95 protein-coding genes, 2 tRNA genes and 3 pseudogenes (1 of these 100 only partly in view) are annotated in these 115,343 nt (G+C 62.3%); 43 read left to right on the top strand and 57 right to left on the bottom strand.

Features of this window, described 5'->3' with window-relative positions:
• On the bottom strand, positions 1-1,193 hold the 5' portion of the coding sequence (locus GYH35_RS16390; RefSeq protein ID WP_161810995.1) for a GAF domain-containing protein. 469 nt of this gene lie to the left of the window's left edge; 1,193 of the gene's 1,662 nt are visible here — the first part of the coding sequence; the start codon lies at positions 1,191-1,193; its stop codon lies beyond the left edge, outside the window.
• Positions 1,194-1,323: 130 nt separating this feature from the next.
• Positions 1,324-1,929, bottom strand: coding sequence for a TetR/AcrR family transcriptional regulator (locus GYH35_RS16385; protein WP_202624361.1), 606 nt, complete (start codon positions 1,927-1,929; stop codon positions 1,324-1,326).
• Between the two features lie 125 nt (positions 1,930-2,054).
• On the opposite strand from GYH35_RS16385, the gene GYH35_RS16380 reads away from it, so the two are divergent.
• Complete coding sequence (locus tag GYH35_RS16380; protein ID WP_161828984.1) at positions 2,055-2,906, top strand: metal-dependent hydrolase; 852 nt, start codon at positions 2,055-2,057, stop codon at positions 2,904-2,906.
• Positions 2,907-3,082: 176 nt separating this feature from the next.
• Positions 3,083-3,739, top strand: coding sequence for an energy transducer TonB (locus tag GYH35_RS16375; RefSeq protein ID WP_161810993.1), 657 nt, complete (start codon positions 3,083-3,085; stop codon positions 3,737-3,739).
• A 40-nt stretch (positions 3,740-3,779) separates the two neighbouring features.
• Here the strand turns inward: GYH35_RS16375 and GYH35_RS16370 are convergent, their stop codons facing one another.
• Positions 3,780-4,898 carry a carbohydrate porin gene (locus GYH35_RS16370; protein ID WP_161828983.1) on the bottom strand — a complete coding sequence of 373 codons (1,119 nt, stop codon included), beginning with the start codon at positions 4,896-4,898 and terminating at the stop codon, positions 3,780-3,782.
• Between GYH35_RS16370 and GYH35_RS16365 the strand changes: the two genes are divergently transcribed.
• Both GYH35_RS16365 and GYH35_RS35145 read left to right on the top strand, forming a co-directional pair.
• Complete coding sequence (locus GYH35_RS16365) at positions 4,897-5,094, top strand: hypothetical protein (RefSeq protein ID WP_161810991.1); 198 nt, start codon at positions 4,897-4,899, stop codon at positions 5,092-5,094. The genes GYH35_RS16370 and GYH35_RS16365 overlap by 2 nt on opposite strands.
• A gap of 191 nt (positions 5,095-5,285) precedes the next feature.
• On the top strand, positions 5,286-5,411 hold the full coding sequence (locus tag GYH35_RS35145; protein WP_268894945.1) for a hypothetical protein: 126 nt from the start codon (positions 5,286-5,288) through the stop codon (positions 5,409-5,411).
• 64 nt (positions 5,412-5,475) lie between these two features.
• On the opposite strand, the gene GYH35_RS16360 is transcribed toward GYH35_RS35145, so the two are convergent.
• From GYH35_RS16360 to GYH35_RS16350, 3 genes are all read right to left on the bottom strand, one after another.
• Positions 5,476-8,367 carry a TonB-dependent receptor gene (locus tag GYH35_RS16360; protein ID WP_161810990.1) on the bottom strand — a complete coding sequence of 964 codons (2,892 nt, stop codon included), beginning with the start codon at positions 8,365-8,367 and terminating at the stop codon, positions 5,476-5,478.
• Between the two features lie 229 nt (positions 8,368-8,596).
• A complete protein-coding gene (locus tag GYH35_RS16355) occupies positions 8,597-10,354 on the bottom strand; it encodes a thiamine pyrophosphate-dependent enzyme (RefSeq protein WP_161810989.1) in 1,758 nt (585 codons plus the stop codon).
• A gap of 129 nt (positions 10,355-10,483) precedes the next feature.
• Complete coding sequence (locus tag GYH35_RS16350; RefSeq protein WP_161810988.1) at positions 10,484-11,020, bottom strand: hypothetical protein; 537 nt, start codon at positions 11,018-11,020, stop codon at positions 10,484-10,486.
• A 35-nt stretch (positions 11,021-11,055) separates the two neighbouring features.
• On the opposite strand from GYH35_RS16350, the gene GYH35_RS16345 reads away from it, so the two are divergent.
• Positions 11,056-12,330, top strand: coding sequence for an NAD(P)H-binding protein (locus tag GYH35_RS16345; RefSeq protein WP_161828982.1), 1,275 nt, complete (start codon positions 11,056-11,058; stop codon positions 12,328-12,330).
• Positions 12,312-12,776, top strand: a complete 465-nt coding sequence (locus GYH35_RS16340) for a DUF2269 family protein (RefSeq protein WP_161810986.1) — start codon at positions 12,312-12,314, stop codon at positions 12,774-12,776. The genes GYH35_RS16345 and GYH35_RS16340 overlap by 19 nt, the downstream gene beginning before the upstream one ends.
• On the opposite strand, the gene GYH35_RS16335 is transcribed toward GYH35_RS16340, so the two are convergent.
• Entirely contained in the window at positions 12,749-13,339 is a 591-nt protein-coding gene (locus tag GYH35_RS16335; RefSeq protein ID WP_161810985.1) for a diguanylate cyclase, read from the bottom strand. The genes GYH35_RS16340 and GYH35_RS16335 overlap by 28 nt on opposite strands.
• Positions 13,340-13,407: 68 nt before the next feature.
• Between GYH35_RS16335 and GYH35_RS16330 the strand changes: the two genes are divergently transcribed.
• Positions 13,408-13,965 (top strand): cysteine hydrolase family protein, encoded by a 558-nt coding sequence (locus GYH35_RS16330; protein ID WP_161810984.1) that lies wholly within the window; start codon positions 13,408-13,410, stop codon positions 13,963-13,965.
• Position 13,966: 1 nt separating this feature from the next.
• Here the strand turns inward: GYH35_RS16330 and uvrA are convergent, their stop codons facing one another.
• Positions 13,967-16,501, bottom strand: a complete 2,535-nt coding sequence (gene uvrA / locus GYH35_RS16325) for an excinuclease ABC subunit UvrA (protein WP_161810983.1) — start codon at positions 16,499-16,501, stop codon at positions 13,967-13,969.
• Positions 16,502-16,595: 94 nt separating this feature from the next.
• Between uvrA and GYH35_RS16320 the strand changes: the two genes are divergently transcribed.
• Positions 16,596-17,540 carry a TonB-dependent receptor gene (locus tag GYH35_RS16320; RefSeq protein ID WP_161810982.1) on the top strand — a complete coding sequence of 315 codons (945 nt, stop codon included), beginning with the start codon at positions 16,596-16,598 and terminating at the stop codon, positions 17,538-17,540.
• 18 nt (positions 17,541-17,558) lie between these two features.
• On the opposite strand, the gene GYH35_RS16315 is transcribed toward GYH35_RS16320, so the two are convergent.
• Complete coding sequence (locus GYH35_RS16315; protein ID WP_161810981.1) at positions 17,559-17,759, bottom strand: DUF2905 domain-containing protein; 201 nt, start codon at positions 17,757-17,759, stop codon at positions 17,559-17,561.
• Between the two features lie 15 nt (positions 17,760-17,774).
• On the bottom strand, positions 17,775-20,729 hold the full coding sequence (locus GYH35_RS16310) for a sensor histidine kinase (RefSeq protein WP_161810980.1): 2,955 nt from the start codon (positions 20,727-20,729) through the stop codon (positions 17,775-17,777).
• Between the two features lie 287 nt (positions 20,730-21,016).
• On the opposite strand from GYH35_RS16310, the gene GYH35_RS16305 reads away from it, so the two are divergent.
• Complete coding sequence (locus GYH35_RS16305) at positions 21,017-21,601, top strand: porin family protein (RefSeq protein ID WP_161810979.1); 585 nt, start codon at positions 21,017-21,019, stop codon at positions 21,599-21,601.
• Positions 21,602-21,644: 43 nt separating this feature from the next.
• On the opposite strand, the gene GYH35_RS16300 is transcribed toward GYH35_RS16305, so the two are convergent.
• Both GYH35_RS16300 and pdxR read right to left on the bottom strand, forming a co-directional pair.
• A complete protein-coding gene (locus tag GYH35_RS16300) occupies positions 21,645-22,733 on the bottom strand; it encodes a zinc-dependent alcohol dehydrogenase family protein (RefSeq protein ID WP_161828981.1) in 1,089 nt (362 codons plus the stop codon).
• Positions 22,734-22,822: 89 nt separating this feature from the next.
• Positions 22,823-24,280 (bottom strand): MocR-like pyridoxine biosynthesis transcription factor PdxR, encoded by a 1,458-nt coding sequence (gene pdxR, locus GYH35_RS16295; RefSeq protein ID WP_161828980.1) that lies wholly within the window; start codon positions 24,278-24,280, stop codon positions 22,823-22,825.
• A gap of 84 nt (positions 24,281-24,364) precedes the next feature.
• On the opposite strand from pdxR, the gene GYH35_RS16290 reads away from it, so the two are divergent.
• The 6 genes and pseudogenes from GYH35_RS16290 (at position 24,365) to GYH35_RS16265 (ending at position 31,023) form a co-directional block, all read left to right on the top strand.
• The gene (locus GYH35_RS16290; protein WP_161810976.1) at positions 24,365-24,772 is read left to right on the top strand and encodes a cupin domain-containing protein; all 408 of its coding nucleotides are present in this window, start codon (positions 24,365-24,367) and stop codon (positions 24,770-24,772) included.
• 63 nt (positions 24,773-24,835) lie between these two features.
• Positions 24,836-26,230: an oxygen-independent coproporphyrinogen III oxidase gene (gene hemN / locus GYH35_RS16285; protein WP_161828979.1), complete on the top strand. Its 1,395-nt coding sequence runs from the start codon at positions 24,836-24,838 to the stop codon at positions 26,228-26,230.
• A gap of 34 nt (positions 26,231-26,264) precedes the next feature.
• On the top strand, positions 26,265-27,014 hold the full coding sequence (locus tag GYH35_RS16280; protein WP_161810970.1) for a helix-turn-helix domain-containing protein: 750 nt from the start codon (positions 26,265-26,267) through the stop codon (positions 27,012-27,014).
• 77 nt (positions 27,015-27,091) lie between these two features.
• Positions 27,092-29,369, top strand: a pseudogene (locus tag GYH35_RS16275) (nitric-oxide reductase large subunit).
• A gap of 9 nt (positions 29,370-29,378) precedes the next feature.
• Complete coding sequence (locus tag GYH35_RS16270) at positions 29,379-30,614, top strand: NnrS family protein (protein WP_161828978.1); 1,236 nt, start codon at positions 29,379-29,381, stop codon at positions 30,612-30,614.
• A 7-nt stretch (positions 30,615-30,621) separates the two neighbouring features.
• Positions 30,622-31,023: a SirB2 family protein gene (locus GYH35_RS16265; RefSeq protein WP_161828977.1), complete on the top strand. Its 402-nt coding sequence runs from the start codon at positions 30,622-30,624 to the stop codon at positions 31,021-31,023.
• 4 nt (positions 31,024-31,027) lie between these two features.
• On the opposite strand, the gene GYH35_RS16260 is transcribed toward GYH35_RS16265, so the two are convergent.
• Together GYH35_RS16260 and GYH35_RS16255 are read right to left on the bottom strand one after the other, a co-directional pair.
• Positions 31,028-31,909 carry a universal stress protein gene (locus tag GYH35_RS16260; RefSeq protein ID WP_161810966.1) on the bottom strand — a complete coding sequence of 294 codons (882 nt, stop codon included), beginning with the start codon at positions 31,907-31,909 and terminating at the stop codon, positions 31,028-31,030.
• Between the two features lie 24 nt (positions 31,910-31,933).
• Entirely contained in the window at positions 31,934-32,338 is a 405-nt protein-coding gene (locus tag GYH35_RS16255; RefSeq protein ID WP_161828976.1) for a GreA/GreB family elongation factor, read from the bottom strand.
• A 115-nt stretch (positions 32,339-32,453) separates the two neighbouring features.
• Here GYH35_RS16255 and nhaR point away from each other — a divergent pair, with 115 nt between their 5' ends.
• The 3 genes from nhaR to secD all read left to right on the top strand — a co-directional run bounded on the left by nhaR (position 32,454) and on the right by secD (position 36,194).
• Positions 32,454-33,368, top strand: a complete 915-nt coding sequence (nhaR, locus tag GYH35_RS16250; RefSeq protein WP_202624359.1) for a transcriptional activator NhaR — start codon at positions 32,454-32,456, stop codon at positions 33,366-33,368.
• A gap of 88 nt (positions 33,369-33,456) precedes the next feature.
• Complete coding sequence (locus GYH35_RS16245; RefSeq protein ID WP_161828975.1) at positions 33,457-33,792, top strand: hypothetical protein; 336 nt, start codon at positions 33,457-33,459, stop codon at positions 33,790-33,792.
• A gap of 89 nt (positions 33,793-33,881) precedes the next feature.
• Positions 33,882-36,194, top strand: coding sequence for a protein translocase subunit SecD (gene secD, locus GYH35_RS16240; RefSeq protein WP_161828974.1), 2,313 nt, complete (start codon positions 33,882-33,884; stop codon positions 36,192-36,194).
• Positions 36,195-36,210: 16 nt separating this feature from the next.
• Here secD and GYH35_RS16235 read toward each other — a convergent pair whose 3' ends face one another.
• On the bottom strand, positions 36,211-37,191 hold the full coding sequence (locus GYH35_RS16235; protein ID WP_161828973.1) for a LysR family transcriptional regulator: 981 nt from the start codon (positions 37,189-37,191) through the stop codon (positions 36,211-36,213).
• Between the two features lie 100 nt (positions 37,192-37,291).
• On the opposite strand from GYH35_RS16235, the gene GYH35_RS16230 reads away from it, so the two are divergent.
• Positions 37,292-38,095: an alpha/beta fold hydrolase gene (locus GYH35_RS16230; protein ID WP_161828972.1), complete on the top strand. Its 804-nt coding sequence runs from the start codon at positions 37,292-37,294 to the stop codon at positions 38,093-38,095.
• Position 38,096: 1 nt separating this feature from the next.
• On the opposite strand, the gene GYH35_RS16225 is transcribed toward GYH35_RS16230, so the two are convergent.
• Positions 38,097-38,948 carry a hypothetical protein gene (locus GYH35_RS16225; RefSeq protein WP_161810960.1) on the bottom strand — a complete coding sequence of 284 codons (852 nt, stop codon included), beginning with the start codon at positions 38,946-38,948 and terminating at the stop codon, positions 38,097-38,099.
• Positions 38,949-39,204: 256 nt separating this feature from the next.
• Positions 39,205-39,281: transfer RNA gene (locus tag GYH35_RS16220), tRNA-Arg, on the bottom strand.
• Between the two features lie 577 nt (positions 39,282-39,858).
• Between GYH35_RS16220 and GYH35_RS16215 the strand changes: the two genes are divergently transcribed.
• The gene (locus GYH35_RS16215; protein WP_161828971.1) at positions 39,859-40,518 is read left to right on the top strand and encodes a TetR/AcrR family transcriptional regulator; all 660 of its coding nucleotides are present in this window, start codon (positions 39,859-39,861) and stop codon (positions 40,516-40,518) included.
• Positions 40,519-40,529: 11 nt separating this feature from the next.
• On the opposite strand, the gene GYH35_RS16210 is transcribed toward GYH35_RS16215, so the two are convergent.
• The 3 genes from GYH35_RS16210 to GYH35_RS16200 all read right to left on the bottom strand — a co-directional run bounded on the left by GYH35_RS16210 (position 40,530) and on the right by GYH35_RS16200 (position 45,556).
• Complete coding sequence (locus GYH35_RS16210; protein ID WP_161828970.1) at positions 40,530-42,155, bottom strand: GMC family oxidoreductase; 1,626 nt, start codon at positions 42,153-42,155, stop codon at positions 40,530-40,532.
• Between the two features lies 1 nt (position 42,156).
• Entirely contained in the window at positions 42,157-44,445 is a 2,289-nt protein-coding gene (locus GYH35_RS16205) for a TonB-dependent receptor (RefSeq protein ID WP_161828969.1), read from the bottom strand.
• Positions 44,446-44,683: 238 nt separating this feature from the next.
• Complete coding sequence (locus GYH35_RS16200) at positions 44,684-45,556, bottom strand: AraC family transcriptional regulator (RefSeq protein WP_161810925.1); 873 nt, start codon at positions 45,554-45,556, stop codon at positions 44,684-44,686.
• A gap of 95 nt (positions 45,557-45,651) precedes the next feature.
• On the opposite strand from GYH35_RS16200, the gene GYH35_RS16195 reads away from it, so the two are divergent.
• Positions 45,652-46,644 (top strand): alpha/beta hydrolase fold domain-containing protein, encoded by a 993-nt coding sequence (locus GYH35_RS16195; protein ID WP_161810924.1) that lies wholly within the window; start codon positions 45,652-45,654, stop codon positions 46,642-46,644.
• Here the strand turns inward: GYH35_RS16195 and GYH35_RS16190 are convergent.
• The 7 genes from GYH35_RS16190 to GYH35_RS16160 all read right to left on the bottom strand — a co-directional run bounded on the left by GYH35_RS16190 (position 46,633) and on the right by GYH35_RS16160 (position 55,146).
• Positions 46,633-47,865 carry an amidohydrolase family protein gene (locus tag GYH35_RS16190; protein WP_161828968.1) on the bottom strand — a complete coding sequence of 411 codons (1,233 nt, stop codon included), beginning with the start codon at positions 47,863-47,865 and terminating at the stop codon, positions 46,633-46,635. The two genes, GYH35_RS16195 and GYH35_RS16190, sit on opposite strands and share 12 nt — an antisense overlap.
• Entirely contained in the window at positions 47,862-49,262 is a 1,401-nt protein-coding gene (locus GYH35_RS16185; protein ID WP_161828967.1) for an amidohydrolase family protein, read from the bottom strand. The genes GYH35_RS16190 and GYH35_RS16185 overlap by 4 nt, the downstream gene beginning before the upstream one ends.
• A 25-nt stretch (positions 49,263-49,287) precedes the next feature.
• Positions 49,288-51,480, bottom strand: a complete 2,193-nt coding sequence (locus GYH35_RS16180; protein WP_202624358.1) for a TonB-dependent receptor — start codon at positions 51,478-51,480, stop codon at positions 49,288-49,290.
• A 186-nt stretch (positions 51,481-51,666) separates the two neighbouring features.
• Complete coding sequence (locus tag GYH35_RS16175; RefSeq protein WP_161828966.1) at positions 51,667-52,314, bottom strand: ChuX/HutX family heme-like substrate-binding protein; 648 nt, start codon at positions 52,312-52,314, stop codon at positions 51,667-51,669.
• Between the two features lie 132 nt (positions 52,315-52,446).
• Positions 52,447-52,818: a response regulator gene (locus GYH35_RS16170; protein WP_161810920.1), complete on the bottom strand. Its 372-nt coding sequence runs from the start codon at positions 52,816-52,818 to the stop codon at positions 52,447-52,449.
• Between the two features lie 2 nt (positions 52,819-52,820).
• Complete coding sequence (locus GYH35_RS16165; RefSeq protein WP_161810919.1) at positions 52,821-54,353, bottom strand: ATPase domain-containing protein; 1,533 nt, start codon at positions 54,351-54,353, stop codon at positions 52,821-52,823.
• Positions 54,354-54,384: 31 nt separating this feature from the next.
• Entirely contained in the window at positions 54,385-55,146 is a 762-nt protein-coding gene (locus GYH35_RS16160; RefSeq protein ID WP_161810918.1) for a sensor histidine kinase, read from the bottom strand.
• A 165-nt stretch (positions 55,147-55,311) separates the two neighbouring features.
• Here GYH35_RS16160 and GYH35_RS16155 point away from each other — a divergent pair, with 165 nt between their 5' ends.
• Positions 55,312-56,193, top strand: coding sequence for a class I SAM-dependent methyltransferase (locus GYH35_RS16155; protein ID WP_161828965.1), 882 nt, complete (start codon positions 55,312-55,314; stop codon positions 56,191-56,193).
• 217 nt (positions 56,194-56,410) lie between these two features.
• Here the strand turns inward: GYH35_RS16155 and GYH35_RS16150 are convergent.
• The 7 genes from GYH35_RS16150 to GYH35_RS16120 all read right to left on the bottom strand — a co-directional run bounded on the left by GYH35_RS16150 (position 56,411) and on the right by GYH35_RS16120 (position 62,696).
• Positions 56,411-56,501 (bottom strand) — tRNA-Ser (locus tag GYH35_RS16150).
• A gap of 165 nt (positions 56,502-56,666) precedes the next feature.
• Entirely contained in the window at positions 56,667-56,885 is a 219-nt protein-coding gene (gene csrA, locus GYH35_RS16145; protein WP_116808221.1) for a carbon storage regulator CsrA, read from the bottom strand.
• Positions 56,886-57,230: 345 nt separating this feature from the next.
• On the bottom strand, positions 57,231-59,867 hold the full coding sequence (alaS, locus tag GYH35_RS16140; RefSeq protein ID WP_161829148.1) for an alanine--tRNA ligase: 2,637 nt from the start codon (positions 59,865-59,867) through the stop codon (positions 57,231-57,233).
• Positions 59,868-59,931: 64 nt separating this feature from the next.
• Positions 59,932-60,477: a regulatory protein RecX gene (locus GYH35_RS16135; protein ID WP_202624356.1), complete on the bottom strand. Its 546-nt coding sequence runs from the start codon at positions 60,475-60,477 to the stop codon at positions 59,932-59,934.
• A 19-nt stretch (positions 60,478-60,496) separates the two neighbouring features.
• Entirely contained in the window at positions 60,497-61,516 is a 1,020-nt protein-coding gene (gene recA, locus GYH35_RS16130; protein WP_129640844.1) for a recombinase RecA, read from the bottom strand.
• Between the two features lie 137 nt (positions 61,517-61,653).
• Entirely contained in the window at positions 61,654-62,190 is a 537-nt protein-coding gene (thpR, locus tag GYH35_RS16125; protein ID WP_161810916.1) for an RNA 2',3'-cyclic phosphodiesterase, read from the bottom strand.
• Positions 62,190-62,696, bottom strand: coding sequence for a CinA family protein (locus GYH35_RS16120; RefSeq protein WP_161811392.1), 507 nt, complete (start codon positions 62,694-62,696; stop codon positions 62,190-62,192). The genes thpR and GYH35_RS16120 overlap by 1 nt, the downstream gene beginning before the upstream one ends.
• A gap of 158 nt (positions 62,697-62,854) precedes the next feature.
• Here GYH35_RS16120 and mutS point away from each other — a divergent pair, with 158 nt between their 5' ends.
• On the top strand, positions 62,855-65,422 hold the full coding sequence (mutS, locus tag GYH35_RS16115) for a DNA mismatch repair protein MutS (protein WP_161828964.1): 2,568 nt from the start codon (positions 62,855-62,857) through the stop codon (positions 65,420-65,422).
• Positions 65,423-65,523: 101 nt separating this feature from the next.
• Here mutS and GYH35_RS16110 read toward each other — a convergent pair whose 3' ends face one another.
• On the bottom strand, positions 65,524-66,186 hold the full coding sequence (locus GYH35_RS16110) for an esterase/lipase family protein (protein ID WP_161810914.1): 663 nt from the start codon (positions 66,184-66,186) through the stop codon (positions 65,524-65,526).
• A 101-nt stretch (positions 66,187-66,287) separates the two neighbouring features.
• On the opposite strand from GYH35_RS16110, the gene GYH35_RS16105 reads away from it, so the two are divergent.
• The 8 genes from GYH35_RS16105 to GYH35_RS16070 all read left to right on the top strand — a co-directional run bounded on the left by GYH35_RS16105 (position 66,288) and on the right by GYH35_RS16070 (position 74,861).
• Positions 66,288-67,193, top strand: coding sequence for a 3-keto-disaccharide hydrolase (locus tag GYH35_RS16105; protein ID WP_202624355.1), 906 nt, complete (start codon positions 66,288-66,290; stop codon positions 67,191-67,193).
• A 24-nt stretch (positions 67,194-67,217) separates the two neighbouring features.
• Complete coding sequence (locus GYH35_RS16100; RefSeq protein WP_161828963.1) at positions 67,218-68,348, top strand: Gfo/Idh/MocA family protein; 1,131 nt, start codon at positions 67,218-67,220, stop codon at positions 68,346-68,348.
• A 12-nt stretch (positions 68,349-68,360) separates the two neighbouring features.
• The gene (locus tag GYH35_RS16095) at positions 68,361-69,263 is read left to right on the top strand and encodes a sugar phosphate isomerase/epimerase family protein (protein ID WP_161810912.1); all 903 of its coding nucleotides are present in this window, start codon (positions 68,361-68,363) and stop codon (positions 69,261-69,263) included.
• 76 nt (positions 69,264-69,339) lie between these two features.
• Positions 69,340-69,930, top strand: coding sequence for a 3-keto-disaccharide hydrolase (locus GYH35_RS16090; protein ID WP_161811390.1), 591 nt, complete (start codon positions 69,340-69,342; stop codon positions 69,928-69,930).
• Between the two features lie 127 nt (positions 69,931-70,057).
• Positions 70,058-71,332: a nucleoside permease gene (locus GYH35_RS16085; protein ID WP_161810911.1), complete on the top strand. Its 1,275-nt coding sequence runs from the start codon at positions 70,058-70,060 to the stop codon at positions 71,330-71,332.
• Positions 71,333-71,374: 42 nt separating this feature from the next.
• A complete protein-coding gene (locus GYH35_RS16080; RefSeq protein WP_161810910.1) occupies positions 71,375-72,397 on the top strand; it encodes a LacI family DNA-binding transcriptional regulator in 1,023 nt (340 codons plus the stop codon).
• Between the two features lie 42 nt (positions 72,398-72,439).
• The gene (locus GYH35_RS16075; protein ID WP_161828962.1) at positions 72,440-74,221 is read left to right on the top strand and encodes a GMC family oxidoreductase; all 1,782 of its coding nucleotides are present in this window, start codon (positions 72,440-72,442) and stop codon (positions 74,219-74,221) included.
• Between the two features lies 1 nt (position 74,222).
• Positions 74,223-74,861, top strand: coding sequence for a gluconate 2-dehydrogenase subunit 3 family protein (locus GYH35_RS16070; RefSeq protein WP_202624353.1), 639 nt, complete (start codon positions 74,223-74,225; stop codon positions 74,859-74,861).
• On the opposite strand, the gene GYH35_RS16065 is transcribed toward GYH35_RS16070, so the two are convergent.
• The 15 genes from GYH35_RS16065 to rluD form a co-directional block, all read right to left on the bottom strand.
• Positions 74,853-75,299, bottom strand: a complete 447-nt coding sequence (locus GYH35_RS16065; protein WP_161810908.1) for an HIT family protein — start codon at positions 75,297-75,299, stop codon at positions 74,853-74,855. The two genes, GYH35_RS16070 and GYH35_RS16065, sit on opposite strands and share 9 nt — an antisense overlap.
• 110 nt (positions 75,300-75,409) lie before the next feature.
• On the bottom strand, positions 75,410-75,796 hold the full coding sequence (locus GYH35_RS16060) for an MAPEG family protein (protein ID WP_161828961.1): 387 nt from the start codon (positions 75,794-75,796) through the stop codon (positions 75,410-75,412).
• 23 nt (positions 75,797-75,819) lie between these two features.
• Positions 75,820-76,212, bottom strand: a complete 393-nt coding sequence (locus GYH35_RS16055) for a VOC family protein (RefSeq protein ID WP_161828960.1) — start codon at positions 76,210-76,212, stop codon at positions 75,820-75,822.
• Positions 76,205-76,630: a hypothetical protein gene (locus tag GYH35_RS16050; RefSeq protein WP_161828959.1), complete on the bottom strand. Its 426-nt coding sequence runs from the start codon at positions 76,628-76,630 to the stop codon at positions 76,205-76,207. The genes GYH35_RS16055 and GYH35_RS16050 overlap by 8 nt, the downstream gene beginning before the upstream one ends.
• 119 nt (positions 76,631-76,749) lie before the next feature.
• A complete protein-coding gene (locus GYH35_RS16045; protein WP_161828958.1) occupies positions 76,750-77,442 on the bottom strand; it encodes a Type 1 glutamine amidotransferase-like domain-containing protein in 693 nt (230 codons plus the stop codon).
• Positions 77,443-77,454: 12 nt separating this feature from the next.
• Positions 77,455-78,186 carry a sterol desaturase family protein gene (locus tag GYH35_RS16040; protein ID WP_161810903.1) on the bottom strand — a complete coding sequence of 244 codons (732 nt, stop codon included), beginning with the start codon at positions 78,184-78,186 and terminating at the stop codon, positions 77,455-77,457.
• Between the two features lie 71 nt (positions 78,187-78,257).
• Positions 78,258-78,818 (bottom strand): hypothetical protein, encoded by a 561-nt coding sequence (locus tag GYH35_RS16035; RefSeq protein ID WP_161828957.1) that lies wholly within the window; start codon positions 78,816-78,818, stop codon positions 78,258-78,260.
• 41 nt (positions 78,819-78,859) lie between these two features.
• Positions 78,860-79,120: a hypothetical protein gene (locus GYH35_RS16030; RefSeq protein WP_161828956.1), complete on the bottom strand. Its 261-nt coding sequence runs from the start codon at positions 79,118-79,120 to the stop codon at positions 78,860-78,862.
• Between the two features lie 28 nt (positions 79,121-79,148).
• Positions 79,149-79,349, bottom strand: coding sequence for a hypothetical protein (locus GYH35_RS16025; RefSeq protein ID WP_161828955.1), 201 nt, complete (start codon positions 79,347-79,349; stop codon positions 79,149-79,151).
• Positions 79,350-79,464: 115 nt separating this feature from the next.
• Positions 79,465-81,246, bottom strand: a complete 1,782-nt coding sequence (gene aspS, locus GYH35_RS16020) for an aspartate--tRNA ligase (protein WP_161828954.1) — start codon at positions 81,244-81,246, stop codon at positions 79,465-79,467.
• A gap of 206 nt (positions 81,247-81,452) precedes the next feature.
• On the bottom strand, positions 81,453-81,902 hold the full coding sequence (locus GYH35_RS16015; RefSeq protein ID WP_161828953.1) for an FmdB family zinc ribbon protein: 450 nt from the start codon (positions 81,900-81,902) through the stop codon (positions 81,453-81,455).
• Between the two features lie 89 nt (positions 81,903-81,991).
• Positions 81,992-84,574 carry an ATP-dependent chaperone ClpB gene (clpB, locus tag GYH35_RS16010; RefSeq protein ID WP_161810897.1) on the bottom strand — a complete coding sequence of 861 codons (2,583 nt, stop codon included), beginning with the start codon at positions 84,572-84,574 and terminating at the stop codon, positions 81,992-81,994.
• Between the two features lie 135 nt (positions 84,575-84,709).
• Entirely contained in the window at positions 84,710-85,543 is an 834-nt protein-coding gene (locus GYH35_RS16005; RefSeq protein WP_161810896.1) for a ZIP family metal transporter, read from the bottom strand.
• Positions 85,544-85,677: 134 nt separating this feature from the next.
• Positions 85,678-86,472, bottom strand: a complete 795-nt coding sequence (gene pgeF, locus GYH35_RS16000; RefSeq protein WP_161828952.1) for a peptidoglycan editing factor PgeF — start codon at positions 86,470-86,472, stop codon at positions 85,678-85,680.
• A gap of 3 nt (positions 86,473-86,475) precedes the next feature.
• The gene (gene rluD, locus GYH35_RS15995) at positions 86,476-87,450 is read right to left on the bottom strand and encodes a 23S rRNA pseudouridine(1911/1915/1917) synthase RluD (protein WP_161810894.1); all 975 of its coding nucleotides are present in this window, start codon (positions 87,448-87,450) and stop codon (positions 86,476-86,478) included.
• A 106-nt stretch (positions 87,451-87,556) separates the two neighbouring features.
• Here rluD and GYH35_RS15990 point away from each other — a divergent pair, with 106 nt between their 5' ends.
• Complete coding sequence (locus GYH35_RS15990) at positions 87,557-88,342, top strand: outer membrane protein assembly factor BamD (RefSeq protein ID WP_161810893.1); 786 nt, start codon at positions 87,557-87,559, stop codon at positions 88,340-88,342.
• Between the two features lie 10 nt (positions 88,343-88,352).
• Here the strand turns inward: GYH35_RS15990 and GYH35_RS15985 are convergent, their stop codons facing one another.
• Entirely contained in the window at positions 88,353-88,709 is a 357-nt protein-coding gene (locus tag GYH35_RS15985) for a zinc ribbon domain-containing protein YjdM (RefSeq protein WP_161829144.1), read from the bottom strand.
• A 247-nt stretch (positions 88,710-88,956) separates the two neighbouring features.
• Between GYH35_RS15985 and GYH35_RS15980 the strand changes: the two genes are divergently transcribed.
• Positions 88,957-90,705: a ShlB/FhaC/HecB family hemolysin secretion/activation protein gene (locus GYH35_RS15980; protein WP_161828951.1), complete on the top strand. Its 1,749-nt coding sequence runs from the start codon at positions 88,957-88,959 to the stop codon at positions 90,703-90,705.
• A 79-nt stretch (positions 90,706-90,784) separates the two neighbouring features.
• Entirely contained in the window at positions 90,785-97,348 is a 6,564-nt protein-coding gene (locus tag GYH35_RS15975; RefSeq protein WP_161828950.1) for a YDG domain-containing protein, read from the top strand.
• Between the two features lie 51 nt (positions 97,349-97,399).
• Here GYH35_RS15975 and GYH35_RS15970 read toward each other — a convergent pair whose 3' ends face one another.
• The 3 genes and pseudogenes from GYH35_RS15970 to sucC form a co-directional block, all read right to left on the bottom strand.
• The gene (locus GYH35_RS15970; RefSeq protein WP_161828949.1) at positions 97,400-99,031 is read right to left on the bottom strand and encodes an NAD+ synthase; all 1,632 of its coding nucleotides are present in this window, start codon (positions 99,029-99,031) and stop codon (positions 97,400-97,402) included.
• 318 nt (positions 99,032-99,349) lie between these two features.
• Positions 99,350-100,213, bottom strand: a pseudogene (gene sucD, locus GYH35_RS15965) (succinate--CoA ligase subunit alpha); the annotation flags it as partial.
• Positions 100,214-100,255: 42 nt separating this feature from the next.
• Positions 100,256-101,422: an ADP-forming succinate--CoA ligase subunit beta gene (sucC, locus tag GYH35_RS15960; protein ID WP_161828948.1), complete on the bottom strand. Its 1,167-nt coding sequence runs from the start codon at positions 101,420-101,422 to the stop codon at positions 100,256-100,258.
• Positions 101,423-101,532: 110 nt separating this feature from the next.
• Between sucC and GYH35_RS15955 the strand changes: the two genes are divergently transcribed.
• The 7 genes from GYH35_RS15955 to coaE all read left to right on the top strand — a co-directional run bounded on the left by GYH35_RS15955 (position 101,533) and on the right by coaE (position 110,200).
• Positions 101,533-103,215: a sensor histidine kinase gene (locus GYH35_RS15955; protein WP_161810888.1), complete on the top strand. Its 1,683-nt coding sequence runs from the start codon at positions 101,533-101,535 to the stop codon at positions 103,213-103,215.
• Positions 103,212-104,555 carry a sigma-54-dependent transcriptional regulator gene (locus GYH35_RS15950; RefSeq protein ID WP_161810887.1) on the top strand — a complete coding sequence of 448 codons (1,344 nt, stop codon included), beginning with the start codon at positions 103,212-103,214 and terminating at the stop codon, positions 104,553-104,555. Before GYH35_RS15955 ends, GYH35_RS15950 begins: the two co-directional genes overlap by 4 nt.
• Positions 104,556-104,825: 270 nt before the next feature.
• Positions 104,826-105,344, top strand: a complete 519-nt coding sequence (locus tag GYH35_RS15945; RefSeq protein ID WP_202624351.1) for a pilin — start codon at positions 104,826-104,828, stop codon at positions 105,342-105,344.
• Positions 105,345-105,537: 193 nt separating this feature from the next.
• Entirely contained in the window at positions 105,538-107,283 is a 1,746-nt protein-coding gene (gene pilB / locus GYH35_RS15940) for a type IV-A pilus assembly ATPase PilB (protein WP_235936793.1), read from the top strand.
• 41 nt (positions 107,284-107,324) lie between these two features.
• Positions 107,325-108,542, top strand: a complete 1,218-nt coding sequence (locus tag GYH35_RS15935; protein WP_161810886.1) for a type II secretion system F family protein — start codon at positions 107,325-107,327, stop codon at positions 108,540-108,542.
• Positions 108,543-108,619: 77 nt separating this feature from the next.
• The gene (locus GYH35_RS15930; protein WP_161810885.1) at positions 108,620-109,540 is read left to right on the top strand and encodes a prepilin peptidase; all 921 of its coding nucleotides are present in this window, start codon (positions 108,620-108,622) and stop codon (positions 109,538-109,540) included.
• Between the two features lie 15 nt (positions 109,541-109,555).
• Positions 109,556-110,200, top strand: a complete 645-nt coding sequence (coaE, locus tag GYH35_RS15925) for a dephospho-CoA kinase (RefSeq protein WP_161810884.1) — start codon at positions 109,556-109,558, stop codon at positions 110,198-110,200.
• On the opposite strand, the gene GYH35_RS15920 is transcribed toward coaE, so the two are convergent.
• Positions 110,188-111,606, bottom strand: coding sequence for an OmpP1/FadL family transporter (locus tag GYH35_RS15920; protein ID WP_161828947.1), 1,419 nt, complete (start codon positions 111,604-111,606; stop codon positions 110,188-110,190). The genes coaE and GYH35_RS15920 overlap by 13 nt on opposite strands.
• A 152-nt stretch (positions 111,607-111,758) precedes the next feature.
• Between GYH35_RS15920 and GYH35_RS15915 the strand changes: the two genes are divergently transcribed.
• Positions 111,759-112,631 (top strand): DUF72 domain-containing protein, encoded by an 873-nt coding sequence (locus GYH35_RS15915; RefSeq protein WP_161810882.1) that lies wholly within the window; start codon positions 111,759-111,761, stop codon positions 112,629-112,631.
• Positions 112,632-112,635: 4 nt separating this feature from the next.
• Here GYH35_RS15915 and GYH35_RS15910 read toward each other — a convergent pair whose 3' ends face one another.
• Both GYH35_RS15910 and GYH35_RS15905 read right to left on the bottom strand, forming a co-directional pair.
• On the bottom strand, positions 112,636-114,114 hold the full coding sequence (locus GYH35_RS15910; RefSeq protein WP_161810881.1) for an ABC transporter permease/substrate-binding protein: 1,479 nt from the start codon (positions 114,112-114,114) through the stop codon (positions 112,636-112,638).
• A complete protein-coding gene (locus GYH35_RS15905; protein ID WP_161810880.1) occupies positions 114,107-114,862 on the bottom strand; it encodes an ATP-binding cassette domain-containing protein in 756 nt (251 codons plus the stop codon). Before GYH35_RS15905 ends, GYH35_RS15910 begins: the two co-directional genes overlap by 8 nt.
• 124 nt (positions 114,863-114,986) lie before the next feature.
• Between GYH35_RS15905 and GYH35_RS15900 the strand changes: the two are divergent.
• Positions 114,987-115,343 (top strand): annotated as a pseudogene (locus GYH35_RS15900) (hypothetical protein); the annotation flags it as partial.

The following is a 115,343-nucleotide window of genomic DNA, read 5'->3' as shown; positions in this document are numbered from 1 at the left end:
GGCCGCAACTCTCGCAGCAAAGCTCGCATCTCCGCGAATGCGAGACGCGCCAGTTCTTCGATGCGGCGAGCGCGACGCTCGCCTTCCGCCGGATCGCGACGCCACGCCGGCACGATGGACTGTGACATCAAGCTGATCGAGGACAACGCCTGACTCACCGCGTCGTGCAGATCGCGCGCCAGACGCTGGCGTTCACGCATCACCGCCGCCTGCCGAGCCTCGCGCGACAAGCTGGCGTTCTTGATCGCAACCGCCAGATGATCCGCGATGATTTGAATGCTCGCGACATCGTCCTCATCGAAAGGATTCAGGCCTTCGATGTTGATACAACCGAACACCTCGTCGCCGAGCACGATGGGCATGGCCAGCTCGGTGCGCACATTGATAGGAATCGGCGGCGGCACATAGCGCGGATCTTTGCGAACATCGTTGACGATCTGCGGTGTGCGCGTCAGCACCGCCGTGCCGGTGACGCCTTTGGTCACAGGCATGGTATGCGACAGATCTCCGATGTCGCCGTAGTTGCCAGCGTGCCCGTCGAATATCAAATATTCCCCATCCTCATCGCGATGGAGCAGCGGGATGACGACATTGGGATAACCCAGATGCTCGTGGATCACCTGCGCCGCGGTCGCAACCAGTTCGTTTGCGTCCAGACCGGCGGTGATGACGCGAGCGATGTGAGCAATCAACGTCATGCGCTCGGTGCGGCGTCTCTCGCGCTCGTAGCGCATAGCGTTTTGAATTGCGATCGCAGCGTGTCGCGCGAACAGCCGCAACGTATCGAGATCGGATGCGCCGAACTTGCGTGGCGGCGGCGCGCCGATACCGAACACGCCGAGCAATCCACCGCCCGGCCCGGGAATCGGCACGCCAATCACGGTGTAATCCCGCATTTCGGGCAACGAAATGCGCTGCAGCTCGCCATAGCGATCGACGATCACCGGCCGCCCCGTCGCGAGCACCTTGCCGATCAGACCCTCGCCCGGCTCGAACTCCATGCCCAGCTCGGTGAGCGGCAGTTGATGAATGGCCTCGACCTGCACCGTGTGCCGGCGCGGCACATACAAACCGATGGAGCCGCCATCCGCGCCGAGCAGCTCGCACGCGCGCGTGATGATGCTGGTCAACAGCGGGCGCAGCTCCAGCTCGCTGGCGATTTCTTCCAGAATAGTATTGAAAGGCTCGCTCATGGCGGGCCCGTCGCGGCCTTCGATTCGCAGTATTCCGGAGCTCACGGGAGGGTTCTGCGCGCGGTTGATGGGCGGAGTATTTGCTGCGTGCAAGCTGCGTTCAAGTGGCGTTTGGGTGCACTGTCTTTGGTCAGGACTGGCCGCTGCCATTCGGCTGCGCGGCCAGCACCGCCGGCAATAATGCGCCCATCAGCTTGCGCACGGTCTCGCGCTCCCGGCCCACCATCTTGCGCAGTTCGTTGCCGATAATGGCGTCGCCCAGCGCCGCGACCGTCACAAATAAAGTCGCGGATGTCACACGTTCGTGGATTAGAGCCGCATCGCCCTCGGCATCGGCGCCGCGCTCCACGCTGTCGATATAGTCTCGTACAACCTCGCCGATTGGGGCCAGATGCATGGATTCGCCGGTCAGCGCCATCCATGCGGCCAGCCGGCCGGCGCCGCCGCGGTCGAACGCATCGAATACGATATCCACGAAATCCTTCACCTCGCCCTTGCCGGCGCGCAGCCGCATGACGGCCGATTCGATGGTGGTCGTCAGCTCGCTGACCATCTGCCGCATCAATTCCGACTGCAGACCGGCCGCCGAGCCGAAATGATGAATCAGGTTGGTGTGGCTCATTCCCAGGTCGCTGGCCACTGCCTGCAAGGTAATGGCGTCCGGTCCTTCGGCCAGCAGCAGCCGGCGGGCCGAGGCCAGCGCCAGGGTCCGCGCCTCCTCGGGGGTGCGTCGCACCCTCGGAACCTGGCCTTTGACCGGGGTTTTCGCTGCTTTCTTTGGCCGAGTCACTATTGACAATACTCTCAATAAGAATTTTTAATACCGGCAGCCCGACCCGCCCGCTTCCCACGGATATGGCCATGGACATCCCCGCTACCGGCACGCCCGCCGACCTCACGATCACCCCGCGAGATCTGCGCCTGGACCGTAATGCGCTCGGCGCCCGATGGTGGCATGGCGGCGACCCGGTGGCGACCGCGTACTTCAACGCCCTGTCGGCCTCATTTCCTCAGGGCGAGACGTTTTTCATCGAGTCGGTCCGGCGGTTCCGGGACCGCGTCGACGGCCGGCTGCAGGAACAGATCAAGGCTTTCGTCGAGCAGGAGGCTGCGCACACCCGCGAGCACGTGGTGTTCAACAAGCTCATCAAGAGCGCCGGTTACGACACCACCACGATGGACGCCGAGACGCGGCGTCGGCTCGACATCGCGCGCTCACGTCATCCGGTCGCCCAACTTGCGATCACCGTGGCGCTGGAACATTTCACCGCGATCATGGCGCATAGCTTGCTAACCGAGAAGGATCCGCTGCCTGGTGCGCCCGCTGAAGTGCTGCGACTGTGGCAATGGCATGCGATCGAGGAAGTGGAGCACAAGGCGGTGGCGTTCGATACCTATCTCGCTGTCACGCGCGAGCTGTCGGCGTTCAAGCGTTGGGCGATCCGATGTCAGGTGATGTTGTTCATCAGCGCGCAGTTCTGGTACTCGAACTTCCAGCGCATGGCGGACTTCTTCCGCCAGGATGGGATCAATACGCCGCGCACCTGGTGGCGCGTGTTTACTTATTTGTGGTTCAAGCCCGGCATGATGCGCAAAGTCTTCGTGCCGTATCTCAGTTTCTTCCGTCCCGGCTTCCATCCCTGGGACCACGACGACGGCGCGCTGGTGCGCGAGTTCGAGCAGCGCCTTCGCCTGGCGGAACCGGCGGCCTGATCGTTCTCGCATTCCAGCCCCATAAGACATCGCCAACTCACAAAAGATTCCCCAACCGGGCAACCGGAATGTGCTTACTTCCGGGTGTATACCGCGCGGGAGCAGATTCTTACAGGCGCGTAATGCGCACGGGTGGGAATCAAATAAACACGTTGGGAGTAAAACGAATGTCTGCGATGACGGTTAACAGTTTTCCATCGATGCACAACTGGAATTCGCCACGCGCGTGGGCGCTGGCGATCATCGTGCTGTTACATCTGGGGTTCTTCTGGGCGCTGACCAATGGCATGACCCAGAAGATCACCAAAATATTCGTGCCCGAACCGCCGCAGCTGCTGCCGCTGCCGGAACAGCCCAAGCCGCCGAAACAGGTCGATATCAAGGACGCCAGGATCGACATCAAGGAACTCAAGCCGACGATCGTGCCGCGGGAGCTCGATTTCCCGGAGGAGCCCATTCGCGAATCGATCATCACCGGCTTGCCCACGCCTCCGAAAAATATCATCGGCGACGAGGGTGGCGACGTGGCGCCGCCGGCGCCAATGGTGGTTGAGCCTCGCATCGATGCGCGTCGCGGCCTGAGCGAGCCGTACTATCCGCCGGATGTGATTCGCGGCGGCGGCGAAGGCACCGTGGTGCTGTCGATCTATATTCTTGCCGATGGCCGGGTCGGCGATGTGAGATTGATCAGCTCCAGCGGCATCGCCAAGCTCGATCAGTCGGCGATGCGTGAAGCGAAGAAATGGCGCTTCGTCCCTGGCACCAGCGACGGCAAGCCGATGGCGATGTGGAAGCAGTTGCCCGTCACGTTCCGCCTGAACACCAGGATGTGATGTCGATAGCAGTGCCGGCGCCCACGCGCCGGCACTGCGCTCACCAACTGAACGTCGGTGCGATGATGTCGAAGCGCAATCCCACCACCACAGCGTTGCGTAGCGAACGCTGCGATCCGGGATGGATGATGTATTGAACGTCGGGCTGCAACGTCAGCCAGTCGGTGACCGCCGCGCGCCACGTCAGCTCGACTGCCGTCTCATAATCGTCCACATCTTCCGCGCTCTCACGCAGCGCCGATGACGTTTTGATCCAGGCAGCGGCAACACCAAAGCTCTGCTCACGCCCGATCGGACGCGACACGTCGTAGTTCAAAGCGGCGATCACGGACCAGTCGTGATCGCTCACGACTTCCTCCGCCTGACCGATGCGCAGCGACGTGCGCCAGGGCCGCACTTCATCCAGCGCACCGAGACGCGAGTCAGCCGAAACATACCAACCATGGTTATGGGCCGAGCCTTCCGCGGTCAAATGTGCGGCCGCCTGCGTGTAGCCCCACACACCAAAGGCTAACTTTTCCACGCGACCCTCGGTCAGACGCTGCAATTCCGAGATCAACAACAAGCCATCGTGCCGATGAAGTTGCACAGTCGTCGATTTGGGATGGTTCGGATCGCCCGCCACGCCGTCGAAGGCAGCATTGAGCCAGTGCCACTGAGGCGCAACTTGCAGATTCAAGCTCACACCCAAGGCGGTGGTCGGAAAGATCGAAGGACCGTTCTCGCCGGTCTGGCTCAAGTCCTGACCGATGCCGAACACCGAATTGATGTACAAGGCGCGCGGATCGCTCACATCGAACTCAGCATTCAAGTCGAGCAGACCGACGCGCAAGCCGTGCTCGCCGTCTTCGCCGAATCCCCACTTCGCACCCACCTCGAGGAAGCGCGACGCCGTAGGAGCATCGATGTTCGATACCGCGAACGAGTCGCCGACGAAGCGATCCGAAAAGCCGCCGCCGTCATTGCTCTGTCCGGAAACAAACAGCGTCAGTCCCCGGACATTCCACAGCTCTTCCATATCCAGCGTGGCGGAAACGGTGAGATCGGCGAGATGACGCTCGCCACGCTCCAGCCCGCCGCGACGGTTGGAAAAGAAGTCGCTGGTGTAACTCGCGTCGAATGCCATGCTCGATGCGAGATCGCCCGCCTGCGCGGACATGGCTGCGCACGCCACGCAGATGCCTGCACCGATCAAAGTAAGAGGTTTCGATATCGCCCAGCTCATGCGGCAATACATCGGCATGCCTTCGGCCGGCATGACACAGGACGGTCGCTTTCAGGCTTTACCGCATTCCGCCTCCGGTGCAACCCAGGCGCAGACAGTGACGCAGATCACACCGTTCGATTGCCAATAACACCATGTCTGTCACCCAAGCAGCCGCCCGGCACGCATCGGCACCAACGCCAGGGATGACGCGGACCATCGCAATGCGGCCGGTCGCGCCTCGGTCTGCCCCTTAATTCCAATCCCATTTGGTATGGCAGGGTCCGGAACGCACCGGGCAATGCATCCCGTGTTGTTCGACGTGCAACTTAGGAGAGGGCAATGAACACGGATCCCATCGAGCTGGTCGACCTGGGCGATGCCACCGAAGAAACCAGGCAGTTCCTGCCGATTCCGGTCTTTTTCGACAATGTCTTCGGCATGGGCCTGGTGCCGGATATCGGCTGATGGCTGCAACCTGATCGTCCGGGTGCATGCGGCCGAATGCACCCGGATGCCTGGGCCAATGGGCCTAGAATTCCTTTTCAAGACGGATGTAATAAGAGCGCTGCTTCAGCTCGCTGTGCGACGAGTCGAAGCCGCTGGCGTCGCCGACATCGGCAAAGCTGGGCGGCTCATCGAACACGTTGACCGCCCCGGCCCAAAGCTTCAGTCCATGCAGTCGCGACTCGCCGCCATACAACAGGCCGAAGTCCAAGGAGCCCTGCAGATCGAACAAAGTCTGCGCGTCGATAGTTCGGCCGGTGCGTACGCCGGCAATGGCATCGTCATAAGAAGGGGTGTATCGCGCGAACATGGCGGCGCCGAACGCTCCGCGCTTCCATCTCAATGACAGGACCGCGCGCCAGTCGAGAATGGAACCCAGCTCGCTTGCCAGATCGACGCGCTCGACCGGCGCCTGGCCCGGCACATCGCTGGACTCGAATCGATCGAACCACGTCGCCTGCAACTCGGGCGTGAAGCGTCCGAGCTCGGTCAGGAAATCTGCTTTGATGCCGAGATCCACGCCGGCGGTCTTGACGCCGCCGATGTTGATGCGTGACGCGTCGATGGCCCGCAGTACGCCGGGCCGCTCCGCATCGGTGGACTGATCGCGCACGATGCGGTCTTGGAACAGCGCCTCGTGGGCCAGCATCACCTGCGGCGACAGCGATACGACGCGGTTCTTCATATCGATGCGCCACCAGTCGGCGGAAATATTCCAGTTCCACGCCGAGTCTGGACTGAACACCAGGCCGGCGGTCAGCGATCGTGCGGTGACCGGCTCGAGATCGGTGTTGCCCCCCATGGTCAATGTGACGGCGGCCAACTCGCGGCGCGCGGGATCTGTCACCGGCGCCACCACCGAGATTCGCGGCAGATACAATTCATACAACGACGGTGGCCGGAAGCTGCTGCCGCCAGACACACGCACGCTCAAGTCACGATGCGGCTTCCACAGCAAGCCCATTTGTGAGCGCAGCACGTGCCCGAACTCGCTGTAATCGTCCAAGCGAGTGCCGGCGGTGAACATCAGCTCGCGCAGACCGGGCAATGTCGCGCGCAGCTTGTCGTTAACGAAAGGAACACGCAGCTGGGCGAAGCCCGAGACAATGTCACGATCGCGATCGAACGAGCGCGCGACTTCGTTCGAAGCTCGCATCATCTCGGAGCGCCACTCGGCGCCCAACACCGCAGTGACGGGACCGCCGGGCAAAGTCCAGATCGGGCCTTGCAAGAATCCCGTGAACTGCTGGCCGCCGGAACTGAACTCATCCACGTCCGGCGGTAAACGCAAGCTCGCCAGCAACGTCTCACTGCCGATCGGGCCGGAAGAGAAAGGATTCAGCGCCAACGCTGGATCGGGATTCGCCAACGCGCGCAGCGCCGCCAACGGATCCAGAGCGTTGTCGAGCGTGGCAGTCGCTTGTTCATCCGAGCGCAGCGCCGATACTTCCCAGCTCCAACGATCCCAGTCGCCATGCAGGCCCACTACCCAGCGCAGCCACTCCGAATCGACGGACTGCACTTGCGACGGATATTCCGTGAGCAAGCGATTGATCCGCACGGTGCGACCGAAAGGATTGTATGGATTGCCGGTGCTCAGCGGACTCGGACCCGGCACGGGCATGCTCGCCAGCACCGGCGGCGCATAGTAATAAGTAGAGTCGCGATTCACATAGAGCAACTCGCCGGTCGCGGTGATCTGGTCCGTGAGCCGCGCCGTGCCCGTCGCTGTCACAGTCCGGCGTGTTGTCTCGGGAACGATGCTGGAATAACGCAGCAAGCTCTCCAGATTCGGCTGCCCGGCGGTGGCGGCGAAATCGTCGATGGTCGTGCCCGGCGTGCTGTCCACCCGAGGGACGGCGGCAATGGGCGCGGACAGCCCAGGCAGGTTGCCGCTCAACGAGCTGACATTGCCCGGGCTGCTGATTGGCGAGCGATGGTCACGCCCGCCATAGCGCCGAAAATCCTGATCGCGCCACAGGCTCCGCTCCTCGCCAAGCAGACCGCCGATGTCGAAGTAGTCGAACACGATGGCGCCATGAAACCGATCTTTGTTCAGGCCGGCGGAGAGCGTGACCCGCTCCTGCTCTGCGCCCCCATCTGTACCGCCATAACGCAGCTCGACGGTGGGCTGGGCGACCTTGTCACGTAACACGATGTTGATCACGCCGCCAATCGCATCGCTGCCATAAGCCGCCGCGGCCGAGTCCAGCAGAAATTCGATGCGCTCCACCGCGGTGACCGGGATGGAATTCAGATCGAATGCGCTGGACGCCAGGCTGTTGGCGCTGGGGAAGGCCCGCCGCCCGTTGATGAGAATCAGCGCCGTGTCCGGACCCAGTCCACGCATCTCCGCATACTGGGCGCCGCTGGCGCGGTAGCCTTCGGGCCGCGAGTAAGCGCTTTGTGACAAATAACGCAGCACGTCCGGCAAGGTGGACGCGCCGATGGCCTCCAGTTCGTCACTTTCCATGACGACCGCGGGCGCTACCGACAGCGTCAGATCCCGGATCGGCCAGCCGAGCACCAGCACCTCTTCGGGCTCGAACCGCGACAGATCGAAGCCACTCGAATAGGACAAGCTCCGGGCGACGGCTTCGGAAGGCAATTCGACCGTGGCCTCGGTGGGCGGCCTGGGCTCGACCGACACCATGCGGTCCTCGATCCAGCGCGACCCGAGCTGCGACGAGCGCAGCAGGACCCGCAAGACCTCATCGACCGTGAGCCGCCCCTTCACCGGCCCGACCAGACTCTGCTCTTCCTCATCGTCGGAGCTCAAGTACGCGACCAGCAGGCCGCCCGCCTGGCGACTCAGCTCATGCAGCGCCAGGGTCCGCGACGTACGCGGAATGTCGAACTCATATTGTCGGGAGCGAGCTTCGTCTTCGGCCGTCGCGGAACGAGTGAATATGAACAAAAGCGTTCCCAGCAGAAGCCCCGCCGCCACACCCGCATTTCGGCCGCGACATAATTTGGTCATTGCTGGAGGAGGCCAGTCCCGCACCGATTCCGGATCGTTGTTACATCCGATGTTGGGATATCGGTGCTGGATGCGCAACCTGAATTTCAAAGGTAGCGCATCGCCGCCTCAGGTCGGCCGCCCGCCTGAATTGATCAATCGCGTTGCGAAATCGCGGCGTGAGCTGCTACGACTGCAACATGCTCCGGGAAGGCTGCTCTTGCAGGGACTGACGAATCTCGTGAGCGCCGGCCGTACCCTGCGCGAGCGCATGTTCCATATTGTCCGCGTACTTCGCGACGCGCTTGGGCGGCAATAGCGGTTCGTTCGGATCGACATTCATTTCGACCAGCGCCGGCCCGGCGTGCGACAAGGCCTGCTCGAGCACATAGCCGCAGTCCTCCGGCAGCACGACCCGATAGCCTTTGATGCCCATGGCGTCCGCGACAGCCGCGAAATCGATGGGCTGCAGGTCGCACTCATACTCGGGGTTGCCGAGGAACATCATTTGTTCCCATTTGATCTGGCCGAGCGTGTTGTTCTTGATCACGACCACCTTGATCGACAGACCGTAACGCACGATCGTGGCCAGCTCGCCCAGCAACATGCTCAAGCCGCCGTCGCCGACGAACGCGACGACCTGGCGCTGCGGATGGATCAGCGCCGCCGCGATTGCATACGGCACGGCGCAGCCCATCGACGCCATCATTCCGGAGCCGAAGAATATTTGCTCGCCGACGGCATCGATATAACGTGCGCACAGACCGGTGTTGTGCCCGGAGTCCCACGCGACGATGGCATCGTCGGCGAGCCGCTCGCTCAGCTCGATAGCGGCGCGGCCCGGCTTCATCGGATGCTGATCGGTCATCGCCGATTCGCGCAACACCCGACGCCACTCCCTCATCCCATCCTGAGCTCGTTGCAGGAACTCGCGCGACTCCTGTCGTCGCAACCTGGCGTTGAGCATTTCCAGCACGGCACGCGCATCGCCCACCAATCCGACTTCGGCCGGCGCTCGCAGCCCGATGCGAGCAGCGTCGCAGTCGATCTGCACGACGCGCGCCTGGCCAGGTTTGGGGTAGTACTCGATATAGGGAAAGGTCGAGCCGACGATCAGCAACGCGTCGCATTGTTCCATCGCTTCATGCGAAGGACGCGTGCCGAGCAAGCCAATACCACCCGTGGTCAGAGGATGCGTGTCCGGCACAACCGCCTTGCCCAACAGCGCTTTGACGATCGGCGCACCGAGCAGGTCTGCCGTACGAAGCAACTCCTCCTGCGCACCCGCGGCGCCTCGGCCGGCAAGGATCGCAACTCTCGATGCCGAGTTCAGCAATTCTGCCGCTCGCTCCACCTGGTCGAGCTGGGGCAGCTGCAAGCCTTCCGCAGACACCACAGAGGTGTGATGCGGCTTGTTGCGCGTGGACGGATCGGCTTCCTCCAGCTTTTCCTCTTGCACATCGACAGGAATCGACAAATGCGCGACGCCGCGCTTCGACAGTGCCGAGCGACACGCGAGCGTCACGACGTTCTCCACATGCGCCGCACTCATCACCCGAGTGCTGTAGACCGCGACGTCAGCAAACAAGCGCGATTGATCCACATCCTGTTGTGTATAGGTGTCGATGAGATCGTGATACGGCAGACCGGTGATCGCGATCACGGCGGCGCCGTCCCCTTTCGCGTCATACAGGCCGTTGAGCAAATGCACGCCGCCTGGGCCGCTGGTAGCGAGACAACAACCGAGGCGGCCCGTGAGCTTCGCATGCGCGGTTGCCATGAAGGCCGCCGATTCCTCGTGCCGCACCTGGATGAAGCGCATCTGGTCCGGATGAGTGCGGATCGCCTCCATGATGCCGTTGATGCCGTCGCCGGGCAGGCCGTAGATCGTATCGACACCGCAGTTCGCCAGCGTTTGGATCAGCAAGTCGGCGGCATTGCTCATGAGAATCTCCTTCGACTCATCTGTCAGCAATGCACGAGTCGGCGCGCATTGTTCCGGGAATGTTTGTTCCTGGAATGGGCGCTGTCAGAGAGCGACGATGTCACGCAGGTTGAAGTTGTACAACAACAGCTATCGTCGGCGGTCGCGCGCGATGGCCGCGATGGCAAGGCCCGCGGCAAAGGCAGCGTACACCGCAACCATCCCTTTCGAGCTCACGTGCTTCTCGAATCCCGGCCGAAGCCGGCGCGGCGTTAGATGGTAATCGACGAAATATGCGGTGGCCGCGCTGGCTGCCGCTTCGGCGCAATGTTGTATCGGAGGCTTGCTGCGCCGACTGCCACCAAACACAGCCTCGTGCAACATGGCCCAGAAGATCGACGTGGCGTGATGAATTGCGTAGCCGGCGGCTGTGTGACGCAGCGTTGCCTCGCGGGTATAAGCTTCAGACTCTCCCCACAGCCACTGACTCGGACCATTCAATCCACCGGCCGCACTGCCCTCGTGCAGCTTACTGCATGCCATCAACGTCGCCGCGGACGCCACACTCGCTGCGCTTCCAGAAACGACGGCGTCGCTTGCCACTCGTTTCACCATGGAACGTCGCGGCTTGCGCCATTGGGCGAACCGGTGAATCTGCTTGCGATACGGAACCTTGCTGAACATCATCAGTTCAACCTCGCAGGCAGGTTCCGGGTTCCGTCATGGTCATCCTCATCACTGGCGCCACAGGGTTCATCGGTCGCCGGCTGACCGGAGCACTGCGTGCGGCTGGCCATCGGGTTGTTACTACCGGTCGTCACGCCGCCGGAGCGGACGCGATTGCGGCCGACTTCACTCGTGATCTGACTCCTGAGATCTGGGCGCCTCGACTCGCCGGCGTCGACGTGGTCGTCAATGCCGTCGGTATTCTTCGAGAGCGCGGCAATCAGACTTTCGAGAACATCCATACGCGAGCCCCACAGGCTTTGTTCGCCGCATGTGAGGAAGCGGGGGTTAAGAAGGTAGTGCAAATCTCCGCGCTCGGCGCCGACCGGGGCAGCACCAGGTATTTCACGAGCAAACATGCGGCAGATCAGTATCTGGCAGCACTGCCGATCCACTGGATCATCGTCCAGCCGTCGCTCGTCTTCGGCGCGGGCGGCTCGAGCGCCACACTGTTCACACTGCTCGCGAGCCTGCCCATCGTACCGTTGCCTGGCGGCGGACATCAGCAGGTTCAGCCGATTCACATCGACGACGCCGTCGCCGCCATTGAAGAAATCATCGAAAGTTCTGCAACGGACCGACGGCGCGTCGCGTTGGTGGGGCCGGCGCCGATCAGCCTGAAAGATTTTCTGCAACAGTTACGCGCGCGGCTACAATTGCCTCACGCAAGGTTCATGAGCATTCCCGCCGGCATCATGCGAGCGTCTGCCGCGGTCGCGGAGCATTTGCCTGGTTCGCTACTGGATCGAGAAACATTGTCCATGCTCAACGCCGGCAACACGGCTCCGCCCGACGACACAAAACGACTGCTCGGCCGTCCGCCGCGAGCGACCGAACAGTTGATCGGCGACGACCAACGCGATGCACTGCTGATGGCTGCTCAATTGGCCTGGTTGCTGCCGCTGCTGAGATTCAGCATCGCGCTGGTCTGGATCTGGACAGGCATCGTATCGCTGGGTTTGTACCCTACGCAGGACAGCTACGAACTACTCGCTCGCGTCGGCATCACCGGCGCGCTGGCGCCAGTGATGCTCTATGGCGCCGCCGTGCTCGATCTGCTGGTCGGCATTGGCACAATGCTCCTGCGCCGCCGGCGATGGTTGTGGCTGTTGCAGCTGGCGATCATCGGCGGCTACACGCTGATCATTACGTTCAAGCTGCCCGAGTTCTGGCTGCATCCGTACGGGCCGCTGAGCAAGAACCTGGTGATGCTCGCCGCCATTTATCTGCTCTACACGCTGGAAGCGCGTCGATGGAATACCTCGTCGTAAAGTGGCTGCACATCCTGTCCTCGACGCTGCTGTTCGGCACGGGACTGGGCTCGGCCTTCTACATGTTCTTTACCAGCCTGACGCGCGACGCCCGGATCGTCGCGACCGTCGTGCGCTATGTGGTCATCGCGGACTACGCTTTCACGACGCCGACCATCATCATTCAACCGCTGACCGGCCTGTACCTGATTCATCTGGCCGGCTTTCCGCTGTCGAGCACCTGGATCGCCGCCTCGATCGCTTTGTATTTCCTCGCCGGTGCGGCGTGGCTGCCGGTCGTGTGGATGCAGATCAAGATGCGCGACATGGCTATTGCAGCGGCGGCCAATGGCACGGAATTGCCACAGCGGTATTGGACTTTCCTGAAGCTGTGGGTGGCGCTGGGAATCGTCGCGTTCGCTGCCCTGGTCGTTGTGTTCTATTTGATGGTGGCCAAGCCGGCCTGATAACGCTGTTGCCGGCGCTCGGCGCGATAGCGCAGCGTTCGCGCCAACTCTTCCAGAATGGGCACACCCGCTAGCGTGGCAAAGCTCGCCAGCAGCAACAGGCGGCTGGAGTCCGCGCGCAGCAGAGTCAACGAGGCGCCACTCAGCCCGTTGCCGATCTCCTGCCAATGCAACACACCGAAAATCGCCACCGCTACCAGCGGCAGCACGTCCATGAAGCCGTGCACGAGCTGCTCGAAGGGCGAGATGTAGCGCTGGCCATCCGTGTAGGAAACATCCAGATGCGCCAGCACCGAGTGCGCCAACACAGCCACGATCATGACGCCGAACACCAGCGCGTTCGGCTCCAGCAGCGCACCGGCCGCGATCGCGATCAGCAAGGCCAGGAACTGCAGCAGATGAAACCAGGACTCGACGCTGCCCGAGGTGTGCTCGATGTCGGTCCGGCGATGACACAGATAATCGGCCGCGCCCGCCAGCAGCCAGAGTGGATAGATTCCCCACCACAGCAATGTTTCCAACAAGGCTTGCAGGCCCATGACCACGCTCCCACTGCCATGCATGAAATTCTTCCCGTGCCGGTCCGGTTCCGTGTCCAGGAACCATCAGGTCGCTGCCACATTCTTTGCACATGGCCAAACGAAGCAAATCCGCCACTGCGCTGCTGATCCTGGACATGATCTCGGAGTATCGCTACCTGCACGGCGAACGCATCGTGCGCAGCGCGCGCAAGGCCGCGCCGAACATTGCCCGGCTAAGAGAGCGTGCGCACGCGGCCGGAGCCCCTGTGATCTATGTCAATGACACGGCCGGCAAGTGGGAATCGGATCAGAAATCCTTCATCGATCGTTGCATGCAGCCCGAATCGCGCGGGCGGGAGATAGTCCAGCAGCTGGCGCCGACGCCGGAGGACTACTTCATGTTCAAGCCCATGCATTCCGCATTCTTCGGCACGCCGCTGCACACCCTGCTGCAGCGTCTGAAGATCGGCAAATTGATCGCGACCGGCATCACCAGCCATCAGTGTGTGTTGTTTACCGCCATGGATGCGCATGTCCGCGAGTTCGAACTGGTCATTCCTTCCGACTGCATCGGCGCTGGAGCCGCGGCGGACACCAAACATGCCCTGTACATCTTTTCTCACGCCTTGATGGCGAAAGTCACGAGCTCGCGGCAGCTGCGTTTCTAGCTCATGCGGTCGCGCTCTCGATGAACTCAGCGAGGTAAGGCGCTGTCCGGCTGCGCTTCGATTTCGCGATCTGTGCGGGCAGACCGGTCGCCACGATGGAACCCCCTTCATCGCCCGCGCCTGGGCCCATATCGATGACCCAATCGCCGCCCGCGACCACGCGCATGTCGTGCTCGACCACGACCACAGTGTTGCCCGCCTCGACCAGGCGCTCGAGCTGCACGACCAGGCGTTCTACGTCGGACGGGTGCAAGCCGGTGGTCGGCTCGTCCAATACATATAATGTGTCGCCTTTGGACAGGCGCTGCAGCTCGGTCGCCAGCTTGATGCGCTGAGCTTCGCCGCCGGACAGCTCGGTTGCCGCCTGCCCGAGCCGCAGATAGCCCAGCCCGACCTCGCGAAGCACCTCCAGCGAGCGATGAATGTGCGGCTCGTCGTTGAAGAACTGCCACGCCGCATCGACCGTCATCGCCAGCACGTCGGCGATGTTCTTGTCGCGATATCGAACCTCCAGCGTCTGCGCGTTGTAGCGAGCGCCATGACATGTCGGGCACGGCGCGTACACGCTCGGCAGGAACAGCAGCTCGACCATCACGAAGCCTTCGCCTTCGCACGTCTCGCAACGGCCTTTCGCGACGTTGAAAGAGAAGCGGCCAGCGTCGTAACGACGTGAGCGCGCCGTCTTGGTCGCAGCGAAAAGTTTCCTGACGTAGTCGAACAGTCCAGTGTAAGTCGCAAGGTTGGACCGCGGCGTACGGCCAATCGGCTTTTGATCCACGCGCACCAGCCGTTTGATCCGATTCATGCCGGCCGTGATCTTGCCACCCAGCGTGTGCACGACCGTCCGCTCCAGCTCGCTGCCTTCGTCTTCGTCGGGCCCGACAGCCTGGCCGAGATGCGTGGCAACCAGTTCAACCAACACCTGGCTCACCAGCGTCGACTTGCCCGAGCCCGACACCCCGGTGACGCTGGTCAACAAGCCCAGCGGGAACTGCGCATCGAGCTCCTGCAAGTTGTTTCGAGTCACACCGCTGAGTTTCAACCATTCGCGCGGCGCTCTCGGCTCGCGCGGCGGCAGCTTGAACTCGGAGAACAAGAAGCGACGCGTGTGCGATGCCTCGACCGACGCCAGACCTTTGGGTGGACCGCTGAACAAGATCTGTCCGCCGTGCTCCCCCGCGGCTGGGCCGACATCGACGATCCAATCGGCATGACGGATCACATCGAGCTCGTGCTCGACGACGAACAGCGAGTTGCCCGCCTGCTTCAGCTGATCCAGCGCCGCCAGTAGCGCTTTGGTATCCGCGGGATGCAGCCCTGCGGACGGCTCATCGAGTACATACACGACCCCGAACAGATTCGACCGCACTTGAGTGGCCAGCCTGAGCCGTTGCAACTCGCCGGGCGACAGTGTGGGCGTACTGCGCTCTAGCGACAGATAACCCAGCCCCAAATTGAGCATCACGGCGACGCGGGCTTCGAGATCCTGGACGATGCGTTGAGTGACTAACGCCTTTTCCGGATGCTCGGCTTCGAGCTTGCGCCAGCGGGGCGCCGTGCCCGACGCATACGGCTGCAGGAGCTTCGCAAGCTCCTTCAGCGGCAGGCCGGACATCTGCGCGATGTCGAGATCGGCAAACTTCACTGCCAGTGCTTCGAGCTTCAGCCGCTTGCCTTTGCACAGCGGACAGTCGGTGCTGACCAGATACTGCGAAACCCGCTTCTTCATCAGCGGGCTTTCCGTGTTCGCAAACGTGTGCAGAACGTAGCGTCGCGCGCCAGTGAACGTTCCCTGATAGCTCGGCTCTTCCTTGCGCTTCAACGCGCGACGCACCTCGTGCGGTTCATAACCTGCATACACCGGCACCGTCGGCTGCTCGTCCGTGAACAGCAGCCAGTCGCGATCTTTCTTGGCCAACTCGCGCCAGGGCTTGTCGATGTCGAAGCCCAGCGTGACCGCGATGTCTCGCAAGTTCTGCCCGTGCCATGCCGGCGGCCACGCGGCAATGGCTCGCTCGCGAATGCTGAGCGTAGGATCGGGGACCATCGATGCTTCGGTGGCATCGTAAATTCTGCCCAACCCATGACAGGTGGGACACGCACCTTGCGGCGTATTCGGCGAGAACGATTCGGCGTACAGGAGCGGCTGACCGCGCGGATAATCGCCGGCTCGCGAATACAGCATGCGAAGCAGGTTCGACAGCATCGTCACACTGCCCACCGACGAGCGCGTCGTCGGCGAGCCTCGCTGCTGTTGAAGCGCGACGGCCGGCGGCAAGCCGTCGATCTCATCGACCTGCGGCACGCCCATCTGATGAAACAAGCGCCGCGCATACGGCGACACCGACTCCAGATAACGCCGCTGCGCCTCGGCGTACAACGTGCCGAAGGCGAGCGAGGATTTTCCCGACCCCGACACGCCAGTGAACACCACCAGCGCATCGCGTGGAATCTCTACATCGACGTTCTTGAGATTGTGCTCTCGCGCGCCGCGGACACGGACCATCCCGTCCAGGCGTGAATCGGTCTTCTTCATTGTTGGATAACGACTGTGAGTGCGATTGGTTTCGCCAGGCGCGCCGTCCTACCCTCAGGCAAGCCCCAGTCACGAAACCCGCGTGCATTCTCTCATGAACCGCCAATGCGCCGCGCTGCTCGGGACGATGGCGTTGAGCATGGCTGCGCCCGCCTTCGCCGAGCACGACATCGAATTCGTCGCAGAGCATCTGCCCGAAGCCATGATGGACAACCGCTATGCCACGCTGCCGGTGTGGGATCTCGGCGTTCCTGCAGAAAGCACCGCGTATCAACTTCAGGGCGCCTATTCCTCCACGACCTCAGGAGATCTGAGCATCGCGGGGCCCATGTTCTCGCTATCGGCCAGCCGACGCTGGAGTGAAGCAAGTCGGCTGGGCGTCTTCGGCTTCTACGATCCCCTGCGTCTGCAAGCCGACTACGACAGCCGGCCATTACAAACCTTGTTCGCGCCGACTACGCCCATCGACCGGCCCGCTGACGCCGAGTTCACCAATCTCGATGGCACGGCGACCGATTTCGGCGCCGGCCTGTACTGGTCGCGACATCGGTCGGAAGGTTGGCTCGGCGAGCATAGCTGGGTCGCCGGCCTGCTCTGGCAACGAGTCGAGCTGCGGGACTATCGTTTCGACTATCTCATCGCGAGCGGTCCGCAGTCCGGACTGCAAGGCCAGATCGATTTCGATGCGCACTACGATCACTTCACGCCGTTTGTTGGCCTGCAAATGCCGCGCGCCCGAGGCGATTGGTCGTTCACTCCGCATGCATTGCTTGCCTATCCGGTGCCGCGGCGGGGATTCCAGGGACACATCTCCGGTCCAGGCTTCGATATTTCCGGAGACACCGCCGATGTCGGCAATGGCAAGCACTTCGGCGATCCGTCCGTCACGCTGGGCCTGACGATTACCTATCTGCCGGCCCATCTGTCGATCGATGCAGGCACGTTCTTCACGCAGGCGTACCTGGAGCAGAAGATTCATCGCGGCATCGACAGCAACTGGCTGCTGTCGATCTCATGGGCGCCATCGGTCAGGGAATAAAGCCAAAAGGGGACAGATTTATTTCCTGAAGAACATCAGGATCACCGAGATCAGCACGCTGACGATGATCATGGTGGTCAAGGGGAAGAACAACTTGAAGCCCGGCCGGTCGATCATGAAATCGCCGGGCAGGCGGCCGATGGGCAGCTTGGAGATCCACGGCCAGGCGAGGCCGACCAGGGCGATGACCAGGCCCAGCACGATCAGTGAGCGTTGCATGACGTTCTCCACGTCCTACTTTCGCCCCGAATCATAGGCGATTGCACGAGGCACGCGAAGTTGGACCTCGGTGCCGGCATTGCCGCTGCTCCAGATCTCGAGTCGGCCACGGATTTTTTGAGCGCGCTCGCGCATCCCGATCAAACCCCAACGCCCGTCCCGGCCGCCGGATTCGAGCACGTCGTCCGGAATGCCACGGCCGTCATCGCGGACATTGACGCGCAACTCGCGAGGCTCGTAGTGAACTTCGACTTCGATGGACTTCGCGTGCGCGTGACGCAAAGCGTTGAGCAGGGCCTCGCGACCGATCCAATACGCTTCGTCACGCACGATGGGATGCAGTCGACGCATTGTCCCGAACTCGACGATCTGCAGCTCGACCGTCGTGTTGCCGCCGGCGACTTCCTGCGCGGCTTGTTTGAATGCGTCGGCCAGATCGCCGTCAGCGGACTCTGACGAACGTAAATCGCGCACCCGATCGCGTCCATCGACCAGGACCTGGTCGGCTCGCTCGAGCGCGCTTTCCAGGAGTTGCCGCGCCGGTTCCTGCGGCGGAATGCGATCCACGACGGATTGGAACCGCAGGATCAAGCCTTGGAACCCTTGCAGCAGCGTGTCGTGCAACTCGCGCGCGATGCGCTCTCGTTCCGCCATTCGCTCGGCGAGTCGATCGTGCATACGCTTGGAAAACTGACGCATCCGCAGCTGATACAAGCCGGCGAGCACCAACAGCGCCGCGAGTATGGCCAGCACTCGGAACCAGTCCGTTTGATAGAACGCCGGCAGGATGGCGAACGCGAGCGACGCGCCCTCCTCGTTCCATACGCCGTCATTGTTCGAGCCGATGACTCGGAAACGATAGTCTCCGGGCCCGAGATTGGTGAACATGGCCTGCCGACGCGCGCCGACGTCGCGCCACCCGTCATCCAATCCTTCGAGTTGGTAGCGCGCATGCGCACGCTCTGGCATCGAAAGGCTGAGCACTGCGAAATCGATTTCGAGATTGCGCGTACCGACCGGCAGCTGAATCCCAGGCGTGAGCTGCTGCCTGGATCCTTGGATGCTCAAGGACGTGATCGCAATCGAGGGCACCTGCGGATTGCGAGCGATGTGTTGCGGATCGATCCAGACGACGCCATCGTCGGTAGCGAACCAGAGCCGGCCGTCATCGCCTTGAATCATCGTCGGCAGCGGTCGCAGCAGTGTCGGCCGGCCGACCAGCCCATCGAGATAGTCGAAGCGCTCGAAGCGCGCGGCGTGCTGCGGATCTTGAATTGCCCGGTCCAGCTCCGCCGCCTCGATGCGCAGGATGCCGCCCATCGTATGCAGCCAAAGATCTCCCTGATTCGTTTCAACGACACCGGAAACGCCCAGCAGCGCCTTTCGATCCGCGACGCTCACGGACTGCAAACGATCCGAATGCATCAGCTGCAGGCCCTTCTCGCCGGCAATCCAAAGGCCGCGCCGGCCTTCGAACAGCGCCAGCACGTCGCCGACCGACAACCCATCGTTCTGCGCATAGACGCGCACGCTTGACGCGTCGGCTCTCACCAGACTGTTGTTCGCATACGCGCTCCAGAGCCGATCTTGCGAATCGATCAAGAATGTCCGCGGCACACGGCGAGCTTCGATTCCCGAAGGGTTGGCGATATTCGCCCAGCGATTGTTCTCATATTTCCAGAGGCCGGGAGCACTCTGAATCGACGCCCACACGACGCCAGCCTGATCCGCCACCAGCGCCTGAACATCGTCCTCTATGCCATTTGGCAGCGCTGCGACCAGTTTCGGCGCACCGCTGACGACTCGCCAGATTCCTTTCGGACCGCCGAGCCACACTGAGCCTGACCGATCTCGATAGCTGGCAGTGACGCGCAGCTCGGGTCCATGCATGGAGACCTGCTCGCCATGCAGCTTCATCAACGGATGAGTCGTCGAGCCCGCCCAGACATCGCCGCGCTCGCCGGGCACCAGTGCAAAGTCGTGCGTGCCCGCCGGGAAAGGCGCTTTGACCAGAGCGGAGTAACGAAAGCGATCCAGCCCGCCGCTGGTGCCTACCCAGATATTGCCTTCGCGATCCTCGAGCACCGGCCAGGCATAGTCGGCGCTCAAGCCCTCCTTGCGAGTGAACGTTTCTAGCGGCGCGCCGGCTCGTGATTGACGATGCATGCCGCTGCCGAGACCGGAGATCCACAATGCACCGTCGCGGTCGAACAGAATTCCCGCCGATTGAACGTCGATCTTCGCAGCAGGCGCCGCCTTCTCGCCCGGCAGGCGCAATGGACGAGTCGAGCCGTCCGCTTCAGCCAGCCAGATTCTGCCATCGGGCGCTTGCGCGAAACGCCCCGCGAATCCGACGCGCTCGCCGCTATCCTGAAACGTCTGTGCACCGGGCCGCAGATAGAACACTCGATCCCTGATCGCGACCCACAGCGTACGGTCCCGATCGAGAAACATCGCGCGCCCTTCCTGCTCCGGCAGAGCGGGATCCGGCGCCATCTTCTGCCAACGCTGGCCGTCGAAGCGAGCCAGACCGTTCGAAGTGGCAAGCCACACGTTGCCCTGGACGTCGCTTTGCAGGCTCATGGCCGTGCCGAACGGCAGACCGTCGTTTTGATCGTAGTGCCGTGCGCGACCGTCCTTCAGGAAGCTGACGCCGTTGCGTTGATACCCGATCCACAGCCCGCCGTTCGCGGCATGCAACGACTGGATGGTGGTCGCGGGGACGATGTCATCGGCGATGGCTTCGAAGCGCACACCGTCGAAGCGATACAACGCATCGGGAGCGGCCAGCCACAGATAGCCGTCATCGGTCTGGGCCAGCGCGGAGATCTGACCGGGCGCGCCCTCGTTGACCTTCCAACTGGTGTGATGAAACTGCTGCAGCGAGCGACTGCGATCGAGCGCCCCAGCGGGAAAACCAAGCAGCAAGAGAATCAAGGTGCAGCCAATGCTGCGCCAGAGAGAAAACATCACACGACCCGATGAACATCCGCGCCGAAGCCGGCCGGCAGCATATCAGGACGCCCGGTCATTAAGCAGACAATTTGTGGACAACGCCCGGCGGCCGGGCCGGCGCGGAACAGTCCGGCTGAGCACAATCGTTCGCCATATGCAACTCGTGATGGGCCTCTCAGTTTGAAAGCGCTGCAAGCCCTCCGATGCGACTGTATGTAATGTCCCTCGGCATACTTCGCCCGCCCTCAGCAGCCGAGAGCGGGGTGCTCACGCCTGGGGCGCATCAAGGGAGAGTTTCTAAAATGCGTAAGCGAATGGCTTTGAACGGTTTGGCTCTGCTCGGCTTGCTCGCGAGCTCGAACGTTCTTGCCGAAATGCAGCCGGGCTTCTATGCGGGCGTGGGCGTCGGCACGGCGACGGTCGAGCTCGACACGGACTTCGACGGTTTCAAATTCGACGCGGACGACACGGCGTTCAAAGTGTTCGGCGGTTACAACTTCAACCAGTATTTCGCGCTTGAAGCCAGCTACTTGGACGGCGGCAATCCGGAAGAGACCGTCATCGCCCTGCCTGGCGCCAGGGGCACGCTCGATGTCGGCGTGACCGGCCTGATCGCCTCGGCGATCGGCCGCATACCGCTGGGCGAAATGTTCGCTGTGTACGGCAAGCTCGGTCTCGCTTCGTACGATGCCGAGATCACGGGCCGCGTGAACGGCGACGTGATCGATGACGGCGAGGCAGAGGTGAGCGACGACGATGTGGCTTACGGCCTCGGCGCCGCGCTCAACGTCGGCTCGCAGTTCGAGCTGCGCGCCGAATACGAAGCGATTTCCTTCTCGGATGGCGACTTCACCATGCTGTCGGTGAGCGGACTGTTCAAGTTCTGATTGCGATCGAGCGTCAGCTCGCGCCGGGCCATGGACGGCCCGGTCAGAACGTCAGCACGATCTTGCCCATGAAGCCGCCTGACGCCATCGCCTGCAACGCTTCCGAATACTGCTCGATGGGATAGACCCGATCGACCAGCGGGCGCAGGCGATGCCGCGCAATGAACTCATTCATTCGAACATAGTCGGCGCGCGATCCCACGAATATTCCCTCGGCCGTCGCCGATTTCTTCAGTATTCCCCAGGCAGGCAGCGAACCGTCATAGCCGGTGATGCCGCCAATGATGGCAAGAGTGCCGCCATCCGCGAGACTGTCCACCGATTGCGCAAGCGTGCTCTTCCCTACCACATCGAGCACGAGATCCGCGCCGCGGCCTTCAGTCACACGCAGAACACTTTTCGCCCACTCGGGTTCCTTGCGATAGTTGATCCCATCGCGTGCACCGAGCTTGAAGGCATGCGCCAGCTTTTCATCCGAGCTGCTGGTGACAATGACACGTGCACCCGCGGCCACTGCAAACTGGAGCGCGAAGGTCGAGACACCACCCGTTCCTTGAACCAGCACCACGTCGCCCTTCTGTGTATTGGCGCGACCGATGACTGCATTCCATGCTGTGAGCGCTGCCGTTGGTAGCGTCGAGGCTTCCTCGTAGCTGAAATCCTTTGCAATCGGCACGACCGCTCTTGCATCGAGCGCAATGTACTCAGCCGCGACCCCTTCGATGGTCCAGCCATGCACGTCGTCGAGGTATCGTTCCTGGAAAGGACCGTCGATCCAATGTCTGAAATACGTACTGGTGACGCGATCGCCCTGGCGAACACCTTTTACGGCGCGACCGACAGCAACGACTTCGCCCGCAGCATCGGAAACGGGCGTCTTCGCGGCCTCGTCGAATGCCTGTCGTTCCAGACGCGAAAGCTCGCCGCGATTCAGGCTGATCGCATGCACGCGCACCAACACCTGCTCATCGCCGACGGTCGGCAACGGAGCTTGCACCAACTTCCATTCATAGCGGTCGCCGGTCTTCTCGACGACGATCTTGCGGCCCGTGGCCGGTGGCTCGGATGAATGCGCAATGAGAGAAAGCGCAGCGCCGATAGCGATAGCCGCGACGCGAAGCAGGCCGGACATTGATGGCATCATAGATGCGCACTGTCACGCTCCGATTGGCCCTCAAGAAGAGCCACTTCTGCTCAACCTCGAGGATCCACTTCAGCGAATTATCGGGCGCCGAAGGCACGCGCCAGCCGGAGCAGCCCCTCGTCGATCTCCCGCTCGCCCAGACTGCTATAACCGAATACCAATCCGTTGCGACCCGCTCGACCGATCTGGAATCGGCGTAGAGAATAAACGCCCGTGCCCAGACGACTGGCGCGTTCGACGATTGTGTCGGCATCCACCGGCGATTGAGTGAACGCCGCCAGGTGCAAGCCCGCAGCCGATGGCACGGGAGTCAGATTCGCACGCAAGTGTTTCTCCAGCCCATCGAGCAGCGCCTCGCGCCGGCCGTTATAGATCTGCCGCATACGACGCACATGACGAGCGAGATGGCCTTCCCCGATGAAACTCGCCAATGTTTCTTGCAGCAGCGGCGAGCACTGTCCATCGGCGTAATGTTTTGCCGCCACTAGCGCCGGACGCGCCCATGACGGCGCGACCACGAACCCCAAGCGCAGGTCCGGAAACAAACTCTTGGAAAACGTGCCGACATAGAACACCGAGCCGGCCCGATCCAGCGTCTGCAAGGCATCGAGCGGGCGTGCGCCGAAACGAAACTCGGCGTCGTAGTCATCCTCGATGATCGCGGCGTTATTCGCACTCGCGAACGCAAGCAGCTCCGCTCGACGGCGCGGCGACATGACTGCGCCCGTCGGAAACTGATGCGACGGTGTCACGTAGATTACGCTGGCCGTGGCCGGCAGCTTCTCGACGATCAAGCCTTCCTCGTCGACCGGCACCGGAACGATCTTCGCGCCTGCCGCCACGAATGCCATGCGGGCTCGCTGGTAACCCGGATCTTCCATGGCGACGACATTGCGCTTTGGCGTGAGGAGGATTCGCGCGAGCAGATCGAATGCCTGTTGCGCGCCGCTCGTCACGACGATGTCGGCCGAATCGCAAGCGACAGCCCGTGCGAACGACACATGCTTGGCGATTGCTTCTCGCAGCGAGATTCGACCCGCCGATGTCTCGTCGACAGCCGACTGACGGGCAAAACTACGCAGCGACCTCGCGGACAGGCGACGCCAGGTCGCCATCGGAAATTTGGAAACATCGGGCAAGCCAAGTCGAAACTGATAACGCACCGTGCCGGGCGCCGGCGAACCTTCGAACAGCGCCGGCCGTTGCCAGAACTCACCCAGCTGACGCGCACGCTTCACGTCGGACTTCTGCTGATTGGCGAGGCGAGTCACACGAGGCACGACATCCGCAACGTAGGTGCCCGCACCATGCCGCGTCGTGATGTAACCTTCGCTCAGCAACAGGTCGTACGTCGCAATCGCTGTGTTCCGTGAGACGCCGTAGTTGCTGGCGAGTACGCGGGTTGCCGGCAAGCGCAGGCCCGGACGCAGACGGCCTTCGAGAATGGCCGTCTTCAACTGCCCATGCAGCGCACGCAAACGCTCACCCGAGTTGCGGGGCGGGATGCGGATCGGCAGCTCGAGAATTGGATCCATCGAAGTTCGCCTTTTTGGCTCTTTGAGGGAGCCGGTTTCGGGCGCATTCTGGGCGTTGTCAGCCACTCTGAACAAGCCATTTCCATGAACAAATTCGCAATCGGCGCCGCGCTGGCGATGACCCTGCTCGGCGCAACCTCTCAGGCCGCAGACCCAAAGCCCGCGGTCGTCAAACCGCTCCTGACCGAGCCTCTCTCGGGCGTTCCGGGCAAGGAGGTCACCGTCCTCACCGTCGAGTACTTGCCCGGTGGCGCGTCGGCGCCGCATCGACATGACGCCGATGTTTTCGTCTACGTGCTGGAAGGCGCGGTCGTGATGCAAGTGGATGGCAAGGAGCCGGTCACCGTGCGCAAAGGCGAAACGTTCCGCGAGAACCCCAAGGACATTCACCGTCAATCCATGAACGCGAGCAAGACCGAGCCGGCCAAGTTCGTCGTGTTCGTGGTCAAGGATCAAGGCAAGCCGGTGACGCGTCCGCTCGACGGCGGCTGAACGCGGCCCACCCAGCTGATCTAGATCAAGGCCCGAGATCGCGCGCCCGGATAGGGTAGCGCCATGAGCCAACGTCTGACGTGCGATCTCGACCTGCTCCGCCGCTACGACCAGCCCGGACCGCGCTACACGTCCTATCCGACGGCGCCGCAGTTCGGGCCGCATTTCAAGGAGGACATGCTTCGGGAGTACATCCGTCGCAGCAACGAAGAGCTGATTCCCCGCCGGCTGTCGTTATATGTGCACGTTCCCTATTGCTCGAGTCCGTGCCTGTACTGCGGCTGCAATCGCGTCATCACACGGGATCGCAGCGCCGGCACGCGCTACGTCGATCGGTTGATTCGGGAGATCTCGCTCGCCGGGCCATTGTTCGATCATGACCGTGAGGTGATCCAAGTGCACTTCGGCGGCGGCACGCCGAACTTTCTGCGCGCCGAAGAGCTGGGCGAAATCATGAGCAGCCTGGGCCGGCAGTTTCAGCTCAGCAACGCGCCGATTCGCGATTTCTCGATCGAGATCGATCCCCGCTTCATCGACACATCCGATGTCGCGGCCTACGCGCAGATGGGCCTGAACCGCGCCAGCCTGGGCGTGCAGGATTTCGATCCCATCGTGCAGCGGGCCGTCAATCGCATCCAAAGTGCGCAGCTCACCCGGACTGTCATCGACGCGTGTCGCCGCAATGGTTTTCGTTCTGTCAACGTCGATCTGATCTACGGCTTGCCTCATCAAACGCTCGATGGCTTCGGCCGCACACTCGACACCGTGCTCGAATCCCGGCCCGATCGGCTCGCGGTGTATGGCTACGCGCATATGCCTCACCTGTTCAAGCCGCAGCGGCGCATCGACGCCAGCGCCCTGCCGAATGCCAGCGAACGAATCGCACTCCTGTCCCTTGCCATCGGCAAGCTCACCGCGGCAGGCTATGTGTATATCGGCATGGATCATTTCGCTCTGCCCGATGACGACCTGACGCGCGCCTACGATGCCGGAACCTTACAGCGCAATTTCATGGGCTATACCACGCACGCCAACTGCGACCTGCTCGGCCTGGGCGTCAGCGCCATCAGTCACATCGGCGACAGCTTCAGTCAGAATCCCAGAGATCTGCCCTCGTGGGAAAAGGCGGTCGAGTCGGATCATCTGCCCGTATGGCGCGGCCGTCATTTAGATCTGGACGATCAGGTGCGCGCCGACGTGATCCAGCAGTTGATGTGCCGGGGCGCGATCGACATTGCGGCCGTGGAACGGCGCTACGATATCGACTTTCACCGTTACTTCGCCGACGCCCTGGCGCACGCGCAGCCGCTGGCGAAGGATGGACTGGTGACATTGGAACGACTGCGCATTTCTGCGACGTCGCGCGGGCGTTTGCTCTTGCGTATCATCGCGATGTGCTTCGATCGATACCTCAATCATCGGCTCCCGGGCGGAGCGACTTACTCCAGCGCAGTCTGACCTGCCGTCTCTCGACGGCAGCGAGCGTGCTGCCATGAGCGACGCAAACCGCCGCCCTACCCCCGGCATCGCCGACGACGGCGACGAATTCCATTTCTGCAGCACCTGCGCATTTTCGGCAGCCTGCCTGGAGAGCGGCTACGACAAGAGCCTGCTGCGGGATCTGCACGTGCTGGTCGAGCACATCGGCCCCTTCCACGAAGGCGAGCACATTTTTCGTGAAGGCGATCCATTCACGGCGATCGCCGCCGTGCGCTCCGGCACCGTCAAAACATATGTGACGGACCATGAAGGGCGCGAGCACGTACAAGGCTTCTTCCTGCCCGGCGAGGTCATCGGGCTCAACGCCATCTCGCAGGCCCGCTACCCGAGCAACGCCGTCGCGCTCGACTCGGTCATGCTCTGTCGCTTCTCCTTTCCAAACATCGCCGCGCTCGCAACGCGCATGCCCGGCTTGCAGCAGCAGCTGTTCAAGCTGCTGAGCCTGGACATCGGCAAGGCTGCGCTGCTGTCCGGAAACTTTTCTGCCGATGAGCGGATGGCGGCATTCTTGATCACCTTGTCGCGGCGTTATGCCGCGCGCGGCTTTTCGCCCAACCGGTTCTTGCTGACCATGACGCGGACCGATATCGCCAACTATCTGCGCCTGGCGTCGGAGACGGTCAGCCGCGTGTTCCGGCGCTTCCAGGACGACGGCATGATCCAGGTCGAACGGCGCGAGATCGAGCTGAAAGACCGCAAGCGCCTGGAAAAGCTGGCCGAAGACGTGCTCCGGAGCACCTGACCCGCACCTGACCTAGATCAGGGCGACTCCCCCGGCCCGGCCGCATCATCCCTCCACCAATAAGTGGGAGAGGGTCCATGAACGCGAGTCGCAGGTTGTGGGTGGGACTGGGAGTCCTGCTGCTGCTTTCCTTTGCCGTCCTGCTATGGGTGGGCGGCGAAATCCATCGAGTGATGCCACCGGTGCCGTCGGCGGTCGTGACCGAGAATGGCCGGACGATCTACACCCGAGCCGACATTCAAAAAGGTCGACAGGTGTGGCAATCCATCGGCGGCCAGCAACTCGGCTCCATCTGGGGACATGGCGGTTACGTCGCTCCGGATTGGACCGCTGACTGGTTACATCGCGAGGCCGTCGCGTGGCTCGACATCGATGCGCAACGTGAGACGTCGCAGCGTTACTCACAATTGCCCGAAGACACGCAAGCCGCGTTTGCCGCGCGCCTGCAACCTCGCATTCGCAAGAACACTTACGACGCGAATACGGACACGGTCACGATCCCGGAGGACCGCGCGCTCGCAATCGCGCAGGTCGCGGCTCATTACGAATCGCTGTTCAGCAACGATCCGCAAACATTGGAGCTGCGCAAGGCGTATGCGATGAAGGACAACACGGTGTTGTCCGCCGAGTATCGCACCGCCATGACGGCGTTCTTCTGGTGGTCTGCGTGGTCAGCTGTTACCGAGCGGCCGGGCAAAGACATCACTTACACGAACAACTGGCCGCATGACACGCTGGTCGGCAATGAACCGCCGGGTCACCTGTTCATGTGGACCGTGTTCAGCGTGTTGTTCCTGATCGCCGGCATCGCGCTGCTCGGTTGGCATCACGCTCGCCATAAGGATGAGGCGCCGCCCGAGCTGCCCGCGACCGATCCGCTGGCGCTGATCCGCGTCACGCCTTCCATGAAGGCCACGGGCAAGTATTTCTGGCTGGTGGTCGCGCTGTTCCTGACGCAGATCCTGCTGGGCGCGATCACGGCGCACTATCAAGTGGAAGGCCAGGAAGCGTACGGCTTCGCGCTTGCCAACTATCTGCCTTATTCGCTCAGTCGCACCTGGCACACGCAGCTCGCGGTGCTGTGGATCGCGACCGCGTGGCTCGGCATGGGTTTGTATATCGGGCCTGCGATCTCCGGGCACGAGCCCAAGTATCAACGCTTCGGTGTCAACTTCCTGTTCACCTGCCTGATCATCATCGTGGTCGGCGCGTTCACGGGACAATGGCTGGCCGTGATGCAGAAGCTCGGCCTGGACAGGAACTTCTGGTTCGGCCACCAGGGCTGGGAATACGTCGACCTGGGCCGCTTCTGGCAAATCTTCCTGTTCATCGGCCTGGGCCTGTGGCTGACGCTGGTGGGCCGCGCGCTGTGGCCGGCGATCAGGAAAGGTGGTGAATCAAAATCCATCATCGTGCTGTTGTTTCTTTCCACGGTTTGCATCGGCCTGTTCTACGGCGCTGGCTTGATGTGGGGCGAGCACACGCACCTGTCCATGGTCGAATACTGGCGCTGGTGGGTCGTGCACCTGTGGGTCGAAGGCTTCTTCGAAGTGTTCGCGACCGCAGTGATCGCCTTCCTCTTCACACGACTGGGACTGTTGCGCACGAGCACGGCGACTGCGGCGGTGTTGTTCGCGACGATCGTGTTCATGAGCGGCGGCGTGCTCGGCACTCTGCATCACTTGTACTTTACGGGCACGCCAACGGCCGTCATCGCGCTTGGCGCCAGCTTCTCCGCGCTGGAAGTGGTGCCGCTCGCGTTCGTCGGCTTCGAGGCCTATCAAACATTCAAGCTCGGCTCCGCGACCCCGTGGATGCAGCGCTATCGCTGGCCGATCCTGTTCTTCACCGCGGTGGCGTTCTGGAACCTGGTCGGCGCCGGATTGTTCGGCTTCCTGATCAATCCGCCGCTGCCGCTGTACTACATGCAGGGTCTGAATCTCACTCCGCTGCATGGACACACTGCGCTGTTCGGCGTGTATGGCCTGCTCGGCGTCGGACTCATGCTGTTCTGCCTGCGCGGCCTGAAACCGAATGTCGTGTGGGACGAGCGCGTGCTGAAGACCAGTTTCTGGGCCTTCAACATCGGTCTCGCTTGCATGGCTGCATTCACCTTGCTGCCGATTTGGCGTGATTCAGCTCAACGCGGCGATCGAGCATGGCTACTGGTACGCACGCTCCGCCGAGTTGATGCAGAAGCCGATCATTCAGCTGCTGGTGTGGATGCGCGTTCCCGGCGACACCATCTTCAGCGTCGGCGCTCTGTCACTTGCCTGGTTCGTGCTCCGCCTGTGGATCGCGCCCAAGCAGCCGAAGCTGGTGGTGCCTGAAGGAGCGCAAGTCGCAAAACGTTGAGATAGGACCATGAACACAGTCACCCTGCCCGCCAGCACGTTGCGCATCATCGCGGCCGCCCCCCACCGCTTGATGTTCTTCATAGGCGCAACCAACACGTTGCTGGCAATGGTCTGGTGGGCCTGGTGGCTGATCAGCGCGCGCTGGCTCGGAGGAACCAGCGCGCAACCCATGGTGCCGCCAGGATGGCTGCATGCCATCGTCATGCAGTACCAGGTGCTCCCGGCCTTCATGTTTGGATTCCTGTTGACCGTGTTCCCGCGCTGGATGGCGTTACCGCCGCTGCGACGAGAGCACTACGTTCCCGTCGGCATCGGCATGTTCGGCGGACAACTCATCACGCTCGCCGCGCTGGCAGGATTCGGCGATTCCAACTTGTTACTGAAAGTCGGCGCGGTGCTCACCACCAGCGGCTGGCTCATCGGAACCCTCTGGCTGGTGCGACTCGTTTCGCAGGAAGGCGGCCGCACCTGGCACGCCGTGAGCTGCGCCTTTGCACTCGGCTTTGGTTTGCTCGGCCTGACGCTTTACTCAGTGTTCCTCTTTGTGTCCGACCCGCGCGTGGTGTTCGCCGCGATCAAGCTGGGAACGTTCGCAGTGCTGCTGCCGGTCTACTTCACCGTCTGCCATCGCATGATTCCTTTCTTCGCCGGCTCCGCGCTCCGCAACTATCAGCCGACACGGCCGATGTGGACGCTCGCGCTGTTCTGGCCGCTGACATTGATTCACTTGTGGCTGGAGCTGCGCCACGGTTACGCCTGGCTGTGGCTCGTCGATGTGCCGATGGCCGCAATGACAGGCTGGCTGCTGTGGCGCTGGTGGCCGCGCCGAACGCAAATGCCGGCTTTGCTTCGAGTACTGTTCGTCGGCTTTGCCTGGTTGCCGATTGCGTTCGTGTTGTATGCCGTTCAGAGCGTGCAGTTCGCAGCGACCAGTCAGTTCATCCTTGGGCGAGCGCCGGCGCATGCGCTGTTCATTGGCTTCTTCGGCAGCTTGCTGGTGGCAATGGTCACTCGCGTGACCCAAGGGCACTCAGGCAGGCCGCTGGTGCTCGGCAACGTCGCAGCGTTCGCTTTCATCTGCATTCAGCTGGTCACGCTCACCCGCATCGTCGCCGAGCTCGTGCCGGACTCGCTCGCCATTCAAGCAATCGCCGCCCTCGGCTGGCTCGTGGCGTTCGTGCCGTGGGTGTTACGATCCAGCTGGATCTATCTGACGCCTCGCGTCGACGGTGCACAGGGATGATTTTGGGATGATCGAGTTCTACCCGCAGATCAAATCGGTTCATATCGCAGCGGTCATGGCCAGCGGCCTGCTGTTCTTCCTGCGCGGCGCTTCACTTCATGTCGGCATGAAGTGGGCGATGGCTGCTCCGGTGCGTTATTTGACCTACGCCATCGACACGACGCTGCTGACCGCCGCGCTGATGCTCGCGACCATGCTGCATCAGTATCCCTTCGTGCACGGCTGGCTCACCGTCAAGGTGCTGTTGCTCGTCGTTTATATCGTGCTGGGCACGTTCGCATTGAAACGCGGCTCGACCAAGACGGTTCGCATCGCGTGTTGGGTAACCGCGTTGATCGCTTACGCCTTCATCATCAGCGTCGCCCGCATGCATAGCCCGGCCGGAATATTCGCCCGGCTGCTGGCCTGATCGCTCAGTGCAACCTCGACTTCCGAGCGGGCACCGAGTCGCGCGGCACGACGAGCACGTCGCAGTCGGCCGCATCCATGACCTGGCTCGCGACGCTGCCGATCAATGCGCGCCGTACCCGACCGCCGTTCGTTCCCATTACGAGCAAATCGGGCTGGTACATTTCGACGGCGCGCTGGATGGCTCTTGCGGGATGGCTATCGCCAATCACCACTCCATAGCGCGTGTGGTCGGCACTCGTGCGTTTGAGCAGCTCGCGAATCTCCGCCGCCGCTTCGCGTCTCGAGTGATTGACGTATGAGATGACTTCCTCGGTGCCGACGCCGGCGGAGCGCATCATGCCTTGATACGGTGGCTCGCAGACGTGCATCACCATGGACTGCGCCCGGGCATTCAAGATCAGCGCCTCGGCTGCTTGCACCGCTGCAGCGGACTCCTCCGACACATCGAGCGCCAGCATCACTTGCTTGTATTCGGCTTCGGCGGGCCGTCGCACGATGAGCAGCGGGCACTGGCGCGTGTTGAGAATCTTCTCTGCGATCGTGCCCTCGAGCACATCGCGCAGGCCGCGCTTGCGATGCGGGCCGATGACCACCAGATCGACCCGATGCTTGTCGATCGAATCGATAATCAACCGGGCCGGACCGCCGGTTCGAACCGCGACTTCGGGCAATGGACCGAAGCGCCACTCGGGGGCGCGGGCGCGCGCCTTGAGGCCCGTGATGGCCACTTGCAGCGCCTGCTCGAGATTGAGCTCCGATGTCGTCGGCGAGACGACATGCAACAGAGAGAGCTGTGCTTGCAGCTGCTCGGCGAGCATCCCCGCACGATCAATCGCCGCTTCGCTCTTTGGCAACAAATCAGTCGCACACAACAGCCTCGGCATCCGCACGCCCTCCTCAATCGATCGCTAATGAGCCCCCACGTGCGCAGACTGCACGGACTCGATTCGTATGCGACGCACGCCGCCCGGCATCAGCCACTCGACTTCATCGCCTTCTCGATACCCGAGCAGCGCCGTACCCAGCGGTGCAAGCACGGAAATGCGGCGCGCACTCACGTTGGCCTCGGCGGGACCGACCAGCGTCAGCTCCTGTCTCGAGCCATTGCTCAGATCGAGAATGCGCAGCGGCTTGTGCATCGTGACCACGTCGGCTGCAACCTGCTCGGGCTTCAGCACTTGCGCGCGCTCCAGCTCCAGGCTCAGCTCTTCGAGATGTTCCTGATCATGGCCCACAGTGGCACGAGCCGACAGCAGCCCTCGCAGCACGCGGGCATCGGGCTCGGAAATCACGATCGGATGATCACGCATCATTCCACTCCTACAAGGTTCGGAGAGCATGGTGCAGGCTTTGCTCAGTTCGATCAATTAGAATTATTCTTGTAGTCCGTTCGTTATGGCCGAAGCTTTTCACTAACCTGGAGGCAGCATGAGCGCGGTGATCCGAAGGCTCAACTACCAACACCTGCTTTATTTCTGGTCCGTCGTCCGTACAGGCAGTCTCACGCGCGCGTGCGAAGAACTCGCACTCGCGGCGCCGACGATCAGCGCGCAGCTGCGCACGCTCGAAGAGCGGCTCGGCGAAAAACTGCTGGTGAAATCCGGCCGTACGCTCGTGCCGACCGAAGTCGGTCGACTGGTCTACAGCTACGCGAACGAGATTTTCGGTCTCGGCCAGGAGCTGATGGAAGCCCTCGAGCAGCGCCCGTCCACGCGGCCGCTGAAATTGCTGATCGGCATCGACGACGTGCTGCCGAAGGAAATTGCCTATCGAATCGTCGAGCCCGGTCTGCAGTTGAAGCAACCGGTTCGCGTCATCTGTCGTGAAGGCACTTTGGAGCGCCTGGTTGCCGATCTCGCCATTCACGAAGTCGACGTGGTGCTGTCCGATTCTCCGGTGACGCCGTCGCTCAACGTTCGCGCCTACAGCCACCCGCTCGGCAGCTGCAATGTCTACTGGATGGCGACACCGACGCTGGCGAAGACGCTGCGCCGTGACTTTCCGAAGTCACTGGACGGCGTTCCGGTACTCTTGCCCACCGATGACACGGCGATCCGGCGCGCGCTCGATCAATGGCTCGATCGGCAGAACGTGCGACCGCTCCTGCTCGGTGAATTCGAGGATTACGCGATGCTGCGTGAGTTTGCCCGTGAAGGTCATGGCTTCGCGCCCGTGCCATCGGTGCTCGAAGCGTCGTTTCGCCGACAACATGGTTTTGTGCGCATTGGGCTGGCAAAAGGCGTGAAGGCGGAGTTCTATGCCATTTCGGCAGAACGCAAGATCAAACATCCGGCGGTGGCTGCGATGACGGACAACGCCCGTCAGTTGTTCTCGCAAAGTTGACCTGCTGAGTTGCCCGGGAACGAAACATGCTCTAGCCTGCCCGGTACCGATGCGCAAGCCATTCACATCTCAGACGCGGAATTTCAGCATGGGCGGGCCCGCGTGGCTTGCGCTCATCGCCGTCGTCTGGTGGGCGGCGCTGCTGAATCCGCCGCAGGCCCGGTCTTTCTCGTCGGGCATCTTCGACGGTCTCGAGCTGCCCGCCGCCGTTGTTTCGGCGGATCGGCATCTATCGCTGCAAACAAACGATCGACGGCGCACCGACTCGGCGCGTGACGGCAGTTCACCCGCTGCGCTCGCGTCGGCAGCCACGGTCGATCTTTCTCTCGAGCCAACTCAATGGCTCGGCGCGACTACTCATCGGCCGACCACGCGGCCGACGCGCTCGCCCGCTCAACCCCGAGCGCCTCCCGCAAACACCTGATCGGTGTCATTTCGTTCCGGTAACGACATTGCTTCGTGCAGTGACGGCCGGCGTGCGCGCGCGTCGCGCAGATCGAGCGGGAGAAATTCATGGTTCTTTCCAAATGGCGACTCGTGCTCTACGGGCTGATCATCCTCATTGGCAGTGTTATCGCGTTACCCAGTCTGCTTTCGTCTCAACAATTGGCGGCCTGGCCGGACTGGTTGCCGAGCAAACAAGTCGCGCTGGGCCTCGACTTGCGCGGCGGCGCGCACCTCGTGCTCGAAATCGATGAGCGCGCCCTGCAAAAGGAAATCGAGGAAGAGGGTCTGGACGCCAACGCTGCATTGGCGCGTCGGCAGTCGGCGCTTCAGCAGAGTATCGAGATCGTCCGACGCCGCATCGATGCCATCGGTGTCGCGGAGCCGACCGTTCAAGCGCTCGGCACCGATCGCATCCTGGTGCAATTGCCCGGATTGCAAGATCCCGCCTCGATTCGAACCTTGCTCGGCAGCACGGCGAAGCTGACATTTCATCGCGTCGAATCGTGGAGCGTGCCCGGACGAGGAACGCCGCGCATCGGAACCATCCGCGTTCCCGCCGCGGACGAAGATATCGAATACATCTTGCAACAGCGGCCGATGCTCCAGGGTGAGCGGCTCGTGCAAGCCAACGCCAGCTTCGACAGCCAGACCGCTCAGCCGGTAGTTTCGTTCCGCTTCGACGATGTCGGCGCCAAGGAGTTCGCGAAGATCACCACCGAGAACGTCGGTCGACAGTTCGCCATCGTGCTCGATGGCAAAGTCATCAGCGCTCCCAGGATCCAGGAGCCGATCGTCGGCGGTTCGGGCCAGATCACGGGCAACTTCACCGCGGCGGAAACCTCCTCGTTGTCCGCTCTGCTCCGCGCAGGCGCGTTGCCTGTGCCGTTACAAATCATCCAGGAAGGCATGGTGGGCCCGGATCTCGGCAGCGACGCGATCCGCATGGGCGCAGTCACCGGCGCCGCGGGCCTGCTGCTGGTCCTCGCATTCATGACGGTGTTGTATCGAGGCTGGGGCGTGGTCGCCAACCTGGCGCTGGTCGTGAACGTCTTCTTGACGCTCGCAGCGTTGACGTTGCTCGGAGTCACACTGACGCTGCCGGGCATCGCCGGCATCGTGCTCGGCATCGGCCTGGCCGTCGATGCGAACGTGCTGATCAACGAACGCATTCGTGAGGAGACGCGTAACGGCAAGTCCGCCGTGGCGGCGCTGACGAATGGATTCCAGCGCGCATACGCCACCATCATCGACTCCAACGTCACCGCGCTGATCGCGACGGCGTTGTTGTTCTGGCTGGGCTCGGGCCCAGTGCAAGGGTTTGCCGTCACGATGGCGCTGGGCATCGCGATCTCGATGTTTACGGCAGTCGCCGTCGTGAAAGCCATCATGTCCGTGTGGGTGCGATGGCGGCGACCGAAGCACTTCGTCATCGGCTCGCTGCTGCCGGCGCGCTGGCGTAACGCCACTCCAAACTTCCAGTTCATGCGCGCGCGCTTCATCGGCCTGGGCGTCTCGCTGGTGCTGTCGGTTGCATCGGTGGTGCTGTTCATCAAGCCGGGGCTGAACTATGGCGTGGATTTCACCGGCGGGACGATCATCGAAGCTTCTGCTCCCGCGACCATGCAGCTGGCAGATCTTCGCGCCGGACTGGAGCGAGCGGATCTCGGCGAAGTGAGTCTCCAGCAGGCCAACGCCGATGGCACGACCATCCTGGTCCGCATTCAACAGCAGCCTGACGCCGGAGCAGCGGCGCAGACCGAGGTTGCCGAACGCGCGAAGGCGGCCATCCTCGAAGCCGAGCCCGCCGCAAGCTTCGATCGAGTCGACATCATCGGCCCGAAGGTCAGCGGCGAGCTCACGGATGCAGGCATTCTCGCGGTGCTGTTCGCCAGCGTCGCGATGTTCATCTACATCTGGATCCGCTTCGACTGGCACTTCGCCGTGGGCGCCATTGCCACGTTGGTGTTGGACACCACCAAGGTCATCGGCTTCTTCGCGCTGACCGGCCTGGAGTTCAATTTGACCGCGATCGCGGCGGTGCTCACGTTGATTGGCTACTCGGTCAATGACAAGGTCGTGGTGTACGACCGCATGCGCGAGAACCTGCGCCTGCATCCCGACGTGCCATTGCGGCAGATCATCGATCGAAGCATCAACGAAACGCTGGCCCGCTCGATATTCACGTCGGTGACGGCGTTCCTCGCCATGGTGCCGATGGCGCTGTGGGGTGGCGCGACGGTTGCCAGCTTCGCCGTGCCGATGGTGTTCGGCATCGTAGTGGCGGCCAGCTCGTCTGTCTTCATTGCCGCACCGATCCTGCTGTTCCTCGGCGAGCGGATCAAACATCGCCCGATGGTGGTACAGGAGGCCACTCCGTGAGTACGGCGGTGACGCGTTACGCGTGTCGCTGACTTTGCTTCCTCTTCGGGCGACGGGTGACAGCCGCTTTCACCCGTCGCGCCGAGGAGCTCGTCAATACGGATCGCAAGTTCGCTGCTTGCGCCTCGAGATATTCCCAGAGCTGATTCGCAACCGGGCCTTGCGGCCGATCGCGGCGGCGCGCGGCAACCAGTTCCTCGGTCACGCCAGGGAAGTGACGACCGACGATCGAGAGCAAACGGCCGTCACGTAATTCCTCTTCGATCAAGAATCGCGGCACATGTCCCCACGCCATGCCGTGAAGAATCAGCTCCTTCTTCATCTGATGATCGGCGACTGAGCACTGATGCGCGCCTTCGACGACGAAATAGCTGCGTTCAGGCGAGTGACGCGCCGTGTCGCGAATAATGCACTGGGTGAATTCGCGCATCATCTCCGGTGAGATTGATGAGGTTATTGGGAACGGCAAGAATTTCGGTGCGACTACGGGCACGACCGACACCGTGCCAAGGTCGATCCATTCCAACCGCGGATCGGATTTGTCGATCCGGTGCAGGATCAAGTCCGCCTCGTCGTCGAACAGCCGCTCCCACGGTCCGATGATGGCTTCGTAGTCGACGTGCAAACGTGTCGCCGGTCGCTTCGTAAAGAAGGCGCTCAATAATCCAAGCGACTGAGGACGTGGACAAAGATCGCCGATCACGACGCGCAGCTGTGTTTCTTCGCCCAACAGGAGCTGCTTGGCGTGCACACGCAACGTTTCCATCTCCCGCAGCAACGACTGCGCCCGACGCTGCAACGACAGCCCCGCCTCCGTCGGACGAACTCGATAACCCTCGCGATCGAGCAGCTTCAGGCCGAGCTGACGCTCGAGCTTGGCGACTGCCGCGAATACGGCCGGATGCGAGCGATGTAGCACCGCTGCGGCGGATTGAAAGCCACCTTCGCGAATAACTGCGTCGAAGCACTGCAGGTCGTGGAGAGTGAACTGGCTCATTGTCCGGGCACCTTACAGAGTTCTTCTGAACTTTGTAATATCCACGAACGCGCCCCACCCCTAGCATCCTCCTCACTCTCACTCGAGTAAGGAGCTGCAGATGTCCGACTCACTCTCTTTCGTCACCGCCGGCGACGGCACCCGCATCGCGTACCGTATCGACGGCTCTGGCGACCAGCCGACGCTGATCCTGTCGAACTCCATCGCCACGACGCTGCACATGTGGGATCAGCAGATTGCCGAATTCTCCCGTCACTTCCGCGTGATTCGCTATGACACGCGCGGCCATGGCGCGTCGGGCGTCCCGGCCGGCGCTTACTCGATCGATCGGCTCGGCCGAGACGTCGTCGAGTTGATGGATGCACTGAATATCGAGCGCGCGCACTTTCTGGGGTTATCGCTGGGCGGCTTCATCGGCCAGTGGCTGGGCATTCATGCACCCGAGCGCATCGTCCGCTTGATCCTCAGCAACACGTCACCGTATCTCGGCCCCGCGCAGCCATGGGACGAGGCAATCAATTCGGTCCTGCAGTCGAAGGATATGACCGAGCGCGCCGAAATGTTTCTACGCAACTGGTTTCCCGCGGACATGCTCGCAGCGGGCGGTCCGGTCATCGATGAGATTCGCGCGATGGTGCTATCTACCAGCCGCCATGGCCTGGCCGCCAATTTCGCGGTGGTCCGCGATACGGACCTGCGACGGACGATCTCGCTGATCACCCGCCCGACGTTAGTGATCGCCGGCGAGCATGACCCCGTCACCGCCGCGAGTCACGGCCGCGCGATCGCCGAGACGATTCCGGGCGCACAACTGAAGGTGCTCCCGACCGTGCATCTGCCGAACGTCGAGTTGCCGAAGGAATATTTGGAGACCGTGCTCGGCTTCTTGCGCTCGACGAACTGATCTAGCCGATTGCCTTGGCACCGTCGGCCTTTGAGGCGGTGCCGCTCGGGGCTGTGTCCCGACTGGGCTTCGGCGCAGTTCCGCGGGCCTCACGCGCGATTTCTCTCATTTCTCTGACAGCGAAAGTGCGCGGCACTCCCCGCGCCACTAGCCAAGATTCGATGACGTTGAACGGCAGTCCTGTCAGCATGTACTTGCGAATCAACTCGCGCGCTTCATCAGCAGACACAGGAACAGTCTCGGGCGCTTCATCTGATGGCCGTCTGCGGACTTCTCTCCGCAACAGATCCAGCTCTTGCTTGATCTCAATGATGTCCTTCTCTCGCGGCGAGACTTTTGGCGCCCCACTCGTCTCACGGATATGGAGAAAAGCAGGAAGAACCGCTTCCTGTGGGGCAGAGAGGACTTCCCTGATCGCTGCTTCGATCTTCGCCTGCAAGATTGGCCCCCAGCTCGGCGCGTTCTTGTTGTAGAGAATGACCCGCAGCGCCCGAAGATCGAAGGGAATATCGTCGATGGATTCAGCGACCAGGATTGCCGGCTTGGCAAGGGCGTGCGCGAGTCCCAGCTCATAGAACACATTCGGGTTCTTGCCGGTCAAGTCGGCTATGAGCAGCTTGGCCTTGCGGGTGTACGCCCAGATGTCATTTACAATAGTGCTTGGCCGGTAAAGATCGTCGGCGCGATGGGCCCGCAGACCGGCGGCTTCAATCGCCGGCTGGTAGATTGCGTCGTAATAACCGTCCGCCCACCCTCCGAAAGGCATGATGACGAAGCAGCACGCGCTTTGAATGGCAGGTTTGAGGGCAACTCGACGTCCATTCACCGGTTTGGTGGTTTGTTTCTTGGCCACTTATGCAGTGATCCTTGCTCTCTCTGCTCCAATAGACCGCTGCAAGGCGTCAACAACCCCCTGGGACGCGTTCGGTGCAGAGACCTCGCAAGGGACAGGAAACATTTGCGCAAATTGCGCGCAAGCTGAGCGAATCAATCGTGCAAAGACACTGAGCCAAAAGGTTATCTGTTGCCTGAGCGCACGAACTCTCACGCGCAGCGAAAAAAATTCGCGACAGCGATGAGAAGAGATTGGGATGTGCGAAAGGAGGAGATGGCGCGCCCGGAGAGATTCGAACTCCCGACCTCATGGTTCGTAGCCATGCGCTCTATCCAACTGAGCTACGGGCGCAGCACTGACTTGGCCGACGGCTCGGAGCCGCCCATCCATCCGCCGCGGCCGTGTGCCGCTCATTTGCATGAGCCGGAGCCGGGGCAGCGGGGCCATGTCGCAGGCGGGACCGGGGTCGGGGGCCGTTTTGAGGCCGCCTCGACACTGAGGGCTTTTCCCTAGCAGGATCAGTAACTTACTGCATCCCGCCGAACCCTTTGCCGAGCCATCCGCTGACATTCTCGGGCGCATTCGCCGCGAGGGCGCGCATCCTACCACAACAATCGGCAGATGCAGCTAGTCCTCTGCTGGAGGGCCGCAAATTCTTTACCCGGCCCTCGGCGGTCTCCCGGCGAGCCTCGCGACCACTTCATCGAGCTCTGTGTCGCCGAGTAGCCGCTACTCGGCGACGGTGAGCGGCTCGCTGATGGCGCGCGTGAGTGTCGATTATCTGTACAGATGTATAGGAGGCACAGCGGCCAGCCAAATTTGCCGACAGCGATACATCACAGCGTTGATTGCGATGCCTGTCGTTCTGCCTCATCATTCACGGGCTTTTTTGCACGAGTATTGCTGAGGGAAGATTATGGCTGCGCGGGTGAGCGCCTCGAAGGCAAATAAGAAATCCGAAGTGCAGTCGCACAAGCATGAATTACGAACCGAGGTTCAGGAATTCAAGCGGCGGCGGATTCTGGAACAGTCACGCGAACTGTTTTTTGCGCAGGGTTATGAAGCGACTACCCTCGACACCATTGCGGCCGAGCTGAAAGTCACCAAGCCGTTTTTATATTCGTACTTCCGGAACAAGAGCGAAATCCTCAACGCCATTTGTGAGATCGGCATCCGCTCGCCTCTGGCGGCGCTGGATGCGGCGCTCTCGACCAAGCTGCCGCCCGGGGAAAAGCTGCGGCTGGCGATCGAGCGGGTGACTTCGGCAGTGCTCGAGAATCATCAGTGCATCGTGGTGTATCGGCGCGAGGAGATGAATCTCGAGCGCGAGGAGTATCAGATACTCGCCGACCTGAAGCTGGAGTTCGATCGCAAGTTGTCCTCGTTGCTGGTGGACGGCGCGAAGCGCGGCGAATTCACATTCGACGATACCGACTTCACCGCGCTGGCCATCGGCGGCCTGCTCACCTGGGCGGCATTGTGGTGGCGTCCGAACGGCCGTTGGACGCAGCACGACGTGGTCATGCACCTGATCCGGAACGTGGAGCGCATGGTCGGCCGCAAAGCCCGCACCGCCGGCGCGAACTGACAGTCATATCATCAGGCAAGCGGCGCGCCGAGCACGAGAGCCGAGGCGCGCTCGGCGACCATGATGGTCGGGCCGTTGGTGTTGCACGAAGGCAGGCTCGGCATGACAGCAGCATCGATCACGCGCAGTTGCCGAATGTTCTTCACGCGCAACTCGGGATCCACGACTGAGCTCGGATCGGCGAGATCGCCCATCCGGCACGTGCCGATCGGGTGATACATCGCGAACGCGCCAGCACGCACGTAAGCCTCCCACTGCTCGTCGGTGCTCACCCCTTCGCCGGGCAGATATTCCTTTTGAACGTGATCACGCAGCGCCGGTGAGCTGAATATCTTACGCATCGCGCGCGCGCCATCGATCAGGGTTCGAATGTCGGCTTCAGCACCTACCAATGAATGCTCGATGAGAGGCGCATCCTGCGGATGGGGAGAGCGCAGCTTGATCGAACCGCGCGTCCCGGGCTGGGTGACATTCACAGCCAGACTTACACGGTTCGCCCGGGCCAGAAGCACTTTGTCCGGCGTGACTTCGTAACCCATCGGCTGAAAGTGAAGCTGCGCGTCGAACGCCGGCAACTCGGGCCGCGTCCGGAAGAACGCACCGACGTGAGAAATCGGTGAAGTGCCCGGCCCTCGACGCAGCAGCGCGAACTGCAAGGCCCGCAGGGCGAAGCGCCACCGGGAATGCGCATCGACGTTCATCGTGCGCATGTTGACGTCGTAACTCAGGATGATGCCCGGATGCTCGTGCAGATTGCGCCCCACGCCGGGCAGATCGTTCACACAGGCGATGCCATGACGCTCCAGCTCCGCGCGCGGCCCGATCCCGGACAGCATCAGAATTTTCGGCGAACCGATCGTTCCCGCGGCGAGCAGCACTTCACGACGGGCACGCGCCAGCTTGGCGACACCGTAGTGGCTGAACTCCACGGCCTCAGCAACGCCATTGCGCACTCGAATGCGAGAGACGAAGGCGCGCTTCATCAACTTCAGCTTGGCATGGCCGCTGATCGGACGCAGGTACCCGCGCGCAGCGCTACAACGCAACCCGCCCCATTGAGTTGCCTGGTAGTAACCGACACCTTCCTGAGTGGCGCCATTGAAGTCATTGTTGCGCGGAATGCCGGCAGCAACGCAGGCGTCGACGAACAAGCGATTGAAAGGATGACTGACCCGGAGATTCGCGACGCCTAGCGGCCCCTTGTCGGAGTGGAATTTGCTGGCGCCGTTTTCGTTGCGCTCGGCGCGCAGAAAATAGGGCAGCACTTCGGGAAAGCTCCAGCCTCTGGCGCCTTGCTGAACCCAGCGATCGTAGTCCGCCGGGTTGCCGCGCAAGTAAAGCATTCCGTTGATGGAACCCCCGCCCCCGAGCACTTTGCCCGACGGCCAGGTGTCGACGCGGCCATTGCGCGACGGGTCGGGCTCGACCTCGTATTTCCAATCGTACTGAGGATCGCCGACCAGTCGGGCCGACCCCGCCGGCACATACACCGCAGCGCTCCGATCGTCGCCGCCAGCCTCGAGCAGAATCACGCTGTGCCCCGCGTCGATGAGCCGGCGCGCGGCGACACATCCTGCCGAGCCGCCGCCAGCGATAACGTAGTCTGCTTCCAATGTCTCGGTGGGATCGTGGTTCACGTTAGAACGATTTTGTGAATTGGACGCCGTAGCTGCGCGGCGCGCCGAAGCGGGAGAAAACATCGCCGAGGAACGGAATGGCGTCGAGACGGTACAGCTCGTCCGTCAGATTCTTGCCGAACAACGCGACCTCCCATTGCGCTTCGCGCGCTTGAAGCGCGACGCGAGCATCGAGCAAACCATATGAGTCTTCGAACACCGTGTTCTCCACCAGCCACGGCATCTCGTCCTGCCATTGATATTCCACTCGGGCGTCGAGCGACAGCTCGCTATCGATCGGCATCGTGTAATCGGCGCCGCCAGTGAATCGCAGCTCTGGCGTGCGCGCCAGGCGGTTGCCCGAGAGATCGTTGCCCGCCGAGTCGATGAAGTCACGATACTCCGAATCCAGATACGACCCGCTCAACCACAGCTGGAGCGCCGACACTGGCCGCACCTGCAATTCCAACTCGACGCCATTGATCCGCGCCGACGCGGCATTATCGATGATCAAAGACAAACCCGCATCATCGAGCTGTTCCACCTGCAGATCGTCGAAGGAGGTATGGAACACAGCGACATTGGCGAGCACCCGGCCATCGGCCCAGCGCATCTTTGCGCCAATCTCGTAGGTCCACGCGATTTCCGGATCATAGGGCAGCAGCGCAGCCGCCTCCGTCCCGGGCTTGCCCTGCCAGCCGCCGCCTTTGAAGCCTCTCGCCGCGCTCACATATAACAACGCGTCGTCGCTGGCGCGCCAGTCGAGGCTGGCCTTCGGCGTGAATTCACTCCAGCTCTTGCTGGTACGAATATCCCAGAACTCCGCGCCGAGCGGCGCCACGCAAAAGATGAAGTCGGGCTGCGCGCCGAAATCCAGACATTCGGACCGGTTACGATAGTCCTTGTCGTCGTACGTGTAACGGCCGCCCACCGTCAGCGACAAGGTCTCCGCCAGCGCCCAACTCAATTCGCCATACACGGCGGAGCTCTTGGTGATGTTCTCCTGATCGTAGATAAACTCGCCGTCGAGGATGTCACCGACGCTGCCCGGACCCAGCACCGACAGAAACGTTGTCGCGATGCTGTTATCGATGACGTCAGTGTCCTCGCGCAGGAAGTATAAGCCCGCGACCCAGCGCAACGAGCCGCCGTCGGCAGGAGAGCTCAAGCGCAGATCTTGCGTGATGCCGACGTACTTTTCGCGCTGACCGTTGGCTGCGTCTGTCAGCGACGGCGGCGAACCCGTGCCCACCAGGGAGTAGCGGCCGTTGAAGTCGCCATAGCGAACGGCGGATAGATACGTCAGCGTATGGCCGCCCCCCAGTCGATAGTCGAAGCGCGCCGTCAAGCCGGCAGTGTCTTGATCTTCCCACTGAGTCCAGGGCGCATCGCTCTCGCGCACATTGTCACTGAGCAGGCCCGATGCCACGACAACGCCGAAGCCTGGAACGGTCGGATCATCGACCGCCCGCCGCGATTGCCCGTTGCTTTCGTTGTGACTGAAGTCGGCGACGACGTGAATATCGAGCGCGTCCGTCGGCTGAAACAATAGCGAGCCGCGCACTGCGTAGTTGTCTTGATCGTCGAGCTGCTCGTCGAGCAGAGTGCTTTGAGAATAGCCATCGTGCTTGCGGTAGAAGACGGCCGCCCGGGCAGCGACGGAATCGCTCAAAGCACCTGTGACGTACGCCGACCCTTCCCACATGTCGCGGCCGCCAAAGACGTCGAACTGTCCGTATGAAACCGCCACGCGCGCCGATGTTTCATCGCTCGGCCGAGCTGCGATCAGATTCACCGCCCCACCGACCACATTCTTTCCATACAGCGTGCCTTGCGGGCCGCGCACGACTTCGACGCGCTCCAGGTCGAACAGCGGCGGTGTCGCCGTACCGCGGCGACCGACATAAACCTCATCGATGAACAAGCCCACCGAAGGCTCGGCCGCCGATCCAGTCAAGCGCAACGTGCCGATGCCACGAATCACGACTTCCTGTTGATTGCCGATCTGCTGACCGAACGTGAAGCTGGGCGTGCGGGCGGCCACCTCGGACAAGTCCGTGATGCCCGCCTTGCGCAGAGCCTCATCGGACAACACGCTCACCGCGACCGGCACATCCTGCAGCCGCTCGTCGCCGCGCCGGCGAGCGCTTACCAACACTTCTTCAATCCGATCGGTGTCGACCGCCGCTTCAGTGGACGCATTCTCGGCGGCCGTCACGTCCGCAGCGCCGAGCATACAAAGCATGGGCAGCGCAACAGCGACGCGGGGATCTAACAAACCAGTCCTGCCATCCCCAGTCTTGCTGCTCATGTGAACTCCTTTCGACATCCCGCTCCGGACAGGCCCGCGATAATCGCAAGCGAATGCGCAATCGTCCGTTGGGTGTTTCCCGGATGCCGGGCAACGCTATTCGTGCCAATCGTTGCGAACGCTGCGGGCCGCCAGCAGATATCCAATGATAGCGGGAATATTTGCAGGCAGCACGGCCGGCAATCCATCGCGCAGCACGAGGGCCGCTATGACGATCGAGACAGGGAGGATTCCGGCGTCAGGTTTGTTCGCTGATATAACGCGTCGGCGCGGCGCCGAACGCTTTGCGGAACATGGCGGTGAAGGCGCTCGGGCTGTTGTAACCGACATCGAATGCCACCGCTGTCACCGGCTCGCCGGTCGCCAGCCGCGACATCGCTTCCATCAGCCGAACGTGCTGCCGCCAGGTGGCGAAGCTCATCTGCGTCTCGCGACGAAACATTCGTGTGAATGTGCGACGCCCCATGCCCGCGACCCGCGCCCAATCATCCAGCGTATCGGCGTGCGCCGGATCTTCCAGAATCGCCCGACACACTTTGAGCAGGCGCTGATCCTGCGGCATCGAGATGTCCAACGGAATGCTCGGCGCGCTCGCGATCTCGTCCAGGATCAGTCGCATCACCCGACCGTCGCGGCCTTGTTCGTCGTATTCGATGGGCATGCGAACTGCGGCGATGATCAGCTCACGCAGCAGGTCGGAGACTTCGAATACGCGGCAGGCTTCGGGCAGATCGCCCCGCACGCGCTCGTCGATATAAAGGGTTCGCACCGAGACATGGCCACGGCACGCCATCTCGTGCGCGACGCCACTCGGAATCCAGAGCGCACGCTGTGGCGGCAGGATGTAACTGGCGTGATCGGTGGTGACCGAAGCCACACCGGAAATCGAGTACAGCACCTGCGCACGCTTGTGCGAGTGGCGCGGCTGTACGCTGCCCGACTCGTATTCATCGGCCAGGGCGGCGACTGGACGCGGCACATCTTGATAGTCGATGCTTTGCGTGCTGCGAGGGGGTGTGCCCGGCGCGGCGTTATCGGACGCCGACGCACGACTCAGTGCGCTTTTGACAGCGCCGCGACGCTGGCCCGGACGAGATGAATGTTGCTCCATCGGCGACGGCACACTAAAGGCTGACTGTTAGCTTGCCCCGCAGTGATACCACAAAATCGACCGGGCAGACATTGCGCCAGCAGGGAACTCGAACTTTGACCGATCAGACTTCCACAGTGAGCTCGGCGCGCGGCGCCGACCTCGATCCCGACATTCGACAGTTCGTCGCCAGGATGAGCGCGGCGTTCGCCAGTTATCCGAATTTCAACAACTTACCGTTTCCCGAAATGCGACGCGCCTGCGAACAGGTGCGGGCGCCCTGGGCCGCCGGTGGTCCGGTCATGTCACAGAGAACGGAGCGTATGGTCCCGACACCTGCGGGCGACGTGCGTGTGCGCATCCACAACCCCTCGCTGCGCGCTGAAAAGCCGGCGCTCATTTATATGCACGGCGGCGGCTGGACCACGTTCAGCATCGACACTCACGACCGGCTGATGCGCGAATACGCCGCTCGTGGCGACGTCGTCGTCATCGGCGTGGACTATGCCCTTTCCCCGGAAGTGAAGTTCCCGGCGGCCCAGCAGCAAATTGCCGCTGTCGCGCGCTGGGCTCGTCAGCACGGCGCGGAGCTGGGCATTCATCGCGAGCGAATTGCGTTGGGCGGCGATTCCGCTGGCGGCAATCTCGCGATCACGACCGCATTGAGATTGCGCGACGAAGGCGATGCCGGCGCAGTTCACGCAATCGTGACCAACTACGCAGTCACCGACATCTACAGCACACCGGAAGCACTCCAGCGCTACGGCCATGAAGGCTACATGCTCGGGGCGGACGAGATGGCCAACTTCTGGGAGAACTATCTGCGCAGCCCGGAAGACTCGAAGAACCCGCTCGTGTGCCCCGTGCATGCGGACTTGCGCGGACTGCCGCCAGTGTTCATGGTCATTCCCGAATGTGACATTCTCACCGAACAGAACTGGCGGCTCGCCAGACAACTCGAGCAAGCCGGCGTTCGAGTCACCCCCTCGTTTTATGAAGGCGCGTCCCATAGCTTTCTGGAAGCCATGTCGATCTCGGCCCTCAGCAACCGAGCGATCGATGACACCGCGCGGTGGCTGCGTGAAACGTTGGAACCTTCAAGGCCGTAGTGCTTTGATCGCGGGCATGTAGCGATCGCGCAGCTCGGTCTGTCGCGTCGTCAGCGACACTTCCCTGCCCTGAACCAACACCGTCGTCGGCGCGGACGACGGCTCCAAGGGATCGCCGTCCCAGATGACCACGTCCGCATCTTTGCTGGACGCGAGCGTTCCAAAGCGATCGGCCACACCCCAGATCTCGGCAGGCGCGGTAATGATGGAGCGCAGGCCGTCGACATAGGGCAAGCCATTCGCCACCGCGAGCCCGGCGCCTTCGCGAATCGACAGCCCCGCGTTGTAGCTCTGCACGCCGTCGAGACTCATCGCCACCGTCACGCCCGCTTTACGCAGCAACGCCGGATTGTCCAGGCGCGAACCGAGCTCATCGAACGATGACGGCAGGTTCGACATGGGCTCGACGATGACAGCAATCTTCGCAGCGGCCAATTCATCCGCGACTCGCCATGCCTCGGCGCCGCCCACGATGACGACGCGAATGCCGTAGTCGCTCGCGAGCCGGATGGCCTGACGCAAATCGGACTCGCGATTCGTGCTGATGGCGAGCGGCGCCTTGCCTTGGACGACGGCTTCGAGCGCAGTGCTGTCAGCCGTACCGTTGAGCGTCGGTTTGGCCGCTTTGGCCGTATCGAGCGCAGCCCTGAGCAATTGCCATTGCGCGGCTCGCGAACCAACCGTGGAATTGGCGCTGCGATTGCTGATCGTGACAAACACAGCGACGCGCGCCTGCTCGACCACATCCCCGCCATCGAACAAGTGCAGCAGCGATGCGGAGCCGGCGAACGGCGGCGTGTTGCTGGAGCTCGGATAACTCAGCGATCGAGTGACCCCATCGGCGCGTGCCAGATCGATCAACACGGAGTTTGGATTGACTGCGTATTGCACGTCGAAGCCAGCGCCGGGCGCACCGGCCTTGGCAGCGTGATCGACCGTCTCCGCCGCCGAGCTGACTTCGATCAAGCCCAGTCGCGTGGCCGGATGCATCAACCCTGGCGTCACGATCTTGCCGCCCGCATCGATCACGCGTATCCCTGGAGGCGCTGGCGTCGCTACGCTCACCGAAGCGATCTTTCCGTCGTTGATGACAATCGTGGCGTTGTCGGTCGGCGTATCGGTGGCGAGTGTCCACGCCTTCGCGTTTACGATCGCAACGTTCTGCGCGTACGCGCTCGTGCCGAGCAGCAGCAATGCCGCGGCGAATGTTTGTAACTTCATTGACGGCCTCCCATTTCCGGGCGACCCAGCCCGAAGTCCGATTCGGGCGAGCGCGCCGGCGCGGCGCTGTCGTAGACCTGAGCCCCGTCGATGAACACTCGCTCCGCCTTCGTATAGATAGAGAATGGATTGCCGGACCACACCACCAGGTCGGCATTGAAACCGGCAGCAATCGTGCCGATGCGGTCGCCCAAGCGCAGCAGCCGGGCCGGCGTGCTCGTGACCCAAGCGATGACGCGCTCGGGCGGCAGATTCAACCCTCCACGTCGGCCCGCGCCCGCAGCTTTGGCCGCTTCGATCTGCAATCGTTGCCCGACGACGGGCGAATCGGAGTGCATCATCGTGCACACACCCGCCGCGTCCACCATCGCCGCGTTCTCGCGAATGGAGTCCTGCAACTCCATCTTGAATCCCCACCAGTCCGACCACACGGCCACACAAGTGCCCGCTTGTTTCAGCTGAGCCGCAATCTTGTAGGCCTCGGTCGCGTGATGAAACGCAGCGATCTTGAACCCGAACTCCTGCGCGATGCCCATCATCACCGTCATGTCGCTGGCTCGATAGCAATGCATGTGAACCGGAATGGCGCCATCGAGCACGGCGGCCAGCGTGTCCAACTTCAGATCCCGCTGGGGTGGCTTCTTGCTTTTGCCGCGTGAGTATTCGCGCCACTCGTCGCGATATTCCTGCGCACGCAGGAACGCTTCGCGGATGATGGCGATTTCACCCTGGCGGCTGTTCGGCGCTTCGTCCTTGTCGCCGAAGTAACTCTTGGCGTTCTCGCCGCAGCTCATCTTCAAGCCTTGCACGGCGCCGGGAAACTTCATCGCTCGCACGTTCGTCGCCGGCATCGGCTTCACAATCACCGAGCGGCCGGCGAACAACGGCGTCGAGCCTGGCAGCACCTGGATCGTCGTCACGCCGCTGCGCAGAGCGACCGCAAAGGCCGGGTCCTGTGGATTCACCGCGTGCTCGATCCAGGTGTCGGCAACGTTGGGATCGCTGGTCTCGGATACATCCGATGCCTTGCGATCGAGCGATGTGAGCGGCAGCACGTACGTGCCGTTGTGACTGTGAACGTCGATGATGCCAGGCGTGACCCAACGCCCTTCGCCTTGCACGACGGTCACATTGTCCCGTGACAATCCGCGGCCGACGGCTGCGATGCGCCCATCGCGCAACAGGATCTCGCCCTGATCCATGCGGCCGCCCGCGCCATCGAGGATGGTCACGTCGACGATCAGCGTATCGGTGCGCGGCAGCGGCTGATAAGTGCTGGGATAGGGATCGATGGTGAACGGCGGCTCGGGCCTCGCGGCGTGCAAACTTGTAGCGGCAAAAGCGGCAACCAACATCACACCTGCGTGGCCCAAGCCACGAAACAAACCTGGTCTCATCAAACCCCGTCCCCGGTCAGTGTTGTTAGAAATCGAACGATGCCGATATCACGAATGTCCGCGGCCCACCCAGCACGAGATAGTTCGCGCCGAACGAACCGCCGACGGATGCCCAGTAATTCTCATCCGTGACGTTGTCCACGCGCGCCCGCACCGTGACTTCGCGCCGATCCCATTTGAGCGCATAGCGAGCACCCACGTCGAGACGAGTCCACGAGGAAATCTCGAGCGTGTTGTCGGCGCTGGCCGGCTGCGAGATCGTATAGACCACGCGACCATCCACGCTCAGTCCCGACGTCAGATCCCATTCGATACCCAGGTTCGCCTGCGTGTCGGGCACGCCAATGACGTCCTTGCCGTCGTTCGCGGGCTCAGACGCACGCCGATACTCGGCATCGAGTAACGTCGCTCCACCAAGCAGACGCACCGCTGTGCTGAGCTGCCCGTACACGCTGAGCTCGATCCCCTGGTTACGCTGCTCGCCATCCTGCGTCACCACGTTGCCGACCAGCAGGCTGCTCGGCTGATTGATGCGGAAGATTGCGACGCTGCCGCCGAGGGTGCCGCCATCGTACTTGGCGCCAACCTCGTATTGCTTGGATTTGAAGGGGTCGAAGATCTCGTTGGCATTGGCGATGGCCACGCCGCCGATGACCTCCGGCACTTCCTCGCCCTGGAGCAGGCCTTCGATGTAATTGGCATACAGCGAGATACGCTCCCAGGGCTTCACCACCACGCCGACGACGGGAGTCACGGTGGCCTCATCGTAGGCGGACACCTCCGAGCCGTCGTTGTAGTCGTAGCTGTTCTGCTCGATGCTCTGATAACGCGCACCGAGCGTGACCAGCACCCGGCCCTCGCTGAACGACAACGTATCGGCCAGCGCCAGGCTCTGCGTCTTTGTTTTGGTTGTCGTCCTCGGTGAGAACAGAACGCCGCCCACGAAGAAGTCCGCGGTCGGCTGCGCCAGTTGCACGGGGTCATATAAGTCGAACGCCAGCCCACCGAATGGCGACAGCGCAAAGGCGTTCTTCGAATCCAGATCGAAGTACGACACGGATGCGACGACGCGATGACCGACCGGCCCCGTCTCGACCTCGAAGCGGATGCCGGCATCGCCGGTTTTCACCAGGTCTTCGCGATAGTTCTCGAAGCGATACGTGGTCGCGGCCCCGCCGGGCGCTGCCGTTGGATTCGCCAGGTTGTTGTGCTCTTCGCTGTCCCTGAAGCCCGCCGCCAGCCAGGCGCTGACGCCTGCGGCAAAGTCATATTCACCGCGCGCCACGCCGAAGAAATCCTTCTCGCTGCTGAACGTCCAGTTCTGCGCGAAGTTTTCCGAAGAATCGGGCTCGCGCGGAATTCCACCGAACGGCGTGACGCTCGGGCGAGGCGCGTCGATGCTGTGGTCCTGATAACCGAAATCCGCCGACAGTCGCGCATGGTCGCTACGGTAGTCCATGCCGAGCGACACCATCGTCAGCTCCCGCTTCTGGTCATCCACCGATGTTTCACCGTCGCGCCGAACTGCATTGGCACGAACGCCGATGTCGCCATCGTTGAAGCGTCGAGCGAAATCGAGTGCACCGTAACCTTCGACACCGCTCTCCGCTCCGACCGTCACCCGGTTCAGAGCGCGATCGGGTGCGCGCTTGGGCACGAGATTGAATGAGCCGCCAATGCCGCTGCCGCCCGGCGCGGCGCCATTGAGGAAGCTGTTCGCGCCACGAAATACTTCGACGCGTTCCAGAAATTCGGCGGCGACGTACTGCCGTGGCAACAGACCGTACAGGCCGTTGTAACCCATGTCGTCCGAGTACACAGGAAAGCCTCGAACCACATACAGCTCTTGAAAGTTGCCGAAACCGCGAGCGACGCGAACGCCAGGATCACTTTGCACCACGTCCGCGACGCTATGAGCTTGCAGATTGCGCATGAACTCGGCGGTGTAGTTGGTGCTGTTGAACGGCGTATCCATGATGTCCAGGTTGCCGAACAAGCCGACGCGTCCGCCGCGCGCCACCTGCCCGCCCGCATAGTCCGGCGGCAGCATCACCTGCGAGCCGGTCACGATCACGTAATCGATGATCTCGTCTTTATCGCTCGCCGCGTCCTGCGCCGGGTCGGCCGAAACACTGTGCGCCGCCAGCAGGCACGGCGCGACACTCAGGAACAAGGGAATGTGCCGCGACACGGCGCGGCCTTGGTGATGGGCCAGCATCGAATGATTCCTCTTGAAGCCAACCGAACCAGGCCAGTGTTCTGGTCGACGCCCCGATTTCACAATCAGGACTCTCCCGGGGACAAGTTATAAGCGCATGAGGGATCGCGTGGTAGCCGCCGCAATATAAATCGCCACGGCCGTTGCAGCCGTGGCGCGGATCATCCAATCATCGCCAGCTTTCGGTCAGGACTGCGGCGGGCAGACGCGCGGCAGCGCTTCGATCTTGGCCGCTGTCTTCTTGAAGCCTTCGATAGCCGCGGGATCGGGCTTCTCACCGGCGATCTGCGCGTACACCGCCAGCGCCAGGCTGCCGTCCTGGTTATAGAACGAAATGGCCTGCGTGCGCTGGCCCGCATCCTTGCCGGGAATATCGGTGGCGTAGATGGCCTTCACGTGCGTCGTGCTGATATGCGTGTGCACGCCGTTGCCGCCGTCGGCATACACATCGAGCAGGTCTGCATTCGCATTCTGCGTTTGAGTGATGGGCACCAAACTCGGAAATGCAAAGGTGTGCTGACCGCCTGAGGAGAGCACGAGCTTCACCGACGTCTTCTCGCCCCACGCATCGATGCTCTTCCACACGTCGCGCACCAGCGCTGGCGTAGCCGCCACGCCGAACGACTGTGCCACTGGCAAACCGCTCGCAACCACCGATTCGGGCCAGTTGAACGCGCGCGCCGGCACGGGCAACGGACGACCCGGACGCTGATTGGTGAAGTAATCGCGGACGCCCGCGATCTGAGCAGCCGAGGCGCAGGGCACGGGAGCTTGTTCGGCATGGGCAAGCGATACGGCGCCCAGGAGCAGCAGCAAGGCAGGAGTGGTTTTCACGCAGACATCCTCGACAGGGATAAATTCGAAATTCTTTTGAAATTGTGACCCGGTCAAGGCGGATTTTGGGGTTAATTTGGCGTCAGCCACGCAGCGGAGGCCATGGATATCGAAAATCCCGAGACCCTGGGATTACTTGCGAGGGGACTGTTCCAGCAGCTGCGCGACCGTCTTCAACACGGCCATGGCGCGGAACGGCTTGCGAAGGAAGCTGTCGTAGTCGGTGCAGGTCTCGCGCACCGACGCCTCCTCCAGGGAGCTCATCATGATGATGGGAACCCTGGCGAACGTCGCGTTGCTGCGGATCGCGGCCAGAGTCTGTGTGCCGTCCATGATGGGCATCATGTAGTCGAGCATGATGAGATCGGGCGTCACTTCGCTCAGGCGCGTCAGGGCCTGCTTGCCGTTGATCGCCGTGGCGACGCGATATCCCTCGTCTTCGAGGATGGATTGCAGCACCTCGGCGACGCCGAACTCATCATCGACGACCAGCACGGTTTGCATGCCTACGCCTTGCCGCGACGGCGAGCGGCGGCGCGTCGTCCTTTAGCTGGCTTCTTTGCGCGGGGACGTGCGGCGGCAGTGTCCGGCCGTTCAGTACTGTAGCCGGACAGCACACCTTCGGCAGTCTTGAAGCTGTCGATGAAACGCAGGCCCTGCGCTCCGATCTCGAACTCGCGCAGCTTGGGATCGAAGCCGCCGCCACGAATCTTCATGATGGAAATCAGCCGACGCAGCTGCCCCTGATACTCTGAATAACGCAGCAGGATCATGTTCTCGGTGACCGCGGAAATGCCGGTGGCCGGCACCAGCAGTTCCGGTCCGATCAGGTTCTGCGTCTCCATCGCGCAGATCGTGGTGACGCCCAGACTGCGCAACTCGTTGGCCAGCGCAGCGAAGAACGGACTGAGCCGCTCCGGCGTCTCCGCGGTGGCAGCGAATCCGCCCCAACCATCGATGAACAGGCGCTTGACCTTGCGGCGGCGAACCGCTTCGATCAGTTCGTTGCCCAAGCTGTCCAGAATGCGCTCGAACGGCGGCCGCCAGATGATTTCGAGATGACCTGCCGCGACCCGCGACTTCAGATCGATGTCGATGAGTTGTGCATTGGCCACGAGCCGGTCCGGCGATTCATAGAAGCCGAAGTGCAGGCCGGGCTCGGCCTTGCTCGAGCGTTGTAGGAATGCGGTACCCAACGTGGTCTTGCCCGCACCCGACGGCCCGACCAGCAGCGTCGAGGAATCGGCGACCAATCCGCCGCCGGTCATGGTGTCGAGCTGTGCGATGCCCGTCGAAATCCTGTCGCCGTTGACGATGCCTTGGTTACGCAGGAAACGAGACTCGGGCCGCGGGTGCACGACCAGCCCGTCATCGGTGATCTGGAATGGATGCCGGCCGCGGAGGCTCGCCGAGCCACGGAACTTGCGCACCTCCAGCTCGCGCTGGCGGCGCTTGCCGTAAGGCATGTCTTCGAGAGTAACCAGGCCATCCACCATGGTGTGTTCCGGGTGGTACTCACCCCTGCGGCCATTCGTCAGGAGCAGCGTGCAACAGCCCGCGGCGGCGGCGTGTGCCTGCAACTCGTGAATGAACTTCCGGAACTCCCGATCCGAGGTGCTGGTTTCCTCGACCGCGATCAGGCCGTCGAGAATCAGGATGCTGGCCTCGTGCGCCCGCATTTCCCGACGCAACAAATCCATCATCCCCTTCAGCCCGTTCTCTTCCAGCACGCGAAACGCGCTGATGTAATACACGTACTTCGGGATCAGCTGCGCGTCGTAAAAGCTCATCTGCTCCAGGTGCTGGAGCATGCGTGCATGATTTTCGGCAAGCAGCGTGACGAACAGCGCGCGCTTGCCCTGACGGGCCTGATGAAAGCAGATCTGGTTGGCGAGAATCGTCTTACCGGCGCCGGGCGTACCGCGCACGATATAGACAGCGCCTTCGAAGAAGCCGCCCTTGAGCACCTCATCCAGTCCCGGCACACCGGTGGCGATGCGCTCCAGCTCCGGTTCACGACTGCGTTCGTTGTTGTTCACGTGACCGTGGGCCCCTTATCCGACCGTATCCTCACTCGATTTTAGCGTGAGCTGTCACGTCGCGTGGCAGTCTTACACTGAACGTCGAGCCCTGACCCGGCTCACTCTGCAGCGCCAGCCTCCCGCCTTGCGCCTCCACCAACTTGCTCGACAGCCACAACCCGATACCGAAGCCGCCGCTGCGCGGCGCGCTCGACGCCCGGGTAAAGCGCTGAAAGATCCGCTCGCGGTCGGCCGGCGCGATGCCGATCCCGTGATCGATGACACGCAGTTCCACCCATTCGGGATGACTTTCCAACTCGATGCACACCGGCTTGCCGTCGCCATAACGGATTGCGTTGGAGACGAGATTGTCCAGGACCTGCTCGGTCGCCAAGTGGTCCCAGGTCCCATCGACGGGACCGTGCAACTCGCAATCCAAGGTCGAGCCCGCGCGAGTAGCCAACTGCTCGTACTTGCGAATGCAGGCCCGCACCAGATCGCACAGATCGAAAGCCGTCGGCTCGAGCCGCACTTCCTCGGCATTCAGGCGAGTGATCTCGAGCAGCGTCGTCGCCCGGCGCATGTAGTGATCGACCGCCAGCTCGAGCATTTCCAACCCCTGGAGCAACGCTGGCGAAGCCTGCTCGCGACGAGCGCGCGACAGTAACAGCTGCACCTGCCCGACGATCGGCGTCATCGGGTTGCGCAGTTCGTGAGCGGCGATGGCGATGAATTCATCGCGGGCTGCGATCGCCGCGCGCAACTCTTCAACGAGGCGCTCATGATCCGCGGTGAGCGATGGAGTGGTCATCGCATCTTTTTATCCTGGTAAAACGTGCGCGGGATTATAGGCAGGCGTTCTTCGAGCGCGCGCGACTTTATCGAGTCCGATAATTTCCGACAAAGCTGCCAAAGCCGTGACTCTTATATGAGAATCCGGCGGTATCTCGATTCGAAGTGCAATGAGTTGAAGCGAATGCCGATGTTTCCTTCGCGACTGTGGCGATACGCCAGTCGCTGCCTGTTTCTTTTCCTCGTTCCGGTCGGCGCCACACATGCCGAGACACACGCTCGATGCGCCGAGCAGTTCGCACCACGCAGCGGCGAGCCCGGCAAGGACGTGATGTGGGTGGCGACCATCGATGAAGTCGTCGGCGCGATGCTCAGAGCGGCCAACGTGACGAATCGAGATCGCGTCGTGGATCTCGGCTCCGGTGACGGAAAAATTCCGATCGCCGCCGCCAAACAATTCGGCGCGCAGGCGCGCGGCATCGAGTACAACGCGCAGCTCGTTCAGCTCGCCGAATGTCATGCGCGCGTCGAGCGCGTCGCCGACAAGGTGAGCTTCCAGCAAGGCGACATATTCTCGACCGACTTCAGCGATGCGACCGTGGTGATGCTGTACCTGTCGCCCACCCTCAACCTGAAGCTGCGACCGACCTTGCTCGACATGCGCCCGGGGACGAGGATTGTGTCGAACACGTTCGATATGGCGGACTGGAAACCCGACCGGCAAGTCGAATCCGCTGTCGGCAACACGCGCGCGTTTTTATGGATCGTGCCGTCGCGAATCGAGGGCGAGTGGCAGTTCACTCAGACCGGCGGTGAAGAATCTTTCATCTTGAAGCTGCGCCAGAGTTTTCAGCGACTGGAAGCGTCGCCCGCAAGTGAATCGCCGCCGACCCGATCGCGCCTGGCCGTACAAAGCGGCCGCGTGCTCGGCACGCAAGTGGAGATCGTGGTGACAGGACTCGACGCGCAGCCGACCACGCTGAGCGGAGAAATCGTGGGGGATAGGATGCTGCTTGCGACCTCGGGCGCTGGCGTGATCCGTCGGTTTGTCGGACGGCAGATGTGAGGAAAAGTAACAGGTCGGAGGGGAGTGGTGGTGGTGGGGCCGAGTGAGGGATGGCACTCGGCACATCCATGTGCCTCGCCCCTTCGGGGCGACCTAAAGGTCGTGCAAAACGGCTGTCCTGCCGTTTTGTCGAACCCTCGGTACCACGTTCAAAGCCAGCACGCGGCAGCCAGTGCAAATGAAAAACCCCCTGGAAGGGGGCTTTTTCATTTGCATATGGCGGAGAGTGAGGGATTCGAACCCTCGATGGGCTTTTGACCCATACACCCTTAGCAGGGGTGCGCCTTCGACCACTCGGCCAACTCTCCGGCGCCTGCCAGGGCGTGACGCCCAGGTCAGTGAAGGCCGGCAAGAATACTGGCCGAGGCCCGTTAGGTAAAGGGTCGCAACAAGAACGCTCCCACAGCGTTCAAAGCGGCCCTCGCGGAGTGGCGGGCCCCGTCACCCCGCGATTGAGCTACTGCGTGAAGATCTCAGGAGCCTGCGCCAGTGATCGGACGCTTCGCTGCGCCGCCGCCTGCCGCCTGTTCCTCGCGCTTGATGCGCTCGTAGATCTCTTCACGATGTACGGCAACCTCTTTCGGTGCATTCACGCCCACACGCACCTGGTTACCTTTGACGCCTAGGACGGTCACTGTGATGTCGTTACCTATCATCACGGTCTCACCGACGCGCCTTGTCAGAATCAACATGGTTCGCTCCTTGCTGTCAGCCGAATGATCGAGTTGCGTTTGCCGGCGGTGGAATCACCGCCCTCCCACAGCGCGCGCACTTTTCATTCGAAATCGAGAGTAGGTCAGCTGCTCGGGTAATGGGGATCGGGATTTCCCTGAATATCGAAATTACCCTCACAAGACAGACAATATATTTTTTAATATGTTCGCACTAATTAATTCTCGGTGCACCCGAATTTTCCCCAGTATCCAAAAAATCTGACTCATGGGTTTCGGACCGACATAATGCGACAGCAAAGCGAGGGGGCGCAGTAGACCAGCTTCCTTGCGGGCCTGCAGTTCGCGCAAGCACGGTTGACAGTTTCAGGCTGACTTTGCCGTAACTTTGGATTCGATCCAGGCCACGACTCCCGCCAACGCCTCATCCAGCTTTGCTGGATCATTGCCGCCCGCTTGCGCCATGTCTGCACGACCGCCGCCGCGACCACCGACTTGTTGCGCAACAAAGTTAACTAAATCGCCGGCTTTCACCCGCGACGTCTGATCGGCTGTGACACCTGCAATCAACACGACTTTGTTCGCGTCGTCCACCGACGCGAGCACAATCGCCGCCGAGCGCAGCTTGTTCTTCAGCTGATCCACCGCATCACGCAAGGCCGGCGCATCCGCGCCGTCGACTCGCGTCGCGACGACCTTCAAACCACCGACATCGACCGCGCTGCCCGTGAGGTCGTTGCCTTGTCCACTGGCGAGCTTGGACTTGAGCGCCGCCACTTCCTTTTCAAGCTTGCGGCTGCGGTCCAGCAGCTGTCGGACTTTGTCCTCGACATCGTCGCGGCCCGCTTTCACCAGCGAGGCCACATCACGCAGCACGCGATCGGTCTGCGAAATCCATTCGTAAGCGCCCTGTCCCGTGACAGCTTCTATGCGCCGAATGCCTGCGGCCACGCCGCCTTCGCTGACAATCTTGAACAGGCCAATGTCGCCTGCACGGCTTACATGGGTGCCGCCGCACAATTCGGTGGAAAATCCGCCGAAGCTCAACACGCGCACTTCATCCTCATACTTCTCGCCGAACAGAGCCATTGCCCCTGAGGCCACTGCGGCGTCATAAGGCATCAGCTTGGTTTCCGCGGGCGCATTCGCGCGAATCTCCACGTTCACCAGCTCTTCGATCTGCTTCAACTCTTCCGGCGTCACCGCCGCGAAGTGCGCGAAGTCGAAGCGCAAACGATCGGGCGCGACCAACGAACCTTTCTGCGTGACGTGGGCGCCAAGGACTTTGCGCAGCGCTGCATGCAGCAGATGCGTCGCCGAATGATTCGCCATCGTCGCGCGACGACGCTCTCCATCCACGCGCGCCTCGATGCGAGCACCGACGCGCAACTCACCTTCTTTCACGCGGCCGACATGCGCGAACGCGCTGCCGATTTTCAGAGTATCGGCGACGTCGAACTCGACACTAGGACCGGTCAACACACCGGTGTCGCCCACCTGGCCGCCGCTCTCTGCGTAGAACGGCGTGTGATCGAGAACCACCTGCCCTTCTTCGCCGGCGCGCAGCACCTCGACGCGTTCCTTGCCACGAAGCAATGCCACGACAGTGCCTGCGTCGACCAGGTTTGCGTACCCACTAAAGTTGGTCTTGTCATCCAGCGAAACGCCGGCGCGCAGATCGACGCCGAATTTGCTGGCGGCCTTGCTCGTGTCACGCTGAACCTGCATGGCCTGCTCGAAGCCGGGCTCGTCGATCGTGAGACCGCGCTCGCGTGCGATATCCGCTGTGAGATCCGAGGGGAAACCAAACGTGTCGTACAGGCGGAACACGGTCTCGCCCGGAATTTCTTTTTTGCCGCCAAGTCCGGCGATTGCCTGATCCAGCAACACCATGCCCTGCGACAACGTTTCGGCGAAGCGTTCTTCTTCCTGCTTCAGCACGCGCTCGATCTGCGCTCGCTGAGTGCGCAACTCGGGATAAGCCTCGCCCATCTCTTTCTCGAGCGCAGCCACCAGCGTGTAGAAGAACGGCTGCGTCTGGCCGAGCTTGTAGCCGTGGCGGATGGCGCGACGAATGATGCGACGGAGCACATAGCCGCGGCCTTCATTCGATGGGAATACGCCGTCGGCCACGAGGAAGGAACATGCACGAATATGATCGGCGATGACGCGCAGCGAGCTCGAAGATAGATCTTTGCTGTTGGTCGCAGCGGCCGCGGCCTTGATGAGATTGACGAACATGTCGATCTCGTAGTTCGAGTGCACGCCCTGCATGACGGCGGCAGTGCGCTCGAGACCCATGCCAGTATCGACCGAAGGCTTGGGCAGCGGCGTGAGCTTGCCCTCCTCGGAACGATCGAACTGCATGAACACTAAATTCCAAATTTCGATCCAGCGGTCGCCGTCCGCGTCCGGCGAGCCCGGCGGGCCGCCAGGAATGTGCGCGCCGTGATCGTAGAAAATCTCCGAGCACGGGCCGCATGGACCGGTCTCGCCCATCTGCCAGAAATTGTCCGAGCCGCCGCCCGGCTTGTCGCCGATGCGCACGATGCGATCCGCGGGCACGCCGACATCCTTGAGCCAGATGTCATAGGCCTCATCGTCGGTGTGATACACCGTCACCATCAGGCGCTGCGGATCGATGCCGAGATACTGCTTGCCGGTAACGAAATCCCACGCGAAACGGATCGCGTCGCGCTTGAAGTAGTCACCGAAGCTGAAGTTGCCGAGCATCTCGAAGAAGGTGTGATGCCGGGCCGTGTAGCCGACGTTCTCGAGATCGTTGTGCTTGCCGCCCGCGCGCACGCAGCGCTGCGAACTGGCCGCGCGGCTGTAGCTGCGCTTGTCCTTGCCTAAAAATACGTCCTTGAACTGCACCATGCCGGCGTTGGTGAACAGCAGCGTCGGGTCATTGCCCGGCACCAGGGAGCTGGATGCCACGACCTGGTGGCCACGCTCACGGAAAAAGCTTAGGAACAGCGCGCGAAGATCGGCGCTCGACAGGCGCTTGGCAGTCATGAGGAACCGTCAGGAATGAGCCGGGGGATCGAATCCTCCGCCCGGATGGCTAATCCCTTTCTGGCTCGTCGTCCAAGTCAGGGTCGAACTTCAGGGCAGCGCGGATTTGATCGCTGTTAAAACCGCGATATTGAAGGAAGCGCGCCTGCTTTGCACGTTCAGCGGCGGACCGGGGCAGTTCCGCGCCGAACTTGCGGCGCCGGACCTCCGCCGCCAGCCCGCTCCAATCCTGCTCGCCGCCGGCGATTTTCTGCTGAATCTGCTCGTCCGTAATCCCTTGCTGGCGCAATTCGGCTCGGATCCGCACCGGCCCCTGGCCGCGTCGGGCATGGTGGTGGACATAATTCGCCGCGAAGCGCTCGTCCGAGACCCACTTCTTCTTGCCCAGCTTGTCGAGGACCGTCGCGATGCTGGCCTCGGGATAACCTTTCGCGGCCAGTTTGCGCTTCAACTCCTCGGTGGAATGCTCACGACGCGACAGTAAGCGCACCGCGGAAGCTTCGACTTCCTTGTCCTGTTTCTTGGCGCGCTCCGCTCGTTCCTCGGGAGTGAGCGCTTCGTCGTCAGCCGCAGGCAATCCTGCGGCTTCGAACAATTCGCGTGTGCGACTGGTCTTAGACCGCCTCACCCTTCACTGCCTTGGTATCCGGCAACAGCTTTTCGCGGATCTTGCCTTCGATCTCGCGAGCGATCTCGGGATTGTTCTGGAGGAAGGTGCGCGCGTTCTCCTTACCCTGGCCGATGCGCTCGCCGTTGTAGCTGTACCAGGAGCCCGACTTCTCGACCAGGCCCTGCAGCACGCCGATATCGATGATTTCGCCATTACGCGAAATGCCCTGGCCGTACATGATTTCGAACTCGGCCTCGCGGAACGGCGGCGCGACCTTGTTCTTGACCACTTTGACGCGCGTCTGGTTGCCGACCACTTCCTCGCCGTTCTTGATGGCGCCGATGCGACGGATGTCCAGGCGCACCGACGAGTAGAACTTGAGCGCGTTGCCGCCGGTGGTGGTTTCGGGGTTGCCGAACATCACGCCGATCTTCATACGGATCTGGTTGATGAAGATGACGATGGTGTTGGAGCGCTTGATGTTGCCGGTGAGCTTGCGCAGCGCCTGCGACATCAGTCGGGCCTGCAAGCCGACGTGCGCGTCGCCCATTTCGCCTTCGATTTCAGCCTTCGGCGTCAGCGCCGCGACCGAGTCGACGACGATCACATCGACCGCGCTGGAGCGCACCAGCATGTCCGTGATTTCCAGAGCCTGCTCGCCCGTATCGGGCTGCGACACCAGCAGCTCCTGCACGTTCACGCCGAGCTTTTCGGCATACACCGGATCGAGCGCGTGTTCCGCGTCGACGAACGCGGCCGTGCCGCCCGCGCGCTGAGCTTCGGCGATGACCTGCAGGGTCAGCGTGGTTTTACCCGAGGATTCCGGGCCATAGATCTCGATGACTCGGCCGCGGGGCAGACCGCCCACGCCAAGTGCGATGTCCAGGCCCAGCGAGCCGGTGGAAACCGCTTCCACATCGTAAGTGGCGCTCGCGTCGCCCAGACGCATGACCGAGCCCTTGCCGAATTGCTTCTCGATCTGGCCGAGCGCGGCGACTAGCGCCTTCTTACGATTTTCTTCCATCGGAGGGACCTGTGTTGATTAGTGGTAACTCAGTTGACCGTGGCCAGTATTTTACAAACCGGACGACCGAAACTGGGGGATATCTGTATATTTGCACAGTTAATCGCGATCCGCCACTGTCGGATCCGTGCTAGGGGCTATTGTAGCGGCCAGCGCTCCAGGACGGAGTAATGCGAGCCGCCGGCGTCGCGCACCGATTCGACCAGCGCGTAGTCGTTCACCTTCTGAAATAAGGTTTCGACTTTCTGAATCGGGCGCGCTCGCGGCAGGTCGCGCGCCAGCGTGATGTGGGGGCTGTACGGGCGTTCGTCCAGTTGTTTCAGCTGGCTACGCAGGCTGGCGCGGAGCCGATCTGCCAGATCGATCGCGGCGGCCGGCGGCGTCGACGAGGTCAGGCACAGCACTCTGCGCCCCCACGATTCGATGCCGTCGAGCTGGAGCTGGAATGCCGGGCCGCCGGCCAGGCTCGCTCCGGCTTGCTGAATGGCTGGAAATTTCTCGGCCGGAATCTCGCCCAGAAATAACAAAGTGACGTGGAAATTCCGCGGCGGTATCGCCCGTCCGCCGCTGGCGCGGATCGCAGGAAGCGCGATCGCCTCGATCTGCGCACGAAACTCATCGCTGGGCCACAGCGCGAAAAACAGCCGTCGGCTGTCTCGCTGGGGCGACGACATCAGAGCTTCCGTTGCAGCAGACTCAACTCGCGCAGCGCCCTGGCCACGGACTGCCGGCGAATCGCCTCGCGGTCTCCGGTAAATGTCTCGAGCGCCACCCGGGTCTCGATTTCATGGTCCTCTTTCCAGGCCCAGGCGAACCACACCGTGCCGATCGGCTTGCCCGGCTGCGCGCCCGCGGGGCCGGCAATGCCCGTCACCGCCAAAGCAATGTGACCGCCGAGCGCTTCCAGCGCGCCAATCGCCATCTCACGCGCCGTCGCCTCGCTGACCGCGCCGTGTGACGCGAGTGTGGATGGCCGCACGCCGAGCAAGGCTTGCTTGAGCGTGTTGCTGTAAGCCACCACGCCGCCGTCGTACCAGGCCGAGCTGCCCGCAATGTCGGTCAACAGCTTGGCGACCCAGCCGCCGGTGCACGATTCCGCGGTCACCAGGCGCCGCTCCGCGTCCAGCAGGTCCGCGCCGGCCTGGGTGGCCAGCCGCTTCAAGTCCTCGTCGCTAGTCATGCCACGCATGCTTCAGGGTCCTGGGGATGAACGTCAAGCTGGGCATATCCGGATTCGCGCAGGCACAATTCCGTCCTTTGTCGCCCGGGCCCCGGCCACAGCCGGCCGGCGGTCCGATCTGCCTTCCATAGCGTCATAAAGAGTTACTCACTTAAGCGATGTCCGCCGCCCTGGAATCCCACACGCCGTCCATGCAGCAGTATCTGCGTCTGAAAGCGCAGTACCCGAAAGAACTGCTGTTCTATCGCATGGGCGACTTCTACGAGCTGTTCTTCGAGGATGCCAAACGGGCCGCGCGGCTGTTGGATATCACCCTGACCGCGCGCGGACAATCGGCCGGACAGCCGATACCCATGGCCGGCGTGCCGTATCACAGCGCCGAGTCCTACCTGGCGCGGCTGGTCCGCAAGGGTGAGTCCGTCGCCATTTGCGAACAGATCGGCGATCCCGCGAAATCGAAAGGCCCGGTCGAGCGCGCGGTCGTGCGCGTCGTCACGCCGGGCACGGTGACCGATGAAGCATTCCTCGATGCGCGGAAAGATAATTTGCTCGCGTCGCTGTATCGCGAAGGCCAGCGCTTCGGCCTCGCCTGGCTGGAGTTGTCGAGCGGCCGTTTCAGCGTGATGGAAGCTGCGGGCGAAGAAGGGCTCGCCGCCGAGATCGAACGCTTGCGCCCCGCCGAGCTGCTCGTGCCCGAATCGTCCGCGCCTGCCGGCATCGCGATTCATGTGCGCGAACGTCCGATCTGGCACTTCGATTTGGAAACATGCACGCGGATGCTCTGTGAGCAATTCGCGACACGCGATCTCTCCGGCTTCGGTTGCGCCGAGTATTCGCTTGCGATTCGTGCGGCGGGCACGCTGCTCCAATACGTTCGCGACACCCAGAAGGCTGCGCTGCCTCACTTGCGCGGCCTGCGCACCGAAGAGCGCAGCGAAGCCGTGCTGCTCGACGCCGCGACTCGACGCAATCTCGAGCTGGATGTGAGTTTGACCGATCGGCCCGACTGCACCGTCGCGGCTGTGCTGGATCAAACAGCGACCGCGATGGGCGGTCGCGAATTGCGTCGCTGGCTGAATCGGCCGCTGCGCGACCGTGGCGCTGTTGAATTGCGACTGCAGGCGATCTCGACGTTGATCGATCGCGTGCTGTACACGCCATTGCACGATCTGCTCAACCACGTTGGCGATATTGAGCGCGGCCTTGCTCGCGTCGCATTGAAAAGTGCGCGGCCTCGCGATCTCGCTCAGCTGCGCGACGCGCTTGGCCGATTGCCCGAACTGCAGGAGCTGCTGGCGAATATCGATTCTCCGCTGCTGCGCGAATTCGCTTCCCAAGCCGGCACATATCCGGATCTGCACGACGTGCTCAAGCGCGCCATCGTGGAATCGCCGCCGCCCATTCTGCGCGAAGGCGGCGTGATTGCGGCGGGCTACGACGCCGAGCTGGACGAGCTCAAGCTCATCAGCGAGCACAGCGATCAATATCTGGTCGATCTGGAAACTCGCGAGCGCGAACGCAGCGGCATCGCGAACCTGCGGCTCGGCTACAACCGCGTGTCGGGCTACTACATCGAGATCAATCGCAGTTTTGCCGACAAAGTGCCGACGGACTATCACCGGCGTCAGACGGTGAAGAACGCCGAACGTTACATCACGCCCGAGCTGAAAGAGTTCGAGGACAAAGTGCTCGGCGCGCGCGATCGCGCGCTCGCTCGGGAGAAACAGCTTTATGACGAGTTGCTCGATCGGCTGATTGCGAAGCTCGACGACCTGCAAGGATCGGCAGCAGCACTCGCGGCGCTCGACGTGCTGTCGAATCTGGCCGAGCGCGCGGTGAACTTGCGTTATGCGCAGCCGGAGCTGTCGGACGATCCGGTGATTCAGGTTACCGAGGGCCGTCATCCCGTCGTCGAACGGTTCATCGATCAGCCGTTCGTGCCGAACGATCTGCGCTTGCGAGAAGACCGGCGGATGTTGGTGATCACCGGCCCGAACATGGGCGGTAAGTCGACGTTCATGCGCCAGACCGCGCTGATCGTCATTCTCGCCCGCATCGGCAGCTACGTGCCCGCCACGGCCGCGCGCATCGGGCCGATCGATCGCGTATTCACTCGCATTGGCGCTTCCGACGATCTTGCCGGCGGCCGCTCGACTTTCATGGTCGAGATGACCGAGGCAGCAAACATTCTGAACAACGCGACCAATAACAGCCTGGTGCTGATGGATGAGATCGGCCGCGGCACGAGCACGTACGACGGCTTGTCGCTAGCGTGGGCCTGCGCGAATCACATCGCTCGCAGTGTTCGCGCCTTCACGCTGTTCGCCACACATTATTTCGAGCTCACTGCGCTCGCTCAGGATTTAGACAATTGCGCGAACGTGCATCTCGATGCGACCGAGCACGGCGAGAAGCTGATCTTCCTGCATACGGTGAAGGATGGCCCGGCGAATCAGAGCTACGGCTTGCAGGTCGCCGCGCTCGCTGGCGTACCGCCGAAGGTGATTAGCGCCGCACGCAAATACTTGCACGAGTTGGAGCGCCGCTCCGCGGCCGCGCAGCAGGTGAAGCCGCAAGGAGAACTGTTGCTGGAGTTCCCAGACGATGAAGAGGAAGAGGAACATCAAGCTGTCGCCGCACTTCGGAGCGTCGATCCGGACGCCATGACGCCGCGAGAGGCGCTGGATGCGCTTTACAGGCTCAAGAAGTTGATAGCGGCAAATTAGAACGCGACCACCGCGCGACCAAGCAAAGGCCGCGCGCGTTGATGCGCCTCAGCCTCAAGCCAGCCGCGGCGCGTAAGCGCTCGCGGCGCTCGAGCGACGCGTTAGCGCCGGAACGAGCCCGTTCGCAAAAACCACCGTGCTTGCTCCGCCACCTCGGTGGAGAACAACATGCCGGTGTGCGACGTCGACACGATGATGTGATCTTTCGCGCCCGGCAGCTTCGTCTCCTCGACGAGCACCGTCCCGTCGTGATCCGCATTCAGATCCGCGAACAATCGCCCCAGCCCCAGCCCCATCGAACCCGCGATCACGCCAACGTCACGATGACCGCGCCATTCGTTCGGCACGCAGTCGATACATTCCGCATGTACCGCCGCACCGAGAATCGCTTTGCCGAATGGCAGAATGCGCGCGACGCCCTGCGCCGCCTTCGATCCTTGCAGCGGCGTGCCTAACAACACCGCCCGGCCCGGCGGCAGATCGTCGGTCAGTTGTAACGCCCGCAGGATCACCAGGCCACCCAGACTGTGACCGACGAAATGCAGCTCCCCCACATCCTGCGCATGCGCGAAATCCAACAGTTTGCGCACGTGATCGCTCATCGAGCCGCTGACGGTAGGATAGGTAAAAGGGAGCACGCGAAGCTGTCCACCCGCCTCCAGCCGATGCTTCAGCACCTGCAACTGAAAGCCCGACATCCACAAGCCATGCACCAGCACGGTGGTGGCCGGCGGCCCATCCGGTTGTTTCGAATCGTTAGCCAATTCGCCATTGCCCTTGACAGCGCTGACAGCTATGGTCGCAGCGTGCGCCGAGGGGACGCAATAGAAAACTCATGACTGAAGACCGGACATTGGGGGACAGGATGCGGACTGCGAAGCTGCTGGCGATGGCTTGTGTGCTGCTCGGAGCATCGTCCGTGCTTGCGCAATCCAAGCCCAAGCCCGCGGCGCCCACCGTGCCGGCAGGCGACTGGATCGAGCTGTTCAATGGCCGCGACCTGAGCGGCTGGACTCCGAAAATCTCGAAACACGAGCTCGGCGAGAATTTTGCCGATACGTTCCGGGTCCAGAACGGTCTGTTGCAAGTTCGTTACGACAAGTATCGGAGCTTCGACGACCAGTTCGGCCATCTGTTCTACAAGACGCCGTACAGCTACTACCGCCTGGTCGTCGAATATCGTTTCGTCGGCGAGCAGGCCAAGGGTCATCCGGGCGCCTGGGCGTTTCGCAACAGCGGCGCGATGCTTCACTCTCAGGATCCGAAGACCATGACGCGCGACCAGGACTTCCCCATCTCCATCGAAGGCCAGTTCCTGGGCGGCAAGAGCGACGGCACGGCGCGCTCGACGATGAACGTCTGCACGCCCGGCACCGAGATCGTCGTCAATGGCAGTTTGTATCCTGAGCATTGCCTGGATTCGGCGTCGCGCACCTTCGATGGCGATCAGTGGGTGCGCGCGGAATTTCTGGTGCTGGGCTCGGGCCAGATCACGCACTTCGTGAACGGCGAGAAGGTGTTGGAATACGCGCTGCCTCAGTTCGGCGGCGGAGTCGTTCACAACCACAACCCGGCGGCGCAACCCACCGGCAAATTGATCGAAGGCGGCTATATTTCGTTGCAGAGCGAGTCGCATCCCATCGACTTCCGCAAAGTCTCGCTGCTGAACCTGGCCGGCTGCATGGAACCGAAGGCTGGCAACTACCGCGCGTACTACGTGAAATCTGAGCCGGCGACGTGTCAATATGCGCGCCCGGCCTCCACTCCCTGAACCCCCTTTCGAGCGATGACCGCCATGTCCAAACCTCTTCGTGCGGCAGTAATTGGAACCGGTTTCATCGGCCGAGTTCATGTACGTTCTGCACGGCTCGCCGGCGCCGAAGTCGTGGGCGTCGCCGCCTCCTCGCCGGAGCGCTCGGCCGAGGCAGCGAAATCGATGGATATCCCTCGCAGCTTTGCCTCGGGGCTCGAAGCGGCGCGCGACAAGGACGTGGATGTCATTCACATCTGCACGCCCAACGCGCTGCACATGGAAGTCGCGAAGGCGGCGCTCGAAGCTGGCAAGCACGTCGTCTGCGAGAAGCCGCTCGCGACATCGTTGCAGGACGCCCGTGTACTGAGCGATCTCGCCAAGAGTAAAGGCCTGATCGGCACGGTGCCGTTCATCAATCGCTATCACCCGATGGTGCGCGAAGCTCGCTCGCGCGTGCAGAGCGATGAAACCGGCAAGCTGTATCTGATCCAGGGCTCGTACTTGCAGGACTGGCTCATGCAAGCAGGCGACACCAACTGGCGCGTCGACGCCTCCGCCGGCGGCAAGTCACGCGCGTTCGCCGACATCGGCTCGCATCTTTGCGACGTACTCGAGTGGATCACTGGCGAGCGGTTCACCTCGCTGATCGCCACGCTCGGGACGCCGATCGCGCAACGCTCAGCCGCCGCAAGTCGCGTGGCATTCCAAGCCAGCGGCGAAGTGAAGGAAACAAAATCTGTCGACACCGAAGACGTAGCGTGCCTCATCCTGCGCACCGATCGCGGCACGCTCGCGACGCTCACCGTCAGCCAGGTCTCGGCCGGCCGCAAGAACCGCCTGTGGTTCGAGCTCGACGGCGCACAGCAGAGCGTCATGTTCGACCTGGAAAGCCCCGAGCAACTCTGGATCGGCCGACGCGAAGGCACGACTTTGCTGATGCGCGATCCCTCGCAGTACTCGTCCGAGCAGAAGCGCCTCGCCTGGCTGCCCGCCGGTCACGCGCAGGGCTGGGGCGATTGTTTCGAAGCATTCGTGCGCGATTCGTACGCGGCGATTCGCGGTCAGTCGCAGGTCGGACTGCCCACCTTCGCCGACGGCGCGCGCTCCATGAGCATCGTGGAAGCCGTCCTGCGCTCCTCCGCCAACAATCAATGGACCGCCATTAACGACTAGGAGAGAACCCAAATGATCACACGTCGTCGCTTTCTCGAGGGCAGCTCGCTCGCTGCACTGGCCGCCATGAGTGGAGTCAGAAGTTTCGCCGCGGGCGCCGGCACCGGTCCGTTGGGCCTGCCGATCGGCGTACAGCTGTACACGGTGCGTGACGTTGCGGCCAAGGATCTGGCCGGCACGCTCGCGAAACTGCAGGCGATCGGTTATCGCGAAGTCGAAACCGCCGGCTTCTATGGCAAGTCGGGCCAGGAGATGCGCAAGATCCTCGCCGACCACGGCATGACCGCCCCGTCCGCGCATTCCAGCATGGGCGAAATCCAGAAGAACATGCAGAAGCTGGTCGACGACGCGGCCGCGGTGGGCGCGAAATATTTCGTCTGCGCCTTCCCCGCACTGCCCGGGAACAAGCCGATGTCCGCGTCCATTGCCAAGGACATCACGCTGGACGATTGGAAATGGAACGCCGAGCAGTTGAACAAGTTGGGCGAGATGGCGAAGAAGGCCGGGCTGCAGGCCGGCTATCACAATCACAACATGGAATTCCGCAAGTTCGATGGCGTGACCGCGTTCGACCACTTGTTGAAGCTGACCGACCCGAAACTCGTGACCATCGAGCTGGACCTGGGCTGGGTGGTGACCGCCGGCCTGGACCCGGCCAAGTACATCAAGCAGCACGCCGATCGCATTTCCCTGCTGCACGTGAAGGACGTGCGCAAGGACGCGGTGCTGGCCGTCGACGAGATCAAGGCGCAAACCGTCGAGGTGGGTCGCGGCAAGATCGACTGGCAGAGCGTGTTCGCGGCCTGCGATCCAAAACATCTGAAACATTATTTCGTCGAGCAGGAAAACTTCACCGGCCCGACCGTCGACGCGGTGCGCGCGAGCTTCGAGTATCTGAGCACGCTAAAGTCATAGCCAAAGGAGCACCCTCATGTTCAAGGCATTCAATCGTGGCGCGCCCTGGGTCGCCGTGCTCGCCGCCACCTGCGCCATGACCGCGAGCGCGGACGACGGCGGAAACTTCAAGCCGCTGTTCAACGGCAAGAATCTGGATGGCTGGAAACACGTCGGCCCCGGCGAGTTCGTCGTCGAGAATGGCGCGCTCAAGAGCGTCGGCGGCATGGGTCTGCTGTTTTATCCGGGCGAGAAGTTCGGCAACGCCGTGATCCGCGTCGTGTACAAGGTGTCCGGCGATAGCAACTCCGGCGTGTTCATCCGCATTCCCGAACAGCCCACGGAGCCGTGGATGCCCGTGAACAAGGGCTACGAGGTGCAGATCGACGACAGCGACGACGACTGGCATCGCACCGGCGTGCTGTATTCGTTCACCAAGACGCTGGCGCAGCCCAAGACCGGCGAATGGAACACGATGGAAATCACGCTCGAGGACGAGCGCACCGTCGTCACCGTGAACGGCACGAAGGTCACGGACTTCAAGGAAGGCTCGCCCGTCCCGGAAAAGAAACAAAAGCACGAGCCCGATCGCGGCAAGCGCGCCGCGAGCGGCTACATCGGGCTGCAGAATCACAACGACAAGGACGTGGTGTACTTCAAGGAAGTGAGCGTCAAGAAGCTCAAATAGGCCCGGTCCCTCGGACGGCGCTGCCTGTTTGACAGGCAGCGCCAGTTTCTGCAACCTTGCCGATGTAACCCGTTACAGACTCCAACATCAAGCCGAAAGACCCGGCGCGCGGGCTACAGGGGGCTTTGTGAATCCGATTACCGCTCGGCTCAGCATCATGATGTTCCTCCAGTTCTTCATCTGGGGAGGATGGTTCGTGACGTTGGGCACGTTCCTGGGCTCGGCCTTCTCGGCCTCCGGCGGCGAGATCGGACAGGCATTCTCGACGCAAAGCTGGGGCGCGATCATTGCCCCGTTCATCGTCGGCCTGGTCGCCGACCGCTACTTCAATGCAGAGCGCATCCTGGGTGTGCTCCATCTCATCGGCGCGCTGCTGATGTACCTGATGTACAGCTCCGGCAGCTTCGCAGCGTTCTATCCCTATGTGCTCGGCTACATGATCATCTACATGCCGACGCTCGCGCTGGTGAATTCCGTGTCGTTCCGTCAGCTGACCGATCCCGCGGCCCAGTTCGGCAAGATCCGCGTTTGGGGCACGATCGGTTGGATCGTTGCCGGCTTGTTCATCAGTACGGTCGGCTGGGACGCGCAGCAAGCCGTTGCTGGAGGCGCGCTACGCAATACGTTCCTCCTGTGCAGCATCACCTCGCTCATCCTGGGCGTGTACAGTTTCACCCTGCCCGCCACGCCGCCGGTGCGCGTCGCGTCGCAGAGCGTGATATCGCAGGCTTTGGGGCTGGATGCTCTGCGCTTGCTCAAGGACCGGAATTTCGCGGTGTTCTTCGTGTCATCGGTCCTGATCTGCATTCCGCTGGCGTTCTACTACCAGAACACCAATCTGTTCCTCGCCGAAATCGGCGTGACCAACCCGACTGGCAAAATGACCGTGGGCCAGATGTCCGAAGTGTTGTTCATGCTCCTGCTGCCGGTGTTCCTGCATCGCTATGGCATCAAGAACACCTTGCTCATCGGCATGGCCGCCTGGGTGCTGCGCTATGTGCTGTTCGCCTTCGGCGCGCAAGACTCCGTACTGGTGCTGCTGATCGGTGGCATTGCTCTGCATGGCGTCTGCTACGACTTCTTCTTCGTCTCCGGGCAGATCTACACCGACTCGAAGGCCGGCGAGCAATACAAGAGCTCTGCACAGGGCCTGATCACGCTGGCCACGTACGGCGTGGGCATGCTGGCCGGCTTCAAAGTGGCTGGCATCATCTACGATCAGTATGCGGTGACCGGCGGCCACGATTGGAAGGCGATCTGGCTGATCCCGGCGGCGCTGGCGGCGGGCGTGTTTGCGTTGTTCGCGCTGGCCTTCAAGCCAGAGTCGATTCAGCGCAGCGACGCGGAATCGACGAGCTCATTGAAAACTTCTCCGCACACGAGCGCTCCGTCGTCGTCATAATCGTTCCCCCGCCGGATCGCATCCGTCCAAAGAGCTCAGCCCGTGTCCTCCAGTCGCGCCACTTCGATTCGCCAGGTCGCCCGGCAGGCCGGCGTGTCGATTGCCACCGTCTCCCGCGCCTTGACGACGCCAGACAAGGTTTCCGAAAAGACCCTGAAGAAGGTGCTCGCACAGGTCGAGCGCAGCCGTTACAAGCCCAACCTGCTGGCGCGCAATTTCCGCAGCAAGCGCGCCTATTCGGTCGTGGTGTTGGTGCCGAACATCGCCAACCCGTTCTTCGCCGAAATCATTCGCGGCATCGAGCAGGTCGCGCAACAGCAGGGCTATGCGGTGCTGCTGGGTGACACCGAAGGCCGCGAGGATCGCGAGGCTTATTACGTCGGCCTGGTCGAAACGCGTCAAGCCGATGGATTGATTCAACTCCACCCGCGCCTGCCGAAAGCGGCGCGCGGCGCGAATGGCACGCTCGATATTCCGCTGGTGAATGCTTGCGAATACATCGAGGACGCGCCCTGCCCTCGCGTGGGCATCGACAACGCCGCGGCCGCTCGCGAAATGACGGCGTATCTCCTCGGCCTGGGCCACCGGCGGATCGGCGTCATTCTCGGTCCCGATTCCAGCCCACTGACGAGCGACCGGTTGCGTGGTTACAAGCACGGGCTCCGCTCGGCAAAGATTTCGGCGGACGATGCGTTGATCGCCCAGGGCGATTTCACGATGAGCTCGGGCAGCGTGGCCGCCGAAAAGCTGTTCAAAGCCAAGCAGCCGCCCACCGCGATCTTCTGCTTCAACGACGAGATGGCGCTCGGCGCGATCCGTTATCTCAAGAGCACGGGTCGCTCCGTGCCGCAGGATGTGTCGGTCGTCGGCTTCGACGACATCGAATTCGCCAGCTTCTGCGATCCGCCGCTGACCACCATCGAACAGCCGACCCGCGAGATTGGTAATAAAGCCATGTCGCTACTGTTCGACATGCTGAACGGCGGCAAGCCCGAGCCGACAATGCACACGCTGCCGATCAAACTGATCGTACGCGACAGCGCGGCGGCGCCGCCGAAGCAATAATTCACTTCACGCCGACCCAGGGCTCACCAAGGGAGGTACGCCATGCCGCTGATCGATACTGCAGGTTTACAGAAGGAGTACGACGTCATCGTGGTCGGCTCCGGGGCCGCCGGCGGACAGACGGCTTACACGTTGACGCTCGACGGCGCGAAAGTGCTGATGCTCGAAGCGGGCCGCAATTACGTGCCCGAGATCGAGACGCCTATGTTTCATACGCCGGACCAGGCGCCGTTACGCGCCACGTCGACGCTCGATAAAGAATTCGGCTTCTACGACGCCACCGTCGATGGCGGCTGGCAGATTCCCGGCGAGCCCTATTCCAGCGCATCGACCGACGCCGACAGAACTTTCTGGTGGTGGCGCGCTCGCATGCTCGGCGGCCGCACCAACCATTGGGGCCGCATCTCCCTGCGCAATGGCCCGTACGATTTCAAACCGAAAACACGCGACGGCCTTGGCTTCGACTGGCCGATTTCGTATGACGATGTCGCGCCGTATTACGACAAGGTCGAGATGCTGGTCGGCATTTACGGCGACAATCACGGCCTCGAGAACACGCCCGACTCGCCGGCCGGATGTTTGCTACCTCCTCCAAAGCCGCGCGCCGGCGAGGCCCTGATTCAGAAGCACGCGAAGAAAACCGGCGTGCCAGTGATCGCCGTGCATCGCGCCGTGCTGACCCAGCAGTTGGATTTCAAGCGCAACGCCGCGCTGCTTCACCCCAACAACCCTCGCGCGCAGCAGATCGTCGCGGACAGCATGCGCAGTCGCGCGCCGTGCTTCTGGGCAACTGACTGCGGACGCGGCTGCTCGATCAAGGCGAATTATCAATCGACCACAGTGCACCTGCCGCCGGCCATGGCGACGGGCAATCTGGACATTCTTCCCAACGCCATGGTGCGTGAAGTGGAGATGGGGAAGAACGGTCGCGCGACCGGCGTCGTCTTCATCGACAAGACGACCGGCAAGGAACAACGGGCCAAGGGCCACATCATCGTGCTCGCCGCCAGCGCCTGCGAATCCGTGCGCATCCTGCTCAACTCGAAGTCCGCGCAGTTCCCACAAGGTCTCGCGAACTCGAGCGGCAAGGTCGGCAAATATTTGATGGACACGGTCGGCGCCAGTGTCTCCGGCCAGATCCCGATGCTCGAAGACCTGCCGCCCCACAATGAAGATGGCGCGGGCGGCATGCACGTGTATGCGCCGTGGTGGCTCTACAAAGAACAGATGGCCGGCAAGCTGGACTTCGCTCGCGGCTATCACATCGAAATCGGCGCGGGTCGCGACATGCCCAGCTTCGGCTCGACATCGGGCCTCGCCAACCACGTCGGCGGCTACGGCAAGAAGTTCAAGCAGGACATGCGGCGCTACTACGGCTCGTTCGTGAGCCTGGTCTGTCGCGGCGAGATGATTCCCAACGAGGACTCGTACTGCGAGATCGATCCGGAGAAGAAAGATCAGTACGGCATCCCGACGCTGCGCTTCCATTGGAAGTGGTCCGAGCACGAGAAGCGCCAGGCGCTCCACTCGCACCAGGCGTTTACCGAAATCATCCAGAACATGGGCGGTCGCGTGACCGGCAAGCAGGACCTGCTGCCCGGCGGCTACATCATTCACGAAGTCGGCGGCGCCATCATGGGCGCCGACCCGAAGTCGTCGGTGGTGAACCAGTGGGGCCAGAGCTGGGACGTGAAGAACCTGTTCCTCACCGACGGCGCGCCGTTCCCTTCCAACGCCGACAAGAACCCGACGTTAACCATCATGGCGCTCGCCTGGCGCAGCGCCGACTACATGCTGGCCGCCCTGAAGCGGAAGGAGCTGTGACATGGAAACGTTCAATGATTCGATGCGCATCGACCGCCGCACGGCTCTCAAATGGGTGCTCGCCGCGAGCGCGGCTCTGCAGTTGCCCGCGACGACGCTTGCTCAGGACACGGCGAAGAGCGTCACTGGTTATGGCAAGGACCCGAACCTGCTGAAGATCCATCAGATCGGCGAGCTGTGGCCACTGACGTTGAATGAACAGCAACGCGCGACCGCAACGGTGCTGAGCGATTTGATCATTCCCGCGGACGACGAGTCGCCGGCCGCGTCCAAGGTGGGCGTGGTCGATTTCATCGACGAATGGATCAGCGCGCCCTACCCCAACAATCAACAGGACAAGCCCGTGATCATTCAGGGGCTGGCGTGGCTCGACCGGGAAGCGCAACGGCGGTTCAAGAACACCTTCTCCGCGCTGATGGAGAAGGAGCGTATCGCCATTTGTGACGACATCAGCGCCGCCAAGCCGGCCGCTCCGTTCGAACAAGCCGCGAAGTTTTTCGCACGCTATCGTGCGCTCACGGCGGGCGGGTACTACACGACGCCGGTGGGAATGAAGGATCTGCGGTACGTGGGCAACGTGGCGATGACCACGTTCGATGGCCCGCCGCTCGAAGTGCTGAAGAAGCTCGGCCTAGCGTAGCGCCGCCCTCAGACGGCTCGCCAGTTCCAGGCGCTCTTCGGCTGCGTAGAGCGCCTTGTTTCCTCCCCACAGACCATCGCCGTGGAACCGTGGGAACACGTGCAGGTGGTAATGCCACACGTCCTGATCGCCCGCTGGCCCATTGTGCTGACGCGTGGAAATACCCTGGCAGCCAAAGACCACCTGCATCGCTACCGCCACGCGGCGTGTCGCACGAAAGAAGTCATTGCCCAGGCTCTCCGGGATGTCCAGGACGTTTTCGTAGTGAAGCCTCGGCACGATCAGACAGTTGCCGCGTATACCCGCGTAGTGGTGCAGTGGAATGAAAGCAAACACCCGCGGCGTCACCAGGACAACCGCCGCTTCCGGGTCCGGCTTCGGCAACGTGGCCGCTACGCGGCAGAACGGACAGTCGTAGTCAGTCGGCGCATTTTTCATGGGTCACGCAGTGTTGGGGCCAGCCCGCGATCCCGAGATGAGATCCTGGCTCGACCCCAGCAAGCGAGTTCGTTAAAACACTGAATCTGGTTTCTCGATCGTCGATATCTTCATGTGAGGGATGAGACCAGCCAGATCCCCGCCGCCAGAAAACTCGCATGGTTCACCAGCATTGCCATTGCGCGCACCGGAGGTGTCGAGGTGAACAGCATGCCAATGGCATGCATCACGCGGCTGAACACGAAGCCAGCGGCCAATGACCACACCACCCAGGAGGCGCCGCCTCGATACTCGACCAGGCCCAGGACCGCGACGGCCAAGGGCGCATACTCGATGAAATTGCCGTGCGCCCGGATCCGTTTTCTCAGCGCCTCATCTCCTGCATCCCCGAAAACCGCATTCGTTTTCGCTCGCCGCAATGACACTTGCACACTGAGCGGCACGATCAGAAGTGCAAATATTCCGGCCACCCAACCGGTCGCAAGCATCGAATTCATTTGTATCGGACTCCTCGAGCCTGCTACTTGACGCGATAGATCGCGCAGAGCTTGTTGCCGTCGGGATCGCGCACATAAGCCAGGTACATTGCGCCCAAGCTGCCGTCGCGCATACCCGGCGGGTCTTCGATCGACGTGCCGCCCTGCGCCAGCGCCACGTCATGAAACTCTTTGACCTGCTCGGGCGAGTTGCACTTGAAACCGATGGTGCCGCCGTTTGCAAAGGTCGCGGTTTCACCGTTGATGGGCTCGGTGACGCAAAAGGTGCTGCCGTTATGCCGGTAGAAAAGGCGGGTGTGGCCAGTGGCCGCCTTGTTGCGTACCGGCTCGCCCGCACCGAGCGTCGCCAGCACGGCGTCGTAGAAGCGCTTCGAGCGCTCGATATCGTTCGAACCGATCATTATGTGGTTAAACATGGTTTCTCCTCACGATCTTGGTGACGATTGGCCGCTGCGCGTCCAGGAACATGAAACATCGGCCGAACAGCGCCTTCTTTCCGAATTCATCGAAGACGTTGCTTCCCAACGGTGTAATCAATACCTCACTGGTAGCCAGCGCCCGCTGGTGGTTCGCGTCTATCTCAGACCAATGCTCTGTTGCGATATCGCTGAGCACGACATTGACCGCTGGATGGTTGTACTGAACCAGAATGTTGCCATCCTTCATCGGCATTGGATTCATGTCCGGATGGTAGTTGAAGATCTTCGACAGGACGTCTTTGGCAAAGACCTCTGCCTCTGTGTCATTGAGCTCCGGCGGCAGAATCACGCACGTGCCATTCTCGAAAACCGCCAGATCTCGCTTGCCGTCCGTGTAGTACAGCATCCGCTCCACGATTCGGTCGACAGGCTGCCTGATCGAAGGTTTTCCAGTCCGGGACCGGTGGAGACTTCGCCTTCTTCTTGAAGAATTCGAACAAGCGATGCTCTCTTGCTGAACGTTACGTACTCGAATCAGCTCAACTGTTGAGTTCTGGAGGGAAAACGCCGCCAATGCCCCTCCGAGATCACTTCAACAGCGCCGTCGACCACCTTGATCGCAGTCTCATCGTCGATCGCGTAGGCCGGACCTCCGATGTCTCTCGCCCATCGTTCTGCGTCGGCCAGGGTGTTCTCCGGCAGATCCGGGTGGTCCAGGTGCGGGAAGATCGAGAAATCGACCAGCCCTAGCGTGCGATCGTCGCCGGTAATGGAAGGCTTCGTCTCGACGAAGGCCTCGCCGACCCGAGGCGTCATCACCATGCTTCCGGCGCTCAGCCCCACCCAGACAGTCTCTTTCAGCGACGGCAAGAGATCCGCCAGGCCGGACTGGCGCATCCAGTGACACAGGTACAGCGCGTCGCCGCCATTCACAAGCAGGACGTCTGCTTCGCGGACCCAAGTTTCCCAGCGTTCTCTGGCTATGCTGGGCAGAGCAGTCAGCTCCAGCACTCCCACGGACTTCCAACCCAATTCGATCATCGGGCATCGCGGTTCTCGTCCGCTGATGAACCGCCATGTTCCTTCAGGATTTCCGTAAGGATGCCCGTACAACGCGGTGGGGATGCAGAGAGCGGTACAGTCCGCGATCGGTTTGCCCAGGAGATCGACCAGCGCGTCCCGAATGCTCGCGTTCTTGATCCCTGCGGAGGTGAGAAGAAGCTTCATGATGATTCGTGCCTACGGACTCCTGTGCACATCGCGCAGCATGAGCATGTCATAGACCCTGTCCGACTTATCGTCGTCGAAGCCGAGACGCAGAGCGCGACTATCGGGATTGCACCAGGTGCCGAATACCATGTCCCAAATCGGCAGGCCGTAATTCTGAGCATGGTGATTGTGCGCGTGATGCACCGTGTGCATCTCCGGTCTTTGGACTATATAGCCAACCCATCTCGGCGTTGATATGTCGGCGTGGACGAAAAGATCGAAAGCCCCCGTCATCAGTAGTGCAATTCCGGCGGCGACGGGAGATGCGCCAAAAACGAGATAGCTCGAGAAGGCGCCAATGATCACCGCAGCCGCAGTATCCAACGGATGCGCAAAAAAGGCAGTGAGCGACTCCAATCGCCTCGCGCTGTGATGCAATTGATGAAAGATCCGCCACAGGGCGTCGGACTTGTGAGTTATGCGGTGCCACCAGTAAAAGATGAAGCTGGTAAGCAGGAAGCTGAGAAGCCCCACCAGCACATCAGGCATGGTGCGAGTGAATTGGAAGATCGCGACGCTCTCAATGTGGGCACTGAATATGTAGCCGACACCGATAGTGGTGACGATGGTAACGGCGCCGATCAACGATGCAAGGATCAACCAGCGGCGATCGCAGTGATTCTTGGACGCAGGCGCGATCACTTCGCGGGTGAACACCGCGACGAAAAGCAATGCCACTACTGGGTAGACGAGGATCTCCATTGCATGCCTGATCGCGCTTCCTCAGTCAGCGAGATTGTAGACATCGATTGCCCGTGGCGCGATCGAGTACCTCATCGAGCAGCCGCCCACTTTCTGCGCAGCGCCCACTCCTCGTGCGCCAGATGCAAAAGAATTCCACCGACGATCAGCGATCCGAAGGGGACCAGCACAAAGGCCAGTCCCCACCCCAGCACCGATCGGTTCAGAGAGCTCACCAGCGGCATCATGACGATCAAGCCGGACAGCGGCAGAAAGAATATTGCCGCAAAGAGAATTCTGCCCGATGTTTCCATGTCGAAAGACAAGCCCGACAGCTTCACCAGCGCAGGCACCGACGAGACCAGAAAGAAGGCAACGAATATCGCTGCAGCCCCCACAAACCATCGCGCACGAATGATTCTGGCGCGCAGCGCATGCTCCTCCGCGACCGATTCCTCTGCGCTTTTTGAGCGATTCTTATAGTCCTTCAACATGCTCGCGCCTGCTTTGAACGCTACAAACGCTGCGCCCGCGGCAATCATGGCGACCACATTTCCCAGGACACCGGAAATCTTCACCCCGGTGGGCGTGCGCTCGCCGATAAACGTCAGCGCCACCAGGCAGCAAGCCAGAACGGCCACGGCCTTGATCAAATCTTTCTTGTCCTCGTCAAACACGGATCTCCCCTTTTTTTCTAAGCCTGACTACCGGCTGCGGGCCTACGTTTGAAACCCGGCAGAAACCCGAACCAGAACCCAAGCCCGACGAGGATCAGCGGCACCAGCGGGACCCCCAGGGACACGGCTTGGCCGATCCGCCAGCCAATGTCTGCAGGGCTGTAGCTTCCGGTCTTGTCGAGTTCGGCAAGCACGACGAGCGCAGCCCAGCCGACATAGGAGCCCGTCAGGAAGATAAACCAGAGCGCGCCGATCGAAATATTGCGGATGACTGTCATGTTGTTTTTTTCCTTCCCGCCAGACTCATTACGCCAGCTTCATCTCGACAAAGGCATTCGGCCGTGCGTCGGCATCGCTGCGAACTCCTTCAGACATCGGCGAGTGGGAACGCTCCAGGCAGAACGCCCGGCAGGCATTTTCGGATGAGCGCAGTACGCCGGCTGGCCCAAAGCGGTCGAAGAACCGTCCAGGGCTTTGCAACGCCATCTGGACCAGCAAGTACTTCATCTGAAAGTGATGCTGTCTCGGCCTTTGCACAATCCAACTCCTTCTGGATCAACGACAGCGATCAGTCCAATGCGCCAGCGTGGTGACCAACCGCGCTGGCGCACCGGCACGAGAATCAGCCTTCGGCCTTCACCGGCAGCTTCACCCGAATATGCAGCTCCTTCAGCTGCTCTTCGGATACACCGGTGGGCGCACTAGTCATCAAGTCCGCGGCCGTCTGCGTCTTCGGGAACGCGATGACGTCGCGGATCGAATCCGTCCCCGCCATGAACATCACAATCCGATCCAGGCCGAATGCGATGCCACCGTGCGGCGGCGTGCCGAACTTGAGCGCTTCGAGCAGGAAGCCGAATTTGATCTGCGCTTCCTCCGCGGAGATGCCGAGCAAATCGAACACCGTCGACTGCATTTCAGTGCGATGGATACGCACCGAGCCGCCGCCGATTTCCGAGCCGTTGAGCACCATGTCGTAACCCTTCGACAGCGCGTTCTTCGGATCGGCACGCAGAGCCGCCGCGTCTTCGATGCGAGGCGCGGTGAACGGGTGATGCAACGCTGCCCAGCGCTTGGCTTCCGGGTCCCATTCGAACATCGGGAAGTCGACCACCCACAGCGGATGCCAGCCGGTCTTGGTGAGCTTCAGGTCGTGACCGACCTTGATACGCAGCGCGCCGATGGAATCGTTCACGACCTTCGCCGTGTCCGCGCCGAAGAAAATCAGATCGCCATCCTGCGCGCCGGTTCGCGACAGGATGCCGTTGATGGCGTCGTCGCTGAGGAACTTGAGAATCGGCGACTGCAGGCCATCGCGGCCCTTCGCCTTCTCGTTGACCTTCACATAGGCGAGGCCCTTCGCGCCGTAACGTCCAACGAACGTCGTGTAATCGTCGATCTCTTTGCGTGACAACTTCGTGCCGCCTTCGGGCACACGGAGCGCCGCGACGCGACCGTCCGGGTTCGCGGCGGGGCCGGAGAACACTTTGAAGTCGCAGCCTTTCACCAGGTCGGCGACATCGACCAGCTCGAGCGGAATACGCAGATCCGGCTTGTCGGACGCGTAACGACGCATCGCCTCGGCATAAGTCATGCGTGGGAACGGATTCGGCAGATCGTCGCCCAGCACGTCCTTGAACAGATGGCGGATCAGCGCTTCCATCAGCTGCATGATCTGCTCTTCGCTCAGGAACGACGTCTCGATATCGAGCTGAGTGAATTCCGGCTGACGCTCGGCGCGCAGGTCCTCGTCACGGAAGCAACGGACGATCTGATAGTAACGATCGTAGCCCGCCATCATCAGCAGCTGTTTGAACAGCTGCGGCGACTGAGGCAGCGCGAAGAACTGACCGGGATGGGTGCGGCTCGGCACGAGATAGTCGCGGGCGCCTTCCGGGGTCGCCTTCGTGAGCATCGGCGTTTCGATGTCGATGAAGCCGTTGCTGTCGAGATAGTCGCGCATCGCGCGCGTCACCTGATGACGCAAACGAATGCGCTTCTGCATGACGTCGCGACGCAGATCGAGATAGCGGTATTTCAGGCGCAACTCTTCGTTGACCGGCTCGTCGTGATGGAACGGCGGCGTCTCGGAGCGGCTTAGGATCTCCAGCTCTTGGGCCAGCAGCTCGACCTGACCGGAGGCGAGGTTGGCATTGGCGGTGCCGCCCGGACGGGCGCGGACCAGACCCTTGATGCGGATGCAGAACTCGCCGCGCAGACGCTCGGCGTCGGCGAACACGTCCTTGGCATCGGGGTCGAACACGATCTGCAACAGGCCTTCGCGGTCGCGGAGGTCGACGAAAATCACGCCGCCGTGGTCACGCCGGCGGTGCACCCAGCCAGCGACGCTGACTTCCTTGCCGATAAGGGATTCGTTGACCTGGCCGCAATAATGGGAGCGCATGGAAAAGGCTCGGGACGTAGGGAGCGCGGGATGTTACGGAGCCCCCCGAGGCGGCGCAAGGCAAGGACTCCCGAGTTCGGGGCGGCGAGCCGGGCCAGGATTACCCGGTCCGGGCGGGTAGGCACCTTCTGGCGCCGGGCCGCGCCACCGCTGGCGCGGGGCGCTTTCGGATAACAGACGGCCGGCGCGGTTTAGGCGCGCGGCGATTACCGCCGTTTGGCCTTCTTCTTGGCCGGCGCGACCTTCTTCGGGGCCGGGCGCTTGGCCGGGGCCTTGGCGGCCGGCTTCTTGCCCTTGGACGGGGCAGCCTTGGCGGCGGGCTTCTTGGCGCCGGCGCCCGTCTTCACTTCCGCCTTGGACTCGGCCTTCTTCTCGGGCTTCTCGGCCTTGGCGTCGCTCGCGGCGGCGGGCTTGCTGTCCTCAGCCTTCTCGGCCGGTTCGTCACGGTCGGCGATATTGCGCTTGTCCTCGCCCTCGGACTTGAAGTCGGTTTCGTACCAGCCCGCGCCCTTCAGGCGGAACACCGGCGCCGAGATCAGCTTCTTCAGCGTCGGCTTTTTGCAGCTCGGACACTTCTTCAGCGGCTCATCGGAAATCTTCTGCAGAGTCTCGACGTAGAACTTGCAGTTGGAGCATTCGTATTCGTAAAACGGCATGGTTATTCTCGGTCACAAACCGGGGCCAACTCGGCGTCGCCGCATCATAGTGGGCGACGCCGATTGTTCAAGTTGTTGGCGTAGAAATATTAGCCCCGTGAAAACGCCAGCTCGCCGTCCTTGACCGTCACCCGCACCTTCGCGCCGGGGCCGAACTCGCCCTTGAGGATGCGCTGAGCCAGCGGGTTCTCCAGCTGCTGCTGAATGGCGCGTTTCAACGGCCGGGCGCCGTACACCGGATCGAAGCCGGCCTCGGCCAGGCGATCGGTGGCCGCCTCATCGAGCTGCAGCTCGATATCCCGCTCGGCCAGACGCTTCCGCAGGTACGCCAGCTGAATATCGACGATGGAGCGCAATTGCTCCCGGCCCAGCGGATGAAACACCACCAGGTCGTCGACGCGATTGATGAACTCGGGCCGGAAGTGCTGTTGCACGATCTCCAGCACGGCCTCTTTCATCCTGGCGTAGTTCGCCTCGCCCGCCAGCTCCTGAATGACGTTCGAGCCCAGATTCGACGTCATGATGATGACCGTGTTGCGGAAGTCGACCGTGCGGCCCTGGCCATCCGTGAGACGGCCGTCGTCCAGGACCTGCAACAGCACGTTGAACACATCCGGATGGGCCTTCTCGACCTCATCCAGCAGCAGCACGGAGTACGGCCGACGACGCACGGCTTCGGTCAGATAGCCGCCTTCCTCGTAACCGACGTAACCCGGAGGCGCGCCGATCAGGCGGGCCACGGAATGTTTCTCCATGAACTCCGACATGTCGATGCGGACCATGGCCTCTTCGGTATCGAACAGGAATTCCGCGAGCGCCTTGCTCAGCTCGGTCTTGCCGACACCGGTCGGACCGAGGAACAGGAACGAACCGTTCGGCCGGTTCGGATCGGACAGGCCGGCACGTGAGCGACGAATCGCATCCGACACCGCCCGCACCGCTTCCTGCTGACCGACGACGCGCTTGCTCAGCTGCTCTTCCATGCGCAGCAGCTTTTCCTTCTCGCCCTCGAGCATCTTGGAAATGGGAATGCCGGTCCACTTGCTGACGACTTCGGCAATCTCCTCATCGGTGACTTTGTTACGCAGCAGTTTCTTCTGATCCGCCTGCTGCTCGGCTGCCGTCGCCTGCGCCAGACGACGCTCCAGTTCGGGAATCTTGCCGTACGCGAGCTCGGACATGCGCCCGAGATCCTGCGCGCGCCGCGCCGTTTCCAATTCGAGCTTGGTGCGCTCCAGCTCTTCCTTGATGCCGGCCGCGCTCTGCACGGAAGCCTTCTCGGCCTTCCACACTTCTTCCAGATCGGAATATTCCTTTTCCAGCGCGCCCAACTGTTCGTCCAGGGCCTTGAGGCGCTTCTTGGACGCTTCGTCGGTTTCTTTCTTCAGAGCCTCGCGCTCGATCTTCAGCTGGATGATGCGACGCTCGAGCCGGTCCATGGCCTCGGGCTTGGAGTCGATCTCCATGCGGATGCGCGAGCCGGCCTCGTCGATCAGGTCGATGGCCTTGTCCGGCAGCTGCCGATCCGTGATGTAACGATGCGAAAGCGTGGCCGCGGCGACGATCGCCGGATCGGTGATTTCCACGCCGTGGTGAACTTCGTAGCGTTCCTTCAAGCCACGCAGGATGGCGATGGTGTCTTCCACCGACGGCTCGTTCACCAGCACTTTCTGGAAGCGGCGCTCGAGGGCCGCGTCCTTCTCGATGTACTTGCGATACTCGTCGAGCGTCGTGGCGCCCACGCAATGCAACTCGCCCCGAGCGAGCGCGGGCTTGAGCATGTTGCCGGCGTCCATCGCGCCTTCGGCCTTGCCGGCCCCGACCATGGTGTGCAGCTCGTCGATGAACAGGATGACGCGGCCTTCCTGTTTCGCGAGGTCGTTGAGCACGGCCTTGAGCCGCTCTTCGAACTCGCCTCGGAATTTCGCGCCGGCGATCAAGGCGCCCATGTCGAGCGCAAGGATGCGCTTGTTACGCAGCCCTTCGGGCACTTCGCCGTTGACGATGCGTTGCGCGAGACCTTCGACGATGGCCGTCTTACCCACGCCGGGCTCGCCGATCAGCACGGGGTTATTTTTGGTACGACGTTGCAATACCTGCACGGTGCGGCGGATCTCGTCATCGCGGCCGATGACCGGATCGAGCTTGCCCTGCTCGGCGCGCTCGGTGAGATCGACGGTGTATTTCTCCAGCGCCTGACGGCTTTCCTCGGCGTTGGCGTCGTTGACCTTCTCGCCGCCGCGCAGCTCGTCGATCGCCTGCTCGATGGAGCCTTTCACGGCGCCGGCATTGCGCAGCACCGTGCTGATCTGGCCCTTGTCCTCGAGCGCCGCGAGCACGAACAACTCGCTGGAAATGAACTGGTCGCCGCGCTTTTGCGCGAGCTTGTCCATGACGTTGAGCAGGCGGCCGAGGTCGTTGGAGACGTGCACTTCGCCGGCATTGCCTTCGACCTTGGGCAGCTTGTCGAGCATTTCGCCCAGCTGCGAGCGCAGCAGGTTGACCTTCACACCGGCCTTGTCGAGCAGATGTCGGACGGTGCCGCCCTGCTGGTCGAGCAGCGCGACCAGCAGGTGCGCCGGATCGATGTACTGGTTGTCGCGCCCGACGGCCAACGACTGGGCATCGGCCAGGGCCTGCTGGAATTTGCTGGTGAATTTATCCATTCGCATATGAATTCTTCCCGGGCGCACCCGAAGCATTCGGCGCCTCTTGACCTTGCCAGCGATCTGGGGCGAAAGGTCGGGGAATTCAACTGTGTTCCGAGGCTTCGGAACACCCCAGACTTGTCCCGGCGCGCTACGGGGTCAGTGCGCCAGGCTGTGGCTGACGTAGATCACGAGCACGCCCAGCACGATGTACAGGAACTGCCAGACGCCCGAGCCCGGATCGACTTTGCGGTGCAGGCCGGGAATCAGGTCCGCGACCGCAATGTAAAGAAAGCTCGATGCCGCGATGGCGATCACGTACGGCAGCACTCCCTGGACCTGGGCCATGGCGAAGTACGCCACCACGCCGCCCAGCACCGAGGTAATGCTGGTCAGCAGGTTGAGCGTCAGCGCCCGCAGCCGCCCCATGCCGCCATTGAGCAGGATGGCCAGATCGCCGACCTCCTGTGGGATCTCGTGCGCACAGACGGCCATCGCCGTGACCACACCCAGATGCACGTCTGTCATGAAGGCCGCGGCGATCAGCACGCCGTCGAGGACGTTGTGGAAACCGTCGCCGATCAGGATGAGCGTGGCCGACGCCCGATCGCGCCGCTGGTCGTGATCGTGATGGGCGTGATTGTGGCCGTGCCCGTGCGCATGGGCGTGCGGTTCGGGATTCACGTGGACTTCGCACACGTCGGCATGGCAGTGCCGCCACAGCACCATCTTTTCCAGCACGAAGAACAGCAGCAGGCCGCCGAGCAGGGTCAGGCCGATTTCATGCGTTTTGGAAACACCGGCCGATTCGATGGCATGCGGCAGCAGCCCGAGCAACGCGGCGCTCAGCAAGGCGCCGGTTGCAAAGCTCACCAGATGCGGCAGCACGCGCGTGCGCACCCGATCCGGCACGACCAGGAACAACGACGCCGCCAGCGCGCTCAGGAAGCCGCCGATGGCAGTAAACAAAATGATCCAGCCGAGCAGATGCATGATTCCGGGTCGCGAAAACGGCGCTTGCCAGTCGCCGCAGCGGACTCGCGAGCTAAAGGGCGATGTTGGTTATGACTGGCAGGTTAGCACGCGTGTCAAGCCGGGCCGCCTGGCGTATTCGTTGGCCATCGGAGCTAGCGTTCGAGCCAGACCAGCGAGGCCATCCGGCCGGTGCGGCTCTCACGGCGATACGAGAAGAAACGTTCGCTATCGGCGAAGCATTTGAAGCCGCCGCCGTAGACGGCGGTGACGCCGAGCCGCGTCAGTTCGTTTCGAGCCAGCTGATACAAATCCGCCTGCCAGCGGCCGCGAGCGTTCGCTTTAAATGCGGCTGCGTTATCGGCCGCGAGCTTTAGAAACGCTTCGTGAACTTCACCGCCGACTTCGAACGCGTCTTGCTCGATCGCGGGCCCGAGCCAGGCCATGAGCCGCGAGGGAGGAACATCGAGCGCTTTGATCGTCGCTCCCAGGACGCCGCCGGCCAGGCCGCGCCAGCCTGCATGAGCAGCGCCCACTCGCATGCCGTCGCGATCGCAGAAAAGAACGGGCAAGCAGTCCGCGGTCATAACAACGCAGACCGCGCCGGCGCCGCGAGCAACGGATGCATCTGCGGTCGGCGGCGCTTCCGGCGTTGCGCCTTCGGCGCTCGCCGGGTTGTCTTGATCGTGAGGGCCGCCATCGACATTGCTCGAGTTCGCATCCACGACGTTGATGCCGTGAACCTGATTCAACCAAGTCGGCTCTGCCGGCAATTCCAGCGCTGCTCCCAGCAGACACCGGTTCTCCGCGACCGCGGCCGGCTCATCTCCGACATGCGAGCCCAGATTCAGACTGGAAAACGCACCCTGGCTCACCCCGCCCGTGCGCAGCGTCGCGGCTGCTTTCACATTCGGTGGCGCAGGCCAGTCGGGAGTGATCCAGTCAGCCATCGCTTAGCGCTTCTTGGCAGCGGCGGCCGCGGCCGTATCGCGAGCGAGTACGCCCAACAAGTCCTGCATATCCGTGGGAAGCGCCGCTTCGTTCACGATCGGCTTGCCACTCACCGGATGCTCGAACGCGAGCCGGGCCGCGTGCAGCGCCTGGCGTTTGAAGCCACGCAGGGCTTCGATCAATTCGGGCGAGGCGCCCTTCGGCAACAGCATGCGGCCGCCATAAACCTTGTCGCCCACCAACGGATAATGGATGTGCATCATGTGCACGCGGATCTGATGCGTCCGTCCCGACTCCAGCTTCAAGCGCACATGCGTGTGCCCGCGAAAGCGCGTGACGACGCGATAATGAGTCACCGCCTCGCGGCCGCTTTCGCGCACGGCCATCTTCAAGCGATCGACCGGATGACGGTCGATCGGCGCGTCGACCACACCGCCGCCGGTCATCATGCCGACGCAAACGGCTTCGTACTCGCGCTCCACTTCGCGGGCCTCGATCATGCGCACCAGCGCCGTGTGGGCTTCGACCGTGCGAGCTACGACCATGAGCCCGGTCGTGTCTTTATCGAGCCGATGCACGATCCCGGCCCGGGGCACCTGGGACAGCTTGGCGTCGAAGTGCAGGAGGGCATTCTGCAGCGTCCCGGCGGCGTTGCCCGCGCCCGGATGAACGACCAGCCCGGCCGGCTTGTTGAGGACCAGGACGTGCTTGTCCTGATGCACGATGTTCAGGCTGATCTGCTCGGGCTCGACGCTGACCTGGTCCGGCAGGGTGGCGTTGATCTCGACGCTCTCCCCGCCCAGCACCTTGTCCTTGGGGCGCAGCTGGGCGCCGTTCACCCGGACCTGGCCGGCGTCGATCCACTCCTTGATCCGGGTTCGTGAATAGCCTTCGAGCAGGTCGGCGAGCACCTGGTCCAGGCGCTGCCCGGCGTGCTCGAAGGGGATGGTCAACTGGTGGTGGACGGCTTCGGACATCTTGGGGGGAACTGTGGATATACTCGCGCCCTCTAACGGGGACGCCTTTGGGGATGGTTCCCAGGCACGAGTACTAGAACTGCTTGCAAAGGGCCTGAATTCTCGCATGCGGATCATCTTCTTGACCACGGCGGCGCTGCTGGCGCTGGGCCTTACCGGTTGCGGCAACAAGCCCCGCGAGCAGATCGGCAACGCCGACAAGCTGTACGAGCTGGCCAAAAAGGCCTCGGACAACGGCAATTACCGCGACGCCACCCAGTATTACGAGCAGCTCGAGGCGCGCTTCCCGTTCACCAACGCCGCCCGCCAGGGGCAGCTCGACCTGATGTACGCCTACTACAAGAACCGCGAGCCGGAGGCGGCCATCGACCAGGCGGACCAGTTCATCCGCGAGAATCCGGCCCATCCGCGCGTCGACTACGCCTACTACATCAAGGGCCTGGTGCAGTTCGAGCGCAACCCGAACTTCCTGGAGCGCTGGTTCAATGCCGACCTGTCGCAGCGTCCGCCGATCGACGCGCGCAAGTCGTTCCAGTCCTTCCAGACCCTGGTGCAGCGGTTCCCGAACAGCGAATACGCCGAGGATTCGCGCAAGCGGATGATCTTCCTGCGCAACCGCCTCGCCTCTTACGAGGTGTACGTTGCCGGCCACTACCTGGAGCGCGGCGCGTATGTCGGCGCGATCAATCGCGCCAAGTACGCCATCGAGAACTACGACGGCTCGCCGCAGATCCGCGAGGCCCTGGAGATCATGGCCGAGTCATACCGCCGCCTGGGCATGACCGACCTGGCCGCCGACACCGAAAAGGTGATGAACGAGAACTATGCGGCCCTGAACGAGCCGCAGGTCGAGCCGGAGCAGCAGAAGAAACACTGGTGGAAGTTCTGGTAGCGCGCGCCCGCTAGGCCTTCTTCACGAACTCGGACTTCAGCTTCATCCCGCCGAAGCCCTCGATCTTGCAGTCGATATTGTGGTCGCCCTCGACCAGCCGGATGCCTTTGACCTTGGTGCCGGCCTTGAGCGCCGATGACGCGCCCTTGACGTTGAGGTCCTTGACCACGATGACGGTGTCGCCGTCATTGAGCACGTTGCCGTTGGCGTCAAGAACCACGCGCTCGGGCTCATCGCTCGCGATGGGTTCGACGGCGGCAGCCGAGATGGCCGACCACTCGTGCGCGCATTCCGGACAGATATACATTTGCCCGTCCTGATAGGTGAGCTCGGAATTGCATTTCGGGCAAGCTGGCAACGCGGTCATCATCAGTCCTCGAGCAATTGATCGAATGCGCATGTGTTATCGCGCGCCTCATTGTATGTGACGAAGCCGTCGCACCGCTGCAGCCACGTTTTCCACTCGCCGGCGTGCAGGGTTTGTCTTAGTCACCTGCCGCCAAGTGCAGCACCCGCGCACTAGATAAGTCAAAACCGAACTCACGTCGCAGTGACCCACTGGAGCGCGTAATACAAACGCGCCGCCCAACGGACACTGTGGACGACCGGTTTCAATGTCGAACAAGACGACGACGCGCCTTGCCCCTCACGCCTTCACGTTCCTGCTCTCCAGCTTGCCGCTGCTCGCGCAAGCGCAGACGCCGCCGGACGCCGGCCAGATATTGAATGAGCAACAGCGTCTGCAACAGCAGCGCTTGAATCGATTGCCGAGCGACGATGTCCCCGCCGAGCGCCCGGCGTTGCGTGAGCTCGGTGGGACGCGCGTCACAGTCAAGGAAATCGTTTTCTCCGGCGAAGAGCGCATCGCCACTCGCGAGGAGTTGCAGAAGCTCGTGGCGGATTCGCTCGGCCAGGCGCTCGGCTTCGATGAGCTGCAGGCGCTGGCCGATCGAGTCAGCACTTACTTGCGTGGCAAAGGTTATCCGCTGGTCGGCGCCTATCTGCCGACTCAGGACGTGACCGAAGGCCGCATTGAAATCGCCATCGTCGAAGGTCGCATTCAACAGGGCGCCAACGGCGTCGTGATCCGAGCGGACTCTTCGCTGCGCATGAGCCAGTCGCGACTGCGCGCCATTGCCGAGCAAGCGGTCGAGCCCGGCCAGCCGGTGCGTCAGGGCGATCTGGAACGCGCGGTGCTGCTGATCAACGATCTGCCCGGCATCGCGGCGCGTGGCTCACTGGAGCGCGGCGACGAAGCCGGCGCCAGCCGTCTCGCGCTCACCGTGGCCGAAACACGAATGCTCACGGGCGGCACGTCGCTCGACACGTATGGCAATCGTTATAACGGCTCGGAACGAATCAATGCGCGGGTCGGTTTGGACGATCCGCTGCGGATCGGCGATCAAGCCGGTTTGAGCCTGACCAAGTCGGAAGGACTCGGCAGCGCCAGCATCGACTACAGCCTGCCGGTGGGTTCCAGCGGTTTGCGCATGGGCGTGGGCTACACCGCGCTCGAATATGAAGTCGGAGAAGAGCTGCGCCACCTCGATGCCGAAGGCGATGCGCAGACCGCTTCGATCAACGCCAGCTATCCGATCGTTCGCAGCCGCGCGACCAATCTGTGGGGCACGGCGATCTACAACTACAAGTCGCTGACGGACGAGATGATGGGCCTCACGCTGCGTGACAAGCGCATCAACAGCGGCAGCCTGTCGTTCGCGGGCTCGCATCAGGATCGTCTTGGCGGCGCCGGCATCACGCAGCTGTCGCTCGTGTACACCTCGGGCGATCTCGATTTGTCGCGCGTGGCATTCGACAAAGAAGCCGATGCACTCACCGCACGCACCGATGGCGGCTTCTCGAAGATCGGTTACGGCCTGGCTCGTTTGCAGCGGCTGACCGATCGCGTTTCGATGTTCGGCGCGCTCAACGGCCAGCTCACCGGCGACAATCTCGATTCTTCGGAACGTTTCATTCTCGGCGGTCCCACCGGCGTGCGCGCTTATCCCGTCGGCGAGGGCAGCGGCGACAGCGGCTGGGTCGGCACGCTGGAAGTGCGTTACGACGTGCCCTTCTTCAGCAACTGGGGCGAGTTGCAACTGGTCGGCTTCGCGGATCACGGCGAAACCAAGTTGTATGAAAAGCCGTGGACCGGCGCCGTCTACAACATGGACGGCCGCAATAGCTACGGCCTGTCGGGCGCCGGCGTCGGCTTCAACCTGACCGCGCAAGGTCGCTACAGCGTGCGCTTCTCCTATGCCGCGGCGATCGACGACAACCCTGGCCGCAGCGTCACCGGCAAGAAGGCCGATGGCCGCGATCAGAACGGCCAGTTCTGGCTGCAGGGCTCGGTGCAACTGTAAGCACCGCCACGCCCTACTCCAACGCCACCAATAAACAGACGCGCGGCGGAGCCGCGCTCACGGAATCGAAAGTCACATCATGAAGCGTCCTTCCCTCAATCACGTGTATCGCCTGGTCTGGAACGAGCGTCTCAACGCCTGGGTTGCCGTGGCGGAAAACGTCAAGGCCCGTGGCAAGCGCGCCAGCGGCGCGTTGTCGTTGTCCGTGCTGATGGCGTTGGGCCTCGCGCCTGCGACCCACGCCGCAGATAACGTAGCGTTGCCCACGAACGGTCAGATCGTCGCCGGCCAGGGCTCGATCAACAGCCAGGGCAACACGCTCACGGTCAACCAGAGCAGCCATCGGCTGATCGCACAGTGGGACACTTTCAACATCGGCAAGGACGCGAGCGTCGTCTTCAATCAGGCCAGCGCCAGCAGCGTCGCGCTGAACCGCATCCTGGACTCGAATCCCAGCGAGATTTTCGGCTCGCTGAGCGCCAACGGCCAGGTGTATCTGATCAACCCGAGCGGCATCGTGTTCGGCCGCGGCGCGCAGGTGAACGTCGGCGGGCTGGTCGCTTCCAGCTTGAATATCAGCAACGAAGATTTCCTCGCCGGCAATCTCACGTTCACGGGCAGCGATGCCAGCGGCGCAATCATCAACCAAGGCTCGATCTCTGCGGCACACGGCGGCGTCGTGGCCTTGATCGCGCCGCAAGTCACGAATGAAGGCACCATCACCGCCAACGGCGGCAGCGCATTGCTCGCGGCCGGCCGCGGTGTGAGCTTGGATTTCGTCGGTGACGGTCTGATCAGTTACAACATCGACGCCGGCACCACGCGCGCGCTCGTTCAGAACGGCGGCCTGGTGCAAGCGGATGGCGGACTCGCGGTGCTGACGGCCAAGGCCGCGGATGCCGTCAATCAAGCCGTCGTGAACAACACCGGCACGGTGCGAGCGCAAACCCTCGCTCAGCGCGAAGGTCGCATCCTGTTGTTGTCCGACATGGCCAACGGCACGACGATCAACAACGGTACGTTGGACGCGTCGGCTGCCGGCAGCGGCAACGGCGGCTTCATCGAAACCTCCGCCGCCGACGTGAAACTCGGCGACAACTCCGTCATCACTACGCGCGCCGCCACCGGCGAGACCGGCACATGGTTGCTCGACCCGAGGGACATCACCATCGCCGAGAGCGGCGGCACCATGACCGGCGCGCAGCTGGCGGCCAATCTCAATAACAACAATGTCGTCCTTGACACCGCAGGCACGGACGGTAACGGCGACATCTTCATCAACGATGCGGTGACTACCACCGGCAGCTACCTGGGCGGCTGGGACGGCAGCGGTCGCACGCTGACGCTGCGGGCAGATCGCGACATCCACATCAACGAAGCCATTACCGGCAGCCCCGCTCAATTGAACGTGGTACTCCAGGCCTCGCGCGATGTGAGCTTCGGAGCCACCGGCCGGGTCGTCACCAATGGCGGCAACTTCACCGTCGGCGTGGCGCCCACGGTCATTGGCAACTATGCCACGGGCTCCGGCAGCAATCTCACGATGGCCAACGGCAGCTATGTGAACGTCGGCAACGGCTCGCTGGACATCGACGTGAGCGGCACGATCGCGCTGGCTGCCAACAGCCTGCGCGCCAGCGGCAACACCACACGATATTTGAATAGCGGTTACACCAATTACGGCTGGCGGAGCTACATGCGTCTGTCCGCAGGCACAGCGATCGTCTCCAGCAATACCGACCCGGCGCTCGTCGACATCACCGGCATGACCGACGTGATCCTGCAGTCCGCGGCGATCGGCGACGTATCGAACCCGATCAAGATCGGCCGCACTTCGTTGGGCAACACGCTCACTGTGACCAACACCGTGGGTGATTCCTACGTCGACGTGTTGAACGCGTTCGCCTGGTACGGCTTCGGCGCCGTCGCGGTCAACATCGGACATCAGGCCAACAGCACGCAGCGATTGACCCTGGGCGGCAATCCCGACGACCACGGCCACATCCTGATGAACACGGATGGCGGCGGCATGCTCAACCTGCTCGACAACGACATCGACACAGCGGGCATTGGCTCCAACATCTCGATCACGGCCGACAACATCGCGTTCGCCAACAACTCCGTCGACGTCGGCAGTCGCGCCTTCTACGCCGGCGCCCAAACCATGGTCGGCGACGGCACCGACGGCTTCGCCGAAGTCATCGGCGGCTCGGTGTCGTTCAGTGGCACGGAGCTGGGCACCGTGGCCCGTCGTCTTGAAGTCGCGGGCGGCGACATGGGCGCCAACTCGCTGTCCTACAGCAACAACGGCGGCAACACCTATATCACCTCAGTGGACGACAGCTTCACGTCGGTCCACATGTCGAACGTGAAGACTATCGGCACGCACTCGGTATTGTTCGCTGCCGATCACATCGATTACAGCACCGATGGCACGGGCATTCTGATTCCGACGATCGCCGTGAACAGCGGTGCGGATGTGCGGGCCCGGAATCGTTACATCACCTTCGCCGCCAACAGCGGCGACATCCGCTTCCAGACAAACTCGGTGAACACCGGCGCCGGCACGCTGGCAGCCGTCATCAACTCCAACAATCCCGAGGCTGCCGGAGCCGCTCAGATTCACGCCGTCAACGCCAAAGACGGCCAGGCCGAAATCACCACCGGCAACGCTTCGTTCACGATCTACCGCCCCGGCACCGATACCATCTCCGATATCGAGATCGCGCAGGGTGCGGGCGCGAGCAACAACTCGCTGAGCGTGGCCACTTATTACGGCAACGTCGATATCACCGAGCTCGACTCCCATCACTTCCAGTCGCTGGCGGTGCAACTGTTTGGCACGCACGCGAATCTCCAGAGCGTCCACTTCGACCTCAACGGCCTTGACGACGTGACGTTCGGCGATACCGCGACCCTGTTGACGCTCGACGACACCAAGCTCGCGTTGACCGACTTCGATCGCAACTGGCAATTGACCGCTTACGAGCGCAACGTGCAGATCGACAGCGTCGATCTGGGCAGCGGCAGCTATTACGTCTATAGCAACGACCTGCATCTGAATAGCGATGTGCTGACCGATGGTGGCGCGATCACCCTGAATTCGCGCAGCAACAACATCGACCTGATGCGCTCGGTGCGCATCGACAGCAACGCCGACGATGACGCCAACAGCGCCAGCACGGGCGTCGCCGGCAACATCTCGATGAGCGGCAACATTTCCTCCAGTGCCGGCGGCAGCACGCTGGTCGTGGACGCCAGCTCGACGACGCAGAGCGGCGGCAGCATCACGTGGTACGGCAACCTTGGTAACGCCAATGGCAACTACCTGACCGGCGCTTCCTTCACCGGCAAAGGCAGCTTTGACTTCAACGATGGCTATGTAACGTTGCAAGGCACTTCTTTCCTGCTGGATGGCGACTTCTCCTCGATCGGCCGCACCAGCCTGAGCAGCAACTTCGTCGATGTGGTGTTCGATACCGAACAAGGCGACAACGGCACTGCCGGCAACATCGCTTTCGGCGGTCAGAGCCTGACCACGTCGCAGTACAGCGGCTATACGTTCAACGCCGCCACCACTGCCGCGGGCGGCAACGGCGGCAACGTCGATCTGGATACGCTCTCCCACAACACGCTCACCGCCAAGACGGTCGTCGTCACCACGACTGGCGGCAGCGGCGGCACTACGGGCGATATCGATCTGCCCGCGGTCAGCACGGCCGGCGCCTACTTCAACGGCGCGACCACCAACCAGACCTACACCGGCAATGTCGTCACGCTGCACGGAAATCTGAGCACCAATGGCGGCGATGTCGCGCTGAACGGCGATACACGGCTGGCGGAAAGCGTGACGATCAAAACGTCGACCACCAATCCGTCGACGAGCGCGGGCTCGGTGACGTTTACCGGCGCTGGCGTTTCCGCGACCGCGCCGGGTAAAGACCTCACCATCAACACCTCGACCAACACCACCAACGCGTACAGCGCGGGTGCGGTCACTCTGCGCGCAGGCAACGCTGGTGGCGCAACTATCAACAATCTGACTATCGACACGCGTGCGCTCGGCACCGGCGGATCCAGCGCCGATGTTACGTTGGCGACAGCTGTCGAAACGGCCGGCAATCAGACGTATGCGGCCAACAGTTTGCACGCGAGCGCGCTCACGTCAGCCGGCACCATTGCTATTTCCACAGCAAACAACCAGACGACCACGCTGTCCGGCCCGATCACGGCCGAAGCGCTGGTTCTGCGCGGCGGCGCATACGTCGCGGGCAATGCGGCCAATCAGGTCAACACGCTCGCGGCGCAGAGCGGCGCATTGGATTTCACCAACAGCGGCGCGCTGACCATCGGCTCCGTCAGCGGCGTCAACGGCATCAACAGCTCCGGCACGGTCGATATCTCGACTTCGAACGGCGATCTCACGTTGGCGAACAACGTCACCAGCTCGAACACCGGCACTTCCGCCATCGTGTTGAACGCAGGCAGCAGCGCATCGGCCGGCACGGCGGCCGGTGGCAATATCCTGGTGAACAACGGCGTGTCCGTCACGACTGGCTCGGGTGGCCGCGCCACGTTGTACACCGGCAGCATCGATAACAGCACGGGCTTGACCGACCTGGTCGGCTGGGGCTCGGGCAACTTCCGTTACAACAGCGACGAAGCCTCGGACGGATACACCAAGGCCTTGGGCTCCGGCGTCTATGGCATCTATCGCGAGCAGCCGACGATCTCCGTCTCGACGGATGACATCACTGCGGTGTACGGCAGCGCGCCGACGCTCACCACGACCATCGTCAACGGTAAGAACGGCGATGCGAGCACCAACTTCACCTATACAGTCGGCGGCGCAGTCTCGACGTCGGGCAACTACGTCGTCGGCACGCACTCCATTACTGCGACCTCTTCTTCCGGCGCCGAGGAACTCGGTTACAACGTGAGCGGCACAACCGGCGGCACGTTGACCATCACGCCAAAGGAACTGACGGTTTCCGGCATCACTGCTGCAAACCGCGCTTACGACGGCACGACCAACGCGACGCTCGATGCGAGCGGCGCTTCGGTGAGCGGCCTGCTCGGTGGCGACGTCGTTGCGCAGGACTACAGCGGAATCAGCGGCGCGTTCGGCGATAAGAACGTGGGCACGGGCAAGCACATCACGGTTAACGGCATTGCGCTCAGCGGCGCGGACGCCGCGAATTACACCGTGACGAGCAGCGGCAGCGGCAACATCACCGCGCGAGTACTGAACGTCGGCTTCACAGGCGTCGACCGCGTGTACGACGGCACTACCGGTGCAAGCGTTGTCTCCAATGACAATCGCGTCGGCACCGATGCCCTTACGATCGATCAGGCCGCGGGCTTCGGCGACAAGCATGTCGGCGCCGACAAGCACATCGATGTTTCCAACATCACGCTGAGCGGCGCCGATGCCGGCAACTACGTGCTGAGCTCCACCAGCGGCTCGGCGACGGCCGACATCACGGCGCGCACGCTGAACGTCGACTTTGCCGGCAACAATCGAGTCTATGACGGCACGACCGGCATGACGGTCACGTCGAGCGACGATCGCATCGCCGGCGACGATCTCACGATCGATCAGCTCGCCGCGCTCGCCGACAAGAACGCCGGCGCCGACAAGCTCGTGAATGTTTCCAACGTCACGATTGGCGGTGCGGACGCCGGCAACTACGTGCTCGCGTCGACTTCGGGCACGACGACGGCGGACATCGCGGCGCGGACTCTGGTTCTCGGCTACACGGCCGACGACAAGACGTTCGACGGAACGCCGCGCGCCAACATCAGTGTTAGTGACAACCGCGTCGCCGGCGACTCGCTGGGCTTCAGCGTCGACGCCCGCTTCACCGACTTCACCGTCGGCGATAATCGCGAAGTGTCGATCGGCGGCGTCAGGCTGAGCGGCGCCGATGCGGGCAACTATGTGGTTGCCAACCCGACCGGCAGCACCACGGCGAATATCGATCCGGGTCCGATCTCGGATCAGATTCTCACGAGCATCACCAGCCCACAGTCGAGCTTGAATGGCACGAGCAACGTGTCCGGCTCGATCGGCAACTCGATCGCCAGCTCGATCGGCGCAGGCACGGGCAGCAGCACGCTGATCCAGAACGCCAGCACGCTCATCGGCGACAGTCGCGTCGCGCTGTTCAACGAGCCGTTCAGCCTGAGTGGCAGCGGTGGCGCATCCGGTCTGAGCCTGTCGCAGTCCGGCGCAACCTCGACGCTGGCCATCGCCGGTGCGGCCGAGAAAGCCGCCGAGCGCAACAGCGCCCTGCCGTTGTACGAGGCCCGTAACTCAAAGGCGCGCTTCAGCAGCTCGCTGGATGTCGTCGATCATGGCAATTCGTTGACCGTGACGCCCGCGGCCGGCTACACGTCCATGACGATCAACGTCGTGGAGCCCACCGGTCCGGTCGCCACCGGCAGCATTGCCCAGGGGAACGGTCCTGCGATCGAACTGCAGGTGACGGTCATCCCGGGCGCGATCCTGCTGGTCACTCTGCCGGCCGACGCTCCGGCCATCGACAACAACGACATCGCGCTGCTCGGCCTCACGCTGGCCAGCAAGGAGCTGCACGTCACGCCGAAGCAGTTGCAGGGCTTGGTGATTCGCAAGCGCTGATCGCACGAGAAAGTCCCGGCGCGTGCTGAGCGCGCCGGGATCTTCGAGCCGTCAGATCTTGCTCTTGTATCCCGACGTAATCGGATAACGCCAGTCGCGACCGAAGGCCCGGTCGCTGATTCTCACGCCGGGCGGCGCCTGGCGACGTTTGTATTCGTTACGCTTCACCATCTCGAGCACCCGCCCCACGGTCGCTCGATCGAAGCCGCGCGCCGCGATCTCGTCGACGGACAGGTTGTCTTCGATGAACAGCTCGAGAATGGCGTCGAGCACGTCGTACTCGGGCAGCGAATCCGAATCCTTCTGGTCGTGACGCAACTCGGCCGAAGGCGGCCGTTCGATCACACGGTTCGGAATGGCATGGCTCACGGAGTTGCGATACTTCGCGAGCCGGTACACCAGCATCTTGCTGCAATCCTTGATCGGCGCGAAACCGCCGGCCATATCGCCGTACAAGGTGGCATAGCCCACGGCCATTTCGCTCTTGTTGCCGGTGGTGAGCACCATGCGGCCGGTCTTGTTGGAGATAGCCATCAACAGCAGGCCGCGGCTGCGCGCCTGAATGTTTTCTTCGGTGGTGTCGGGCTGGCGGCCGGCGAACACGTCTTTGAGCGCATCGAGCGCCGTGGCAAACATGCCTTCGATGGAGATCACGTCGTAGCGAACGCCGAGCGTCCGCGCTTCGGCCGCAGCATCGTCGAGGCTCCATTGCGACGTATAGCGCGACGGCATCATCACAGCGCTCACGCGTTCGGCGCCGAGCGCATCCACGGCGATCGCCAGCGTCAACGCCGAATCGATGCCGCCGGAAAGCCCGAGCACGATGCCTGGGAAGCGATGCTTGCCCACGTAATCCCGCACTCCGAGTACGAGTGCGTTGTAAACGCTCGCCTCTTCAGACAACGGTGGTTCGATGTGCGCGGGACGCGGCACGACCTTGCCGTCGACGAGATCCACATCGACAGCAAATAAACCTTCGACGAACGGCGCGACCCGTTGCACGACCTCGCCGCTCGCATTCATCACGAAGGAGCCGCCGTCGAACACCAACTCATCCTGACCGCCGAGCAGATTCACATACACGACCGGCAAGCCGGTGTCTTTCACCCGCGCTCGCACCGCCGCTTCGCGACGCTCCTGATAGCGCAGCGAATACGGCGAGCCGTTGATGACGACGATGAGTTGCGCGCCATTCGCCTTAGCAGCGCGCGCGGGATTGGGCTCCCAGATGTCTTCGCAGATCAGCAGCGCGACGCGAATGCCCTTCAGCTCGAAGATGCAGGTGTCGCGGCCGTGTTTGAAATAGCGTTTCTCGTCGAACACGCTGTAGTTCGGCAGTTCCTGCTTGCGATAGTTGGCGACCGTCGCGCCATCACGCAGCACGGCCGCTGCGTTGTAGATGCCTTCGTCGGCATATTCGGGGTAGCCGGCCACGACGGTGATCCCGCTCGTTTCCTGACGAACGCGATCCAACGCCGTCTTTACCTGTCGACGCAGACCGCTGTGAAACAACAAGTCTTCGGGCGGGTAACCGCTCAGGCTCAGCTCGGGGAACAACACCAGGTCGGCTTGCAACTCGTCGCGCGCTTGCGCGGCAGTATCGATGAGTCGCTGGGCATTGCCCGCGACATCGCCGACAAACAGGTTGAGCTGAGCCAGCGCGATACGGAGAGAGGCGGACATGGCCTGATGATAGCGCTTGCGGGGAAGGAACAATCTGCGGCCGGAAGTCCGCGGCGACTCACGCCGCCGCGGACCTGACCTTCGTTACTTCTTGCGAGCCGGCTTGGACGCCTTCTTGGCCGGCGCCTTGCTCTTGGCCTTGGCAGGAGCAGCCTTCTTGGCTGGCGCCTTCTTGGTGGCCGGAGCCTTCTTCGCAGCGGCGGCAGCCTTCACCGGCTTCTTCGCAGCGGGCTTGGCCTTGGCAGCAGGTTTCTTCGCAGCGGGCGCAGCCTTCTTCGCGGGCAGCGACACGACCTTCGCCTTCTTGCCACCCTTGGCGAGCTGCTGAGTGATCGCCGAGCCGAGATCGGCCGGGCTCTTCACAGTGCGCACGCCAGCGCGCTCGAGCGCCGCGAACTTGTCGGCCGCAGTGCCCTTGCCGCCGGAGACGATGGCGCCAGCGTGGCCCATGCGCTTGCCCGGAGGTGCGGTCACGCCGGCGATGTAGGCAACGACCGGCTTGGTGACATTCTCGCGAATGAATTCAGCGGCCGCTTCTTCATCGGCGCCGCCGATCTCGCCGACCATGATGATGCCTTCGGTCTTCGGATCTTCTTCGAAGCGCGCCAGCACGTCGATGAAGTTCATGCCGCGCACCGGATCGCCGCCGATGCCGACGCAGGTGCTCTGACCGAGCTTGGCGTTGGTGGTCTGGAACACGGCTTCGTAGGTCAGCGTGCCGGAGCGCGACACGATGCCGATCTTGCCCGGCTTGTGAATGAAGCCCGGCATGATGCCGATCTTGCACTCGCCCGGAGTGATGATGCCGGGGCAGTTCGGGCCGATCAGCAGGCTGCCGTAGGAGGCCAGCGAGGCCTTCACCTTCACCATGTCGTTCACCGGAATGCCTTCGGTGATGCACACGATGAGCTCGATGCCCGCGTCGGCCGCCTCGATGATCGCGTCGGCGGCGAACGGCGCCGGCACGTAGATCATGCTGACGGTCGCGCCGGTTTCGGCAACCGCTTCACGCGCGGTGTTGAACACCGGCAGGTTGAGATGCTTTTCGCCACCGCGGCCCGGCGTGACGCCGCCGACCAGCTTGGTGCCGTAAGCAATACATTGCTCGGAATGGAACGTGCCTTGCTTGCCGGTGAAACCTTGGCAAATAACGCGCGTGTTCTTGTTTACGAGAATAGACATGGTAGTGCTGAATATCTGTTAACGGTTGAACGTAAGCGCGCCTTACTTCGCCTTCGCGGCGGCGACCACTTTCTTGGCCGCATCGGTAAGGTCGGCAGCCGGCGTGATCGCCAGGCCGCTGTCGGCCAGGATCTTGCGGCCCAACTCGGCGTTGGTGCCTTCGATGCGCACCACCACCGGCACGCTCACGCCCACGTCCTTCACCGCGTGAATGATGCCTTCGGCGATCATGTCGCAGCGGACGATGCCGCCGAAAATGTTCACCAGGATGGCTTCGACGTTCTTGTTCGAAAGAATCAGCTTGAACGCTTCGGTGACGCGCTCACGCGTGGCGCCACCGCCCACGTCGAGGAAGTTGGCCGGCGAGCCGCCATGCAACTGCACCAGGTCCATGGTCGCCATGGCGAGGCCCGCGCCGTTCACCATGCACGCGATATTGCCGTCGAGCGACACGTAGTTCAGCTCGTGCTCGGCCGCGGCGCGCTCCATCGCGTCTTCCTGGCTGGCATCGCGCCACTTGGCGAGATCCTTCTGACGGAACAGCGCGTTGTCCTCGATGTTGATCTTGGCGTCGAGCGCGACCAGCTTGCCCTCGCCGGTCACGATCAGCGGATTGACTTCGAGCAGCGCGCAGTCCTTCTCCAGGTACAGCTTGTACAGCGCCTGCGCGATCTTGCCGAACTCGGCAATCTGTTCCCCCTCCAGCTCCAGGCCGTAGGCGATCGCACGAGCGTGCGAGGGCATCAGGCCGGTGGCGGGATTGATGTTCACGCGGGTGATCTTCTCCGGCGTGTGCTCGGCGACTTCCTCGATGTCCATGCCGCCGGCGGCGGAGGCGATGAAGGCGATGTGGCCTTTGTCGCGATTGAGCACCAGGCTCAGGTACAGCTCGCGCGCGAGCTTCGAGCCCTGCTCGATGTAAACCTGACGGATCGGCAGGCCTTCGGGGCCGGTCTGGTGCGTGACCAGGCGCTGGCCGATCATGGCCTCGGCGGCCTTGTCAGCCGCTTCCGGCGAATCCACCAATTTGACGCCGCCGGCCTTGCCGCGGCCGCCAGCGTGAACCTGTGCCTTGACGACCCATTTCGATCCGCCAAGCTTGCGCGCGGCCTCGGCAGCTTCGCTGCCGGTGGCGGCCACAATGCCTTTGGGGACCGGGATGCCGTAGCTGGCGAACAACTCTTTCGACTGGTATTCGTGCAGGTTCATGGGGCTCGTGGGTGCGGCGGGTTAAAATTGCGACGGTCAAAATAACGACAGTCAAAGGCCGCGTATTCTGGAGGAATTCGGCCGGGATGCAAAGGCGCGATCAGCAAGAAATGTCCTCGGAGCCCTCATTGAAAATCGGCGAGCCGCCGCTCGAGCTGCCCAAAGCCGAGCCATCCCCCGCATTGCCCTGGGGCTCCTCGGAGGAGCTGGCCTGGCGCGTGCTGGCGCTCGTCAACCTGTTTCGCCTGCTGATTCCAGTGCTTTTGATGGTGCTGTACTGGACGCTCGATCCGCGCCTGGTCGGACAAGCGGACGCGCGGCTGTTCTTCTTCACCACGATCGCCTACTTCGGGTTTGCCGCGCTGTCCATCCCGACGCTCAGGCGGCGCTGGCCGGATCGCATGCTGCAGACGGCCTTCAATGTAGGCGTGGACGTCCTCGCGATTTCTTTGCTCACTTACTCCAGCGGCGGCATGAACAGCGGGCTTGGCGCATTGCTGGTGCTGCCTATTGGTGCAGCGAGCTTTGTCGTCGGACAGCGACTGGCGCTGATGTTCGCGGCCGTCGCGGCGCTGGCGCTGTTGTTACAGCAAGCTTTCACGACGCTTGCGGCGCGCAGCGATCCAGGGGATTTCGCGTCGGCGGGCATCGTCGGCGCGCTGATGTTCATCGTCACGTTGGGTGTAGGACCGCTCGCGCGCAGCCTGCGTGAAAGCGAAGAGCGCGTTCGCCAGCGCGAAGTGGACGTCGCCAACCTGGCGGAGCTGAATCAGTTCATCGTGCAGCATCTGCGTGAGAGTATTTTGGTCGTGGATGACCACGACACGATTCGTCTGATCAACGAGTCGGCGGGCTCCATGCTGGGAGGTAATGCGATCGCTGCCGGCACGCCGCTCGGCGAAGTCTCGCCGCGTTTGTTGTACTTGCTCGATACCTGGCGTCGTCACTCTTATGACTGGCAGCTCAGCTCGCTGTCCTTGCTGACTTCGGACGGCAGCAGCCTGGTGCAACCGCACTTCGTGTCGTTGCGCAGTAACGGCGGCGGCGGCCCGACACTGATTTTTCTCGAGGACACCTCGCTGATCGCTCAGCGCGTCCAGCAATCCAAGCTGGCGGCGCTCGGCCGGCTCAGCGCCAGCATCGCGCACGAAATCCGCAATCCCGTCGGCGCCATGAGTCACGCCGCGCAGTTGCTCGCCGAAGCACCGCAGCTCACCGCGCAAGAGCGACGCTTGACCGACATCATCACCAAGAACGGCGAGCGGGTCAGCATGATCATCAACAACGTCCTGCAGCTGTCGCGCCGGGACTCGACCCGCCAGGAGCGCATCGAGCTGAACAGCTGGCTGGAAGAGTTCGTCGGCGAATTCCGGCAGACATCGCAGGTCGATGCCAGCAAGCTGTACATCACCACCTCGGCGCCCGAGCTCGAAGTGCGCATCGATCCGTCCCATCTGCATCAACTTATGTGGAATTTGTGCGAGAACGCACTGAAGTACGGCCGCAAGTTCGATTCCAATGACGCGATCGAGATCCGTACCGGCCGCATGGCGACCTCGGAACGGCCGATGCTCGAGGTGCTGGATCGCGGCCCGGGCATCTCGCCGACCGACGCAGAACGAATTTTCGAGCCGTTTTTCACGGCCGGCAAAGGCGGCACGGGCCTCGGATTGTTCATCGCCAGGGAGTTGGCCCAGTGCAATCGGGCCGTGCTGATTTATGAGCCGCGCGCCGGGGGTGGTAGTATTTTCCGCCTCGTGTTCGCCGATCCTCAACGTTGGGAAACACAGTGAAGAAGCCCCGCGCGCTCGTCGTGGATGACGAGCCGGATATCCGCGAGCTGCTGAGTATCACGCTCGAACGCATGAATCTCGACGTGACCGCGGCCGACACGATTGCCGCAGCCACGCGTGAGCTGCGCGCCAATCCTTTCGATCTTTGCTTGACCGACATGCGCCTGCCCGACGGCGACGGCCTGAGCCTGGTCGAATGGATCCAGACTCACAAGCCGCACACGCCGGTGGCTGTGATCACTGCGCATGGCAATGTCGAAACGGCCGTGCGTGCGCTCAAGCTCGGCGCATTCGATTTCATTTCGAAGCCCCTGGATGTCGCGGCGCTGCGCAAGCTCATCATCGCCACGCTCAAGCTGGGCGAGAACATCGAGAGCACGATGCAGCTGCCTCAGGTGAAGCTGCTCGGCGGGTCGCGTGCGATGGAGCAGTTGCGCGAAATGATCGAGCGCGTCGCGCGCAGTCAGGCGCCCGTGCACATCTACGGCGAATCGGGCACCGGCAAGGAGTTGGTCGCGCATCTGATTCACGAGGCCGGTCCACGTCGCGAAGGGCCCTTTGTGCCCGTGAACTGCGGCGCCATTCCCACCGAGCTGATGGAGAGCGAGCTGTTCGGTCATCGCAAAGGCAGCTTCACCGGCGCCGTTGCGGACAAGCAAGGTCTGATTCAGTCCGCCGAGGGCGGCACCTTGTTCCTGGACGAAATCGCCGACCTGCCGCTGCACATGCAGGTGAAGCTGCTGCGCGTGATCCAGGAGAAAACCATCCGGCCGGTCGGCGAGTCGCGCGAGCTGCCGATCGACGTGCGCATCTTGTCAGCGACCCACAAGAATCTCGCCACGCAAGTCGCGGAAGGGAAATTCCGCGAGGACTTGTTCTATCGCGTGAACGTCATCGAGATCCGCGTGCCGCCGCTGCGTGAGCGCCTCGAAGACATCGATGAGCTGGTCGATTCCATCGTTACGCGCCTCGGCCGGCAGATCGGCAATCGCTCGTTGCGTATCACCGAAGCGGCGTCGAAGGCGTTGCGTGAATATCACTTCCCCGGCAACGTCCGCGAGCTGGAAAACGTGCTGGAGCGCGCGGCGACGCTATGTGTCAACGGCGTGATCGACGCCGGCGATCTGCAGTTGCGCCCCAAAGTCGCCGCCAACGAAGTTCCGATCCCGAACAGCGTCGCCCCGGGCGAGCGCCTCGGCGATGCGTTGGAAGACATCGAGCGCGACGCCATCGTTCGCGCGCTCGAGCAGACCCGCTACAACAAGACCAAGGCCGCGCAGCTGCTCGGCATGACGTTCCGCTCGCTGCGCTACCGGATCAAGAAGCTCGGAATCGAGTGAGAGCCGCTGTGCTCTCGCTGCCGACGCACCGTCGCCAGATGCCCATGTCTGCGCTGAACGTCGGCATCTGACGCAAATGGTCACTTTGCGCCCCGGCGTGACCGAGTCAGGCCGAAACGGCAATGTGACTTAACTGCCCAACGCTGCCGTCATCCTTTGTAGTAACAGCAACTTACGAGACCGCCACGGTGCTGGCACAGCCTTTGCTTTGGTACTCTCGCTGGCGAAATCAGCCGCTGTTGTTTCGAACCCACTGTCTGGAGAATTTTCATGATGAAGCAGGTCCAAAAGGGTTTTACCCTGATCGAATTGATGATCGTGGTTGCGATCATCGGCATCCTGGCGGCTATCGCCATCCCCGCTTATCAGGACTACACCATCCGCGCCCAGGTGACGGAAGGTGCGACCCTGGCCGGCGGCGTGAAGGCTGCGATGGCTGACTACTACGCTCAGCGCGGCACCTGGCCGGATGTGCTCGAAGGTGGCGAAGGCGTGGAAAACAGCCTGAACTTCACGGGCGCCATTTCGGGTAACTACGTCGAAAGCATCGCCACGACTGCTGGCGCCGGCGACATCATCATCACCTACGGCAACAACGCGAACGCGCGCATCACGACGGACGGTGAAGACGTGCTGGTGATCTACGCTGCCCTGAACGACAACCAGGACATCGTGTGGATCTGCGGCAACCAGACCCTCCCGGCCGGCACTGAAGATGGCGTCGCTGCGGGTATCGCCGAAACGACCATCATCGACAAGTACCTGCCGCGCGCTTGCCAGCAGAGCTAATGTCGACTGACACCTGACTCAGGTGAGAAGAGCCCCCGACAGGGGGCTCTTTTTTTTAAACCGGGGCGATCAGGTATATTTTCGCTGTGAAATATGTCACGCAGACCGAACCGGCAGATGTGAGACGATCTGCACCTGTTTGACAATTGATCGATCAGGCGACAACGCCTGCAAACCAACGGCAACGCACTCCATGGCCGAAAACGTAGTCCCGGCGCTCGCCAATCAACGCATGGTGCTCCAAGGGCTGCCCCATCGCCTGATTCAGGACGGCCTGGTCGATGAGCAGACCATGGTCCAGGCCATGGCTGCCGCCAAGGAGAGCGACGGCAACCTGGTATCGCACCTGGTCTCCAAGGGCATTGCCGACGCGAAGGAAATCGCCATCGCCGCCTCCCAGGAATTCGGCGTGCCGCTGCTCGACCTGGACGCCGCTCAGCTCGACCTCGACGTGGTCAAGCTGGTCTCCGACAAACTGCTCGCCAAGCACCGCGTACTGCCGCTGCTGAAGCGCGGCAAGCGACTGTTCATCGCGGTCTCCGATCCAACCAACCTGCACGCGCTCGACGAAATCAAGTTTCAGACCGGTCTTTCCATCGAAGCGGTGGTCGTCGAGGACGACAAGCTGCAGAAGATCGCCAGCAAGGCCATGGAACAGGTCGATACTCAGATGCCGGCGATGTCTGACGAGGACCTGGATCTCGAAAATCTCGATGTCTCCAGTGGCGACGAGGACGATGCCGCGGCGGCGGCCGCTGGCCGCGACGATGTGGAAGATGCTCCCATCGTGCGCTTCGTCAACAAGGTGTTGCTCGACGCCATCAAGCGCGGCGCCTCGGATATTCACTTCGAGCCGTACGAAAAGTCATATCGCATTCGTCTGCGCCTCGACGGCTTCCTGAAAGAGATCGCCAGCCCGCCCGTGCAACTGGCGGTAAAGCTGGCGGCGCGCATCAAGGTCATGTCGCGCCTGGACATCGCGGAACGTCGCATCCCGCAGGACGGCCGCATCAAGATGCGCATCTCGAAGAATCGCGCCATCGACTTCCGCGTGAGCACCTGCCCCACGCTGTTCGGCGAAAAGATCGTCGCGCGTATTCTCGATCCTTCCAGCGCCATGCTCGGCATCGACGCGCTCGGCTACGAGCCGGCGCAGAAAGATCTGTACATGACTGCGCTGGCGCAGCCGCACGGCATGATCCTGGTCACCGGCCCGACCGGTAGCGGTAAGACCGTGTCGCTGTACACCGGCCTGAACATCCTCAACAAAGAGGACACGAACATTTCCACCGCCGAGGATCCGGCGGAAATCAACTTGCCCGGCGTCAACCAGGTCAACGTCAATCCCAAGGTCGGTTTGACCTTTGCATCGGCGCTGCGCGCCTTCCTGCGTCAGGACCCGGACGTAATCATGGTCGGCGAAATCCGAGACCTGGAAACCGCCGAAATAGCGATCAAGGCCGCCCAGACCGGCCACCTGGTTCTGTCCACCTTGCACACCAACGACGCGCCGAAGACGTTGACCCGTCTGATCGACATGGGCGTGAAGCCTTACGCGATCGCGACTTCGGTGTCGCTGATCATCGCGCAACGACTCGCGCGCCGGTTGTGCAACAACTGCAAGGTGCCGATGGAAATGCCGCCCGAAGCCCTGCTCAAGGAAGGCTTCACGCAGGAAGAGATCGACGAAGGCATCCAGATCTACAAGCCGGTCGGCTGCAGTTCGTGCACCGACGGTTACAAGGGCCGTACCGGCTTGTATCAAGTGATGCCCGTGTCGGAAGAAATCCAGCGCATCATCCTGCAGGAAGGCAATGCGGTGGATATCGCCGCGCAGTCGGCGAAAGAAGGCATCTGGGACCTGCGCAAGTCGGGTCTCTCCAAAGTGAAGGCCGGCATCACCAGCCTGGAAGAAGTAAATCAATGCACGGTCGAATGACCGCGCTTTACTTGCATAGTCACCGAGCAAGGACCTAGACCATGGCCCAAGTAGCATCCAGCCAGCAGTTCCCCTTCGTTTGGGAAGGCACGGATAAGAAAGGCAAGCGCATCAAGGGAAAGATGCTCGCGGTGTCCGAAGCCGCGGTCAAAGCCGATCTACGCCGTCAGGGCGTGCTCGCGAAGAGCGTGCGCAAGGAAGTGCAGCTGTTCAAGAGCAACAAGAAAGTCGATGCCGCCGACATCGCACTGTTCGCGCGCCAGCTCGCGACGATGCTGCAAGCGGGTATTCCGATGGTGCAGTGTTTCGACATCATCGGCAACGGCCACGAAAAACCCTCGATGCAGAAGCTGGTGCTGGCCATCAAGTCCGACATCGAATCCGGCACCTCGCTGCACGAAGCTCTGGGCAAGCATCCGCTGTACTTCGACGATCTGTTCGTGAACCTCGTGGAAGCCGGCGAGCAGGCCGGTGCGCTGGAAACGCTGCTCGACAAGGTCGCGACCTACAAGGAAAAGACCGAAGCGCTGAAGAAGAAAATCAAGAAGGCGCTGTTCTATCCAGCGGCCGTGCTCGCGGTGGCGGTCATCGTCACGATCATTCTGTTGGTCTTCGTCATCCCGCAGTTCGAATCGCTGTTCAAGGGCTTCGGCGCCGACCTGCCTGCATTCACGCAGATGGTGATCAACATGTCGAAATTCGTGCAGGCGAAGGGCGTGTTCCTGGGCCTGGTCGTGGGCGGCGTGGGCTATGCATTCTTCTACTTCAAGAAGCGCTCGCGGCCGATGCGGCGTACCCTCGACCGCATGCTGCTCAAAGCACCGGTGGTTGGGCCAATCATGGAGAAGGCCGCGATCGCGCGTTATGCCCGCACGCTTGCGACCATGTTTGCCGCCGGCGTGCCGCTGGTCGAAGCGCTGACCTCCGTCGCCGGCGCCACGGGCAACATCGTGTTCGAGGAAGCCACGCTGAAGATTCGCGACGAGGTCTCGACCGGCCAGCGCCTGCAACGCTCGATGGAATCGACTGACCTGTTCCCCAACATGGTCATCCAGATGATCGCGGTCGGCGAGGAGTCCGGCTCGCTGGACGCCATGGCCGGCAAGGTGGCGGACTTCTATGAAGCCGACGTGGATGCGGCCGTGGATGCGATGAGCAGCCTGCTCGAACCGCTCATCATGGCCATCCTCGGCGTGCTGGTCGGCGGCCTGGTGATCGCGATGTATCTGCCGATCTTCAAGCTCGGCGCGGTGGTGTAAGCTCCGCCCGTCATTCCAATAACAAACAAACGCCGCGCCCTCCGCTGACGAGTGGCGCGGCGTTTTTTTAGCGAATCATGCAAGACCTGCTGGGCTCATCGCTGTATCTGCTGACCTCCTCGCCGACGGCGTGGATAGTGACGATGCTGGTGCTTGGCCTGCTGGTCGGCAGCTTTCTGAACGTCGTCATCCATCGCCTGCCCATCATGAAGGAGCGCGAATGGCAGGAGATGGCGCGGGACACGCTGGGTCCGGACCTCTACAACCCACCACGCGATGCGACGGAAAAGCCTCAGCCGTACAATCTCGTCGTCCCCCGTTCGGCCTGCCCTAAATGCGGCGCGCCCATCACGGCGCTGCAGAACATTCCAATCGTCAGTTATCTGTTTCTGCGTGGCGCATGCGCCAAGTGCAGGACGAAGATTTCGATTCGCTATCCCCTGATCGAATTCATCACCGGCGTGTTGTCAGCCGCGGTGGCCTGGAAGTTCGGCTTCACCTGGTACTGCGGAGCCGCCCTGGTCCTCACCTGGGCCCTGGTGGCCCTGACCGTCATCGACCTCGATCGGATGCTGCTGCTCGATGACATCACGCTGCCGTTGCTGTGGATGGGCCTGTTGCTGAGCGTCGCCCCGACCCTGCCGCAGTTCGGCCTGCCCGTGGATGCTCACTCCGCCATCCTGGGCGCAGTCGCCGGTTACGTGAGCTTGTGGACCGTGAACAAAGCCTACAAGGCGATCGCCAAGCAGGACGGCATGGGCTACGGCGACTTCAAGCTGTTCGCCGCGTTCGGCGCGTGGTTCGGCTGGCAAAAGCTGCTGCTGATCATCCTGATGTCGGCGTTCACGGGAGCGGCGATCGGCATCGCGCTGATGATTGCCCAGGGCCGCGACCGGAAACTTGCGATTCCGTTCGGCCCCTTCCTCGCCGCGGCCGGCTGGATCGTGTTGATGTGGGGCGATCGGCTGATGGCCCTCTATTGGCACCGCGCCGGCTGAACTACACTGGCGGCGATGAATCCGAGCGCCCCCAAGAATTTCCGGCCGTTATTGATAGCGCTGACTGGCGGCATCGCCAGCGGCAAAAGCGCCGTCGCGGAAATGTTCGCGCAGCTCGGCGCACCGGTGCTCGATACCGATCAGATCGCCCGCGACGTGGTCGAGCCTGGCACTCCCACGCTGGCCAGGCTCGTTGCGGAATTTGGCAGCGAGATTCTGGATGCAAGCGGACGTCTCGATCGGGCCCGCATGCGCACGCGCGTCTTCGCCGATCCCGCTCAACGCAAACGGCTCGAAGCGATCACGCATCCAGCGATTCGAGAAGAATTGGCAGCGCGTGCTCAGCGCGCGCAAGGCCCCTATCAAATTCACGTCATTCCGTTGCTCATCGAGAGCGGACGCGCCGACCTGTACGATCGCGTGTTGCTGGTCGACACCAGCGAGGAAGCGCAGCTGAAACGTTTGCTGGCGCGTGACGGATCGAGCCAGGAACAAGCTCGACAGATCCTCGCCGCGCAGGCTTCACGCGAAGACCGCCTGGACGCCGCCGACGACGTCATCGTCAACACCGGCACGCTGCAGGATCTGCATCGGTTCGTGCAGACCCTGCATCGCAACTACACCATGCTGTCCGAGCGCATCAACGCTCAGAACTTATAAGCCAGCTGAGCGCTGACGATATCGACGGCCGACTCCTGCTCGCCAATCAGAAAGCCGCGCGCCAAAGCGTTACCGTCGTTCTGATTCAACGGCGCATCGTCGGCGAACAAATGCGCATAGCCCACATCGACGACCCACGCATCGCCCGCTTTCCATTGAGCGCCAATGGCCACCCAGGTGCGCTCCGAATCGGGCAGGCGCGCGGTGCGCGTGCTGTCCGGAACATTCGTCTCGTCGAAGGCGAGACCGCCGCGCAGTTTCCATTGATCGTTGAGCTGATACGTCGCGCCGATCGCGTAACGCCAGGTGTCTTCCCAATGCTCCGGCGTCACTGACAGCACCACCCCTGTGTCGCGCACGATGCGCAGCTCTTGAATGCTGCTCCAACCCGTCCAGGCGATATCGGCCATCAACTCGACCCGCCCCATGCGGTGATAGAACGAAGCCGTCGCAATGTCGGGCAGCTTCAGATCCACGCTTGCCGGACCGGTCGCGAGCGTTGCGCCTGGCGCGGATACAGCCGCGATGATGCCGTTGCCAATCGCATTCGACGAAGTCGGCGCGGTGAAGCGAGCCGACCCTTCGAGCGTGTAATCGACCGTGGAGCGATAAGACAAGCCAATGCGCGTGTCGTCGGAGAACTCAAACAACACGCCGGCGTTCCATCCCCAGGCGCTGTCATCGCCACGCACGGCGGTGTGGCCCTCGAGATTCCCGTTAGCTGTCAGAAGGGCCGGCACGAGAGCGGCCGGCACCTGGCCTGCCGCCACCAATGTTTGCAATCCCTGCGCCACCACGGCGGTGTAGTTCACGGCGTTGGTGAGCTCGGCCTGAATGCGCTGATAGTCCGCACCGATGCCGAAACTCAGCTGCTTGCTCACTCGCCACGAGAGCGAGGGATTGAAGTTATACGTCTGAATCTCGTTGTTGAGCGACTGGAAGCGCCCCATCCAGCCGTTCTCATATTCGAGCTTCAGGCCGAACGGCGCGTTGATGCCAAAGCCGAAGGCGAACCGATCGTTGATGGGCAGCGCGAAATAAGCGGCCGGCACGGCGTTCCAGTCGCCTGCATCGCCACCCTCTCCGCCCAGCGGCTGCCCGAGCGCCGCCAGTGAATTCTGGTTGTTGAATTCGGAGTTGATGAGCACGCCGCTCGCCACGACCAGCAACTCGGGATCGGTGAGCTTCGACAGACCGGCGGGGTTGTAGAAAATCGTACTAGCATCGTCGGCCGCGGCGGCGGTGCCGGCGAACGCGGTGCCGAGCCTGCTCGAGCTCTGTTCGAGCAATGCGAAGCCGGATGCAAACACGCTGGACGACGCACAACATAGCAGCATGCCCACGGGCAATACGTACCGGCGGCGCGGCAGAGCGCGATTCACCGCAGAACTGATTTGTTCTTTCATGATGGTCAACCAACACTTCTAACGGGAGACGAATGCAAGAGAAATGAACGCGCACTCATAGGCAGAGTTCCGCGCGCTCGGCGAAGGCCAGGAATCGCGAAAAGCGAGAATGTGACAAAGGCACCCGGCGCGGGCCTGGACCGTTGCAGGACATGGCCCGCATACGTATTGGCATTTCCGGATGGCGCTATACACCCTGGCGCGGGGTGTTCTATCCGAAGGATCTGCCGCAGCGACTGGAGCTGCACTACGCCTCGCGCGTGCTGCCCACCATCGAAATCAACGGCTCGTTCTATTCCCTGCAATATCCAGCCAGCTATCAGACCTGGCACGACCAGACACCGGCCGATTTCGTATTCGCGGTCAAGGGTCCGCGCTTCATCACACATATGAAAAAACTTCGCGACGTGGAAACGCCACTCGCGAATTTCTTCGCGTCCGGCGTGTTCAACCTGCGGCGCAAGCTCGGTCCTGTCCTCTGGCAATTTCCGCCCAACTTTCGATATGACCGCGAAAAGCTCACAAAGTTCTTCGAGCTGTTGCCGCGCGACACCGAAGCCGCCTTGAAACTTGCGCGCCGGCGCGACTCGCGCATGACCGGGCGAGCGAAGCTGGCCATCGACGTGCGCCGCCCGCTACGGCATGCGATGGAAATCCGTCACGAGAGCTTCTGCGATGCTTCGTTCATCGAATTGCTCCGTGAGCACAAGATCGGGCTGGTGATCGCGGAAACGGCGCAACGCTTTCCGATGATGCACGACATAACGGCCGATTTTGTGTACATGCGTCTGCATGGAGACAAGACGCTCTACCAGAGCGGCTATAGCGACCGTGCGCTCGAGAAATGGGCCAAGCGCATCGAAGCCTGGCATCGCGGCAGCGAGCTACGCAGCACTCAGAAAGTCACCAGGCTCGAGCCGCCGACCTCGAAGCCGCGCGACGTCTACTGTTACTTCGACAATACCGATGTGAAGTTGCGCGCGCCTGTGGATGCACAGACGCTGATCCGGAAGCTGCGTCGGTAATCGTTCATTTCGCAGCGACCCAGCGCCGCTCGATCCAACCGAACACCCACTGCACGAGCAGCGCAAGCAGCGCCGCTGGCACCGCGCCTTCAAGAATCAAGTTGGTGTCGTCAAGTCGGATGCCCGTCAGGATGGGCTGACCGTAGCCGCCTGCACCGATCAACGCGCCGAGCGTCGCCGTGCCCACATTGATCACAGCGGCCGTTCTAACTCCAGCAAGCATCGACCGCGCCGCAAGCGGCAGCTCGACATAGCGCAGCCGGGCTATGCGCGGCAGCCCGAGCGCTTCAGCGGATTCCCGGAGATCACGCGGAATATCTGCCAAGCCGGTGTGCGTATTGCGGAGTATCGGCAGCACGCTATACAAAAACAGCGCGACGATGGCTGGTGCGTATCCGATACCGAGCCAGGGGATCAGGAACACCAACAGTGCCAGCGCCGGCAGGGTTTGCAGAATATCGGCGATGGTAAACACCACTCGCCCGACGCCGCGACGATAGAACGCAACGATACCCAGCGGCACTGCGACGAGCACCGCCAATCCGAGCGAGATGCCGACCATCGCTAAATGCTCGCGCGTCCGCTGCCAGATGCGGGCGGATCGGGACTGAACCTTTGCTTCTGCACTGACGTGCATCCGATCGCGCAGGAAGCTTGCCGCGATCTGCGCTTCCGGTTCGCGATCCAGTGCAGCGCGCGCATTCAACTTCGTCATGGTCATTTCGTCGATTCGTCCGCCGAGCCGATTCAGCGACTCTCGAATCGCCTCAGGCACGTCGTCGCGACACAGGATGATGGCGTCGTAGACCGGAAAGAACCTGGCGTCGTCCACCAGCGTCGTCAGGTCGTAGTGGACGATCTCCGCGTCTGTGGAATACAAATCGGTGAGATCGAGCGAGCGAGACTCGAGTCCGCGATAGGCAAGATCATGCGAGAGGCCTCGAACATCCCGTTGCGGCAGCCGATAATGCGTGCGAATCCCCGGCCAACCATCGGCCCGCTCCATGAACTCATTGCTGAAGCCGAACCGCAGCGTCGGATGATCGGCCAACTGCGACATGCGCGTGATGCCCAGCTCGGCTGCACGATCGCGCCGCATGCCGAGCACGTAAGTGTTGTTGAAGCCCAGCGAGGTTGAGGTCCAGATCTTTTCCCGAGCCAGCGCCCGGCGCAGCTCGACATCGTCACCGATGTTCTCGCTCGAGAAGATCTCGGTGCGCAACGTCCCCGTATATTCGGGATAGCACTGGATATCGCCGCGAATCAGCGCGCTCCACAGCACTCGCGTGCCACCGAGCTGGCGACGATGCTCGGCGTCGAACCCAGCTTCCTCGGTCAGCTGCGTGGCCAGCTCGCCGAGGATCACCGACTCGGTAAATGCCTTCGAACCGATAATGGTCGTTGCTGCGGGCGCCACCGAGCTGAGGCTCAGCATCGCAACGGCCAACAGCAGATGTAACAGGCGACAATGCGACTCAGGCATCGAGCGCCTCGGCATGTAGACCGCGCTGGGCCTTCACGAAGTCGCTGACGAACTGCTCGGCGGGCGCATCGATGAGATCTCGATAACTGCCTCGCTGCACGACCTGCCCCTCACGCATCAATACGATGTGTTGCGAGAAGAACGCGGCTTCCGCCATGTCATGCGTCACCAACAGCACCGACTTTCGCAAGCGCTGAAACAAACGACGCAGATCCTCCTGCAGGCCATGTCGCACCATGGGATCGAGCGCGCCCAACGGCTCATCGAGCAGCAGGACCGCCGGATCGAGCATCAATGCGCGCATCAGGCTCACGCGCTGCCGCTGACCGCCGGAGAGGTTATTGGGGAAACGTTCCAGCGCATCGCGCGGTAATTGCACGAGTTCAGCCAGCTCGGCGACTCGGTCCGCAATCCACTGCCGGTCGCGCTTCAAGAAGCGCGCAGCCAACGTTACGTTGTCCACGGCGCTCATGTGAGGAAACAAGCCGCCCGACTGGATCACGTAACCGATGCGATGCCGAATCTCGAGCAGATTGTCCGGCGCCAGCGCACGATCGGTGACGAACACCGTGCCCTGCTGCGGCCAGACCAGCCCGGCTGCGAGCTTGAGCAGCGTCGACTTTCCACAGCCGCTCGGCCCGATCAGCGCCACCGTCTCGCCCGGCTCGACCCGCAGCGAGACGTCATCCACCGCGACCGCGTGTGGATAGCGATGGGTTACGTGCTCGAAGGCAATGGCGCAGCTCATTAGCATGCAAGCTTAAAGCAAACCTCGCATCCCTCCCACCCAGCAGTACAACCCGATCGCACGAAGATGCATGAAAGCCGCGCATCGGCTATACATGGAACGGGGAAGGAACCTGGGCGAGCCCATGAACAACGACGTTTCCAACTGGAATGGTGATGGGCAGGACGCCCAAATGCAGCGGGCACACGGACGTGCTGGAGCTGCCCGGGAGTCGCGGCCACCTCGCATTTTTTCCGCTGTGCTGTTCGTCATCGGCGCCGTGCTTCTGCTGGGCGGCGGACGACTCGTGACGCTCGGCGGCTCCTGCTACTACTTGGTCGCCGGCGCGACCCTCATCGCCAGCGCGGTCGGATTGTGGCGGGCGAAAGCTTGGGGCGCATACCTCTACGGGGTGTTGATACTCGCCACGATCGTCTGGGCTCTCGCCGAAGCGGGTCTGAATGGTTGGGCTCTGGCGCCGCGCATCCTGCCATTCCTGGTG

Source organism: Steroidobacter agaridevorans, from assembly GCF_009932555.1.
GTDB lineage: Bacteria > Pseudomonadota > Gammaproteobacteria > Steroidobacterales > Steroidobacteraceae > Steroidobacter > Steroidobacter agaridevorans.
The sequence above is the reverse complement of the archived record's forward strand: the minus strand, read 5'-3'. Positions and strand labels throughout refer to the sequence as shown.

Bases quoted from the DNA above. Each gene is read 5' to 3' on its own strand.
- GYH35_RS16370 (WP_161828983.1), bottom strand. From the start codon at position 4,898: ATGTCCGCGCAGGCGGGCGATCTCGCATCGAGCATGGCATTCGACGCG.
- GYH35_RS16055 (WP_161828960.1), bottom strand. From the start codon at position 76,212: ATGTTTAACCACATAATGATCGGTTCGAACGATATCGAGCGCTCGAAG.
- GYH35_RS15970 (WP_161828949.1), bottom strand. From the start codon at position 99,031: ATGTCCGCCTCTCTCCGTATCGCGCTGGCTCAGCTCAACCTGTTTGTC.
- GYH35_RS15980 (WP_161828951.1), top strand. From the start codon at position 88,957: ATGTCGAACAAGACGACGACGCGCCTTGCCCCTCACGCCTTCACGTTC.
- GYH35_RS15905 (WP_161810880.1), bottom strand. From the start codon at position 114,862: ATGAGCTGCGCCATTGCCTTCGAGCACGTAACCCATCGCTATCCACAC.
- GYH35_RS16265 (WP_161828977.1), top strand. From the start codon at position 30,622: ATGATCGAGTTCTACCCGCAGATCAAATCGGTTCATATCGCAGCGGTC.
- GYH35_RS16365 (WP_161810991.1), top strand. From the start codon at position 4,897: ATGGCTGCGCACGCCACGCAGATGCCTGCACCGATCAAAGTAAGAGGT.
- GYH35_RS16045 (WP_161828958.1), bottom strand. From the start codon at position 77,442: ATGAAGCTTCTTCTCACCTCCGCAGGGATCAAGAACGCGAGCATTCGG.
- GYH35_RS16200 (WP_161810925.1), bottom strand. From the start codon at position 45,556: ATGGAGCAACATTCATCTCGTCCGGGCCAGCGTCGCGGCGCTGTCAAA.
- GYH35_RS16180 (WP_202624358.1), bottom strand. From the start codon at position 51,480: ATGCTGGCCCATCACCAAGGCCGCGCCGTGTCGCGGCACATTCCCTTG.
- GYH35_RS16105 (WP_202624355.1), top strand. From the start codon at position 66,288: ATGCGGACTGCGAAGCTGCTGGCGATGGCTTGTGTGCTGCTCGGAGCA.
- GYH35_RS16245 (WP_161828975.1), top strand. From the start codon at position 33,457: ATGGGCGGGCCCGCGTGGCTTGCGCTCATCGCCGTCGTCTGGTGGGCG.
- GYH35_RS16155 (WP_161828965.1), top strand. From the start codon at position 55,312: ATGCCGATGTTTCCTTCGCGACTGTGGCGATACGCCAGTCGCTGCCTG.
- GYH35_RS16040 (WP_161810903.1), bottom strand. From the start codon at position 78,186: ATGGAGATCCTCGTCTACCCAGTAGTGGCATTGCTTTTCGTCGCGGTG.
- GYH35_RS15985 (WP_161829144.1), bottom strand. From the start codon at position 88,709: ATGACCGCGTTGCCAGCTTGCCCGAAATGCAATTCCGAGCTCACCTAT.
- GYH35_RS16340 (WP_161810986.1), top strand. From the start codon at position 12,312: ATGGAATACCTCGTCGTAAAGTGGCTGCACATCCTGTCCTCGACGCTG.
- GYH35_RS16310 (WP_161810980.1), bottom strand. From the start codon at position 20,729: ATGTTTTCTCTCTGGCGCAGCATTGGCTGCACCTTGATTCTCTTGCTG.
- nhaR (WP_202624359.1), top strand. From the start codon at position 32,454: ATGAGCGCGGTGATCCGAAGGCTCAACTACCAACACCTGCTTTATTTC.
- GYH35_RS16300 (WP_161828981.1), bottom strand. From the start codon at position 22,733: ATGTCCGGCCTGCTTCGCGTCGCGGCTATCGCTATCGGCGCTGCGCTT.
- clpB (WP_161810897.1), bottom strand. From the start codon at position 84,574: ATGCGAATGGATAAATTCACCAGCAAATTCCAGCAGGCCCTGGCCGAT.
- GYH35_RS16100 (WP_161828963.1), top strand. From the start codon at position 67,218: ATGTCCAAACCTCTTCGTGCGGCAGTAATTGGAACCGGTTTCATCGGC.
- GYH35_RS15910 (WP_161810881.1), bottom strand. From the start codon at position 114,114: ATGCCTGAGTCGCATTGTCGCCTGTTACATCTGCTGTTGGCCGTTGCG.
- secD (WP_161828974.1), top strand. From the start codon at position 33,882: ATGGTTCTTTCCAAATGGCGACTCGTGCTCTACGGGCTGATCATCCTC.
- GYH35_RS16185 (WP_161828967.1), bottom strand. From the start codon at position 49,262: ATGAGACCAGGTTTGTTTCGTGGCTTGGGCCACGCAGGTGTGATGTTG.
- coaE (WP_161810884.1), top strand. From the start codon at position 109,556: ATGAATCCGAGCGCCCCCAAGAATTTCCGGCCGTTATTGATAGCGCTG.
- GYH35_RS15930 (WP_161810885.1), top strand. From the start codon at position 108,620: ATGCAAGACCTGCTGGGCTCATCGCTGTATCTGCTGACCTCCTCGCCG.
- GYH35_RS16235 (WP_161828973.1), bottom strand. From the start codon at position 37,191: ATGAGCCAGTTCACTCTCCACGACCTGCAGTGCTTCGACGCAGTTATT.
- GYH35_RS16270 (WP_161828978.1), top strand. From the start codon at position 29,379: ATGAACACAGTCACCCTGCCCGCCAGCACGTTGCGCATCATCGCGGCC.
- GYH35_RS16190 (WP_161828968.1), bottom strand. From the start codon at position 47,865: ATGAAGTTACAAACATTCGCCGCGGCATTGCTGCTGCTCGGCACGAGC.
- csrA (WP_116808221.1), bottom strand. From the start codon at position 56,885: ATGTTGATTCTGACAAGGCGCGTCGGTGAGACCGTGATGATAGGTAAC.
- pgeF (WP_161828952.1), bottom strand. From the start codon at position 86,472: ATGGCTGACTGGATCACTCCCGACTGGCCTGCGCCACCGAATGTGAAA.
- pilB (WP_235936793.1), top strand. From the start codon at position 105,538: ATGGCCGAAAACGTAGTCCCGGCGCTCGCCAATCAACGCATGGTGCTC.
- GYH35_RS16320 (WP_161810982.1), top strand. From the start codon at position 16,596: ATGAACCGCCAATGCGCCGCGCTGCTCGGGACGATGGCGTTGAGCATG.
- GYH35_RS16015 (WP_161828953.1), bottom strand. From the start codon at position 81,902: ATGCCGTTTTACGAATACGAATGCTCCAACTGCAAGTTCTACGTCGAG.
- sucC (WP_161828948.1), bottom strand. From the start codon at position 101,422: ATGAACCTGCACGAATACCAGTCGAAAGAGTTGTTCGCCAGCTACGGC.
- GYH35_RS15920 (WP_161828947.1), bottom strand. From the start codon at position 111,606: ATGAAAGAACAAATCAGTTCTGCGGTGAATCGCGCTCTGCCGCGCCGC.
- GYH35_RS16380 (WP_161828984.1), top strand. From the start codon at position 2,055: ATGGACATCCCCGCTACCGGCACGCCCGCCGACCTCACGATCACCCCG.
- GYH35_RS16005 (WP_161810896.1), bottom strand. From the start codon at position 85,543: ATGCATCTGCTCGGCTGGATCATTTTGTTTACTGCCATCGGCGGCTTC.
- GYH35_RS16070 (WP_202624353.1), top strand. From the start codon at position 74,223: ATGGAAACGTTCAATGATTCGATGCGCATCGACCGCCGCACGGCTCTC.
- rluD (WP_161810894.1), bottom strand. From the start codon at position 87,450: ATGTCCGAAGCCGTCCACCACCAGTTGACCATCCCCTTCGAGCACGCC.
- GYH35_RS15955 (WP_161810888.1), top strand. From the start codon at position 101,533: ATGTCCTCGGAGCCCTCATTGAAAATCGGCGAGCCGCCGCTCGAGCTG.
- GYH35_RS16335 (WP_161810985.1), bottom strand. From the start codon at position 13,339: ATGCATGGCAGTGGGAGCGTGGTCATGGGCCTGCAAGCCTTGTTGGAA.
- GYH35_RS15990 (WP_161810893.1), top strand. From the start codon at position 87,557: ATGCGGATCATCTTCTTGACCACGGCGGCGCTGCTGGCGCTGGGCCTT.
- recA (WP_129640844.1), bottom strand. From the start codon at position 61,516: ATGGAAGAAAATCGTAAGAAGGCGCTAGTCGCCGCGCTCGGCCAGATC.
- uvrA (WP_161810983.1), bottom strand. From the start codon at position 16,501: ATGAAGAAGACCGATTCACGCCTGGACGGGATGGTCCGTGTCCGCGGC.
- pdxR (WP_161828980.1), bottom strand. From the start codon at position 24,280: ATGGATCCAATTCTCGAGCTGCCGATCCGCATCCCGCCCCGCAACTCG.
- aspS (WP_161828954.1), bottom strand. From the start codon at position 81,246: ATGCGCTCCCATTATTGCGGCCAGGTCAACGAATCCCTTATCGGCAAG.
- GYH35_RS15915 (WP_161810882.1), top strand. From the start codon at position 111,759: ATGGCCCGCATACGTATTGGCATTTCCGGATGGCGCTATACACCCTGG.
- GYH35_RS16205 (WP_161828969.1), bottom strand. From the start codon at position 44,445: ATGAGCAGCAAGACTGGGGATGGCAGGACTGGTTTGTTAGATCCCCGC.
- GYH35_RS16170 (WP_161810920.1), bottom strand. From the start codon at position 52,818: ATGCAAACCGTGCTGGTCGTCGATGATGAGTTCGGCGTCGCCGAGGTG.
- hemN (WP_161828979.1), top strand. From the start codon at position 24,836: ATGAGCCAACGTCTGACGTGCGATCTCGACCTGCTCCGCCGCTACGAC.
- GYH35_RS16230 (WP_161828972.1), top strand. From the start codon at position 37,292: ATGTCCGACTCACTCTCTTTCGTCACCGCCGGCGACGGCACCCGCATC.
- GYH35_RS16025 (WP_161828955.1), bottom strand. From the start codon at position 79,349: ATGAAGTACTTGCTGGTCCAGATGGCGTTGCAAAGCCCTGGACGGTTC.
- GYH35_RS16305 (WP_161810979.1), top strand. From the start codon at position 21,017: ATGCGTAAGCGAATGGCTTTGAACGGTTTGGCTCTGCTCGGCTTGCTC.
- GYH35_RS16350 (WP_161810988.1), bottom strand. From the start codon at position 11,020: ATGATGTTCAGCAAGGTTCCGTATCGCAAGCAGATTCACCGGTTCGCC.
- GYH35_RS15935 (WP_161810886.1), top strand. From the start codon at position 107,325: ATGGCCCAAGTAGCATCCAGCCAGCAGTTCCCCTTCGTTTGGGAAGGC.
- GYH35_RS16290 (WP_161810976.1), top strand. From the start codon at position 24,365: ATGAACAAATTCGCAATCGGCGCCGCGCTGGCGATGACCCTGCTCGGC.
- GYH35_RS16095 (WP_161810912.1), top strand. From the start codon at position 68,361: ATGATCACACGTCGTCGCTTTCTCGAGGGCAGCTCGCTCGCTGCACTG.
- GYH35_RS15975 (WP_161828950.1), top strand. From the start codon at position 90,785: ATGAAGCGTCCTTCCCTCAATCACGTGTATCGCCTGGTCTGGAACGAG.
- GYH35_RS16065 (WP_161810908.1), bottom strand. From the start codon at position 75,299: ATGAAAAATGCGCCGACTGACTACGACTGTCCGTTCTGCCGCGTAGCG.
- GYH35_RS16280 (WP_161810970.1), top strand. From the start codon at position 26,265: ATGAGCGACGCAAACCGCCGCCCTACCCCCGGCATCGCCGACGACGGC.
- GYH35_RS16260 (WP_161810966.1), bottom strand. From the start codon at position 31,909: ATGCCGAGGCTGTTGTGTGCGACTGATTTGTTGCCAAAGAGCGAAGCG.
- thpR (WP_161810916.1), bottom strand. From the start codon at position 62,190: ATGTCGTCGCCCCAGCGAGACAGCCGACGGCTGTTTTTCGCGCTGTGG.
- GYH35_RS16090 (WP_161811390.1), top strand. From the start codon at position 69,340: ATGACCGCGAGCGCGGACGACGGCGGAAACTTCAAGCCGCTGTTCAAC.
- GYH35_RS16355 (WP_161810989.1), bottom strand. From the start codon at position 10,354: ATGAGCAATGCCGCCGACTTGCTGATCCAAACGCTGGCGAACTGCGGT.
- mutS (WP_161828964.1), top strand. From the start codon at position 62,855: ATGTCCGCCGCCCTGGAATCCCACACGCCGTCCATGCAGCAGTATCTG.
- GYH35_RS16375 (WP_161810993.1), top strand. From the start codon at position 3,083: ATGACGGTTAACAGTTTTCCATCGATGCACAACTGGAATTCGCCACGC.
- GYH35_RS16075 (WP_161828962.1), top strand. From the start codon at position 72,440: ATGCCGCTGATCGATACTGCAGGTTTACAGAAGGAGTACGACGTCATC.
- GYH35_RS16315 (WP_161810981.1), bottom strand. From the start codon at position 17,759: ATGCAACGCTCACTGATCGTGCTGGGCCTGGTCATCGCCCTGGTCGGC.
- GYH35_RS16060 (WP_161828961.1), bottom strand. From the start codon at position 75,796: ATGAATTCGATGCTTGCGACCGGTTGGGTGGCCGGAATATTTGCACTT.
- GYH35_RS15945 (WP_202624351.1), top strand. From the start codon at position 104,826: ATGATGAAGCAGGTCCAAAAGGGTTTTACCCTGATCGAATTGATGATC.
- GYH35_RS16120 (WP_161811392.1), bottom strand. From the start codon at position 62,696: ATGACTAGCGACGAGGACTTGAAGCGGCTGGCCACCCAGGCCGGCGCG.
- GYH35_RS35145 (WP_268894945.1), top strand. From the start codon at position 5,286: ATGAACACGGATCCCATCGAGCTGGTCGACCTGGGCGATGCCACCGAA.
- GYH35_RS16160 (WP_161810918.1), bottom strand. From the start codon at position 55,146: ATGACCACTCCATCGCTCACCGCGGATCATGAGCGCCTCGTTGAAGAG.
- GYH35_RS16030 (WP_161828956.1), bottom strand. From the start codon at position 79,120: ATGACAGTCATCCGCAATATTTCGATCGGCGCGCTCTGGTTTATCTTC.
- GYH35_RS16255 (WP_161828976.1), bottom strand. From the start codon at position 32,338: ATGATGCGTGATCATCCGATCGTGATTTCCGAGCCCGATGCCCGCGTG.
- GYH35_RS16345 (WP_161828982.1), top strand. From the start codon at position 11,056: ATGGTCATCCTCATCACTGGCGCCACAGGGTTCATCGGTCGCCGGCTG.
- GYH35_RS16330 (WP_161810984.1), top strand. From the start codon at position 13,408: ATGGCCAAACGAAGCAAATCCGCCACTGCGCTGCTGATCCTGGACATG.